Annotated in this window: 128 protein-coding genes and 2 pseudogenes (1 of these 130 running past the window's edge); 96 read left to right on the top strand and 34 right to left on the bottom strand. The window is 34.5% G+C overall.

All coding sequences use genetic code 11. The annotated features are described in order from the left end of the window. The 4 genes from ACZ76X_RS06410 to ACZ76X_RS06395 form a co-directional block, all read left to right on the top strand. Positions 1-48, top strand: partial view of a DUF485 domain-containing protein gene (locus ACZ76X_RS06410; RefSeq protein WP_098667208.1) — the 3' end only. The gene continues 294 nt to the left of window position 1, outside the view; only the last 48 of its 342 coding nucleotides appear in the window; the start codon falls outside the window, past its left edge; it ends in the stop codon at positions 46-48. A gap of 2 nt (positions 49-50) precedes the next feature. Further along, on the top strand, positions 51-1601 hold the full coding sequence (locus ACZ76X_RS06405; RefSeq protein WP_479849960.1) for a solute symporter family protein: 1551 nt from the start codon (positions 51-53) through the stop codon (positions 1599-1601). Between the two features lie 190 nt (positions 1602-1791). Then, a complete protein-coding gene (locus tag ACZ76X_RS06400) occupies positions 1792-3141 on the top strand; it encodes an aminotransferase (protein ID WP_479849959.1) in 1350 nt (449 codons plus the stop codon). A gap of 84 nt (positions 3142-3225) precedes the next feature. After that, positions 3226-3504, top strand: a complete 279-nt coding sequence (locus tag ACZ76X_RS06395; protein ID WP_479849958.1) for a DUF3986 family protein — start codon at positions 3226-3228, stop codon at positions 3502-3504. Between the two features lie 60 nt (positions 3505-3564). Here the strand turns inward: ACZ76X_RS06395 and ACZ76X_RS06390 are convergent, their stop codons facing one another. Continuing rightward, entirely contained in the window at positions 3565-4728 is a 1164-nt protein-coding gene (locus tag ACZ76X_RS06390) for a cation:proton antiporter (protein ID WP_479849957.1), read from the bottom strand. A gap of 330 nt (positions 4729-5058) precedes the next feature. Between ACZ76X_RS06390 and ACZ76X_RS06385 the strand changes: the two genes are divergently transcribed. The 3 genes from ACZ76X_RS06385 (at position 5059) to ACZ76X_RS06375 (ending at position 9160) form a co-directional block, all read left to right on the top strand. After that, positions 5059-6732, top strand: coding sequence for a ribonuclease J (locus ACZ76X_RS06385; protein WP_479849956.1), 1674 nt, complete (start codon positions 5059-5061; stop codon positions 6730-6732). Positions 6733-6828: 96 nt separating this feature from the next. Then, positions 6829-7659: a MerR family transcriptional regulator gene (locus ACZ76X_RS06380; protein ID WP_479849955.1), complete on the top strand. Its 831-nt coding sequence runs from the start codon at positions 6829-6831 to the stop codon at positions 7657-7659. A 145-nt stretch (positions 7660-7804) separates the two neighbouring features. Continuing rightward, positions 7805-9160, top strand: coding sequence for an MATE family efflux transporter (locus tag ACZ76X_RS06375; protein ID WP_098667202.1), 1356 nt, complete (start codon positions 7805-7807; stop codon positions 9158-9160). Between the two features lie 35 nt (positions 9161-9195). Here ACZ76X_RS06375 and ACZ76X_RS06370 read toward each other — a convergent pair whose 3' ends face one another. Next, entirely contained in the window at positions 9196-9861 is a 666-nt protein-coding gene (locus tag ACZ76X_RS06370) for a DUF421 domain-containing protein (RefSeq protein ID WP_479849954.1), read from the bottom strand. 187 nt (positions 9862-10048) lie between these two features. Between ACZ76X_RS06370 and ACZ76X_RS06365 the strand changes: the two genes are divergently transcribed. The 4 genes from ACZ76X_RS06365 (at position 10049) to ACZ76X_RS06350 (ending at position 12725) form a co-directional block, all read left to right on the top strand. Beyond that, positions 10049-10600 (top strand): YdcF family protein, encoded by a 552-nt coding sequence (locus tag ACZ76X_RS06365; protein WP_479850434.1) that lies wholly within the window; start codon positions 10049-10051, stop codon positions 10598-10600. Positions 10601-10747: 147 nt separating this feature from the next. Next, complete coding sequence (locus ACZ76X_RS06360) at positions 10748-11065, top strand: magnetosome magnetite crystal formation protein family (RefSeq protein ID WP_479849953.1); 318 nt, start codon at positions 10748-10750, stop codon at positions 11063-11065. Between the two features lie 253 nt (positions 11066-11318). Further along, positions 11319-12053, top strand: a complete 735-nt coding sequence (gene nfsA / locus ACZ76X_RS06355) for an oxygen-insensitive NADPH nitroreductase (protein ID WP_479849952.1) — start codon at positions 11319-11321, stop codon at positions 12051-12053. A gap of 87 nt (positions 12054-12140) precedes the next feature. Next, positions 12141-12725: a DJ-1/PfpI family protein gene (locus ACZ76X_RS06350; RefSeq protein WP_479849951.1), complete on the top strand. Its 585-nt coding sequence runs from the start codon at positions 12141-12143 to the stop codon at positions 12723-12725. 94 nt (positions 12726-12819) lie between these two features. Here ACZ76X_RS06350 and ACZ76X_RS06345 read toward each other — a convergent pair whose 3' ends face one another. The 7 genes from ACZ76X_RS06345 to ACZ76X_RS06315 all read right to left on the bottom strand — a co-directional run bounded on the left by ACZ76X_RS06345 (position 12820) and on the right by ACZ76X_RS06315 (position 19381). Continuing rightward, positions 12820-13545 carry a sulfite exporter TauE/SafE family protein gene (locus ACZ76X_RS06345; RefSeq protein ID WP_479849950.1) on the bottom strand — a complete coding sequence of 242 codons (726 nt, stop codon included), beginning with the start codon at positions 13543-13545 and terminating at the stop codon, positions 12820-12822. A gap of 328 nt (positions 13546-13873) precedes the next feature. Continuing rightward, positions 13874-15229: an RNA-guided endonuclease TnpB family protein gene (locus ACZ76X_RS06340; protein ID WP_479849949.1), complete on the bottom strand. Its 1356-nt coding sequence runs from the start codon at positions 15227-15229 to the stop codon at positions 13874-13876. A gap of 359 nt (positions 15230-15588) precedes the next feature. Beyond that, positions 15589-16809, bottom strand: a complete 1221-nt coding sequence (locus ACZ76X_RS06335) for an MFS transporter (protein WP_479849948.1) — start codon at positions 16807-16809, stop codon at positions 15589-15591. 19 nt (positions 16810-16828) lie between these two features. Further along, entirely contained in the window at positions 16829-17278 is a 450-nt protein-coding gene (locus ACZ76X_RS06330) for an ArsR/SmtB family transcription factor (protein ID WP_479849947.1), read from the bottom strand. A 128-nt stretch (positions 17279-17406) separates the two neighbouring features. Continuing rightward, positions 17407-18621, bottom strand: coding sequence for an MFS transporter (locus tag ACZ76X_RS06325; RefSeq protein ID WP_479849946.1), 1215 nt, complete (start codon positions 18619-18621; stop codon positions 17407-17409). A gap of 7 nt (positions 18622-18628) precedes the next feature. Then, positions 18629-19096 carry a VOC family protein gene (locus ACZ76X_RS06320; protein ID WP_479849945.1) on the bottom strand — a complete coding sequence of 156 codons (468 nt, stop codon included), beginning with the start codon at positions 19094-19096 and terminating at the stop codon, positions 18629-18631. A 165-nt stretch (positions 19097-19261) separates the two neighbouring features. Then, positions 19262-19381: a YjcZ family sporulation protein gene (locus ACZ76X_RS06315; RefSeq protein ID WP_000120179.1), complete on the bottom strand. Its 120-nt coding sequence runs from the start codon at positions 19379-19381 to the stop codon at positions 19262-19264. A 239-nt stretch (positions 19382-19620) separates the two neighbouring features. Here ACZ76X_RS06315 and ACZ76X_RS06310 point away from each other — a divergent pair, with 239 nt between their 5' ends. Both ACZ76X_RS06310 and hfq read left to right on the top strand, forming a co-directional pair. After that, positions 19621-19839 (top strand): aspartyl-phosphate phosphatase Spo0E family protein, encoded by a 219-nt coding sequence (locus ACZ76X_RS06310; protein WP_002096752.1) that lies wholly within the window; start codon positions 19621-19623, stop codon positions 19837-19839. Positions 19840-19892: 53 nt separating this feature from the next. Continuing rightward, entirely contained in the window at positions 19893-20081 is a 189-nt protein-coding gene (gene hfq / locus ACZ76X_RS06305) for an RNA chaperone Hfq (protein WP_000400660.1), read from the top strand. Between the two features lie 25 nt (positions 20082-20106). Here hfq and ACZ76X_RS06300 read toward each other — a convergent pair whose 3' ends face one another. After that, a complete protein-coding gene (locus tag ACZ76X_RS06300; protein ID WP_479849944.1) occupies positions 20107-20709 on the bottom strand; it encodes an HD domain-containing protein in 603 nt (200 codons plus the stop codon). A gap of 172 nt (positions 20710-20881) precedes the next feature. On the opposite strand from ACZ76X_RS06300, the gene ACZ76X_RS06295 reads away from it, so the two are divergent. The 7 genes from ACZ76X_RS06295 (at position 20882) to ACZ76X_RS06265 (ending at position 29012) form a co-directional block, all read left to right on the top strand. Then, entirely contained in the window at positions 20882-21715 is an 834-nt protein-coding gene (locus tag ACZ76X_RS06295) for a flagellar motor protein MotP (protein WP_263704982.1), read from the top strand. A gap of 22 nt (positions 21716-21737) precedes the next feature. Further along, the gene (locus ACZ76X_RS06290; protein ID WP_147776406.1) at positions 21738-22415 is read left to right on the top strand and encodes an OmpA family protein; all 678 of its coding nucleotides are present in this window, start codon (positions 21738-21740) and stop codon (positions 22413-22415) included. Between the two features lie 149 nt (positions 22416-22564). Beyond that, positions 22565-22933: a response regulator gene (locus tag ACZ76X_RS06285; RefSeq protein WP_000940576.1), complete on the top strand. Its 369-nt coding sequence runs from the start codon at positions 22565-22567 to the stop codon at positions 22931-22933. Positions 22934-23062: 129 nt separating this feature from the next. Then, positions 23063-25069 (top strand): chemotaxis protein CheW, encoded by a 2007-nt coding sequence (locus tag ACZ76X_RS06280; protein ID WP_479849943.1) that lies wholly within the window; start codon positions 23063-23065, stop codon positions 25067-25069. 173 nt (positions 25070-25242) lie between these two features. After that, positions 25243-26886, top strand: coding sequence for a flagellar motor switch protein (locus tag ACZ76X_RS06275; protein WP_479849942.1), 1644 nt, complete (start codon positions 25243-25245; stop codon positions 26884-26886). A 29-nt stretch (positions 26887-26915) separates the two neighbouring features. Continuing rightward, the gene (locus ACZ76X_RS06270) at positions 26916-28268 is read left to right on the top strand and encodes a transglycosylase (RefSeq protein ID WP_479849941.1); all 1353 of its coding nucleotides are present in this window, start codon (positions 26916-26918) and stop codon (positions 28266-28268) included. Positions 28269-28295: 27 nt separating this feature from the next. Beyond that, positions 28296-29012 (top strand): hypothetical protein, encoded by a 717-nt coding sequence (locus ACZ76X_RS06265; RefSeq protein ID WP_479849940.1) that lies wholly within the window; start codon positions 28296-28298, stop codon positions 29010-29012. A gap of 33 nt (positions 29013-29045) precedes the next feature. On the opposite strand, the gene cheR is transcribed toward ACZ76X_RS06265, so the two are convergent. Both cheR and ACZ76X_RS06255 read right to left on the bottom strand, forming a co-directional pair. Beyond that, positions 29046-29828 carry a protein-glutamate O-methyltransferase CheR gene (gene cheR, locus ACZ76X_RS06260; protein WP_263704240.1) on the bottom strand — a complete coding sequence of 261 codons (783 nt, stop codon included), beginning with the start codon at positions 29826-29828 and terminating at the stop codon, positions 29046-29048. A gap of 39 nt (positions 29829-29867) precedes the next feature. Then, positions 29868-30365, bottom strand: a complete 498-nt coding sequence (locus ACZ76X_RS06255) for a hypothetical protein (protein WP_001020094.1) — start codon at positions 30363-30365, stop codon at positions 29868-29870. Between the two features lie 147 nt (positions 30366-30512). On the opposite strand from ACZ76X_RS06255, the gene ACZ76X_RS06250 reads away from it, so the two are divergent. The 22 genes from ACZ76X_RS06250 to ACZ76X_RS06145 all read left to right on the top strand — a co-directional run bounded on the left by ACZ76X_RS06250 (position 30513) and on the right by ACZ76X_RS06145 (position 49144). After that, positions 30513-30977, top strand: a complete 465-nt coding sequence (locus tag ACZ76X_RS06250) for a YaaR family protein (protein WP_000946323.1) — start codon at positions 30513-30515, stop codon at positions 30975-30977. Between the two features lie 16 nt (positions 30978-30993). Continuing rightward, complete coding sequence (locus ACZ76X_RS06245) at positions 30994-31446, top strand: hypothetical protein (protein WP_479849939.1); 453 nt, start codon at positions 30994-30996, stop codon at positions 31444-31446. Positions 31447-31463: 17 nt separating this feature from the next. After that, a complete protein-coding gene (flgK, locus tag ACZ76X_RS06240; RefSeq protein ID WP_479849938.1) occupies positions 31464-32762 on the top strand; it encodes a flagellar hook-associated protein FlgK in 1299 nt (432 codons plus the stop codon). Between the two features lie 41 nt (positions 32763-32803). Next, the gene (locus tag ACZ76X_RS06235; RefSeq protein WP_479849937.1) at positions 32804-33667 is read left to right on the top strand and encodes a flagellar hook-associated protein 3; all 864 of its coding nucleotides are present in this window, start codon (positions 32804-32806) and stop codon (positions 33665-33667) included. Between the two features lie 21 nt (positions 33668-33688). Beyond that, positions 33689-35050 (top strand): flagellar hook-associated protein 2, encoded by a 1362-nt coding sequence (locus tag ACZ76X_RS06230; protein WP_479849936.1) that lies wholly within the window; start codon positions 33689-33691, stop codon positions 35048-35050. Positions 35051-35072: 22 nt separating this feature from the next. Further along, positions 35073-35441, top strand: coding sequence for a flagellar export chaperone FliS (locus tag ACZ76X_RS06225; RefSeq protein ID WP_479849935.1), 369 nt, complete (start codon positions 35073-35075; stop codon positions 35439-35441). Further along, complete coding sequence (locus ACZ76X_RS06220; RefSeq protein ID WP_263704639.1) at positions 35431-35703, top strand: flagellar biosynthesis protein FlgG; 273 nt, start codon at positions 35431-35433, stop codon at positions 35701-35703. The genes ACZ76X_RS06225 and ACZ76X_RS06220 overlap by 11 nt, the downstream gene beginning before the upstream one ends. A 359-nt stretch (positions 35704-36062) precedes the next feature. Then, positions 36063-36479, top strand: coding sequence for a flagellar basal body rod protein FlgB (gene flgB / locus ACZ76X_RS06215; protein WP_412175350.1), 417 nt, complete (start codon positions 36063-36065; stop codon positions 36477-36479). 20 nt (positions 36480-36499) lie between these two features. Next, positions 36500-36913 (top strand): flagellar basal body rod protein FlgC, encoded by a 414-nt coding sequence (flgC, locus tag ACZ76X_RS06210; RefSeq protein WP_263704006.1) that lies wholly within the window; start codon positions 36500-36502, stop codon positions 36911-36913. A gap of 16 nt (positions 36914-36929) precedes the next feature. Continuing rightward, positions 36930-37229, top strand: a complete 300-nt coding sequence (fliE, locus tag ACZ76X_RS06205) for a flagellar hook-basal body complex protein FliE (RefSeq protein ID WP_000701682.1) — start codon at positions 36930-36932, stop codon at positions 37227-37229. A 22-nt stretch (positions 37230-37251) separates the two neighbouring features. After that, the gene (locus ACZ76X_RS06200; protein ID WP_479849934.1) at positions 37252-38826 is read left to right on the top strand and encodes a flagellar M-ring protein FliF C-terminal domain-containing protein; all 1575 of its coding nucleotides are present in this window, start codon (positions 37252-37254) and stop codon (positions 38824-38826) included. Positions 38827-38839: 13 nt separating this feature from the next. After that, entirely contained in the window at positions 38840-39844 is a 1005-nt protein-coding gene (locus ACZ76X_RS06195; protein WP_000883361.1) for a flagellar motor switch protein FliG, read from the top strand. After that, a complete protein-coding gene (locus ACZ76X_RS06190) occupies positions 39831-40514 on the top strand; it encodes a FliH/SctL family protein (protein WP_479849933.1) in 684 nt (227 codons plus the stop codon). Before ACZ76X_RS06195 ends, ACZ76X_RS06190 begins: the two co-directional genes overlap by 14 nt. Beyond that, positions 40511-41815 (top strand): flagellar protein export ATPase FliI, encoded by a 1305-nt coding sequence (gene fliI / locus ACZ76X_RS06185; protein WP_263704009.1) that lies wholly within the window; start codon positions 40511-40513, stop codon positions 41813-41815. The genes ACZ76X_RS06190 and fliI overlap by 4 nt, the downstream gene beginning before the upstream one ends. Before the next feature lie 116 nt (positions 41816-41931). After that, positions 41932-42342 (top strand): cytoplasmic protein, encoded by a 411-nt coding sequence (locus ACZ76X_RS06180; protein WP_263704010.1) that lies wholly within the window; start codon positions 41932-41934, stop codon positions 42340-42342. A gap of 10 nt (positions 42343-42352) precedes the next feature. Beyond that, positions 42353-43468: a flagellar hook-length control protein FliK gene (locus ACZ76X_RS06175; protein ID WP_479849932.1), complete on the top strand. Its 1116-nt coding sequence runs from the start codon at positions 42353-42355 to the stop codon at positions 43466-43468. A 3-nt stretch (positions 43469-43471) separates the two neighbouring features. Continuing rightward, positions 43472-44044, top strand: a complete 573-nt coding sequence (locus tag ACZ76X_RS06170; RefSeq protein ID WP_327812986.1) for a flagellar hook assembly protein FlgD — start codon at positions 43472-43474, stop codon at positions 44042-44044. Positions 44045-44065: 21 nt separating this feature from the next. Beyond that, the gene (gene flgE, locus ACZ76X_RS06165) at positions 44066-45379 is read left to right on the top strand and encodes a flagellar hook protein FlgE (protein WP_479849931.1); all 1314 of its coding nucleotides are present in this window, start codon (positions 44066-44068) and stop codon (positions 45377-45379) included. A 49-nt stretch (positions 45380-45428) separates the two neighbouring features. Next, the gene (locus tag ACZ76X_RS06160) at positions 45429-45767 is read left to right on the top strand and encodes a DUF3964 family protein (protein ID WP_000213334.1); all 339 of its coding nucleotides are present in this window, start codon (positions 45429-45431) and stop codon (positions 45765-45767) included. A gap of 258 nt (positions 45768-46025) precedes the next feature. After that, positions 46026-46511 (top strand): LysR family transcriptional regulator, encoded by a 486-nt coding sequence (locus ACZ76X_RS06155; RefSeq protein WP_479849930.1) that lies wholly within the window; start codon positions 46026-46028, stop codon positions 46509-46511. Between the two features lie 120 nt (positions 46512-46631). Beyond that, complete coding sequence (locus ACZ76X_RS06150; protein ID WP_000075958.1) at positions 46632-47540, top strand: chemotaxis protein; 909 nt, start codon at positions 46632-46634, stop codon at positions 47538-47540. A 656-nt stretch (positions 47541-48196) separates the two neighbouring features. Further along, on the top strand, positions 48197-49144 hold the full coding sequence (locus tag ACZ76X_RS06145; RefSeq protein ID WP_479850433.1) for a DNA-binding domain-containing protein: 948 nt from the start codon (positions 48197-48199) through the stop codon (positions 49142-49144). Between the two features lie 95 nt (positions 49145-49239). Here the strand turns inward: ACZ76X_RS06145 and ACZ76X_RS06140 are convergent, their stop codons facing one another. Both ACZ76X_RS06140 and ACZ76X_RS06135 read right to left on the bottom strand, forming a co-directional pair. Then, positions 49240-50040: a flagellin N-terminal helical domain-containing protein gene (locus ACZ76X_RS06140; protein ID WP_479849929.1), complete on the bottom strand. Its 801-nt coding sequence runs from the start codon at positions 50038-50040 to the stop codon at positions 49240-49242. Between the two features lie 258 nt (positions 50041-50298). Then, entirely contained in the window at positions 50299-51402 is a 1104-nt protein-coding gene (locus tag ACZ76X_RS06135; RefSeq protein WP_479849928.1) for a flagellin N-terminal helical domain-containing protein, read from the bottom strand. A 257-nt stretch (positions 51403-51659) separates the two neighbouring features. Here ACZ76X_RS06135 and ACZ76X_RS06130 point away from each other — a divergent pair, with 257 nt between their 5' ends. The 19 genes from ACZ76X_RS06130 (at position 51660) to ACZ76X_RS06040 (ending at position 65563) form a co-directional block, all read left to right on the top strand. Beyond that, positions 51660-52445 carry a lytic transglycosylase domain-containing protein gene (locus ACZ76X_RS06130; protein ID WP_479849927.1) on the top strand — a complete coding sequence of 262 codons (786 nt, stop codon included), beginning with the start codon at positions 51660-51662 and terminating at the stop codon, positions 52443-52445. 62 nt (positions 52446-52507) lie between these two features. Continuing rightward, on the top strand, positions 52508-52732 hold the full coding sequence (locus ACZ76X_RS06125) for a flagellar motor switch protein FliN (protein ID WP_000775712.1): 225 nt from the start codon (positions 52508-52510) through the stop codon (positions 52730-52732). 14 nt (positions 52733-52746) lie between these two features. Continuing rightward, entirely contained in the window at positions 52747-53733 is a 987-nt protein-coding gene (gene fliM, locus ACZ76X_RS06120; RefSeq protein WP_479849926.1) for a flagellar motor switch protein FliM, read from the top strand. Positions 53734-53743: 10 nt separating this feature from the next. After that, positions 53744-54103 carry a flagellar motor switch protein FliN gene (fliN, locus tag ACZ76X_RS06115; RefSeq protein WP_000680012.1) on the top strand — a complete coding sequence of 120 codons (360 nt, stop codon included), beginning with the start codon at positions 53744-53746 and terminating at the stop codon, positions 54101-54103. A gap of 12 nt (positions 54104-54115) precedes the next feature. Then, positions 54116-54436, top strand: coding sequence for a hypothetical protein (locus tag ACZ76X_RS06110; RefSeq protein ID WP_000121176.1), 321 nt, complete (start codon positions 54116-54118; stop codon positions 54434-54436). Further along, positions 54433-55191 carry a flagellar type III secretion system pore protein FliP gene (locus ACZ76X_RS06105; RefSeq protein ID WP_001220586.1) on the top strand — a complete coding sequence of 253 codons (759 nt, stop codon included), beginning with the start codon at positions 54433-54435 and terminating at the stop codon, positions 55189-55191. Before ACZ76X_RS06110 ends, ACZ76X_RS06105 begins: the two co-directional genes overlap by 4 nt. Before the next feature lie 33 nt (positions 55192-55224). Beyond that, positions 55225-55500 carry a flagellar biosynthetic protein FliQ gene (locus tag ACZ76X_RS06100; protein ID WP_001098085.1) on the top strand — a complete coding sequence of 92 codons (276 nt, stop codon included), beginning with the start codon at positions 55225-55227 and terminating at the stop codon, positions 55498-55500. Positions 55501-55515: 15 nt separating this feature from the next. After that, entirely contained in the window at positions 55516-56277 is a 762-nt protein-coding gene (locus ACZ76X_RS06095) for a flagellar biosynthetic protein FliR (RefSeq protein WP_001055694.1), read from the top strand. Between the two features lie 10 nt (positions 56278-56287). After that, positions 56288-57334: a flagellar type III secretion system protein FlhB gene (gene flhB / locus ACZ76X_RS06090; protein WP_001030104.1), complete on the top strand. Its 1047-nt coding sequence runs from the start codon at positions 56288-56290 to the stop codon at positions 57332-57334. Between the two features lie 23 nt (positions 57335-57357). Further along, positions 57358-59424 (top strand): flagellar biosynthesis protein FlhA, encoded by a 2067-nt coding sequence (flhA, locus tag ACZ76X_RS06085; protein WP_000472550.1) that lies wholly within the window; start codon positions 57358-57360, stop codon positions 59422-59424. Between the two features lie 14 nt (positions 59425-59438). Further along, a complete protein-coding gene (gene flhF / locus ACZ76X_RS06080; protein ID WP_479849925.1) occupies positions 59439-60749 on the top strand; it encodes a flagellar biosynthesis GTPase FlhF in 1311 nt (436 codons plus the stop codon). Positions 60750-60791: 42 nt separating this feature from the next. Further along, complete coding sequence (locus ACZ76X_RS06075) at positions 60792-61565, top strand: flagellar basal-body rod protein FlgG (protein WP_479849924.1); 774 nt, start codon at positions 60792-60794, stop codon at positions 61563-61565. 117 nt (positions 61566-61682) lie between these two features. Continuing rightward, positions 61683-62393, top strand: coding sequence for an alanyl-tRNA editing protein (locus ACZ76X_RS06070; protein WP_479849923.1), 711 nt, complete (start codon positions 61683-61685; stop codon positions 62391-62393). 17 nt (positions 62394-62410) lie between these two features. Beyond that, positions 62411-63247 (top strand): TrmB family transcriptional regulator, encoded by an 837-nt coding sequence (locus ACZ76X_RS06065; protein WP_152155092.1) that lies wholly within the window; start codon positions 62411-62413, stop codon positions 63245-63247. Beyond that, on the top strand, positions 63240-63965 hold the full coding sequence (locus ACZ76X_RS06060; protein WP_479849922.1) for an AzlC family ABC transporter permease: 726 nt from the start codon (positions 63240-63242) through the stop codon (positions 63963-63965). The genes ACZ76X_RS06065 and ACZ76X_RS06060 overlap by 8 nt, the downstream gene beginning before the upstream one ends. Beyond that, on the top strand, positions 63956-64267 hold the full coding sequence (locus ACZ76X_RS06055) for an AzlD domain-containing protein (RefSeq protein WP_000425935.1): 312 nt from the start codon (positions 63956-63958) through the stop codon (positions 64265-64267). The genes ACZ76X_RS06060 and ACZ76X_RS06055 overlap by 10 nt, the downstream gene beginning before the upstream one ends. A 62-nt stretch (positions 64268-64329) precedes the next feature. Next, positions 64330-64500, top strand: a complete 171-nt coding sequence (locus ACZ76X_RS06050; protein WP_001972020.1) for a DUF3951 domain-containing protein — start codon at positions 64330-64332, stop codon at positions 64498-64500. 87 nt (positions 64501-64587) lie between these two features. After that, positions 64588-65172 carry a TetR/AcrR family transcriptional regulator gene (locus tag ACZ76X_RS06045; RefSeq protein WP_479849921.1) on the top strand — a complete coding sequence of 195 codons (585 nt, stop codon included), beginning with the start codon at positions 64588-64590 and terminating at the stop codon, positions 65170-65172. Then, entirely contained in the window at positions 65165-65563 is a 399-nt protein-coding gene (locus ACZ76X_RS06040) for a DUF5367 family protein (protein ID WP_479849920.1), read from the top strand. Before ACZ76X_RS06045 ends, ACZ76X_RS06040 begins: the two co-directional genes overlap by 8 nt. 27 nt (positions 65564-65590) lie before the next feature. On the opposite strand, the gene ACZ76X_RS06035 is transcribed toward ACZ76X_RS06040, so the two are convergent. The 5 genes from ACZ76X_RS06035 to ACZ76X_RS06015 all read right to left on the bottom strand — a co-directional run bounded on the left by ACZ76X_RS06035 (position 65591) and on the right by ACZ76X_RS06015 (position 68542). Beyond that, complete coding sequence (locus ACZ76X_RS06035; protein WP_479849919.1) at positions 65591-65950, bottom strand: hypothetical protein; 360 nt, start codon at positions 65948-65950, stop codon at positions 65591-65593. Further along, entirely contained in the window at positions 65951-66556 is a 606-nt protein-coding gene (locus ACZ76X_RS06030; RefSeq protein ID WP_479849918.1) for a dienelactone hydrolase family protein, read from the bottom strand. A 2-nt stretch (positions 66557-66558) separates the two neighbouring features. After that, positions 66559-66894: an antibiotic biosynthesis monooxygenase family protein gene (locus tag ACZ76X_RS06025; protein ID WP_479849917.1), complete on the bottom strand. Its 336-nt coding sequence runs from the start codon at positions 66892-66894 to the stop codon at positions 66559-66561. Positions 66895-67081: 187 nt separating this feature from the next. After that, positions 67082-67261 carry an H-type small acid-soluble spore protein gene (locus ACZ76X_RS06020; protein WP_098667158.1) on the bottom strand — a complete coding sequence of 60 codons (180 nt, stop codon included), beginning with the start codon at positions 67259-67261 and terminating at the stop codon, positions 67082-67084. Between the two features lie 66 nt (positions 67262-67327). Beyond that, complete coding sequence (locus ACZ76X_RS06015) at positions 67328-68542, bottom strand: helix-turn-helix domain-containing protein (RefSeq protein ID WP_479849916.1); 1215 nt, start codon at positions 68540-68542, stop codon at positions 67328-67330. 118 nt (positions 68543-68660) lie between these two features. On the opposite strand from ACZ76X_RS06015, the gene ACZ76X_RS06010 reads away from it, so the two are divergent. Continuing rightward, complete coding sequence (locus ACZ76X_RS06010) at positions 68661-69929, top strand: MFS transporter (RefSeq protein ID WP_479849915.1); 1269 nt, start codon at positions 68661-68663, stop codon at positions 69927-69929. A 97-nt stretch (positions 69930-70026) separates the two neighbouring features. Then, a complete protein-coding gene (locus ACZ76X_RS06005; RefSeq protein WP_098667155.1) occupies positions 70027-70551 on the top strand; it encodes a COG3014 family protein in 525 nt (174 codons plus the stop codon). Between the two features lie 40 nt (positions 70552-70591). Here the strand turns inward: ACZ76X_RS06005 and ACZ76X_RS06000 are convergent, their stop codons facing one another. Then, positions 70592-71485, bottom strand: coding sequence for a LysR substrate-binding domain-containing protein (locus tag ACZ76X_RS06000; protein ID WP_479849914.1), 894 nt, complete (start codon positions 71483-71485; stop codon positions 70592-70594). A gap of 161 nt (positions 71486-71646) precedes the next feature. Between ACZ76X_RS06000 and ACZ76X_RS05995 the strand changes: the two genes are divergently transcribed. Genes ACZ76X_RS05995 through ACZ76X_RS05975 form a run of 5 tightly spaced genes read left to right on the top strand, consistent with a single transcriptional unit; the run spans position 71647 to position 77438 of the window. Further along, positions 71647-72639 carry an ABC transporter ATP-binding protein gene (locus ACZ76X_RS05995; protein WP_479849913.1) on the top strand — a complete coding sequence of 331 codons (993 nt, stop codon included), beginning with the start codon at positions 71647-71649 and terminating at the stop codon, positions 72637-72639. Next, complete coding sequence (locus ACZ76X_RS05990) at positions 72617-73642, top strand: ABC transporter substrate-binding protein (RefSeq protein ID WP_479849912.1); 1026 nt, start codon at positions 72617-72619, stop codon at positions 73640-73642. The genes ACZ76X_RS05995 and ACZ76X_RS05990 overlap by 23 nt, the downstream gene beginning before the upstream one ends. A gap of 12 nt (positions 73643-73654) precedes the next feature. Continuing rightward, complete coding sequence (locus ACZ76X_RS05985; protein WP_479849911.1) at positions 73655-75325, top strand: ABC transporter permease; 1671 nt, start codon at positions 73655-73657, stop codon at positions 75323-75325. Further along, on the top strand, positions 75322-76584 hold the full coding sequence (locus ACZ76X_RS05980; protein WP_479849910.1) for an MBL fold metallo-hydrolase: 1263 nt from the start codon (positions 75322-75324) through the stop codon (positions 76582-76584). Before ACZ76X_RS05985 ends, ACZ76X_RS05980 begins: the two co-directional genes overlap by 4 nt. 20 nt (positions 76585-76604) lie before the next feature. After that, a complete protein-coding gene (locus ACZ76X_RS05975; protein WP_479849909.1) occupies positions 76605-77438 on the top strand; it encodes a hypothetical protein in 834 nt (277 codons plus the stop codon). A 48-nt stretch (positions 77439-77486) separates the two neighbouring features. Here ACZ76X_RS05975 and ACZ76X_RS05970 read toward each other — a convergent pair whose 3' ends face one another. Next, on the bottom strand, positions 77487-77909 hold the full coding sequence (locus ACZ76X_RS05970) for a YfmQ family protein (RefSeq protein WP_098667148.1): 423 nt from the start codon (positions 77907-77909) through the stop codon (positions 77487-77489). A 41-nt stretch (positions 77910-77950) separates the two neighbouring features. Between ACZ76X_RS05970 and ACZ76X_RS05965 the strand changes: the two genes are divergently transcribed. The 7 genes from ACZ76X_RS05965 to ACZ76X_RS05935 all read left to right on the top strand — a co-directional run bounded on the left by ACZ76X_RS05965 (position 77951) and on the right by ACZ76X_RS05935 (position 82165). Further along, positions 77951-78067, top strand: a complete 117-nt coding sequence (locus ACZ76X_RS05965; protein ID WP_033671625.1) for a hypothetical protein — start codon at positions 77951-77953, stop codon at positions 78065-78067. A 65-nt stretch (positions 78068-78132) separates the two neighbouring features. After that, positions 78133-78294, top strand: a complete 162-nt coding sequence (locus ACZ76X_RS05960; protein ID WP_000108701.1) for a hypothetical protein — start codon at positions 78133-78135, stop codon at positions 78292-78294. 161 nt (positions 78295-78455) lie between these two features. Then, positions 78456-79091 carry a cupin domain-containing protein gene (locus ACZ76X_RS05955; protein WP_479849908.1) on the top strand — a complete coding sequence of 212 codons (636 nt, stop codon included), beginning with the start codon at positions 78456-78458 and terminating at the stop codon, positions 79089-79091. Between the two features lie 96 nt (positions 79092-79187). Then, positions 79188-80279, top strand: coding sequence for a serine hydrolase (locus ACZ76X_RS05950; protein WP_479849907.1), 1092 nt, complete (start codon positions 79188-79190; stop codon positions 80277-80279). A gap of 50 nt (positions 80280-80329) precedes the next feature. Then, positions 80330-80971 carry a DUF3885 domain-containing protein gene (locus ACZ76X_RS05945; RefSeq protein WP_479850432.1) on the top strand — a complete coding sequence of 214 codons (642 nt, stop codon included), beginning with the start codon at positions 80330-80332 and terminating at the stop codon, positions 80969-80971. Positions 80972-81128: 157 nt separating this feature from the next. Next, positions 81129-81704 (top strand): histidine phosphatase family protein, encoded by a 576-nt coding sequence (locus ACZ76X_RS05940; protein ID WP_479849906.1) that lies wholly within the window; start codon positions 81129-81131, stop codon positions 81702-81704. Between the two features lie 89 nt (positions 81705-81793). Then, positions 81794-82165, top strand: a complete 372-nt coding sequence (locus tag ACZ76X_RS05935) for a hypothetical protein (RefSeq protein ID WP_479849905.1) — start codon at positions 81794-81796, stop codon at positions 82163-82165. A gap of 18 nt (positions 82166-82183) precedes the next feature. On the opposite strand, the gene ACZ76X_RS05930 is transcribed toward ACZ76X_RS05935, so the two are convergent. From ACZ76X_RS05930 to ACZ76X_RS05920, 3 genes are read right to left on the bottom strand one after another with little or no spacing between them, the layout of a single operon-like run. Next, positions 82184-83044 carry an alpha/beta fold hydrolase gene (locus ACZ76X_RS05930; RefSeq protein WP_479849904.1) on the bottom strand — a complete coding sequence of 287 codons (861 nt, stop codon included), beginning with the start codon at positions 83042-83044 and terminating at the stop codon, positions 82184-82186. 36 nt (positions 83045-83080) lie between these two features. Next, complete coding sequence (locus ACZ76X_RS05925) at positions 83081-83410, bottom strand: DUF3147 family protein (RefSeq protein ID WP_098259191.1); 330 nt, start codon at positions 83408-83410, stop codon at positions 83081-83083. Beyond that, the gene (locus ACZ76X_RS05920; protein ID WP_048527197.1) at positions 83394-83804 is read right to left on the bottom strand and encodes a MarR family winged helix-turn-helix transcriptional regulator; all 411 of its coding nucleotides are present in this window, start codon (positions 83802-83804) and stop codon (positions 83394-83396) included. Before ACZ76X_RS05920 ends, ACZ76X_RS05925 begins: the two co-directional genes overlap by 17 nt. A gap of 124 nt (positions 83805-83928) precedes the next feature. On the opposite strand from ACZ76X_RS05920, the gene ACZ76X_RS05915 reads away from it, so the two are divergent. After that, a complete protein-coding gene (locus ACZ76X_RS05915) occupies positions 83929-84756 on the top strand; it encodes a PP2C family serine/threonine-protein phosphatase (protein ID WP_429604576.1) in 828 nt (275 codons plus the stop codon). 43 nt (positions 84757-84799) lie between these two features. On the opposite strand, the gene asnB is transcribed toward ACZ76X_RS05915, so the two are convergent. After that, positions 84800-86623, bottom strand: a complete 1824-nt coding sequence (gene asnB / locus ACZ76X_RS05910; protein WP_479849903.1) for an asparagine synthase (glutamine-hydrolyzing) — start codon at positions 86621-86623, stop codon at positions 84800-84802. Positions 86624-86885: 262 nt separating this feature from the next. Here asnB and ACZ76X_RS05905 point away from each other — a divergent pair, with 262 nt between their 5' ends. Both ACZ76X_RS05905 and ACZ76X_RS05900 read left to right on the top strand, forming a co-directional pair. Continuing rightward, entirely contained in the window at positions 86886-87452 is a 567-nt protein-coding gene (locus tag ACZ76X_RS05905; protein ID WP_479849902.1) for a sigma-70 family RNA polymerase sigma factor, read from the top strand. Beyond that, a complete protein-coding gene (locus ACZ76X_RS05900; protein ID WP_479849901.1) occupies positions 87449-88555 on the top strand; it encodes a DUF4179 domain-containing protein in 1107 nt (368 codons plus the stop codon). Before ACZ76X_RS05905 ends, ACZ76X_RS05900 begins: the two co-directional genes overlap by 4 nt. A gap of 40 nt (positions 88556-88595) precedes the next feature. On the opposite strand, the gene ACZ76X_RS05895 is transcribed toward ACZ76X_RS05900, so the two are convergent. Next, a complete protein-coding gene (locus tag ACZ76X_RS05895; protein ID WP_479849900.1) occupies positions 88596-89669 on the bottom strand; it encodes a WD40/YVTN/BNR-like repeat-containing protein in 1074 nt (357 codons plus the stop codon). A gap of 263 nt (positions 89670-89932) precedes the next feature. Here ACZ76X_RS05895 and ACZ76X_RS05890 point away from each other — a divergent pair, with 263 nt between their 5' ends. Together ACZ76X_RS05890 and fbpA are read left to right on the top strand one after the other, a co-directional pair. Next, on the top strand, positions 89933-90832 hold the full coding sequence (locus tag ACZ76X_RS05890; protein WP_479849899.1) for a cation diffusion facilitator family transporter: 900 nt from the start codon (positions 89933-89935) through the stop codon (positions 90830-90832). A 193-nt stretch (positions 90833-91025) separates the two neighbouring features. Beyond that, positions 91026-91196 carry a Fur-regulated basic protein FbpA gene (gene fbpA, locus ACZ76X_RS05885; protein WP_000098301.1) on the top strand — a complete coding sequence of 57 codons (171 nt, stop codon included), beginning with the start codon at positions 91026-91028 and terminating at the stop codon, positions 91194-91196. 59 nt (positions 91197-91255) lie between these two features. On the opposite strand, the gene ACZ76X_RS05880 is transcribed toward fbpA, so the two are convergent. The 3 genes from ACZ76X_RS05880 to ACZ76X_RS05870 form a co-directional block, all read right to left on the bottom strand. Continuing rightward, on the bottom strand, positions 91256-91927 hold the full coding sequence (locus ACZ76X_RS05880) for a GntR family transcriptional regulator (protein WP_098670673.1): 672 nt from the start codon (positions 91925-91927) through the stop codon (positions 91256-91258). 16 nt (positions 91928-91943) lie between these two features. Next, positions 91944-92909 (bottom strand): DMT family transporter, encoded by a 966-nt coding sequence (locus ACZ76X_RS05875; protein ID WP_479849898.1) that lies wholly within the window; start codon positions 92907-92909, stop codon positions 91944-91946. Between the two features lie 188 nt (positions 92910-93097). Then, on the bottom strand, positions 93098-94285 hold the full coding sequence (locus ACZ76X_RS05870) for a GTP-binding protein (protein ID WP_479849897.1): 1188 nt from the start codon (positions 94283-94285) through the stop codon (positions 93098-93100). 186 nt (positions 94286-94471) lie between these two features. On the opposite strand from ACZ76X_RS05870, the pseudogene ACZ76X_RS05865 reads away from it, so the two are divergent. From ACZ76X_RS05865 to nhaC, 4 genes and pseudogenes are all read left to right on the top strand, one after another. Continuing rightward, a pseudogene (locus tag ACZ76X_RS05865) lies at positions 94472-95450 on the top strand (permease). Between the two features lie 13 nt (positions 95451-95463). Further along, positions 95464-96342 carry a TIGR03943 family putative permease subunit gene (locus ACZ76X_RS05860; RefSeq protein WP_479849896.1) on the top strand — a complete coding sequence of 293 codons (879 nt, stop codon included), beginning with the start codon at positions 95464-95466 and terminating at the stop codon, positions 96340-96342. A gap of 112 nt (positions 96343-96454) precedes the next feature. Next, positions 96455-97114: a class I SAM-dependent methyltransferase gene (locus tag ACZ76X_RS05855; RefSeq protein WP_479849895.1), complete on the top strand. Its 660-nt coding sequence runs from the start codon at positions 96455-96457 to the stop codon at positions 97112-97114. A gap of 322 nt (positions 97115-97436) precedes the next feature. Next, positions 97437-98840: a Na+/H+ antiporter NhaC gene (nhaC, locus tag ACZ76X_RS05850; protein ID WP_479849894.1), complete on the top strand. Its 1404-nt coding sequence runs from the start codon at positions 97437-97439 to the stop codon at positions 98838-98840. 40 nt (positions 98841-98880) lie between these two features. On the opposite strand, the gene ACZ76X_RS05845 is transcribed toward nhaC, so the two are convergent. Then, a complete protein-coding gene (locus tag ACZ76X_RS05845; RefSeq protein ID WP_479849893.1) occupies positions 98881-99261 on the bottom strand; it encodes a MerR family transcriptional regulator in 381 nt (126 codons plus the stop codon). 16 nt (positions 99262-99277) lie between these two features. Beyond that, positions 99278-99988: an SDR family NAD(P)-dependent oxidoreductase gene (locus tag ACZ76X_RS05840; RefSeq protein WP_479849892.1), complete on the bottom strand. Its 711-nt coding sequence runs from the start codon at positions 99986-99988 to the stop codon at positions 99278-99280. 191 nt (positions 99989-100179) lie between these two features. On the opposite strand from ACZ76X_RS05840, the gene fumC reads away from it, so the two are divergent. After that, positions 100180-101568: a class II fumarate hydratase gene (fumC, locus tag ACZ76X_RS05835; protein WP_479849891.1), complete on the top strand. Its 1389-nt coding sequence runs from the start codon at positions 100180-100182 to the stop codon at positions 101566-101568. An 87-nt stretch (positions 101569-101655) separates the two neighbouring features. Here the strand turns inward: fumC and ACZ76X_RS05830 are convergent, their stop codons facing one another. Further along, positions 101656-102078 carry a PH domain-containing protein gene (locus ACZ76X_RS05830; RefSeq protein ID WP_098670666.1) on the bottom strand — a complete coding sequence of 141 codons (423 nt, stop codon included), beginning with the start codon at positions 102076-102078 and terminating at the stop codon, positions 101656-101658. Positions 102079-102829: 751 nt separating this feature from the next. Between ACZ76X_RS05830 and ACZ76X_RS05825 the strand changes: the two genes are divergently transcribed. Continuing rightward, a complete protein-coding gene (locus ACZ76X_RS05825) occupies positions 102830-103594 on the top strand; it encodes a DUF2087 domain-containing protein (RefSeq protein ID WP_479849890.1) in 765 nt (254 codons plus the stop codon). A gap of 98 nt (positions 103595-103692) precedes the next feature. Beyond that, positions 103693-105102 carry an MATE family efflux transporter gene (locus ACZ76X_RS05820; RefSeq protein WP_479849889.1) on the top strand — a complete coding sequence of 470 codons (1410 nt, stop codon included), beginning with the start codon at positions 103693-103695 and terminating at the stop codon, positions 105100-105102. Between the two features lie 56 nt (positions 105103-105158). Here the strand turns inward: ACZ76X_RS05820 and ACZ76X_RS05815 are convergent, their stop codons facing one another. After that, positions 105159-105857 carry a peptidase E gene (locus ACZ76X_RS05815; RefSeq protein ID WP_479849888.1) on the bottom strand — a complete coding sequence of 233 codons (699 nt, stop codon included), beginning with the start codon at positions 105855-105857 and terminating at the stop codon, positions 105159-105161. Between the two features lie 394 nt (positions 105858-106251). Here ACZ76X_RS05815 and ACZ76X_RS05810 point away from each other — a divergent pair, with 394 nt between their 5' ends. The 6 genes from ACZ76X_RS05810 to ACZ76X_RS05785 all read left to right on the top strand — a co-directional run bounded on the left by ACZ76X_RS05810 (position 106252) and on the right by ACZ76X_RS05785 (position 110011). After that, complete coding sequence (locus ACZ76X_RS05810; protein WP_342718945.1) at positions 106252-106650, top strand: DUF3942 family protein; 399 nt, start codon at positions 106252-106254, stop codon at positions 106648-106650. A 93-nt stretch (positions 106651-106743) separates the two neighbouring features. Further along, positions 106744-107160, top strand: coding sequence for a BlaI/MecI/CopY family transcriptional regulator (locus ACZ76X_RS05805; RefSeq protein ID WP_479849887.1), 417 nt, complete (start codon positions 106744-106746; stop codon positions 107158-107160). A 1-nt stretch (position 107161) separates the two neighbouring features. Continuing rightward, positions 107162-107974, top strand: coding sequence for a M56 family metallopeptidase (locus ACZ76X_RS05800; RefSeq protein ID WP_479849886.1), 813 nt, complete (start codon positions 107162-107164; stop codon positions 107972-107974). A gap of 54 nt (positions 107975-108028) precedes the next feature. Beyond that, positions 108029-108742, top strand: a complete 714-nt coding sequence (gene ccdA, locus ACZ76X_RS05795) for a cytochrome c-type biogenesis protein CcdA (protein WP_479849885.1) — start codon at positions 108029-108031, stop codon at positions 108740-108742. Between the two features lie 18 nt (positions 108743-108760). Beyond that, positions 108761-109315 (top strand): TlpA family protein disulfide reductase, encoded by a 555-nt coding sequence (locus tag ACZ76X_RS05790; RefSeq protein WP_479849884.1) that lies wholly within the window; start codon positions 108761-108763, stop codon positions 109313-109315. Positions 109316-109330: 15 nt separating this feature from the next. Continuing rightward, positions 109331-110011: a prolipoprotein diacylglyceryl transferase family protein gene (locus ACZ76X_RS05785; protein ID WP_098671042.1), complete on the top strand. Its 681-nt coding sequence runs from the start codon at positions 109331-109333 to the stop codon at positions 110009-110011. A gap of 54 nt (positions 110012-110065) precedes the next feature. On the opposite strand, the gene ACZ76X_RS05780 is transcribed toward ACZ76X_RS05785, so the two are convergent. Next, positions 110066-110611, bottom strand: coding sequence for a helix-turn-helix domain-containing protein (locus ACZ76X_RS05780; protein ID WP_479849883.1), 546 nt, complete (start codon positions 110609-110611; stop codon positions 110066-110068). A 150-nt stretch (positions 110612-110761) separates the two neighbouring features. On the opposite strand from ACZ76X_RS05780, the gene ACZ76X_RS05775 reads away from it, so the two are divergent. The 3 genes and pseudogenes from ACZ76X_RS05775 to ACZ76X_RS05765 all read left to right on the top strand — a co-directional run. Beyond that, on the top strand, positions 110762-112105 hold the full coding sequence (locus ACZ76X_RS05775; protein ID WP_479849882.1) for a D-serine ammonia-lyase: 1344 nt from the start codon (positions 110762-110764) through the stop codon (positions 112103-112105). A gap of 647 nt (positions 112106-112752) precedes the next feature. Beyond that, a pseudogene (locus ACZ76X_RS05770) lies at positions 112753-112818 on the top strand (septum site-determining protein); the annotation flags it as partial. Between the two features lie 671 nt (positions 112819-113489). Continuing rightward, the coding region (locus ACZ76X_RS05765; protein WP_479849881.1) for an ABC transporter ATP-binding protein at positions 113490-114194 on the top strand (705 nt) is incomplete at its 3' end.

Below are 114194 nucleotides of genomic sequence, written 5' to 3'. Positions count from 1 at the left end.
AAAATCTCACAAAACATTTTGCAAGATATGCAAAAAGGGAGGGGCTGACTTTGAATACAACCGCTTTTGCACTATTTTTAATCATTGTTCTTGGCACACTCGTCATAACTTATTTTGCTTCGAAGAAAACGAAAAATGCGAGTGAGTTCTATACAGCTGGAGGGGGATTAACTGGTTGGCAAAATGGTCTGGCCATTGCGGGAGATTATATGTCTGCTGCGTCTTTTCTTGGTATAGCCGGCGCGATTGCATTAACTGGGTTTGATGGATTCTTTTATAGCATCGGCTTCTTAGTTGCTTACTTAGTTGTATTATACTTAGTTGCAGAGCCGCTTAGAAATTTAGGAAAGTACACGTTAGCAGATATGATTGCGGCGCGTTTTGATGCGAAAAAAGTTCGCGGAGTTGCAGCGCTTAATACGATGACGATTTCGATTTTTTATATGATTGCACAATTAGTTGGGGCGGGTGCACTTATTAAATTATTATTAGGAATTGAATATACGACATCCGTTTTAATCGTTGGTACATTAATGACAGTGTACGTTATTTTTGGCGGAATGACTGCGACGAGCTGGGTACAAATTGTTAAGGCTGTATTACTTATGGCTGGTACATTTATTATTTCTGTTATCGTTTTCGCAAAATTTAATTTCAGTGTGACTGAAATGTTCGAGCAAATGAAAGTAGCTACACCATTAAAAGATTCGTTTTTAAATCCAGGGGTAAAGTATAAAGATGGTCTTGATACACTATCTTTAAATTTAGGACTAGTTCTTGGTACAGCTGGATTACCACATATTCTTGTTCGCTTTTTTACAGTGCGTGATGCAAAAACAGCACGTCAATCTGTTGTTTATGCTACGTGGCTAATCGGTGCATTTTATATTATGACAATTTTCTTAGGATTTGGGGCAGCCGCATTTGTAGGAAATGAGGCAATTATTAAAGCGAATCCTGCTGGTAATATGGCAGCACCTTTATTAGCAAAAGCGTTAGGCGGAGATTTCTTATTTGCTTTCGTATCAGCCATTGCCTTTGCAACGATTTTAGCTGTAGTGGCAGGTCTTGTATTAACAGCAGCGTCAGCCTTTGCACATGATTTTTATAATGAAATTATTCGCAAGGGGAAATCAACGGAAAAAGAGCAAGTATCAATGGCTCGCTATGCGTCTATTGGAGTAGCGGTATTATCTATTATACTAGCGTTATTTGCTCAAACATTGAACGTAGCGTTTTTAGTTTCATTAGCATTTGCAGTTGCAGCGAGTGCAAACTTACCAGTTATATTATTCACAATATATTGGAAGCGCTTTAATACGACAGGTGCTATTTCTGGTATGATTGTTGGACTTGTTTCAGCAATTGTTCTCGTAGCGCTAAGTCCGAATGTTTGGAATCCTGTAGCTGGAAAAGCTATATTTGTTGGAGAAGCGATATTCCCATATACGACACCTGGAATTATTTCGATCCCACTTGGATTCCTTGCTGCATATTTAGGAACCGTGTTATCTAGTAAGAAAGAAGACGCGGCGAAGTTTGATGAAATTCTTGTGAAATCTAATACTGGTCATGGTATTAGTGATGCGTCTTCGCATTAAGAAAGAGGAGCTTTTCGATATATAAGAAAAGCTCCTTTTTCTTTTGTCATTTTCTTGTAAATAATACTGCTTTGTAAGTAGGATTTGTCTTAATTTTGTGGAATGAAAATAAGCAGGGAGAAATTTAAATCATCATGGCACCAGCACAGCTTTTGTGAAAAATAAGTTGTTATGGAAGGTGGAAGAAATGATGAAAACGAAACAGACTGATGAACTATTAGCAAAAGATGAGCAGTATGTTTGGCACGGAATGCGTCCCTTTAGTCCAAATAGTACAATGATAGGGGCAAAAGCAGAAGGGTGCTGGGTTGAGGATATACAAGGAAAAAGATATTTAGATGGTATGAGTGGTCTTTGGTGTGTGAATAGTGGATATGGCAGAAAAGAGCTTGCAGAGGCGGCATATGAGCAATTGCAAACATTATCATACTTTCCGATGTCACAATCGCATGAACCGGCTATAAAACTTGCAGAAAAATTAAATGAGTGGCTTGGAGGAGAGTATGTTATTTTCTTCTCTAATAGTGGTTCGGAAGCGAACGAAACAGCTTTTAAAATAGCAAGGCAATACTATGCGCAAAAAGGTGAACCGCATCGTTATAAATTTATGTCACGTTACCGCGGGTATCATGGCAATACAATGGCTACGATGGCAGCGACGGGACAAGCACAGCGTAGATATCAATATGAGCCATTTGCTTCAGGTTTTTTACATGTAACACCGCCAGATTGTTATCGTATGCCTGGAATAGAAAGAGAGAACATTTATGATGTAGAATGTGTAAAAGAAGTAGATCGCGTTATGACATGGGAATTAAGTGAAACGATTGCAGCTTTTATTATGGAACCAATTATTACGGGCGGAGGCATTTTAATGCCGCCACAGGACTATATGAAAGCTGTTCATGAAACGTGTCAAAAACACGGTGCATTGCTCATTAGTGATGAAGTTATTTGTGGTTTCGGACGTACAGGAAAACCATTTGGATTTATGAATTATGATGTGAAGCCAGATATTATTACGATGGCAAAAGGGATTACGAGCGCGTATTTACCATTATCAGCAACAGCTGTGAAAAAAGAAATATATGAAGCATTTAAAGGAAAGGGAGAATATGAATTCTTCCGTCATATTAATACATTTGGTGGAAATCCCGCGGCTTGTGCATTAGCGCTTAAAAACTTAGAAATTATGGAAAATGAAAATTTAATTGAGCGATCTGCACAAATGGGTTCGCTTTTATTAGAGCAATTAAAAGAAGAAATTGGAGAACATCCACTGGTAGGAGATATTAGAGGGAAAGGTCTACTAGTTGGAATCGAACTAGTAAATGATAAAGGGACGAAAGAGCCAATTGATAACGACAAAATTGCAAGTGTTGTAAATGCTTGTAAAGAAAAAGGGTTAATTATAGGGCGGAACGGTATGACAACAGCAGGATATAATAATGTCTTAACATTAGCACCACCACTTGTTATTTCAAGTGAAGAAATTGCCTTTGTTGTTGGAACGTTGAAGACAGCGATGGAACGCATTTAATGAATGAAGCGAGCTGTAATATACAGCTCGCTTTTGTTTATTATGTGAAATATGATGAATTTTCAAAGGGGAGGGGAATTTATTATGAAGAAATATGATTCTAGTCAACATTATCACATCGGATATTATGAAGATGGATATGATTTAGAAGTGACGGCGTATAAAAGAATGCATGAACCAGTTTGGGATGCGTATATTCCGCACGATGAGGCAGGCGAATTTTACAAAAAGGTGGAGGAAATGAAGCTAGGTGAATATATAGATGATTACGGCATTAAGGTGTATTCATTTAGTATTGATATGGGTGATGAAGAAGCACGAATTATTTTTGAAAAATGGTTAAAAACGAATAAAATTGTTTAGAAATAAAGCGAAAAAGAAGATTACTATCTTATAAGATAGTAATCTTCTTTTTTATGAAACTTATTTACTTGCTTTCATTGCTTTATCTTTTGCACCAAAAGTGTATTTTAACATTGGTGGTGTAATCATTGTAGTTAAAATAACGACAATAACGATAGCTGTAAAGTAATCTTGTACTAGTAGACCTGAAGAAAGTCCTGTTCCAGCGATGATAAGTGCAACTTCACCACGAGAAACCATTCCAGCACCGATAATTGCAGAAGACTTAGCGTCAAATCCAGTTATTCGTGCACCCAATCCACAACCGATTAGTTTCGTTAATACAGCGATAACAGTTAATGCTAAGATGAACCAAATTTGATCGCCAATACCGTCAAATGTAATATTCATACCGATACTTACGAAGAACACTGGAACGAACATAGCGTAAGCGATTGGTTCTACTTTCTTTTCTACTTCATGTTTGTAATTCGTTTGAGAAATCGCAATACCAGCTGCGAAAGCACCGATAATACCAGCAATTCCTAATAATTCGCCGAAATATGCGAATGAGAAACAGATGATAAGAGCCGCGCTCACGATAGACTCAGATACGCGTAGTGGTGATAACCAGCGCATAATCGCAGGAACACCTTTCCATCCGATTAAAATAATAGAAGCGAAGAATACAACTTTCTTCAAGATAATCATTGTTAAGTTAACATCGTCTGTACCTAAGAAGCTCATTGCAAATGCTAATAAAATAACGACAAGAATGTCATCAAATACAGCTGCGCCCAGCATAGTTGTACTTTCACGTGTTTTCATCTTTCCTAAATCGCGAAGTGTTTGTACGGAAATACTAACACTTGTCGCACATAGAAGTAATCCTAAAAATACAGCATTTCCTTGTTCCATTCCCATAACAAGACCAGAAACGTAACCACCTACGAATGGAAGAATAATACCTCCAAGTGCAACAGCTAAAGAAGAATTACGGTTTGCGTTTAATTCCTCTAAGTCTGTTTCAAGACCGGCCATAAACATTAAAAGAATAACCCCAACATTACTTAATTGTGTTAGAAGTTCTGAATTTTCAATCCAACCTAATACAGCTGGACCGATAACGATACCGACAATTAATTTACCGAGTACAGAAGGTTGGCCTAATCTAACACTAAGATCACCAGCAAGCTTTGTACTTAATAAAATAAGTGCAATTTGAAAGAAAAATTCGAATTCCATCGGATCCTCTCCTCATCATTTTTATTTTTATCATACGATTTCTCGGAATTTGCCTAATGAAAATATGTAAAACCCATTAAACAAAGGGTCTGATTAAGAGTTCTTTTGAACTTGTAATTTGAACCTGTAATTAATATATAATATATTTTGCAAAAAATCAATGAAAAATGGGAGCTTTTTTAGAGAGAGACGGTGTTATTACGGATATACATATAAGATTAGCGTGTGGATTTTATATGTATGAAATAGTATGAAGTCCTTTTTTATTACAAATAATAAAGCCTAAATGCTATTTCACGAATTATAAATGTGAAAGGGAGGTTTTATCATTTGAATTCATTAAAAAACAACTTGTCTATCGTTGCTTTAGGTGGAGTAAATGAAATAGGAAAAAATATGTATGCTATTCAATATGAAAATGATATTGTCGTTATTGATTGTGGATCTAAATTTCCAGATGAAAGTTTATTAGGAATTGATTTAATAATTCCAGACATCACATACTTACAAGAAAATAAAGAAAAAATTCGCGGGTTAGTCGTGACGCATGGACATGAAGACCATATTGGCGGAATACCATATTTTTTAAAACAACTAAACGTACCAATTTATGCGACGAAGTTAACGTTAGGTTTAATTGAAATTAAATTAAAAGAGCATAATCTTCAAAATGATACAGAATTAATCGTCATTCACGCAGAATCAGAAATTGATCTCGGTTCTATTAAGACGACATTTTTTAAAACGAATCATAGCATTCCAGATTGTCTCGGTATTGTGTTTCATACTCGAGAAGGTAATGTAGTACATACTGGGGATTTTAAATTTGATTTAACACCAGTAAATAACCAACATCCTGATATTCATAAAATGGCTAAAATAGGTAGTGAAGGTGTACTAGCGTTACTATCTGAAAGTACAAATGCAGAACGACCAGGTTTTACTCCATCAGAGAGATCGGTAGGAGAACGGATAGAGGAAATATTTATGAAAGCAAATAGAAAAGTAATTATTTCTACATTTGCTTCTAATGTGAATCGTGTTCAGCAAATAGTTGAAGCTTGCATAAAAACAAATCGAAAATTGGCTTTGCTCGGCAGAAGTATGGTAAATGTAGTAGAAGTTGCTCTAGAGAAAGGATATTTACATATTCCAGACAGCATGTTAATTGAAGCGAGTGAGGTAAATCGTTTAGATCCAAAGCAGGTAGCGATACTTTGTACAGGAAGTCAAGGAGAACCGATGGCAGCTTTAGCGCGTTTAGCGAGTGGGAACTATAGACAAGTTGATGTTTTGCCAGAAGACACAGTTATTATAGCCGCGACTCCGATTCCAGGAAACGAACGTAACGTTTCAAGAATTATAGATAATTTATTTGCTTTAGGAGCAAAAGTAATATATGGATCAGGTAGTTCTACTGGAGTCCATGTATCTGGTCATGCGTATCAAGAAGAATTGAAATTAATGCTCACTTTAATGAAACCTAAATATTTTATCCCAATTCATGGAGAGTTTAGAATGCTACATCACCATAGTTTGTTAGCAGAATCAATTGGTGTCGAAAAAGAAAATATCTTTATCGTTCGTAATGGAGATGTTGTAGATATTAGTAATGAAGTGGCCGTTCAATCTAGAAAAATACAGGCTGGAAATATATATGTAGATGGATTAGGAATTGGTGATGTTGGAAATGCCTTATTACGTGATCGAAAACAACTTTCAGAAGATGGAATGCTCGTAATAGTTATTACCTTTAATAAAGTGGATGGAGAAATTATTTCCGGTCCTGATATTATCTCTCGTGGATTTGTCTATGTTCGTGATTCAGAAGAGTTTTTGAAGGAATTAAATAAATTAGCTGTTATTACAATTAATAATTTGAAGAAAGAGAATGTGAATAGTTGGGGTATTTTGAAAAGAGAAGTAAGAGAGGCTTTAGGGAAGTTTATATATACTAATACAAAAAGAAAACCGATGATCCTTCCTATAATAATAGAGGTTTAAGAGTTAATAAAAAGAATTCTCGTAGGGGAATTCTTTTTTGTTTTGAAGACAGAATGAACATATAATGAAATAAATAGAAATGGAAGGAAATAAAAGATGTTATTAAATAAACGCTTTACAATTGGAGAAATGGCAAAAATGCATAATATAGCGGAATCTACTTTACGCTATTATGATGAGAAGGGAATTTTTCATCCGTCCACTGTGGACCCGCAAACAAATTATCGTTATTATACAATCGATCAATTTTCACTATTAGATACGATTAAGTTTTTACGCCAATTAAACATTCCATTAAAGGAAATTAAAAAATATATTGATGAGAGAAATCCAGCATATGCACTCAATTTACTGGAAAAACAACAAGAGATGATGTTGAAAAAACAAAGAGAAATTGAGTATGCTTTGGCGAAAATGGAGCATAGAATTCATTTAATTAAGGAAGCAACAAAAGCAAAAGCTGAACAAATGGTAATAAAAGAGATCCCGCAGCGAAAAATAACAGCTATTGCGGTTGCCCCGGATACGACGGATGATATGTTTGAGTACTACATTCATTCGTTGCAAAAAAATATGAGGCAAATGGATGATAGCTTATTTTCTGGAGATATCGGTGTAACAGTCGCGAAAAAAGGATTAATGCAAAATGAGTTTCAAGCATATAGCAGTGTTTTTATTCTTTTGGATTACATGCCTTTTGAAGTACAGAGTTCAGATGAAATTAAGGAAGGTATGTTTGCCTGTGTATATCATCATGGGCCATATGAAGAAACTGATGAAACATATAAGAAGCTAATGAAATATATTGATCAAGAAGGATACGAAATAAGTGGAGATGCAATTGAGATTGCATTAATTGATTGGTCTGTAACAGAAAATCCAGAGGAACAAGTAACAGAAATTCAAATTCCTATCATGAAAAAATAAAGCAATTAGTTGTAGGGATCGTATCATTACAAATTGGCATGAAACACGATAAGTAAGTTACCTATTTTCAAATTCTCTATTGACCTTCAAGTTACTTTAAGGTTTAAACTGAGAAAAGAGAGTTGAAAAAAAGGAGCAAAATAGTATGGAAGCAACAGAAAAGTTAAGAGAAAAACCGATAAAGAGCTTATTTATTTCGTATTTAATACCAGCCGTTCTAGGAATGGTATTAATGTCAGTTAACATTGTAATTGATGCGGTTATGATTAGTAGGGGAGTTGGAGCAAACGGATTAGCAGGAGTAAACGTGGCTATTCCAGCGTTTTCAATTTTCTTTTCAATTTCATTATGGATTGGAATGGGCGGGGCAACGTTATATTCCATTGCATTAGGTGAAAATAAAATAGAACGAGCAAGGTCTATTTTTACTCAATCCATGACAGTAGCGGTAATTATCGTAGGTGTATTAGCAGCGATTTGTTTATGGAGAATAGAAGATTTAGCATATTTATTCGGAGCAAACGAAGTGATTTTACCGTATGCGTTAGACTATTTACACGTATTATTAACATTTGGAATGATATACGTTTTAGAAAATATTTTAAGTACATTTATTCGAAATGATGGAAATCCTAATTTAGCAATGGCAGGTTTAGTTGTAACGGCTGTATTAAATATAGTGTTTGACTATATCTTTATTTTCATCTTTGGATGGGGCGTAACTGGTGCTGCTTCAGCGACTATTCTTTCGGCAGCGATTGGTTTCCTTGTATTATTAACTCACTTCTTTAGAAAAAGTAGTATTTTAAAATGGACGAAATTCCATTTTGAGTGGGATACAGTGAAACAAATTATGATTATAGGTTTTCCAAGTTTTACAGCTGAAAGTACGGTTGCAATTGTAACAATCGGTTTTAATATTGCGTTCGTTCAATATGCAGGGGAAGTAGGGGTTGCGTCCTATGCGATGGTAAATAGTATCCATGCGATGACATTACTACTATTCTTCGGCGTTGGAGCAGCGTTACAACCAATTGCTAGTTTCCACTACGGTGCGAATTTATCAGAAAGATTGCGCGAAGGATTGCAGTTCGCTGTGAAAATTGCAGTTGTACTTGGAGGAGTGGCAATAATTGTCGGATTATTCTTCGGGAAATATATTATTGGTTTATTTGATGTCCAATCTCCAGAGTTATTGGAATTAACATTAACGGGTATGAGCTTGTTCTTTATCCAATATGTATTTTTAGGCTATAACATTGTGTATGGAGAGTACTTCCAATCAGTGCGACAAACGACGAAATCAGTACTTATTATAATGAGCCGTGGATTGCTATTCATTATTCCATTATTATGGATTATGCCGAAATTATTTGGGATAAACGGAATTTGGCTCGTTATGCCAGTAGCGGAAGTATTGACAGCGATTATCGTATTTACGATGAATCGTATGAAACATCCTGTTCCATTAAATATGGCGGGAAAGAAAGAAGCGATATAATGAAGAAAATCCCCTTAAGAAATGAAGGGGATTTTCTATTTTTTTAAACTAATAGCAAAAGATCCATCTGTTTCTTGAACAGACGCGAAAGCAACGTTTTTAATATTTGTAATTCCTTTTTCTTTTAACTCTTTATATAACCACTTTTTGTCCTTATGAATTAACTTTAAGTTATCGTATTGAATTTGTGAATCAACGATAAGGGCAATTGGTAATCCGGCATATGTAACATCTATGTTCAAATCTTTCGGAGTTAATGGTACAAGTTCACGCTTTGGTAAAATGCTAATGGCGCCATTCGCTTCTAAAATAGCATATTCAATTTCGTGAACACTTGGATATCCTGCGACGCGAAGGTTAGAAAGAAGTTCAGCGATTGGATATCTACTTTTTTGTAAGTTTTCAAAAATAATGTCACCATGTTTAATTAAAATAATCGGGTGCCCAAGAATAAAACGATTCAGTTTGTTTAGTAAGCTTAATTTTGTAAGAAGCAAATGCAAACATGTAATAACGACCATACCGAGAAAAGCTTGTAAAGCACCTGAGACTGGTATAGCTTGAAAAGCTAAATAAGATAAAAAGATAATAGCACCAAAATCATGAGGCGTTAGTTGTGCTAAAGCTGATTTACCGAGTAACTTGAGTGATAGTAAAAATAAGATGAAAAAGAACGATACGTTACATAAAAAGAGAAGCAATAGAGACACTCCTTCGTGCAAAGTTGTACTTACTGTTCCCGAAAGAAATATAAATATTACATTCCAGAGGATAAATTAGGATGAGTTGGAATTTGTCTGTATACAAACAAATAAATGGATATTATCATGGAAGAAGCAAAGAAAATAGGAGTATACGGATATGAAAAAGAAGAAAATAATGAAGTATATGATAGGCATTATAATGGTTTGCGCCGTTTATGTGGGATTTTTACAATATAACATTTATAAGCATGGGCAAATGAATGTGACCTATGATGCGGATTATATAATTGTATTAGGATCGAAAGTAAACGGAACGAAACCATCGTACTCATTGCAATATCGTATTGATAAAGCAGCTGACTATTTACAATCACATGAGAAAACAATTGCTATTGTGTCTGGAGGGAAAGGAAAAGGAGAAGATATTTCAGAAGCATTAGCAATGAAACATGGATTAATGAAACTAAAAATTGCAGAAGACCGCATTATAATGGAAGATAAGTCAACGAGTACAGATGAAAATATTAAATTCTCAAAACCTTTAATTCCGGACAATATGAAAAAGGGAATGATCGTAACAAATGACTTCCATATGTTTAGAGCGAAAAAAATAGCAGCAAAGCAAGGGTTACAATTAGAAGGTCTTCCGGCCGAAACGCCGAAGCGAATTGTCATTCCATCGAATATAAGAGAGTATTTAGCTATTACGCAATATTGGTTTATGAATCGAATATAGAGAAAATAATCCCGCCTCGAAATCTAAGCGGGATTATTTTTGATGAAAATCTTACAAATATGTCATGTTCATGAAAGGTAAAGCGATAGTTTCTGGAACGGATTCCTGACATAATGAAGATAACAAAACTATTTAGAGGTGAATCGGATGAAAGGAAATCATATATTATCTTCCCTATGTTACTTTAGTATCTTTTTTGCACCATTTTTACTACCAATTATCGTGTACTTCGTTGCGGAGGATGAAGTGAAATATCACGCGAAAAAAGCATTTTGGTCACATATTTTCCCGTATGCGATTTTAGTTGGTGGATTAGCAGTATCGGGCATATATGGTTTAAGCTTCAATCAATCTGATGGTGCTGGAATTGGCATGATGATCACATATGCGGTGTTCATTCTTGTGGGGATTTATTACTTCATTTGGAATATCGTAAAAGGTATTAAAGTTTTGAAAACAGCGTAATAAGATAAGGCATAATTTGATGTGAGTTTGTCGTTATTTGTCGGTAAGTCGATATCCCTTGTCGAATCGTCGATATATTCGAAAAATCGTTGATATAGTGCAAGGAATCGTTGATATGATTTCATTTACCGTAATAATATATATGTTAAAAAGAGCAATTCAAAAAAGAATCGCTCTTTTTGTGCTTATAAGTTGTGAATATTGGAAAAGATATGTTAATTTTTCATTATGATGAGAAAAAGGAGTGTTTTTCATGAATGAGATCATACATAAAATGGAGCAACACGTTTCAGTTCGTAAATATAAAGAAGAATCAATTCCAAAAGATGTAGTGGAAAGAATGGTGCAAGCTGCGCAGCATGCCGCTTCCTCGCATTTTGTACAAGCGTATTCTGTTATATATGTAACCGATCAAGACTTAAAGGCTAAACTAGCAGAGTTATCCGGGAATCGTCACGTGAAGGACTGCGCAGCATTCTTTGTTTGTTGTGCGGATTTAAAACGTCTTGAAATGGCATGTGAAAAACATGGTACAGAAATAAAGCATGAAGGAGTAGAAGACTTTATCGTTGCGACGGTAGATGCTTCACTTTTCGCGCAAAACTTAGCGCTAGCAGCAGAATCGTTAGGATACGGTATTTGTTATATTGGTGGTATTCGCAATAATCCGAGGGAAGTAAGTGAATTGCTTCATTTACCTGAAAAAGTATATCCTGTATTCGGAATGACAGTTGGTGTACCAGATGAAGATCACGGAGTGAAACCACGTTTACCGGTAGCAGCAATCCTTCATGAAAATGGGTATGATGAAAAGAAATATGATGAATTACTAAACGAATACGATGAAACGATGAGTTCGTATTACAAAGCAAGATCATCAAATAAGAAAAACGTAACATGGACGGAATCAATGAGTTCGTTTATGTCTAAAGAAAAAAGAATGCATATGAAAGAGTTTTTAAGTGAAAAAGGACTAAATAAAAAATGAGTAAAAAGGCAAACCTGTGATGCGGGTTTGCCTTTTTTGGAGGAGAAATATGATTATCTTCGAATAAGTATAGGGGGAGGAGATACTATGAAAAAAGCTTTAATCTTTTTGTTCGATGGATTTGCAGAATTTGAAGTGAATATAGCGAGTTTATTTTTGATAAGTAAGGAATTTGAAATAATAACAGCAACTGTAGACGGAAAAACAGTTACAGGGGAAGGTGGATTTTTGTGCCAACCACATGTCGCTATCGAGCATATTGAAGTAGCAGACTATGAAGTGTTTATTGTACCAGGAGGGCATATTTTTGATCATTTAGAAAATGAAAAGTTATTATCTATCGTGAACGAATTACATAAGCAAAATAAATGGATAGCAGGTATTTGTGCAGGGACATCTTTACTGCATGCGGCAGGGGTACTTAATAAGAAGAAATTCTCAACATCATTAACACCAGATGAAAAACAATTAGCTCATTTACATGAATGGGAATATAAACAAAATAAAGATGTAACCGTTGATGGGAAAATCATAACAGCGGTAGGGTCTGCATATGTTGAATTTGCTGCTCAAATAATGAAACAGCTCAATTTATTTAATGAAGCTGAAGCGAAAGAGAACTTGCAATATTTTAAAAATGTAACAGAGCTGTGTGATGAAACGTTAGTTTAAGTGAATATAAAAAGCGGCATAATAGCCGCTTTTTATCGTTTAAATCTATGAGTTTTTGTACAATTTAAAGCATCTATTGTCTTGAAAAGTTTACTTATAACAAATGCAAACTTTCAATAAGAAGATACATACCCGTACAACTCAAAAGGATGTACGTAAATATTTTAAAAATCCGTTGATTAAGCCATTTGAAAATAATTTGACCTATATACAAACCTAGAAATACGATTGGAATGGCATAAAAACTTGATTCCCAAATTGTTTTGTTTGTTCCAGTAAAGAGTATTTGAGTTAGTAGGCTAATGAAATATATAAATAGATAAAAAGCCAATGTAGTTGCTCGTAACTTCTCCTTTTTCGTATCAGTTCCTGTAAAATAAAGTAACAGGGGAGGTCCTGGCATACCGATACTTGTCGTTAAAACACCAGATAATCCACCAACTATGAAATCTCTAGATTTTGTTGATTGAATCTTAAAGTTGCATATTAGCATCAACGTTAATAGTAAGAGAAGGATGCTAATTGCTAATTTAAATGTGTTGATGTTAATGGAAATGAAAATTAATATTCCAAAAGGAACACCAACTATACTTCCAAAAATTAATCTTTTCAGTAGAATAAAATCAATGTCTGTTCTTATTTTCCAGATGAGTGATATGGAAATAATTAATGATAAAATGATATTTATTTGTATAGCTTCTTGTGGTAGGAATAGCATGAGTAAGAAAGGTGTTGCCATAATAGAAAAGCCAAAACCTGTACTTGTTTGTAAAATAGAAGCTACTAATATAATACATATGAAAGTGAATATAATCTCCAAAATAGCCCTCCCACATAATCAAATCCAATACATATTTTAACGTCAACTACCCCCACTGAGATAAAACATTTCAGTGGGGCTTGAGTTAGAACACTAGGTCTTTTCGTCTATCGCTAGACAGTTTGACGCTCTAGCATTCATGCCACCTTATGGTCACACCCCAAGTATGTTTTTGGTTGGTACTGGCAACGAACGATTGTTTTCCCACTTGCACCACCCTTTCGAAAAAGAGCAGTTCCTCCTTACGGAAAAAGCCACCACTCAGATGAATCCGGCGTGTGCTACAAGCCCCGACAAGTCGCGTACACATGGATGGTTGACACACCCACTAAGCTATGCGCGAAGCAACAGCCTTACGTTTTTGCACTTCTAATAGAATCGGCGTTTTTACTTTGAGATTGCCATCCAATTCTACAACTTGTGATTTTTGCAATGTATTCAGCGCACCATTAATATCCGCATGAATACATGTTCCTGCTTTACTTTGATACAGACCACGAGTGATTCGTTTGCCGCTAAAATAATATTGGGCTCTATTATCCTTAGACCAAACTGGAACCGGATCTTTGTCTAGAAAACTAGCTTTTGAAGTATAGCTTTCTTCTTGTTTCAAAAATCGGATGCCTTCTTTTACACATTTATTCTCAATTGCTGCAATCAATTTATGAAATGGGATTTGAACAAACTTTTGATTATTCTTTTTTCCCATATCCGATTTTTGTTTCCAACCAGCGTTATACCCTACGACAACAGTATCTATGTTACATGCTTTCACTTTTTTAAACAACAGGCCTACAGTTTGTGAAATGTAACCATTTATTTGTCGTTCTCGTTTATGCCAAAGTGCAGCCATTTGATTCGTTACAATACGTTTTGAAATTCCATTGTCCATATTTTTCCACCCTAGATTACGTATCATTTTGTTGAAGTACTGGTTAATAGATTTTAGTTTTTTTCCATCAATTAAAAATGCATCGCCTGTATTTGTCACGCAACTTACTAATCTATCTACACCTAAATCGCAACTCAAAGCGTTACTGGTGGTCGTGGATTGTTTCTTCATTTGAGAAACGTGCATTTCATATGTGTAATGCACCTCAAAGAACCGACCTTTTTGCTTCGGTACAATCTCAATGTAGGAGATGTTTTTATTTCTTAAGTTTTTCGGCATACGTATTTGAATGGAACCGAATTTTTTCCTGAACGCAACACTCATCGGAATCATCCAATACCCATTCTCATCCACTTTTGGAACTTGATAGATTTCAATAATTCGTTTGTCAGTGGAACGAGAATAATTCGGAAACTTAGGACGACCTGTGAACTTCTCAGGATTTTTCTTCCACTGTTCCATTGCTTTAAAAAAGCTTTTTACTTCTGCATATAAGGCTCTACGAATCGCTTGGACAGAGTTTGATTGCATGCCCCAGTAATTCATATCGGCTTGCATGGCAGTGTCCACTTTTTTTACAGTAGCCATCCTGTTATGATTCAGGTAACTTTGTTCCATCGTATACAACCCAACATTTCGCAATGCTTTTGAACTATGTGACATACGCTGAAGTAAACGAAATTCTTTTGCAGTCAGACAAGCTCTCCCGATATTTTGTTTCTGCGTGAAACGTTGCATGTTTTCTCTTTTCTTTTGTTTCCGTAATACTTTCACTGCTTTCTTTTTAACCATTGTTTTCACCACCTTTCTTAAAGAATTAACTTATTCATTCCTTTTGGTGCAAGTAACAAAAGGATTATGATTATCCAATTTCGTTATCTTAAGATATATTCCCTCCTTATTTCCGACATATCGTAAGACAAAAAGAAACAAACATTCCCCCCGGGAAAATTGTTATAAGCGAAACAAAAGAGTTCAGCCTTATTGACTGACGGCAATTCATCTCCACCTGAATTGTTGGGTTTCACCCGTAACACAAATCAGATGGAGTCTTCTTGCCGAAAAGGATAAAGTGAAACTTAAATCAGTGGGGGCTTACTGTCCTTTAAAACAGGAAAAAAGCGGCAAAATAGCCGCTTTTTATGTTGCAATTAATATTCCAATGATGATCCTGTCGCTTTAAAATATTTTTCTCGTGAAGGCGCCATTACCCGGATTGCTAATAAACAAGAAAGGAAAAGAATGAGTAATGAGCTACTGATTACAGTGATTTGAACGGAAATAAATTGAGCCGATGCCCCAATTGCTAAAATGAAAAAGACTTGGATAAAACTTTTTATGGAATCAAACACGCTATCAATACGTCCTATCATATGTACAGGGATGTTATTTTGATAAAATGTTATAAAGCCAGTACCAGCAAATGATGAAGAAATGCCAAGTAAAATGAAACCGCTCGCTGCGATTATAAATGAATTTGAAAAGGCGAATATTACATAACCTATTGCTGTGAAAATTGTCCCTAATCCGATACCATATTGAATTGGTAATCGTTTGGCAAAGAGAGAGACAAGAAATGAACCGGAAACATAAGCAGCTCCAGTTATACTAACAAGCATACTGTATTCTATATCGGATAAAAACAGTACTTGATTTGTGAAAACAACTTCTTGTGAATCGAGTGCCATAGCGACAAGCATAGTCGCTTGAAATAAAACGAATATGAGAATAATGTAAGTTTCTGTTCGAGCAAAAGAAAAAACTTGTTTCCAATCATTTCGTAATGTTTGTACGAAAGTATTTGCAACTTCTTCGTTCTGCTTTGTTTGTAATGTAATGTTTGGCAAGAAGTAAATGAGAATGGTAGAAAGTAGAAAGGAAAGTGAGTTGCAGTAAATAACAAAGGCTGCTGAGTACGTGGTGAGAAGTATTCCGGCAAGAGCTGGACCGATAATAAAAGCTCCGCTTGTACAAAAGCTACTCCAAGCGTTGAATTGCGCGCGTTCTTCAGTACGTATGAGCATTGTTTTATAAGAAAATGAAGCTGGATCGAAAAATGATGTAGCAATGCGAGTCAAAAAGATAAAAATGTAAATGGCCCAAATAGAATCAAATAGTGGTATACAGCCAATGAGAGCTGCCCGAATGATATCTGTGATAAGCATAATGGACCGTTTGTTTAATCGATCTACTATGCTACCAGACCATATTTTCGTAAATACGGTGGCAATTGGACCTACAATCCATAATCCTGCTACAGCAGCAGGGGAGTTTGTGCTATTTAACACCATTAAGTTTAGGGCGATAAGATACATAAAATCACCTAAACGAGAAATTCCTGTTCCGGACAATAATAATAATTTATTTTTCATGAGTAGCTGGACCTTTCTTTCATTGTTTTTTAATTCTGCAGGAAATAGCGTATTCCTCTTCGGAGTTTGATTGACGAGCGGTTTTGTTTTCCCAGCGTAATAAAACTTGTGTAACCTCCCAAGTAAGCTGTTGTAATTCCTCTGGAGTTAAAAATAAATGAGATACAATATGACTGCCTGTATTCGTTCCTTCTGTGCCGCTTTCTTCAATATAGAAATGAGCAGATTTTGCCTTGTAATATTTTTCAATAATTCCTCGTTTTTCTTTCGTGTCTACTAATTCAATTAACCCTCCATCATATAAAATTTGAACGTGATAATGTACGCTACCAGTAGATTTGTTTAGTTTAGTAGCTACTTGCTTTGCAGTGAGTGCTTCGTCTTTTAAAAGGTGAAGAATTTGAATGCGAGTTGCATTGGAAATAAGCTTCTGTTGCTCAGCTGAAATAGTAAGTCTATCTTCAAACATTAGGACATCTCCTTTCTTATAATCTAAATTTATTGTACATTCTAAAAAATTAGAACGTAAGGAAAATAAATCGCCTTTTTCCTCTGTATTTCGACATAAATAAAAATAGCATGTACATAAACATGCTATTAAGTGACAGTAGATTCTTCATTCAGTTTCCCGCGATAAAACAGGTAAAGCCATATAAAACTAACAAAAATACAGCATATAGCTAGTAAGGTACCAATAACTTGTGGAGAAAGAATTTCTAAAAGCGCTCCTGTAAAAAACATGGATAACTGAATAAGAGATCCGTAAATGGAATAATGGAATGAAAAAACTTTACCCATCATATCGTCCTTCGTATAAGTTTGAAGTAATGTCGTATCAAGTGGAACGATGATTCCTCCTGCTATGCGCATACAGAGCAATGTAATGATACCAATTATAAGTTGATTAGACAAAATAAATCCGAGAAAGAAAATGCCTTGTAGGAAATAGGCCCAACCAAATGCTTGTTTCATTTTTTCTTTATTATGAGACATATAAAGAGTAATGAAGAGGCTTCCAATCATAAGTCCAGCCCCTTGAACCGTATATAAAATTCCTATATTCGTGTGGAAAATTCTTTCGGCATAGATCGTTAGAAGTAGCTGATAAGCGCCGCCAATCATGCCCCATGAAATGCCGACAAGAATTAACGTTAAAATAATTTTTGTTTGTAGTATGTATGTATAACCATCTTTTATATCAGTAAAAAATGCTTTCTTTTCGTTACGAGTATCATGAGTAGGGACGCTCATATTATAAATAAAATAGGCTGAAACAAAGTAGGAAAGGCTATTTACTAAAAAAGCGAATTCAATATGTAAAGACTGTGCAATTATTCCGCCTAAAGAAGCTCCCATAATAGACATAAAACCATTCATTGTACTAGAAAGAGAGTTAGCAGTGACGAAATGATTTTGGTGTATGATGTTTTTTAAGGTTGCTTGTTTAGCCGGCTCAAATAAGCAAGAAAGTACAGATAAACATATATTGGCAATAAAAATGATTTCAATTTTATAGCTTGCGAGTATGTATGTAAGGACTAGAATTCCCCGTGTAATATCGGTAAAAATCATAATATTCTTTTTAGAAAAACGATCTACAATTCCGCCTATGAATGGACTAAGAAGAAGCTGTGGTAAACCTTTACTTATAAAAGTAAGTGCGATCATAAACGGTGATTTCGTGATGCTATAGACGAATGTTAATAAAGCTACTGTATGAAACCAATCTCCAAGTACACTTAATGATTGCCCGTAAAATAGTTTTTTGAAGTTAGTATTTGTTTTAAGAAATGTAGAATAAGAAACTGACATAAAAAGATTAATCCTTATGTAATAATGATGCTGGAACTTGTTTTTTCCACTCACTTAAATACACTTTTTCCTCTGTAGGGAGTCCAACAGGTAATTGTGCAATCAATTCTAAACTATTTCCATCAGGATCGTTAAAGTATACGGAGGCATGTGCTAATTCAGGGAAAACAATTGGTTCGATTGGTTCCATTCCAAAGTCTTTTCGTGCTGAAATGCCTTTTTGATTTAGCCAATGTATTGCATGTTCTAAATCATGTAAGCTTACTTGAAAGGCGATGTGTCGTAAAGAGGGGTGATAATTAACTTTGTATTCTGCGCCTTCCCAAAGGCCGAGCCAACTTTCATTCTCTTTAATCCAAAAGAAAGCAATATCATCTCCTCTTTTATATAATTTCAGTCCAAGTGATTCATAAAAAGATATTGATACCTCTAAGTTGCGGACAGGTAAATGGGCTTCGTAAAGGCCTTTAATCATTGTAATCCTCCTTAATAAAAATGTTTCTGTTTTCATAGTAAACGGTTTTTTATTAGTTGAAATCACAAAAAGGAGGGACATAACTTCATACGAAAGTATGAAAAACAGCTCAAATATGAGCTGTTTTCTTATAGTTTTTTGTTCATTTGTCAAGGATAGGATATATTAGTATCCGTATCCGCCGCCACCCCAACAGCTACATCCGATGATAATTAGAAGGATGAATAGTACGATAAGCAAAGCAAATCCACCGCCGAAACCAGCGCAACTTCCACCATAACTCATATGTTTTCCTCCTTTTGAGTAAGTTAATCTATATAATTCATGGACTACTGTATACAGTATGTTTTTTGTATGGAAAAGGAGCCAGTCTCTTGAGTAATTAGACAAACGCCTGTATGGTCATTTTGATTGTATATTTACCTAGGGTTATGTGAATGAATTGCTATATATTCCGCGATTTGTTCATAAAAAAATATAAAAATTGTAAAAAAAACCATTTTTATATTTTTTTATGTGAGGATTTGTACTATAATTTTACAAGTAATATTATGGGAAAAGGGAGTTTTAGTAAAGAGATGGAGATGGGAAAATTACACAACAAAATAGAAAATAAAAAGAAAGAGCTAATTCAACTTGTGGCTAGACATGGATTGGATCATGATAAAGTTTTGTTATTTAGCCGAGATTTAGATATACTTATTAATAAGTTTATGAATGTAAAGGATAAAGTACATAAATAAATAATTTGTAGTTTTTTATATTAAGATATTCAGTTAAAAGGAGGGGAAAGTATTTGGAACATTTACAAGAAGAGTTATATAAACAAATAAAAGAAGAAAAAGGTATTGTTACAATTTTTTTAAAGAGTGGCGTTAGAATAGTAGGAGAAGTTGTTGCGATAGACAAATTTACCGTTTTAATGTTAGTAGATGGAAAACAACAGCTTATTTACAAACAAGCTATATCAACAATAATGAAATAAGACACTCATATTGAGTGTCTTTTCATTATTGTTTGCAAGCTTCAACGTCAATGCCAGCAGCTAATAATTTCTTTTCTCCATCTTGCTCAATGATTTTTTGTAACTTAGATAGGAAAGAATCAAAGTTTGTATGCTTTGCTACTTGGAATGTCATTTTATGCTCAATTGGTAGCCACGTATCAATATCAGCTTCGTTATGCTGGATTTTTACCTCAAGTTTATCAAGTGCGTTAGCAACTTTTGCTTCGTACGTTTCTTTCGCTTCAAACTCCATCCATAAATCATATAATTCCGTGCCGAGAGAACCTTTTAATGTTCGTTTAATATTTAAAATGGCTTCTTGCTCATTTTTTTGTTTTTGTAATTGTAATTCATGACTATTCATTGTATCAAAAGCAGGAATATCACCAGCTTCTGCCTCGACTAAATCGTGAATAATAACCATTTTAAGTAATTTTTCAATATTTACTTTTTGATCTAAATACGGTTCAACTAAAATGGCCATTAGAGACATGCGCCACGTATGTTCAGCAACGCTTTCTTGACGCCCGTTAGAAAGCCAGCTATGTCGCATTTCATATTTTAGTTTTTCTGCTAGTGCTATGACTTGTAAAATGTTATGTTCCATCGTGATCCTCCTCATATATCCATACTATAATTCTAATATGGAAATAAAATGTGTCAATTCTATGAGTATATTGCGATAAATAGATGATAAGCGTATAATACTTATTATATGTGAAAACGCATTATTAAAATAAAAAAATGTTTTATAAAAATGAAAAAGGAAGGGCAGGAATATGGGAGACGAAAATCAAGGATTTGCTAGACCAGAAAGAAAAAAAAGGAAGTTTGATATTTCTAGCCCAGTTGGCATAATAGTAGGTTTTGCTATTGTAATAGCGGCAATTATGCTTGGCGGCGGTGGAATAAAAGCTTTTAAAAACTTTTTAGATGTTTCATCTATTTTAATTGTTATAGGGGGAACAACTGCGACAATTGTTGTGGCATATCGATTTGGAGAAATAAAAAAATATACGAAAAGTATTTTTACTGTTTTACATAGAAGAGAAGAAAATTTAGAACAGTTAACGGATTTGTTTGTTGATTTTTCGAAAAAGTCTAAAAAACACGGCCTACTTTCTTTAGAAGTTGATGGAGAGCAAGTAGACAATCCTTTTATTCAAAAAGGAATTCGATTAATGTTAAGTGGTTACGATGAAGAGGAATTAAAAGAAGTGTTAATGAAAGATGTTGAAACGGAAGTGTATGAGTTAAGAAAGGGAGCGGCATTATTAGATAAAATAGGTGATTTCGCCCCAGCTTGGGGCATGATAGGGACTTTAATCGGTCTTATCATTATGCTTCAAAATTTGCAAGACACATCACAAATTGGTACAGGGATGGCAGTTGCGATGTTAACGACATTGTATGGATCAGTACTTGCGAATATGATTGCAATCCCTCTTGCTGAAAAAGTGTATCGTGGTATTGAAGATTTATATACAGAGAAGAAGTTTGTTATTGAAGCGATTTCAGAATTGTATCGTGGACAAATTCCTTCTAAATTAAAATTGAAACTCGATACATACGTATACGAAACAAAAATAAAAAAAGTAAAACGAGCAGCCTAATATTGCAAGGAGTGGTATGGTGATGATAAAACGACCGCAAAAGGGATCGCCTCGTTGGATGACGACTTTTACAGATTTAACGATGTTATTATTAACTTTCTTTGTATTACTAGTTGCTACTTCAAAGCAGGATGCAGTAAAATTGTCAAAGATGCTTGAAAAGTTTAGTGATGTGGAGCAAGTAGATGCAAAAATAATGGAAAATACAATACCAGATATTTCACATGAAAAAAATGATGAAAAAATGATTTCGAAAAAAAGAATGGATGAATTATATAAGAAGTTAAAAGCATATGTGGATAATAACGGTATTAGTCAAGTGAACGTATACCGAGAGGACACAGGGGTAAGTGTCGTTATAGTAGATAATTTAATATTCGATACGGGTGATGCGAACGTTAAACCGGAGGCGAAAGAGATAATAAGCCAATTAGTTGGATTTTTCCAATCGGTACCCAATCCCATTGTTGTAGAAGGACATACAGACAGTAGACCGATTCATAACGACAAATTCCCTTCAAACTGGGAATTATCTTCCGCACGAGCGGCAAATATGATTCATCACTTAATTGAAGTGTATAATGTGGATGATAAAAGGCTGGCTGCGGTAGGATACGCAGATACCAAGCCAGTAGTACCAAATGATTCACCGCAAAATTGGGAAAAAAATCGTCGCGTTGTCATTTATATAAAAGAATAGTATATTGTTATTTTGATAATAAATAATAAAAATACGGAAATTCTTTTAAAAAAATATTAAATTTTATCATTTTATTTTGTATAATGATTGAGAATGATAAGGTGAAATATTAAGATATATTTATACATAGAAGGAGAGAATCAAAAAGAATGGCACATAAAATTTTAGTTGTAGACGATGCGATGTTCATGAGAACAATGATTAAAAACTTATTAAAAAGTAATTCTGAATTTGAAGTAATCGGAGAAGCGGAAAATGGAGTAGAGGCAATTCAAAAGTATAAAGAACTTCAACCTGATATTGTTACATTAGATATTACTATGCCAGAAATGGACGGACTTGAAGCATTAAAAGAAATTATTAAAATTGATTCAAGTGCAAAAGTTGTTATTTGTTCTGCAATGGGACAACAAGGTATGGTATTAGATGCAATTAAGGGTGGAGCAAAAGACTTTATTGTAAAGCCATTCCAAGCAGATCGTGTAATCGAAGCTTTAACAAAAGTAGCAAACAGCTAATATAGAAGGGGTGCCACCAGGAATCTAAACATTGATAGCGGATATGCGTGTGGCCCCCTTTTTTCTTGCTTTAAAACACTAAATTGTTATACATAAATGAAATGTTTGTTAGACAGGTAGGGGATTAAAATGCAAACAGATCTATTAAATATATTTTTTGAGGAATCAGAAGAACATTTACAATCGCTAAATGAAAATGTGCTAACTTTAGAACAAAATCCCACTGATATGGATGTTGTGGGAGAAATATTCCGCTCAGCCCATACATTTAAAGGTATGTCAGCGAGTATGGAATTTACGGAAATGGCGGATTTAACGCATAAAATGGAAAACGTTTTAGATGAAATTCGTCATGGGAATATAGTTGTAAATGCGGAGATTATTGATGTGATTTTTGAGTGCATTGATAATTTAGAGAAGATGGTTGCAGATGTGCAGCAAGGTGGAATGGGCAATATTGATGTAGTTGCAACGAAACAGAAATTAGAAGCGCTATTGAACGGCAATATAGAAATTCCTACTGAAGAACATATAGAACAAGAAACTATAAATAACGATGATGCAACTTCACATGAAGTGCATATAACTGTTGAGCAACAAGCTATTCTAAAAGCAGTACGTGCAATTATGTGTATTGAAGCACTGCAAAATGTAGGTAATGTACAAAAAACAGTTCCAAGTATTGAAGAAATTGAAGCAGATGCTTTCGGGTTCGAGTTCACAGTATTTATGGATACTGATCAAAGTGAAGAAGAATTAAAACAAGTAGTGCTTCATGTTTCTGAAATTGAGAAAGTAGAAGTGAAGCAAGGACATACATCAAAAGAAGTAGTTTCGGAAGTATTGGCTACACAAGAAGTCGTACAAGAAGTTATACAAGTGGCTAAGCATGTGGAGTCAACTAAAGAGGTATCTAAACAATCTGCTAATGCTACACCAGCTAAAAGCACTGCAAAAACGAAAAATGGTAAAGTGGAAAATCGTTCCATACGTGTTCAATTAGAAAAAATTGAAAGATTAATGAACATGTTTGAAGAAAGTGTAATTGAGCGTGGTCGTATAGATGAATTGGCGCAAGCAATTCAAAATAAGGAATTAATTGAGCATTTAAATCGATTAGGCGATATTTCAAAAGATATTCAAAATGTACTTCTAAACATGCGTATGGTGCCGATTGAAACAGTCTTTAATCGTTTCCCGCGTATGGTACGTATGTTAGCGAAAGATTTAGGGAAAAAAATCGATTTACAAATTACAGGTGAAGATACTGAAGTCGATAAAATTGTTATTGATGAAATCGGTGATCCGCTTGTTCATTTAATTCGTAATGCAATTGATCATGGGGTTGAAACTGTTGAACAACGTCGTGATGCAGGTAAAAATGAGACAGGTACGATTAAATTAGAAGCGTTCCATAGTGGAAATCATGTCGTAATTCAAATTACGGATGATGGAAATGGAATTCATAAAGGGAAAGTATTAGAAAAAGCGATTAAAAATGGTGTTGTAACAGAATCTGAGGCAAATAAATTAACAGACCGTGAAATATTTGATTTGATCTTCCAACCAGGATTTAGTACAGCTGAAGTTGTATCAGACCTTTCTGGGCGTGGCGTTGGATTAGATGTAGTGAAACATACAATCCATAGTTTAGGTGGACATTTAATTATTGATTCTGAAGAAGGTAAAGGCAGTACATTTAGAATTGAACTTCCATTAACGTTGTCTATTATACAATCTATGCTTGTTCAAACGAATGATAAACGTTATGCTTTACCTCTTGGTAATATTGTTGAAGCAATTCGAATCAAGAGAGAAGACATCCAATCCATACAAGGAAAAGATGTGTTAAATTATCGTAATCAAATTATTGAAGTGAAGCATTTAAGTACGGTATTTGGTGAGAAGACAGCAGATGAGGCGTTTGCGTCATATGATGGTCAAATGGTTCCTGTGTTAATTGTTCGTAATACACATCGCAGCTATGGACTTATTGTAAACACAATTATCGGTCAAAGAGAAATAGTCTTAAAGTCATTAGGTGACTTCTTTGCAGAGAGTTCTAATTATTTCTCTGGTGCGACAATTCTCGGTGATGGACGAGTGGTCCTCATTTTAAACCCAGAAGGTTTATAATAGGAATGAAGGAAAGCTCCCCACTTGTATACAATTGGGGAGCTTTTTGGTTAATCGTTACTAATCTAAAAATGGGAATAAATACATATTAATGTTTTATATAATAAGTTTGTTAAAAGAAAATGAGAGTTTATATCATTTGATAGAAAAACAGAAATGAGGAGGCAGAGAAAATGCCTGAGCAACACACAAAAGGGGATACGAGCACAATTGTGCTAGAAAAAGAAAATGAGCATTTAACGCCTCAAGAATGCGATATTCTTGGCGAAATTGCAAATATATCATTTGGTTCAGCTTCGACTGTATTATCAACAATCTTAAATAGGCAAGTAAGCATTACTGCTCCTCGCATCGAATTGGTAGATTTATATGATTCAAGCGACGTCGAAGTTCCACACGTTGTACTAAACATTCATTTTACAAAAGGATTAGATATGGAAAACCTTCTTGTCCTTAAGCAAGATGTTGCATTATCCATTGCTGATTTAATGATGATGGGAACAGGTGAAGTGGAGGACGGAAAAGAACTTGGTGAATTAGAGCTAAGTGCTGTACAAGAAGCGATGAATCAAATGATGGGGTTCGCAGCTACATCTATGTCTGAATTCTTCCAAGATACAGTAGATATGTCTCCGCCGACAATTAAAGTTGTAAAGTTATCAGAAGAAATGGAGAAAATCTCTGAAATCGATGGGAATCATACGATTGTTAAAGTATCGTTTGATTTAAAGATAGATAATCTTGTGAATTCTAAACTTGTGCAAATTGTTTCAGTTGAACATGCGAAACAAATGGTAAATAAATTAATGCAATTATCTGGTGACGTAGAAGAGCAAGACGAGCCAGCAGAAGTAGTGGAAACTGAGATTGTAGAAGAACAAGTTGAAAAAGAACATTTAACACAAGAAGAGAAGGATGTCCTTGGTGAAATTGCAAATATTTCAATTGGTTCCGCTTCAACAGTATTGTCAACGCTTTTAAATCAGCCAGTTTCAATTAGTACACCAAATGTAGAAGCAATCAATGTTCGTCATTATGACGGAGTACCAGTCCCGTTTGTTATTTTAAATGTTGATTTTGTTGAAGGACTAAAGAATGAGAATGTATTCGTATTTACGAAAGATGTCGCTTTAACAATGGTAGATTTAATGATGATGGGAACAGGGGAAGTTGATTCAGAGAAAGAACTTAGTGAATTAGAACTGAGCGGTATTAAAGAGATTATGAACCAAATGATGGGGCATGCTGCGACGGCGATGTCAGAAATGTTCCAAGAAAAAATGGACATGACACCACCAAATGTTAAATTCGTAACCTTAAAAGAAGAAATGGAATATTTGGGAGAGTCAATGGAAGTGGACGAACTCGTTCAAATTACGTTCAACCTTGAAATTGGCGACCTGCTTCAATCAAAAATGTATCAAATTTTACCGATTTCAGAAGCGAAAGAAATGGTAAGAAGACTTCTATATCCAATGGTGGAAGAGGAAGAAGAGATTGTTACGGAAGAAATTGAAGAAGAAAAAGTTGTAGAACCTGTTGTGCAACCTATTGAATTTAAAGAAGTAAAACAAATGGAACCAGTATACATGGACACATCCATTTTGCAAAATGTGGAAATGAATGTTAAGTTTGTATTTGGAAGCACAGTGAAAACAATTCAAGATATTTTAAGTTTACAAGAGAATGAAGCGGTTGTGCTAGATGAAGATATTGACGAACCAATTCGTATTTATGTAAATGATGTATTGGTGGCGTATGGTGAACTTGTAAATGTAGATGGATTTTTCGGAGTAAAAGTAACGAAATCGCTATAAGTCGTTGAAATAGGAGTTTGAGCTAGTAGATGAAAAACGTAAAGTTTTTTCTAATGAGCTGGTTATTCATACATGTGTGTCTGTTCTTCCCCTTGCAAAGTCAGGCGGAAGAACAACTTGAGCCAGATCAAAAATTAAATGAAATCAATGTGCAAGAAGAAAACAAAGAAGTTCAAGAGCAGCCAGAGCAAGTGGAAGTGAATCAAGGTAAAGAGGAACAACAAGAAGCAAAAAATGAACAAGAGACCCAAAAAAAGATAGAGACGGATCAAGGGATTATTACAGTAAATAAGCCGGAATTAAAAGTTGGCGAAGAAGTGCTGGTTATTGTAGAGCCGAAAGAGAAAAATGTTCAAAGTATAAAAGGTATTTTGTGCTTGCCCAAAAATGGCAATCAGTATGAACAAGAAAGAGTGCTATCGTTTAAGTATGAAGAGAAAACGAAGCGATGGATTGCTAACTACAAGGTCGAGACTTTTGATTTGCAAGGTGATTGGAACCTTCAGCTCGTTCAAAGTTACAAAGAAAATGAAAAAGAAGAGCTCGTAGAAAATGAAGTGAAGGTCCCGCTCATTCGTATAAATAATGAAATGCCAACAATAGATAAAGAGATGCCGAAGTTGCATAAGGTTACTATCGACGAGGCGAAGGAGAACGTAATCGAACGAAAACAAGGCGATTCTATACGTGTAAGAGTGAAGGCGGCGGACGTGGAATCGGTTGTGAAAGAAGTTCGTGTTACATTAAAAGGAAAAGAAAATAAAGAGATTACATTTTTATTAGATTACAATAAGCGAGATATGGATTGGCAAAAAGTACTTGAAATAACGGATGCGTTGCCAATTGGCTCATACGAATTACTTGTAGAGATAGTGGATGCGGCCGGCAATAAACTGGTTGAGGAAAGCGAGTATATCGTTTCTGTTTTGGAGCAAAAACAAGAAGAGGATAAAAAGGTAGAAGAACGAGAGAATGAAGATAAATTAGAGGATAAATTAGAAGATAAGAAAGAAACTGAGAAGCAGGAAGACTTGAAAGTAGAAATCCCGCTTCAGGAAGAAAAACCACCAGTTGTTCAACTTCCAAAAAAAGAAGAGAAAGTAAAAGATCTTATAAAAGAACCATTGAAAGAGAAAGAAAAAATTACCTATGTTATAAAAGAGCCTCTCACAGACAACAAGGAAGTAAATAAAACGAAGGCTCAAAAAGATAAAGATAATAACAATCAAGTCATTTCGAAAAAGAAAGAGAAAAAAGAAGAGCCGGAAGAGAAGAAAGAAGCGAAAAGTGACCAAGGAATACAAGCTTCTAATGTATTTGCTATTATGTCTGGTTTATTCGTATTGTTTTTAGTTTTAAAAAGTAATAAAGAATGGGGCTAATAATTTTATAGTAGTGGAGGCGCTTAGATGGAGATTAAACGTACGACAATTGAAAATAAGACGCTACAACCATTAAAACAGCCTGCAGCTATTTCGGAACATGAAATCCAGAAAGAACGCAAGCATAGCGATCTAGTGTTTACTGGACAGTCTAAGATTATTTCGAAGAATAATGAAATAGGGATTTTACTTGCGAGTTTAGGTGATGGAAAGGTTATGAAGGAAATGCTTTCTAAAGAGATGGATACAGTATTACAACTCTTTAAAAAGTTACATACGTTATCTGAAGAAGGAAAGCAAACAGAAAAAATATTTGAACAGGTAATGAGAAGCTTGCAAGGGCTTGTGAAACAGGCGCATATAAAAGAACTTTCTTTGTTAGATGGAACGTATGATTTCGCAGAAGTACAACTATCATTTGGTAGAAAGATACATATTCCATTATTAGATGTAAGTGCACTCCTCTCTAGCGTGGAAAGTGATTCTTCAGAAGGAAATATAAATTTAATGGTAACAGTTATTACTGCTTACATAACGAAATTGTCTAACGAAACCATTTTAATTAGCGTTACAGATCGCACTGCTAAAGAGCGGGATGTAAGCGTATGGAGAGCACTTGCAGAAATGAATATGACACAATTATCACAGGCTTTGAAACATACGATGCAAGAACATAAATGGTCTATGACGTTTCTTTTTCTCTTTGTATGGATTGTTGCTATTATTTTAATTCGAGTTATATAAAAAGGTCGTCACTTTACGTTGTGACGACCTCTTTTATATTTTTTCGTAGAAGAATGTATCGAAGCGCTGAAGATTATAACGTTCAGGTGTTAAAATTTGTTCAGTACTACCAACAAATAATACGCCGCCTTTTCGTAAAGCACGACTAAACTTTTCATAAAGTTTTACCCTTGCTTCTTCAGTAAAGTATATCATTACGTTGCGACAAATGATTAAATCGTAATTTGTATCGAACGACTGCATTAACAGGTCATGCTGCTTGAATGTCACGTTTTGCTTAATGCTTTGATGTAATGAATATATATCATTCTCTTTTGTGAAATGACGCTCTTTTAAATCAGTAGGTAATTCTTTTAAAGAACGTTCTGTATATTGACCGCGTTTTGCAGTTTCTAAAATGTGAAAATCAAGATCTGTTGCTTGTATTTCAAAACGAAATGGAGCTAAATGTTTCGATAAAATTAAAGAGAGTGTATATGGTTCTTCACCGGCAGCGCAAGCGGCACTCCATACTTTTAATTTTCCGTTATTTTGTGCTAGTAATTTTGGTAGTGCTTTCGTCTCTAGCGTTTGCCAACGTTCTTTATTTCTAAAAAACTCTGAAACGTTAATTGTAATATAGTCGATAAAACTTAAAAATAAATTTTGATCGGTACGTAAATTGCTTAGAAAACTAGTGTAGTTCACAAAGCCCTTTCTCGAAATAAAAGCATCGATTCTACGACGCATTCTATCTTGTTTATATGAAGCGATATCCATATTGAATTGTTGTTTAAAACTCGCGATAAAATGATCATAATCTTGTTCAATTATCATATTTATAATAGGCACAATAACGATATTGTGCCTCCCCCTTTACATCATACGGATTTTTTGTTCAAAGTTTTTTTTCATTTGTTTTTCATGTAAACCTGGTAAATCATAAATAACAGCATCAATTCCTGCTTCTTTTGCAACGTCAACGGGAATGACAGATGTATGCTTGTCCCCATTATAAAAACAGAGAACTAAATCGGTATCTTCGATTATTTGTTTTACAAAAAACATATAATCTGATCGGTAAATGGAGTCGGAAGGATGATCAAAAGCGACATACTCGGCTCCGTGTTTTTTTAAGTAATCAACGACCTCTTGGAATTCATCTGTTAATGCTTGTAACGGCTGTAGCGTGTAAAGGCATAAATTTTGAGCGAGTCTTTCGTTTTCGATGAAAAAACGAAGAATCTCATTTTCGATAGATTTATAACATAATATGTAAATTTTATGTTTGTGAGCATAGTCAGTTAAAAATTTTTTTATTTCTTCCTGATCTAATGCTGTTAATTGATTTGAACCACAAAGAAAAATATTCATAGATTTGTGCCACCTCATGCTAAATTGTAACATATCTTTTATAAAAAATAACTGCAAAATGTTAGTGTTCAGAGTATAATTATAAATAACTGGATTTTACGATTAAGTTTAGGAAGAAATAAAAAAATAAATAAATAGGTGATATATATGCTGCGTTCGATCTCGCATAATCCAATTTTATCGCATATACCGCCTGCTACTCAAATGCCGAAAGAAGCAAATGTCAGGACAGGACTTGCATTTTCGGATAATTTGCATGCAGATCCGAAAAAAGATAAATTGCTAGAACAAATGGAAGCATTTGTCGATAACATTGGAGAAATTAAAGAGAAAATTGAAATGGAATTAACGCTTGATAACGTAATGGAATACAAAAATACAGTAAAATCATTTTTGAATTTTTACGTAGATAATGTATTGCAATATAAAGATGTCATGTCTCGTCATCCGCGTTACGGATATTCACAGAAAATGACGATTGTGAAACAGGCGGAAATGGGATTAAATGAGTTAGAAGATGTTATGAATTTAATTAATACGAAAACGGGACATTTAGAAATGTTAAATCAGATTGGAGAAATCCACGGTTTAATTGTAAATTTAGTCTTGTAAAAGGGAAGGAAGCTATATGTACATACAATTATATGAAAAGCTCGTTATTATTCAAAAAGCATATGAAAACATTCAAACGCTTGGAAAACAAATATATGAGAATTTAAAACATAAAAATGTAAATGCAGTTCAAAAGTTACAAGTAGAGCAATTGCAGTACATTGATGGTTTAAAAAAGTTATCAAGCTCGTTTGAAGAAATGGTTGTTCAGTTTTGTAAAGAAAAGGGAATTGAACCGTTTCGCGTAAGTGCATTATTTTCGCATTTTTCTAACGAAGAAATTGAAAAAATGGAAGAATTACAAAAAAATGTAGCTAAATTAGAAGAGAATGTAAAAATGATTCTTTTGAAAAATCAATATTACTTAAACGTACTATTAAAAACTACAGAAAGTATTGTGGATTCCGTTTCTGAATATAATTTAGAACGAAACAATAATTCACAAATCTTTATGAACGAACTATTGTAAAGGGGAAGTGAAATATTATGAGACTATCTGATTATAATACGCCGCTATCGGGTTTGTTAGCGGCACAAATGGGATTACAAGCGACGAAACAAAATTTATCAAACATTCATACGCCTGGTTATGTGCGTCAAATGGTGAATTACGGATCGGCTGGAGCAAGTCATGGCTATTCACCGGAACAAAAAATAGGTTACGGTGTACAAACGTTAGGCGTTGATCGTATTACAGATGAAGTGAAGACGAAACAGTTTAACGATCAATTATCTCAACTCTCTTACTACAACTACATGAATTCGACTTTATCACGTGTAGAGTCTATGGCTGGAACGACAGGAAAGAATTCATTATCTAGTTTAATGGATGGCTTCTTTAATGCTTTTCGTGAAGTTGCAAAGAATCCAGAACAACCAAATTACTACGATACATTAATTTCTGAAACTGGGAAGTTTACAAGTCAAGTAAATCGTCTGGCGAAAAGCTTAGATACAGCAGAAGCACAAACGACAGAAGATATTGGAGCGCATGTCAATGAATTTAATCGTCTTGCTGCTAGTTTAGCGGAAGCGAATAAAAAAATTGGACAAGCAGGTACACAAGTACCAAATCAGCTTTTAGATGAACGTGATCGTATCATTACAGAAATGTCTAAGTATGCAAATATAGAAGTGTCTTATGAATCTATGAATCCTAATATCGCGAGTGTTAGAATGAATGGTGTTTTAACAGTAAATGGACAAGATACATATCCACTTCAATTAAATAAAGAAAAAGAACCAATGTCAGTTGAGATTTATGGTTCGGAAATTCCCTTAGCTAGTGGAGCGATCCAATCAGCAATCGATACGAAAGCAAAGATTGCTAGTTATAAGAAAAACCTTGAAGAATTAATGGGTTCTGTAAAGAATGAAGTGAACACAGTAATGGGGAAAGAGTTCTTCGTTGGAGATCAAGCGAAAGATATGAAATTAAACCCGGAATTTGCAAAAGATGTTTCGAAAATGAAAATATCAGCTGAAACAGCAAATAAACTAGCAGCGATTACAGATGGAGATTATAAAGAAGGTCTTTCTTATAAACAAGCATTAGACCAATTCGTAGTTGGTATTGCATCTGATAAAAGTGCAGTGAATGCATATCAAAAAATTCATGGGGATTTATTAGAGGGGATTCAGGAAGAAAAGATGGGTGTCGAAGGCGTTAATATGGAAGAGGAAATGGTTAATTTAATGGCCTTCCAAAAATATTTCGTTGCAAACTCTAAAGCAATTACTACGATGAATGAAGTGTTTGATAGTTTGTTTTCGATTATTCGATAAATGATAGTAATTGATTGGAAATATATAAGGAGGAGATAAAAATGAGAGTATCTACATTTCAAAATGCAAGCTGGGCAAAGAATCAGTTAATGGATTTGAATGTGCAACAACAATACCATCGAAATCAAGTAACTTCAGGGAAGAAAAACCTTCTTATGAGTGAAGATCCACTTGCAGCAAGTAAATCATTTGCAATTCAACATTCTTTGGCGAATATTGAACAAATGCAAAAAGATATAGCGGATTCGAAAAATGTATTAACACAAACTGAAAATACTTTACAAGGTGTTTTGAAATCTCTAACAAGAGCAGATCAATTAACAGTACAAGCATTAAGTGAGCAAAATGGTGAAAAAGAACTGAAAGCAATCGGTGCAGAGATTGATCAAATTTTAAAACAAGTTGTATATTTAGCGAATACGAAAGAGCAAGGCCGTTATATTTTCGGTGGTGATAGTGCAGAGAAGCCACCATTTACAGAAGATGGTACATATCAAGGTGGACAAAATGATGTGAACTGGCAACTCAATGACGGTTATGAATTCAAAGCGTTCCGTAACGGAGAAGCGTTATTATCACCGGTTATAAAAACGTTAAAACAGATGAGCGAAGCGATGCAAAATGGTGACCAAAAAGCATTACAACCGTTATTAGGAGAAAATAAGAAAAACTTAGATGGCATCATTAACCGTACAACTGAAGTTGGCTCAACAATGAACACAATGGAGACATTTAAAACAATTTTAAGCGAGCAAAACCTAGCGCTTCAAGAAAACCGTAAAGAAATTGAAGATGTCGATTTAGCGGTCGCAATTTCTGACTTAGCATATATAAATGCAACGTATGAAGCAACGCTTAAAGCAGTTAGTACGATGAGTAAAACGAGCATTTTAGATTATATGTAAACGAATAAGGAGTGATACAACATGGCAGGAACATTAACAGGTATTGGCGGTAGACAACAAATTTGGAACCTCGGAAATAATATGATTGATACTTCTAATCTCGTAGAATTAGAATTGCAAGCATTAAATATGAAAAAAACACCGTATACAACGGAAAAACAACAACTTACACAAGATAAACAATTATACACAAGTTTAAAAAAAGAATTTAGTTCTTTTACACAAACATTTAAAGACTTAGCGTTATTTAAAGGGAATGAAAAAAAAGTTACAACAACACAGGACGGCTATATTAATGTAATAGCTGATGGCGGAGCAATTTCAGGAACATTCAATATGACAATTAAGCAACTTGCGCAACGTCATCAAATTGCTTCAAATGATATTAAAATTGATGAAAAATTACCTGCAGAAGAAACGCTGGAAATTAACGGGAAACCACTTAAAGTAACAACGGATATGACTTATAAGGACTTAATTAATAAAATTAATGATGGTGATTATGGTGTTTCTGCATATACGCTTGGTGGCAAAGTATTTATGTCTGCTAAAAAAGAGGGAATGGGAGGCGAAATTAAGTTTACAAGTGAAAAATCTGATTTGTTCCAAAAAATGGGCTTATCTACAGTGGATGGTAAAGCGATGAACGTCGTTAATGAGGCACAGGATGCAATATACAGTATTAATGGCATTGAAGGAGAAAGTGCTAGTAATACAATTGAAACACTCCCTGGTGTAAAAGTGGAGTTATTAAAAGTAACTGAATCGAAGGTATCGGACGGTGGAACTGGTACAGAAACAAAAGGAATAGATTTAAAATTTACAGTAAGTGATTCAAACGTAACAGACGCATCCAACCTTATTAAAAAAATGGTGGCAGATTATAATAAAGCGGTTTCTACAGTAGATCTTTTTGCTGGAAAAGATGGAGCCTTCCAGGGACAAGTAATTATGCAAAGTATACGTCAAGTAATGAATAGTGTTGTAACATTTTCTCAAGATGATAATTATTTATTTACTTTTGGTATCCAAATAAAGCAGGATGGGACATTAGAAGTCGATGATGAAACTCTAACAAAGGCATTAAAAGAAAAGCCAGATACAGCTAAACAGTTTTTCTTTAGCTCAAATGGCTTAGGAAAAATGATGGAAGCCCCGCTTGAAAAGCTTTTCGGTGATAAAGGTGTCGTTGGGGAACGAGTAAAGAGTATAGATTCGCGTGTAAGTGATTTAGATAGAAAAATTAGCGATATTGATATGCAAAATAAACAAAAACAAGATGAAATTGTGAAGAAATATCAAAAGCTAGAAAGTACATTAGCAGCCCTAGATAGCCAATTAAAAACAATTAAAGCAATGACAAAACAAAAAAGTGATGATTAATGAAAGGTAAGGAAGTGATTGTATGCAAGCATGGCAACGTTATATGCAAAATGATATTATGACGAGTAATCCAATTAAAAATACAATTTTTATTTATGAAAGATGCATTGTAGAATTTCGTAATTTAGAAGAACTTTTACATGCTTTTAAACTACAAGAAGGAGATGCACTTCTTGAAAAGTTAGAACGTATTTTTGAAGAATTGAAGCTTCAATTAAATCCTGAAATTACGAAAGATTTATATGATAGTTTATATGGCTTATATGATTGGATTAGCATTCAAATTCAAACGATGAAAGTAACACGTGAAGCAAAAGACATTGATACGATTGTGAAAGTGTTACAAGATTTAATAGACGGTTACCGCGGAGCACTTGAAAATGAACAATGATATTTATCGGACGTTTGTCGGCTGTTTTAATGAAATCGGTGAATTGCAAGTGTCGGATGGAGAGTTTGCTGAGAAGAGTGAAATGTTAAATCGCTGGATGATGACATTGGATGAGGAAACGCGTGCGCAAGTTGCAGCGGAAGTAAGTCCATTTATTATTAAGGCGGCACAGCATATTCGAGATAAGCAAAAGATTTTAGAAGAAATGATTGTGACAAATGATGGGCGCATGAAAGCTAATTCATTTTACGGTAAATTTTAATGATAGAGTTTAGAAACGGGTTCCCCTTTTAAGAGGGGATCCATTCCTTTGTTTAAATAAAGACTTCCACTGATTGAGGTGTCATTTTATGGCTGTAATGAAAAAATTAGTAATCTAAATAATATAAAAATGAACTTTAGTTTGTCGATTATATATTGAAATGTTGCATAGATTATTATGTGTATACAGTTTTTTTGTATTCTTTTTTATATTTTTATATTTTTCTAAAGACAACAATGGAAAAATGGAATAAAATATGTAAGGGTACATGATTGTTAATATTTTAATAAACACATATAAGAAAATAAATAATGAAATGAAACTTCCATCAGTGGAATCATGAAATTAGAAAAGAAAGGGTGTGGAATATGCCAGATTTAGTGAGTGATGTAGGCCATTATATGAATTATTTAGTGACAAAACGAAATACTGTTTCTAGTAATATTGCAAATGCGAATACACCCGGCTATAAAGCACAAGATGTAACATTTGCTGAGCAAATGAATAAAAGTAGTGCATTATATAAGAACAATGCTGCAGATTTAAACAGTAATCCAAATTTATATCAAACGAATGAAATGCATTTACCGACAGTAAATACGAAAAATACATATGCAAAGATTCAAACAAAATCAATGCAAACGAATAAAGATGGAAATAGTGTGGATGTAACGACAGAAATGCTAGATTTAATGAAAGCAAATCAGTTATACGGTATTTCAATTAACGCGATTAATACACAATATGCAATTAACCAAGCGGCACGCGGACGTTAATAGTAGAAGGAGAGACAATGATGTTTCAGGCAATTAATGCAAGTGGCTCAGGGCTAACGACAGCGAGAAAGTGGATGGAAGTTACTTCTAACAATATTGTAAATGCAAATACAACGGCGGCTCCGGGGGCAGATTTATATGAGCGCCGTAGTGTAGTACTTGAATCAAATAATAGTTTTGCCAATATGTTAGACAGTGCACCGACTAACGGAGTGAAAATAAAAAGTATTGAAGCAGATAAAACTGAAAACTTAGTGTATGATCCAACACATCCGCATGCAAATGAAGAAGGATATGTACGTTATCCAAATATTGATGTGACTGCTGAAATGACGAATGTAATGGTTGCCCAAAAAATGTACGAAGCAAATACAAGTGTATTAAATGCGAATAAAAAAATGCTTGATAAAGATTTAGAAATCGGCCGAGGATAAGGGGGAATATAGTAATATGAAAATCCAACCAATGTTAAATACGCAACCATTTGGAGCAATTCAGTCAATTGGTGCACCGAAAACTTCTCAAACATCAGTAGTTGAGGGGAAAAAGTTTATCGATTTATTGGAAGATATGAATCAAACACAAAACAATGCGCAAACAGCAGTATATGATTTACTAACTAAAGGGGTAGGAGAAACGCATGACGTTTTAATTCAGCAGAAGAAGGCTGAGTCTCAAATGAAAACGGCTGCCCTCGTACGTGATAATCTTATCGAAAATTATAAGTCACTAATTAATATGCAAATTTAGGAAAGTGGACGGGTGTGTTTAAATGGAAAAGATGAAAAATGTTATCCAATCGTTAAAAACGTGGCATAAGTTAGTAATCGGTGCTGCGCTTTTAGCGATTGTAACAGGAGCACTTTTATACTTCACCTTGCCAGATAAATATGTTGTTGTATATCAAAATTTAAATGATGCAGATAAGCAAGAGATTACAGCAGAATTATCGAAGTTAGGTGTCGATTATCAATTAGCGACCGATGGTTCGATTCGTGTACAAAAGAATGATGCTCCATGGGTTCGAAAAGAAATGAATGGAATGGGATTACCGTTTAATTCTAAAAGCGGTGAGGAAATTTTATTAGAAAGCTCGCTCGGTTCAAGTGAGCAAGATAAAAAAATGAAACAAATTGTCGGTACGAAAAAGCAATTGGAGCAAGATATCGTAAGAAATTTTGCGACAGTTGAAACGGCGAATGTTCAAATTACATTACCTGAAAAAGAGACAATTTTTGATGAAGAAAAAGCAAAAGGAACAGCTGCGATTACGGTTGGAGTGAAGCGTGGTCAATTATTAACTGCTGATCAAGTTGCGGGTATACAGCAAATGATTAGTGCAGCAGTTCCTGGCGTGAAAGCAGAAGAAGTAAGTGTGATTGATAGTAAAAAAGGTGTAATCTCAAAAGGGGCAGATGAAGCGCATTCTACTACTTCCTCTTCTTATGAAAAAGAAGTAGAAATGCAGCATCAAATTGAAGGTAAATTAAAGCAAGATATTGATGCAACATTAATGACGATGTTTAAACCGAATGAATATAAAGTGAATACGAAAGTATCTGTAAACTATGATGAAGTTACACGTCAGTCAGAAAAATATGGTGATAAAGGTGTACTTCGTAGTAAACAAGAGCAAGAAGAAAGCTCTACTGCACAAGAAGGAGCAGAGACGAAGCAAGGCGCTGGTATTACAGCGAACGGCGAAGTACCAAACTACGGCACGAACAATAATCAAAATGGTAAAATCGTCTATGATAATAAAAATGGCAACAAAATTGAAAACTATGAAATAGATAAAACAGTTGAAACAATTAAGAAACACCCAGAATTAACGAAAACAAATGTTGTAGTATGGGTAGACAACGATACGTTAGTAAAACGAAAAATAGATATGACTACTTTCAAAGAAGCAATCGGCACAGCTGCTGGGCTTCAAGCTGATCCGAATGGAAACTTTACAAACGGTCAAGTTAACGTTGTAACTGTTCAGTTTGATCAGCCGAAAGAAGAGAAGAAGAAAGAACCAGAAGAAAGCGGCATAAACTGGTGGTTATTCGGTGGAATTCCAGCTGGTTTATTAGCGATTGGTGGTCTAGTATGGTTCTTATTAGCAAGACGTAAGAGAAAGAAAGAAGAAGAGGAATATGAAGAATACTTAGCAGAAGAGGAAATTGCTGCAAGTAATGAAAGTATTATGGAAATTCCTGAAGAGAAAATAGTACCAGAGCCAAAACCAGAACCAGAAGAACCGAAAGAACCGACGCTAGATGAACAAGTGCAGGATGCTACGAAAGAACATGTAGAAGGAACTGCAAAAGTAATTAAAAAATGGTTAAATGGACAGTAAGGGAGGAACAACGATGTTAGATGAAATCTCCTCCAAAGAAAAAGCTGCCATCCTTATTCGTACATTAGAAGAAGGGGTGGCAGCAAAAGTCATTGAATATATGACGGCTGAGGAAAAAGAAGTATTACTTCGTGAAATCGCGAAGTTTCGTGTATATAAACCGGAAACGTTAGAAAATGTACTAGGGGAGTTCTTGTATGAATTAAATGTAAAAGAATTAAACCTAGTGACTCCAGATAAAGAATATATTCGTCGCATATTCAAAAATATGCCAGAAGACGAACTAGAAAAATTATTAGAAGATCTTTGGTATAACAAAGATAATCCATTTGAATTCTTAAATTCACTTACAGATTTAGAACCACTTCTTACTGTACTTAATGATGAATCGCCACAAACGATTGCGATTATCGCTTCGTATATTAAACCGCAGCTTGCTTCTCAATTAATTGAGAGATTACCAGATCATAAGCGAGTAGAAACGGTAATGGGGATTGCGAAGCTAGAGCAAGTAGATGGTGAATTAATAAATCAAATTGGGGATTTATTAAAATCAAAATTAAATAATATGGCCTTTAATGCAATTAATAAAACAGATGGCTTGAAAACAATAGTAAACATTTTAAATAACGTTTCACGAGGTGTTGAAAAAACAGTCTTTCAAAAGCTGGATGAAATGGATTATGAGTTATCTGAGAAAATTAAAGAAAACATGTTTGTATTTGAAGACTTACTCGGACTTGAAGATCTTGCACTTCGTCGTGTATTAGAAGAAATTACAGATAACGGTGTTATTGCGAAAGCACTTAAAATTGCAAAAGAAGAGATTAAAGAGAAATTATTTACATGTATGTCTTCAAACCGTAAAGAGATGATTCTAGAAGAATTAGATGGCTTAGGACCGCTTAAGATGACGGATGCTGAAAAGGCACAGCAAACGATTACAGGCACAGTGAAAAAGCTAGAGAAGGAAGGAAGAATTATCGTTCAAAGAGGTGAAGATGATGTCCTTATTTAAAAACAGAATTCCGAAGAATTCTGTTTCTTTTTCTGAAGAAACGTATGAATTACAATTTCCAAAACCAATACCAGTTCAAGTAGAAGAAATACAGGTGGACCATGAAGAGCTTCTTGCACAGCAACAATCATTACATACTGAACTGAATCAACTAAGGCAAGAACAACAAATGTTAGAACGAGAACGTCAGCAGTTATTACATGATCAAGAACAATTTCAAATGCATGTTCAGCAGCAGATGAAAGAGATAGAATCGGCACGTATACAGTTTCAAAAAGAGCAACAAGAAACAGCTTACGAATGGACGGAATTATTATGGGATCAATCTTTTCAACTAGCAGAAAAAATTGTGAATCAAGCAGTAGATACTAGATTGCTTGATGTGTTACCTATTTTAACTGGCATCGTTCAAACATTGCCTACTTCGTTTGAAAAATTAATCATTACAGTACACCCAGAAACATTTGAACGTATTCAAGAAGAGAAGGAAAATACGAAAGAGTATTGGTTACTACAATTAGTAGAATGGAAATATGATTTCTCCTTACAGTTCGGTGAATTTGTTCTAGAAGAAGAGAAAGAGTTCTTTGAATTTAAATTTGCACCTATATTTGCAAAACTTCGCCAAAAATGGGAAGAGGAGAAGTTATTCGAGGAGCAAAATGTATGAATCGACTATTAATGAATGAAAACCAAAAGTGGAATACATTTATTGAAACACCGTTTTATACGAAAGTCGGTAAAGTTCATAGTGTGCAAGAACAGTTTTTCGTAGCGAAAGGACCAAAGGCGAAAATTGGAGATGTTTGTTTTGTTGGAGAACATAATGTTTTATGTGAAGTGATTGCGATTGAAAAAGAAAACAATATGTTACTTCCATTTGAACAAACTGAAAAAGTATGTTACGGAGATTCAGTTACACTAATTGCAGAAGATGTTGTTATACCTCGTGGCAATCATTTACTCGGAAAAGTGTTAAGTGCAAATGGTGAAGTGTTAAATGAGGATGCAGAGAATATTCCATTACAAAAAATAAAACTAGATGCCCCGCCTATTCATGCATTTGAACGTGAAGAAATTACCGATGTATTTGAAACGGGAATCAAATCTATTGATTCCATGTTAACAATTGGCATCGGTCAAAAGATTGGTATCTTTGCAGGTTCTGGTGTTGGTAAATCTACTTTACTCGGAATGATTGCGAAAAACGCAAAAGCTGACATTAATGTTATTAGTTTAGTAGGAGAACGTGGCCGAGAAGTAAAAGACTTTATTCGAAAAGAATTAGGTGAAGAAGGAATGCGAAAAAGCGTCGTTGTTGTAGCGACGTCAGATGAAAGTCACCTAATGCAACTTCGTGCAGCGAAGCTTGCAACGTCTATTGCTGAATATTTCCGTGATCAAGGTAATAACGTACTACTTATGATGGACTCTGTTACTCGTTTTGCTGATGCGCGTAGAAGTGTTGATATTGCGGTTAAAGAGTTGCCGATCGGTGGTAAAACACTCTTAATGGAAAGTTATATGAAGAAACTGTTAGAGCGCTCTGGGAAAACACAAAAGGGATCTATAACAGGTATATATACAGTACTCGTCGATGGGGATGATTTAAACGGACCTGTACCAGATTTAGCTCGTGGTATTTTAGATGGGCATATTGTATTAAAGCGTGAACTTGCAACGCTCAGTCATTACCCTGCCATTTCAGTGCTAGATTCAGTAAGTAGGATTATGGAAGAAATCGTGTCATCTAACCATTGGCAACTTGCAAATGAAATGAGAAAAATCTTATCTGTTTATAAAGAAAATGAATTGTATTTTAAATTAGGGACGATTCAAGAAAATGCAGAAAATGCTTATATTTTTGAATGTAAAAACAAAGTAGAAGGTATAAATACGTTTTTAAAACAAGGTCGATCTGATAGTTTCCAATTTGCTGATATAGTTGAAGCGATGCACCATATCGTATAAGACCTCTGCCCAAGAGGTCTTATTTTTTTGTTTTTTAATATTTCACAGATTTTTTTGGGAAAAAACTATATAATAGAAAAAGAGAACGTTATAATAGGAAGGGGCTATAAAAACAGGTGGATAAGCAGCAGTACGAGACGATAAAATTGCAAATAAATCAAGAAAAAGAACAGATTTTGAAAGAAGTGTATGAATTAACAGCTGAAAAAAGAAAAATAGAACAAAAAAAAGAATATGATTTATATGTTGTAAAATCGCGTAGTAAAGTCGTACAAACTGGGCAACGTATTATGGCTGGTATGCTTTCCTCACATACGTTTTCACCTGAAAGAATAGAAGAATGGAATCGGAAAATAAAAAAAACAGAAGATTTTATTCAAAAAAATGAAAGCCTTTTAGAACAAGTAAAAGAAAAAGAACGTGTCATTGATGAGATGTATCAAGAAAATTGTAAAAAGCTTGCGAAAGTACGAGAAAAGCAGGAAGAAAAAATGCTTCTTGATTTGAAAATGTGTATGAATGGATGAGGTGAATATAGTGATACAGTCTGTATTACCGGTGCAACAAAGTTTACCTCCGCAAAAAGAAAAAGGGCTAGAAGTACAATCAAAAAGTGAAGATTCTTCATTCGATCGTACGATGAGAATGGAAAATAAAAAGCAGCCGAAAACGGAGAAAATGAAACGAGAAGAAGCACCAAAAGAAGAAAAAAAAGAATATGTTCTTTCTAAACAATCAGTAACGAAAGAAGAGCCAATTGTAAAGAAAGAAGAAAAAAAAGAGACAGAACAGTTATTGTTAGCTGTATCTGAGCAAATGGTTGCAATTGAACAATTACGTGTGCAGCCAGAATTGTTATATCAATACATACAAAAAATACAAGAGCTGTATAAAGAATATGGAAATATAAAACTTAACGAATTACCTGCAGCTGAATTACAAAAGTTACAAGAGCTCCTTTCAAATATGAATATCAAAAATGCTATATGTTTAGAAGATACAATGCAAATGGTGTTAGATAAAGTGAAGATGCCAGAGCAAACGATGCAAGTATTGAAAGTGGTAGAAACAGAAACTTGCAATATCGCAAAGAAACAAGAAGAGTCCAAAGAATTAGATGGAGATCTTCCGAAAGCTGAGAGCGATGATGTAAAGATAGAGTTGCCGGAAGGTGATGTATTCAACGATTCAAGTTCTGCGGGTGCGGAGTTATTAAATAAAGCAACGGGTACCGATCAAATAGGGAAATCTAATAGTAGTGCTGAGAAAGTTTCATTGCCTGACTTAGGAAAGAAAATGGAAGCACAAGTAGAAGCACTGCAAAAATTTGTAGTGAAACAAGAGCGTGTTTTATTTCAGTTAAATCCAGAAAAACTTGGTACATTAACGGTGTTTATGAAAAAACATGGAGATCAAATTGATGTTCACGTAGAAATGGAAAAACATGATGCGAAAAAACGTGTTGAAATCATTTTTGATGAATTGAGACTGAAGTTAAAAGAAAAAGAAATCAATATTCAAATTAGCTATTCAGATAAAGATGAAAATCGAAAAGAACAACGAGAACAAGAGCAAAGGCAAAAACAGCAATTAGCAAGTACGAAACATGAGAAACAAGAATCAAAAGAATTTGCGGGATTATTGGAGGAATAAAGCGTGCCAACAGTTGGATTAAATACAACGAGTACAAATCATATTCCGTTACAAGCAGGAGCACAAGCAAAAAACGCATCTGTTACTGGTGCACAGTCGACAGCTCAACAAGCAAACGGAGTATCAGCAAGTACTCAAAAAACACCCGGTATTATGGATAAAGATGATTTCCTGAAACTTTTCTTAGCAAGCTTTCAACATCAAGACCCGTTTAATGCGATGGATATGAACCAAATGATGAACCAAACAGCACAGCTATCGCTTATGGAGCAAGTACAGAATATGACGAAAGCAGTAGATAAACTGCAATCAACGATGTATTCGACAGCTCTTGATGGAGGGATGAAGTTTTTAGGAAAGTACGTTAGAGGTGTAAGCAATAATGGAAAGCAAGTGACTGGTCAAGTGGAAACAGTTCGACTTGCTGAAAATAACGATGTGCAACTTATTGTTGATAATCAAGTTGTCTCACTTCGTTTCATAGAAAGGGTTTCTGATAAACCGATAACAGAAACTAATCCGGAAGATGAGAAGAAAGATGATATAGAAAAAAATGAAGAGGTTAAGCCAGATTAATAAAAGGAGTGTACAAAGGTTATGATTAAAGCGTTATATACAAGTATTACAGGGATGAATGCAGCACAAAATGCATTAAGTGTTACTTCAAATAATATTGCAAATGCACAAACAGTTGGATATAAAAAGCAAAAGGCTATTTTTGATGATTTGCTATATAATAATACGGTTGGTTCACGTGGTGATGGTGCCTATGCTGGTACGAATCCAAAGAGTATTGGTAACGGTGTAAAGTTCAGTGGGACATCTACAGATTTTAGTGATGGTTCTATTACTTTAACTAGTGATAAGATGGAGACAGCGATAGAAGGGAACGGTTTGTTTTTAGTTGGTGATCGTAACGGTGGAAATGTAGAGTATACGAGAAAAGGGTCTTTTGGTGTATCGAAAGATAGCTATGTTACAAATACAGGTGGACAGTATGTACTGGGGTATGGTGTAAAAACAGGAACACAAGAGATAGATTTTTCTTCACGACCAAGCCCAATTCATATTCCAATGGGATCAGCTGTTGGTGGGATTCAAACAGATAAAGCGACAATAGGCGGAAACCTTCCTAGAAACCAAAATGCATTATCTCACGAATTTACAGTTTTTGATGCGGAAGGGAACTCGTTAACGTTACGTGTAAATATTAAGCAAAAGACTACAAAAGAGACTGTAGATGGTAAAGAAGTTGAAAAGCCAGTGCCAGGCGAATATACATATACAGTTTCTGTAAGGAATGATTCTAAAAACGAAAAAGAATTTAAGCCTGTCGAAGGCATGACGGGCGAAAAAAATCTTAAATTTGATACATTAGGAAATTTAAAGGAGACAGATGAGGCTGTACAAAAAGATCCAGTAACTGGTGAAATTACTAAAGGTGGATCTGTTCAAATTCCTTTTGGTGGCGGTCTAACACTTGATTTAAGCGGATTAACAAATTATCCGACAGGGAAAACCATTTCTACCACAGAAGTAACGGGGCGCCCAGCTGCAATTGCAAATGACTATTCTATTTCTGACGGTGGTTTCGTTATGATGAAATATTCAGATGGTAGTATGAAAGTTGTAGGACAACTAGCTATAGCTACATTCCCGAATTCAGGTGGATTAATGAAAACAGGGAATGGAAATTACGTTGCGACACCATCAGCCGGTATTCCAGGAATAGGTGTTGCTGGTGAGAATGGTGCAGGGAATGTACGAGGGTCAGCAAAAGAAAGTTCAAACGTAGATTTATCTGTAGAATTTGTTGATTTAATGCTTTATCAACGTGGATTCCAAGGAAATGCGAAAGTAATTAAAGTTTCAGATGAAGTATTAAATGAAGTTGTAAACTTAATTCGATAATATATCATAAAGTAAAATTGTAATGTAGTAGAAAGGGTTTTTTATTCGTATGACGACAAGACAAGAGCGAATTTTACAATTGCCTTTTTTCGAAAATAAACGTGAACTTGCAGAGCAAGTGTTAAAAATGGAACGAGAAGAGCATATATATTTACCTGATCAATTTGAAATTAAGCAAGTACCTGCATATTCATTTGGTGAAAAGCAATCAATCATTGGTCGTATTCATGAGTTTTATTTCGTAAGTGTTGGTAGCGAAGGAGAATGGAAGTATCAACTGTTTAAGGACGAGATGAAGTGCCGTGAGTTTTTTATTACACTATCAGGGATAACGGATCAGCAGATTGCATTTTGGTTCAATAACATCGAGTTATTGAAAAGCTCTTAAAAAGCTTTTAAAAGCCCTTTTTTAGGTTTTGAGAGAGGATCTGGCGGTATGTGGTAGCGGTCAGTGCCTATTTGGGTGCTCGACCGATGTGTAAGGACAGAGATATGGAGAGCTACTAGAGTAGTTTGAGAAGTTGTAAGTGAAGTTGCAAAAATAGATCTATGAAAGGTTACTGGGATGGTTAATCGTTTTATGGCAGACCAGTGCCTTTTGGATCGTTTGTGGTGATAGATTTTTATAAAAGGAGAGGTGAGGAGGATGGCGCAGAATAAGTATCGCGTTACATTCATTTCGCCAAGTGAGGTTGAGCAGCGGACTGTAATGGCGGCGAGTAGTTTGCCGAATTTAATTCGTAAAGTGGAGAGCATTATCGCAGATCCGAACGGTTATTTTGTAAATGATAAAAAAAATAATTGCTATTTTAAAGTGATTAAAGAAAATGTTACGTTTATTCAATATGAGTTGCTATTTTCGGATAAGGAAATTCATATTGAAAAATTAAAACATATAGCACCAGCTATATTGGAACAATTATTTAAAAAAATAAATGATCCAGAATTATATGCACTTGCGCTACTTGATGTTGATATAGCGACGAAAGAATATGTGCTAGAAGAAATGGATTCGGAGCTAAGAATACGAGTAGAAACGGAGCTTTCAAAAAAGTGGGAAGCAATGCCGACAGAAATTGTAGGCGCACAAGAAGTTTTATTAGAGGCACTTGCTTCGTTTATACAAGATTAAGCGTCTTTTAAAATAAATCGTTCGACTATCTATATTTTTTATATAGGTAGTTGACTTTTTCTCTTTTATAAAGCTTAATAATTAGATATACGGAATTAATGGAAGGGGAGCGACACCTTTATGTCACAAGCACAAAGTATTTTATTAGAAAGCGGAACAAATGAATTAGAGATTGTTACATATACTGTTGGTGAAAACCTATTTAGTATTAACGTAATGAAAGTACGTGAAATCATTAATCCATTCCCTGTTACAACTGTGCCAGAATCTCATCATGCAGTTGAAGGTGTTGTTCAAGTACGTGGTGAAATTTTACCTGTTATTAACTTAGCGACAGCTCTTAATTTAAAATCGACAAAGCCACTTGATCAAACGAAATTTATTATTTCAGAATTAAATCAAATGAAAGTTATTTTCCGCGTTGATGAAGTGCATCGTATTCAACGTATTTCGTGGGAACAAATTGATGAACCAGCTTCATTGTCTATGGGACTAGAAGAAACGACATCTGGTATTGTAAAACTAGACGGGCAAATCATTTTACTATTAGATTATGAAAAAATTGTATGCGAAATTAGCGGCACTGGTTATGACAATAAATCACTTGCAGGGTTAGAACAGAAAACAGATCGAGCTGAAAAAGTGATTTATATTGCAGAAGATTCAGCAATGCTCCGCCAAATATTAGAAGAAACACTATCATCAGCTGGATATACGAAAATGAACTTCTTCAGCAATGGTGCAGAAGCGTTAGCACAAATTGAAAAATTAGCGAAAGAGCAAGGGGAAAAAATGTTTGAGCATATTCACTTGCTAATTACTGATATTGAAATGCCGAAAATGGATGGACATCATTTAACGAAGGTGGTTAAAGATAGTGAAGTGATGAATCGTTTACCAGTCATTATTTTCTCTTCATTAATTACAAATGAATTATTCCATAAAGGCGAAGCTGTAGGAGCAAATGCTCAAGTAAGTAAGCCAGATATTCAAGAGTTAATTGGTTTAGTTGATAAGTTAGTGTTGTAAAAAACGTTTTGAAAAGCTTTTTTTATCTGGAATAGAAGCTCTAACCATGGGTAGAGCGGTCAGTGCCTAATAGAGGCCCATGCGATGTGAGATCAGATATATGGAGTGGTTTTAGGTCAGTAGAAGAAAAGAGCCTTTGATTGAGGGTTTGAAGAACTGATATACAACTCTATTTTTTAGTAGGGAGGAGGGAACTAGCCACGTATAAGTAGTACTGGCTAGTTCCTTTTTGCATTCTATACTCTGCTGTACAGGTAGAAACATTAAACATTTCTGGAGTGTTTGTGACTGTATGAATAGTCTCTAATTCGAGATTTTCAATTCGTTTAATGAATAAATAGTTGGCTTGTCTATTTGAAAATATTAGAGAGCATATTTTTGGAATATGCTAGTAAGTATGCGTAGTAACGCAAACTTTTTCGGTGAAAAAACACCTAAAATACCATATAATATAATTAAATGTAATTAATATGCAATTTTACATATTAATAAAAAACATTTTCCAAATTTTTATACTTTCTATACATTTTTGTATGTTTATTATTTGACAGATAATTTCGAACTGTTATAATATGGATATGTAAAAATTGCTATTTTCTTAAAAGACATGGGAGTCAGATGAGAATTGTGAAAGGATGAGGGGAGTGGCACAGATTATGTATCACCACACAGCAATTAATGTATTAGGTCTTTTACAAAACATGTCAAATAATAAAATGAACGATATGCAACTAGAGGTGGAATTAAAAAAAATAGAAAAAGAATTCCAAGTAAAGTATGAAGAATTAGTTGATTTACATAATAGAATGGTATTATTTCAAATAGATATAGAAAAACATGGCGGGATGCGTGCATATGAAAAATCAGCAATTACATGGCTGAAGTCTGAACTAGAGCTACTGTATGAAGTGTATCAATTTTGTCAACGTCACGGTTTAAACATTTTAAATATTTCAAAATACATAAGTAAAAATGAACTAAATCTTTTTCCAAAAACAGAAAGTCAATTGCAAAATACGTATTATAAATTGAAAAAACGTGAAATACCGTTTGAAAATATTGAAAAACAAAAACCAGGACGAAAGCGAAAATATATACCAGTAAAAGAGACAATCGTTGCAAGAAAACAAGATAACGAGTACGAATTAAAAGAAGAAATCCAGCATAAAGAGGATGAAAAAAATCTTGTAAGAGTTATATCTGGGATCGTTGATAACTTTGAAACAATTAATCAATGTAGTGAAAGGAAAGAAGACGAACTACATCAGTTTATGGAAGGTATTTATAAGCTTTCTAGCATGGCAGCAGGGCGTTCTAGAGAAGTAAAGAATACACGTAGTCTAGAAGGTGAATTGCAGTCGTTACAACTAGAAAATGAAAGGCTAAAACGAGAGAAAGAAGAGCTTGTGCAAGATATTAAAGACATGACGCAGCTTTTAATTCATTTCATTACAAGTTCTGATATCGATCAAATTCGTAAATTACCAAATTTCGTACAAGATTGTAAAATGGAATTACATAAACTAGGGCTATATAATGCACAAGACGGAAAAATGAAAATAATGGTTGACCGTAGCGGACAAGTTATGACGGTAACACAGTAATAAAATTTGGGTACAAAACAAAAGGGAGATACATAGTGTATATGTATTTCCCTTTTGTTTTGTGTGGAATCGTTCCAATGAAAGAAGCTAAATTTTTACGATTGTAGTAACTTAGAAACCATTTGCGGAATTTGATTTGCTTGTGAAACCATACTAAGTGCAACTTCAGTTAATAATTTAAACTTTAAAAAATCACTCATCTCCTGCGCCATATCCGCATCTTCAATTCGAGATGCAGCATCTGTTAGGGCTATACTTTGGCTATTTAAATTTTCAATATTAAACTGTAAACGATTCATCATAGCCCCAAGATCAGCATGATGAAGTGATACGTTTTGTAAAGCCTCTTCAATTTTACGAATTGCAGCTCTCGCTTCTTGTTTTGTTGAAATCTTGATGTCATGTTGTGTAGGGGAAGGAGGAATAAGTTTCGTCATATTTATTGTATGACCGATATCGTCTAACGTAACAGGACGTTTTTGCCCGTCAAATACGGATAAATCATTAAACTCAGTCGTCTCGCCAATATAGCTAATTTGCTCTGTTAAAGAATGAAACTCTGTATTCAGTGAATCACGGTTTTTATTTGAATTTGTACCATTTGCAGATTGAACAGCTAAATCACGCATGCGCTGTAAAATATTCATCACAGTTTGAAGTGCAGCTTCCGCTGTCCGAAGCATTGATAATGCATCCTCATTATTACGAATCGCCACGCGCATGCCACTCGCTCGTGCATGCATACGAGTCACAATTGCAATATTAGCGGGATTATCCGAAGCGTTATTCAACTTCTTACCAGTCGCCAAATGCTCCATTACAACATTCATATGCTTCTCATTCTCATACAACGACTGCCTAGCATTCATACTCAAAATATTCGTACCAATACGCATAATAGACACTCCTTATAGATTGATATAGTTAGTGTTCTAAAGCTAATAAACGATCATGAAAAGATAAAAAGGCTTATGCTTATTTGCTATTTGTGCTTTAACTTAAGTGGGGATTAAAATAGGCACTGACCGCGTCTAAACATCGCGGATGCTCTCTTTCACCTAAAAAAGAAAGGTTTTACAAATAATTCATTTATGTAGAAAAAATAAACCTCTCTGCAAGCAGAGAGGTTTATTCAGGAAACTAACTCAAATGGCTTATTGTAATAATTTAGAAACCATTTGTGGAGTTTGGTTTGCTTGAGAAAGCATGCTGATACCAGCTTCGTTCAAGATTTTGAACTTAGTCATTTCAGACATTTCTTTCGCCATGTCAGCGTCTTCGATTTGAGAAGCAGAAGCTGCCATAGAATTTTCTTGGCTCTTAAGGTTTGTTACGTTAAAGTCAAGGCGGTTTAATGTAGCACCTAAAGTAGCACGGCTAGAAGCAATTGCTTCTATTGCTTTGTCGATTTTTTCAACAGAAGAAGATGGATCGAATGCTGTTGCTGCAGGAACTGCTAATTTTGCAAATTCAGTTTGAATAGCTTCTGCTGCAGCTTGGTGGTCAGCAAAAGCCGTTGTTGTATCAGCTACTGTTTTATCATATTTTTTGAAAGCATCTTCCATTTTTTCTACTTCTGCTGGTGTATAAGCTGATTTGATTTTATCAAAAGCAGTTTTTGCATCTTTAACGTCTTGAGCTAGTACTTTTGGATCAGTTGCTGCAGTAGTTAATCGTTTTAGAGAATTAGTAGCAGTTTCAAGATCAACTTTGTTAATTGTGTTTGAACCAATTGCTAAATCCTTGATATTTAAATTATTAAGTGATGCAGAATCAAGTGAAATTGTAATTTGTTTAGTTTTATCATGTGAGTCAAGAGTTTGGATATTAATAGTACTATTAGATCCGTCTAATAATTTTTTGTCGTTAAACTCAGTGTTGTCCGCAATATATTGAATTTGTTCTTTTAATTGATCAAATTCTTTTTGCATTGCAGCTTGGTTTTTACTAGTATTAGTCTCACTTGCAGATTGGTTTGCAAGGTCACGCATACGAAGTAAGATGTTTGATACAGAGTTTAAAGCTGAGTCAGCTGTACGAATTAAAGACATACCGTCTTCTGTATTACGAGCTGCAACGTTTAAGCCACCTTCACGTGAACGCATACGAGTTGCAATTGCAAGACCTGCTGCATCGTCAGAAGCGTTGTTGATACGTTTACCGCTTGATAAACGGTCCATAGCGTTGCTCATTTTAGTTTGGTTTTGGCGCATGTACTCTTGTGTACGCATGCTATTAATGTTTGTATTAATTCTCATGATTAAGAACCCCCATTTTTTTATATTGACTTTTCTGCAAATTGAAAAACGGTAATATGCGAAAAAATCAATTTCGAGATTTATTGTAATCCCTGTCATAGCGGGTGTCAACTAAAAATTCGAATTAATAAATATAAAAAAATAACAGTTTAACAATATATTCATTTTTTTATTACAATATTATTAAAAGGATTATTGCAAACTTTAAAAAAAAACTCTAATATTAGATTATCTTTGTTTACCGAAAAGGTGATATTATGATAGTTGGAAATATAGTAAAAGAAGTGCTTGCATATAAGAAAGGACAAATTCAGCAAAAGCTAAGTAGTCCACAAGCATTCGTTAGTAGTCGTTTTCAAGAAAAATTGCAGAGTGAACCTGCGAAGGAAATGAAGGGTACTACGCAGCCGGCAAAGGTAGAGGATATGAGTCAGCCGGTACAATCTACGAAAATAGAAACGTTCGTAAATAAACCGGAACAATCTATTCATAAAGTAGAGGAAGCGAGTAAGCCTGAAGAAAAGGCTGAAACGAAGAACGTAGATGACGTGCAAGTCGCACAAAAAGAGTTTGAACGACGTTTCCCAGAAACGAAAAATGAGGCTGCTGATACGTGGGGATTAACGAAGAAGTATAATATTCAAAAAATACGTTCTTCCAATGAAGGGAAGTATGAGGATATTATAGATCGTGTAAGTCATACATACGGAATTCCGAAAACGTTAATTCAAAAAATGATTGAAGTAGAATCTGATTTTAATCCGAAAACGGTGTCACATGCAGGTGCGATGGGTCTTATGCAGCTTATGCCAGCGAATGTGAAAGAGATGGGTATAAAAAATCCATTTTCACCAGCTGAAAGTATTGAGGGTGGTGCGAAAGAGTTAAGCGGTTATTTGAAGAAAAATAACGGCGATCTCGTACTAGCGCTTGCATCTTATAATGCTGGACCTGGTAATGTGAGAAAGTACGGAGGCGTACCGCCATTTAAAGAAACGCAAGGATATATTAAAAAAATATTAAATATCGACGTTTCAAAATAAGAAGTTTCATATATAGAGAGAACATGAAATTTTCGTGAACATGATATGGGAGTTGGCTAGATTTGAAATTACAAGATGATATTCCGTTAACAATTTATTTTGAAATCGGAAATACGAAAAAGAAAATTGAAGATTTGCTTCATATTACGAAAGGTACATTGTATCGTCTTGAAAATTCAACAAAAAATACGGTGCGTCTTATGCTTGAGAATGAAGAGATTGGAACCGGAAAGATTTTGACGAAGAATGGAAAGATGTACGTTGAAATCGTTGAATTGAAAAGGTAGGGAAGGGGATTGTCATGAGTGGCGAAAAATTAAGCCAAGAGCAAATTGATGCCCTGCTGAAGGCGGTAAATGAAGGCGAGGAAATGCCAGCTTTCGCACAAGAAGCAGGAAAGCAAGATAAATTTCAAGAGTATGATTTTAATAGACCGGAGAAGTTCGGTGTAGAGCATTTACGTAGCTTGCAAGCAATTGCTTCTACATTTGGTAAACAGACGTCACAGACGTTGTCAGCGCGTATGCGTATTCCGATTGAGTTAGAGCCTTCAACGGTTGAGCAAGTTCCATTCACGAGTGAGTATGTGGAGAAAATGCCGAAAGATTACTATTTATATTGTGTTATTGATCTTGGCCTTCCAGAGCTTGGAGAAATTGTCATTGAGATTGATTTAGCGTTTGTTATTTACATTCATGAATGTTGGCTTGGCGGAGATAGTAAGCGTAACTTTACGATGCGCAGACCACTTACCGCATTTGAGTTTTTAACACTGGATAATATTTTTATGCTTCTTTGTAAAAATTTAGAGCAATCATTTGAAAGTGTTGTTGCAATTGAACCGAAATTTGTAACGACGGAGACAGATCCGAATGCATTAAAGATTACGACAGCGAGTGATATCATTTCATTACTGAATGTAAATATGAAAACGGATTTTTGGAATACGACAGTGCGCATCGGAATTCCGTTCTTATCTGTTGAAGAAATTATGGATAAGTTAACATCTGAAAATATTGTTGAACATTCTTCAGATAAACGTAAGAAGTATACGTCTGAAGTGGAAGTGAAAGTAAATCAAGTGTACAAACCTGTTCACGTAGCAATTGGTGAGCAGAAGATGACAATGGGCGAGATTGAACAAATTGAAGAAGGCGATATTATTCCGCTCCGTACGAAAGTTTCAGATGAATTACTTGGTTATGTAGATGGAAAACATAAATTTAATTGTTTTATTGGTAAAGATGGAACGCGTAAGGCGCTCTTATTTAAAAGTTTTGTAGAGTAGGAGGATCCATATGAAGCATGAAGTATCTCCTGTGTCATTAATGGGATTAGAAGATTTTGCAGGAAAGCGAAATGAAGCAAGTAAAGCACATATTGATACTGTTTCAGATATTTCGATTGAACTTGGTGTAAAGCTTGGAAAGGCATCTATTACGCTTGGTGACGTGAAGCAATTAAAAGTTGGCGATGTTCTGGAAGTAGAGAAAAACTTAGGACATAAAGTAGATGTATATTTAAGTAATATGAAAGTCGGCATCGGGGAAGCGATCGTAATGGACGAGAAGTTCGGTATTATCATTTCTGAAATTGAAGCTGACAAGAAGCAAGCTGCGCTTATGAAAGCGCAAAGTCAAATGCAAGATAAAGAGTAGAGGAGGAGTCATATGTCGTATATGACGACCTTATTTCAAGTCGTTTTACTGTTTGGTGCGCTCGGCTACGGTGCATATTATATGACGAAAAAGACGCGCAAGCAGCAGTTTTTTAAGCAAGGTGAAAATGGCCACATTCAAGTGAAGGACGGCGTGTATTTAAATCATCAAACGAGCGCCTTTTTATTTGAAGTAGACGGCAAGCAAGTGTTCACTGTTATTAGTAATAACGGTGTACAGTCTGTGCAATTAACAGGAACAGGAAATCAGTTTCAACAAGCGCTAGAAGACGCGGTGAAGAGTGAAACGAAAAAAGTAGAGGATCCATCATGAGAATAAAGAAACAGTTATCGTTATTAGCCGTTATTTTCGTATTTTCTATCGTTTTTTCAATTATTTTTGTAAATCCAGCGTATGCAGCCCAAAACGGTTTTATTAATTTCGAAAATGGAAAAGAGTTTACGAGTAACTCAAGTGTACAGTTATTTGCGCTCGTTACCCTTTTATCATTATCCTCATCTATTGTTCTATTATTTACACATTTTACTTATTTTATGATCGTTCTTGGGATTACACGTCAAGGACTCGGGGTAATGAATTTACCGCCGAACCAAGTGCTCGTTGGACTTGCCTTATTTTTATCACTCTTTACGATGCAGCCTGTTCTTGGGCAGCTAAAGAGCGATGTGTGGGATCCGATGACAAAAGAGAAAATAACAGTAAGTCAAGCTGCGGAAACGACAGCGCCGATTATGAAAGAGTATATGTCAAAGCATACGTATAAGCATGATTTAAAAATGATGCTGAAAGTGCGCGGAGAAGAGTTGCCGAAAGATTTAAAAGATCTTTCACTATTTACGCTCGTACCATCCTTTACGTTAACGCAAATCCAAAAGGGATTATTAACGGGGATGTTCATTTATTTAGCGTTTGTATTTATAGATTTGATTATTAGTACACTTTTAATGTACCTCGGGATGATGATGGTACCGCCGATGATTTTAAGTTTACCGTTTAAAATACTCGTTTTCGTATATTTAGGTGGATATACAAAAATCGTCGACATTATGTTTAAAACGGTCGCCTGAAGCGTTTGATGCTATGTGATAGGAGTCATATAAATGAATACGTCACCAATTATAGATATTTTTCAAACCTTTTTTTATAAAGGGGTTATGATTTTAATGCCGGTTGCCGGCGTTAGTATGATTGTCGTTATTATCATCGCTGTCATTATGGCAATGATGCAAATTCAAGAGCAAACGCTGACGTTTTTACCGAAAATGGCGAGTATTGTACTCGTTATTATCATTTTAGGTCCGTGGATGTTTCAAGAGTTAACGACGCTTATTTTAGATTTATTTGATAAAATTCCATCGCTATTGCGTTCGTACTAAGATAGGGGAACTGAAATGAATATGGAATTATGGGCGGCGACGTTTTTTGCGTTTTGCCGCATTACTTCATTTTTATATTTTTTACCGTTTTTCTCAGGTCGATCCATTCCAGCGATGGCGAAGGTTACATTTGGACTTGCTCTTTCCATTACTGTTGCCGATCAAGTTGATGTCTCTCACATAAAAACAACTTGGGACGTTGCAGCTTATGCTGGTACGCAAATTGTAATTGGATTATCACTTTCAAAAATTGTAGAAATGCTGTGGAACATTCCGAAAATGGCCGGGCATATTTTAGACTTTGATATCGGTTTATCACAAGCAAGTTTGTTTGATGTAAATGCAGGATCACAGTCTACTTTACTATCAACTATTTTTGATATATTTTTTCTCATTATTTTTATTTCACTTGGCGGCATTAATTATTTCGTTGCCACGATTTTAAAGTCGTTTCAATATACAGAGGCGATTTCAAAATTGCTGACGACTAGTTTTTTAGATAGTCTACTCGCAACGTTATTATTTGCGATCACATCAGCGGTTGAAATTGCTCTTCCGCTTATGGGAAGTTTATTCATCATTAACTTTGTTTTAATTTTAATCGCAAAAAACGCTCCGCAATTAAACGTTTTTATGAATGCGTATGTTATTAAAATTACATGTGGTATTTTGTTTATTGCGATGAGTGTACCGATGCTCGGTTATGTGTTTAAAAATATGACGGATGTATTGCTTGAGGAATATACGAAACTATTTAACTTTTTCTTAACGAAGTAGGGGGACGCACATGGCAAAGGATAATAAAACAGAAAAGGCCACCCCGCAGAAGCGTAAGAAATCGCGTGAAGAAGGGAATATTGCCCGGAGTAAAGATTTAAATAATTTATTTTCCATACTTGTGTTAGCAGTTGTCGTTTACTTTTTTGGAGATTGGCTAGGGTTTGAGATTGCCAATTCTGTATCGGTGCTGTTTGATCAAATTGGAAAAAATACAGATTCAACCGAGTATTTTTATATGATGGGGATTTTACTACTAAAAGTATCAGCTCCGATCTTAATACTCGTATACGCTTTTCATTTATTCAATTATATGATTCAAGTCGGTTTCTTATTTTCTTCTAAAGTCATTAAGCCGAAAGCTTCGCGTATTAACCCGAAAAACTATTTTACGAGGTTGTTTAGTCGTAAAAGTTTAGTAGATATTTTGAAATCACTGTTTTATATGGGATTAATCGGTTACGTCGCTTATGTGCTATTTAAAAAGAATTTAGAGAAAATCGTGAGTATGATTGGATTTAATTGGACTGCGTCACTTACTGAAATTATTAGGCAAATTAAATTTATCTTCTTAGCTATTTTAATTATATTAATCGTTCTTTCTATTATTGATTTCATATATCAAAAGTGGGAGTACGAACAAGATATTAAGATGAAAAAAGAAGAAGTAAAACAAGAGCATAAAGATAATGAAGGGGACCCGCAAGTAAAGGGAAAACGAAAAAACTTTATGCATGCCATATTGCAAGGAACAATTGCGAAAAAGATGGATGGCGCAACGTTTATTGTAAATAACCCGACTCATATTTCGGTCGTACTCAGGTACAATAAACACGTTGATGCGGCACCAATTGTCGTTGCAAAAGGGGAAGATGAACTCGCATTATATATACGAACACTTGCCCGTGAACAAGAAATACCAATGGTGGAAAACCGTCCGCTTGCTCGTTCTTTATATTATCAAGTCGAGGAAGATGAGACGATTCCAGAAGATTTATACGTAGCTGTAATTGAAGTTATGCGCTATTTAATTCAAACGAATGAACTTGAAGTATAATAGCGCGTTTGGAGGAGATCTCTTTGTTTAAGATAGATTCTGCAAGAACCTATTTTTCTATCTTTTTAGCAGCGTCATTCGTAGTGGCGCTCTTAATTCCACTTCCACCATTTATACTTGATATCATTATCGTTTTTCTACTAAGTATGTCAGTGCTTATTTATATGCGAGCGACAAGTATTAACGAGTGGGATGAATTAAAGTCATTTCCGACGATGTTGTTATTAATCGGGATTTTCCGTGTATCGATTAACGTATCGACGACGCGAGCGATTTTGACAAACGGAAATGCCGGTCATGTTATTGAAGAGTTCGGTCAATTCGTAATTGGCGGGAACTTATTAATTGGTATCGTTATTTTTACAGTATTAATCATATTCCAGTTTATCGTTGCAAACGGTGCATCTCGTACAGCTGAAGTTGCAGCACGTTTTACACTTGATTCTTTACCAGGGAAACAAATGTCAATCGATGCGGATTTAAACCAGCGTATTATTACAGAAAAAGATGCACAAGCAAAACGAAAAAAATTAAATATGGAAACAGAGTTTTACGGAGCGATGGATGGTGCTGGAAAGTTCATTAAAGGGGACGTTATTTTCGGGATCGTCATTTTATTCGTAAACATTATTTTCGGTTTAATTGTTGGTATGATGCAGCAGGGCATGAGCTTTGGTGAAGCAGCTCTTCATTATACACAGTTAACTGTCGGTGATGGAATCGTAAACCAAATTGGTTCGCTAATGCTTGCGATTTCAACAGGTATTATCGTAACGCGTGTATTTGACGGTTCACCGGATACAGTAACGGAAGGAATCTTTAAAGAGTTATTAGCGCATGAAGTCGTTGTCTATGCGCTTGGTGGTTTATTTATCGCGATGGGTATTTTCACTCCGCTACCATTTCTACCATTCGCACTCGTTGGTGGAACAATTATCTTCTTAGGAATTCGAAATAAAAACCGAATAAAGAAAGAAAAAGAAGACGAGCTTCAAAAAGAAATAGAAATGATTCAAGGCGAAGACGAGCAACTGCAACAAGTGGAAGATTCATTTGGCGTATTTACAGATAAATATCCAATTATTGTAGAACTCGGTTTAGATTTAGCAGCACTTGTAAAGCAAAAAATTAACGGGGAAACCGCCCGTGATAAAGTTGTTCTTATGAGGAAGTCGATTATTACCGACCTTGGTATTAACGTTCCTGGAATTAACTTTAAAGATAATACGAGTTTTAGACCACGCGGACGTTACATTATTCGTATTAAAGGTGCGAAGGCAGCTGAAGGGGTTTTAAAATCAGGTTACTTATTAGCACTGAAAACACCGAATGTAATGGCCGATTTAGATGCAGAACCAGCGAAAGATCCAATTTTCGGTGAAGATGGATATTGGATTTTAGAGCATATGGTACAAGATGCACAGATGAAAGGCTATCAAGTATTAGAGCCACTTAGCATATTAATTACACATTTAGATGTTGTCGTTAGACGTAATCTTCATGAGTTAATTCAGCGTCAACATGTAAAAGACTTAATTAACTCGCTTGAAAATGATAATGGCGTTTTATTAGAAGAGATTAAGAAGAAAGAAATCGACTTATCACTCGTTCAAAATGTTATTAAGCAATTGCTAAAAGAAGGTATTTCTATTCGCGATTTACCAACCATTATTGAAGGTATTATTGACGGAAAAGAAATTTATCAAAATCATGTTGACGGTGTAACGTCATTCGTCCGTGAATGTATTTCAAAAGTTATTTGTGAAAATGCGAAAAATCCTGACGGGAAAATATATGCGGCGCTCTTCTCAGATTCAATTGAGTTAGATGCAGACGTTGTGAACAATTCTTATCAAGGTTATTTATTAAACTGGGATTTAGATTTAGAAACGCGAGTCGTTGAGCAAGTACAACGCGTATTTAAACAAGCGAGGTTAATGGGAAGAGAACCAGTATTATTAACGCGTAGAAAAGATTTCAGATTTGCGATTGTAAGACTTCTTGAGCGCTATCAAGTAGAAGCACAAGTACTTTGTATTAGCGAATTAGCACCAGAAATTGTTGTAGATCAAATTGCCTATATTGAATAGTAGGGGGTGAAGTAATGGAAAGTACAGAAAAGAAAGAAGCGTTAATGCGAATAAAAGCAGCTTCGAAAAATGAATTGTATCGAAAGTTATTTGACCAATATGGTACAGATTATTATTACGTTGTCGATGAAAGTGTAAAACGAAATATCCCGTTTTTTTGGAAAAAGAATTATGAAATGTTAGTTGCTTTTCCAGAGGATAAACAGGAAGAAGTGAACGAAGGAACAGCTCAATTTCATGAACAATTAATGGATGTTGTGAATGACCCTTCAGAACAAATTGTGAAGGCGAACGGAATTCAATCGGTACTGCACAATTTAGAAAACGTGACGACTCCGATGTCATATGCGGCGATGCAAACAGGAAATAGTGAAGAATGGGCAAGAAAGAAAGAGAAACTATTAAAGTTGTTTGAAAAAGGTATCGTCGTTGTAAAACAGACGGAAGAAACGAAAGTAACGAAAAAGCAAAAAGCTGTGAAAAAAGTCGTTCCGGTCAAGAAAGAAGAAGTAGTTGTAAAAAAAGAACAGCAAGAATCTGTACCATTTATTATTCAAAAAGTAATTCGCATGCTAGAGCAAAACGATGTAGAACAATACTTCATTCATGCCTATGCTGAAAAGTTAAAAGTGAAGTTTGAGAATGCAACGATGATTACAGAAGAAGAAGTGATCGAATATATATTAGAAGATATGAGTTCTCATTTCAACACAGAAAACGTATTTGAAAAAGAAGTACAAACAATTGCATTAATCGGCCCAACTGGTGTTGGAAAAACGACGACACTTGCGAAAATGGCGTGGCAGTTTCACGGTAAGAACAAAACGGTCGGTTTTATTACGACGGACCATTCGCGCATTGGGACAGTTCAGCAACTGCAAGATTACGTAAAGACAATTGGATTTGAAGTAATTGCTGTTCGTGATGAAGCTGCAATGACAAGAGCGCTTACGTATTTTAAAGAAGAAGCGCGCGTCGATTATATTTTAATAGATACAGCTGGGAAAAATTATCGTGCGTCAGAAACAGTGGAAGAAATGATTGAAACAATGGGACAAGTAGAGCCAGATTATATTTGTTTAACGTTATCAGCTTCGATGAAAAGTAAAGACATGATCGAAATCATTACGAACTTTAAAGATATTCATATTGATGGTATCGTGTTTACGAAATTTGATGAAACAGCAAGTAGTGGTGAATTGTTGAAAATTCCAGCAGTATCATCAGCTCCCATTGTATTAATGACAGATGGACAAGACGTGAAGAAAAACATACATATCGCTACAGCTGAACATTTAGCGAAACAAATGTTACAAACATCATAGAAAAGAGGTGAAGGATAAGGCAACTGCCTTATTCAAACGAGTATGAACGGTCTTTATATAGGTTCTATGGGTATGATGAATTACATGCAGCGTATTAATGTTCATTCGAATAACGTTGCAAATGCCCAAACGACAGGATTTAAAGCAGAAAATATGACTTCAAAAGTATTTGATGTACAAGACACATATCGCCGCGGAGATGGTGCTGTAACAAATATTGGCTCAGTCGATTACGCTGTAGTACCAGCCGCAACACATGTGAACTTAGTACAAGGAAATATACAAATGACAAATAGTGCTACAGATTTCTTTTTAGATGACGGAACTGCGGGCACAGCTTCGTTTTTCGTTACATCTAAAAATAATGAAACATTTTTAACGAGAGCCGGTAGTTTTACATTAAATAGTGATCGTTATTTACAAACAACTTCAGGTGCTTTCGTAATGGGTGAGAATAATGAACGTATTCGTATTCCAGAAGGAGCAAAGGTAGCTGTACAAGCAGACGGTACGTTATATGATGCGGTGACGCAAAATAATATTGCTCGTCTACAAACAAAAACAGTAGGTGCAGAAGCAAATAATCGTCTTGTACAAAGAGAGAACAAAAGCTTTACACTAGCAGAAGGAAACATTGCTGATTTACCGAACGGAGTAGGGACAGTAAAAAATTATATGCTAGAAAATTCAAATGTAGATATGACGAAAGAGATGGCTGATCTTATGACGGATCAAAAAATGATTTCAGCATCACAACGTGTCATGACTTCATTTGATAAAATTTATGAAAAAGAAGCGAATGAAATATTGAGATAGTGGACTCCTAATATAGGAGTCTTTTATTAAATTTAAATTTCAGAATTATCAATTGACTTTGTGGAGCTTCTTTTTTATATTAGTAGGTATAACTATAACTACTAAAGAGGTGAGAGTATGACAACGGCATTATATTTAGAAGATGCATACAAAGCGAGTTGTGAAACAGAGGTGATAAAAGTAGAAGGGAATAAAGTATTTGTAAAAGAAACAGTTTTTTATCCAACTGGTGGGGGGCAGGAATGTGATACGGGTGTCATTGTACAAGACGGGTTTGTATTTGAAGTTGAAAAGGTAAAGAAGGAGCAGGGAGAAATAGTTCACTATATAAAAGATGGAGCTCAAGTAAAATTAGGTTCTGTTAAATTAGAGATTAATTGGGAAAGACGTCATAATTTAATGCGGCATCATTCCTTACTGCATCTTATCGGAGCTGTCGTTTATGAAAAATATGGAGCTCTATGCACTGGAAATCAAATTTATCCTGACAAAGCACGTATCGATTTTAATGAGTTACAAGAGTTATCGAGCGTGGAAGTAGAAGAAATTGTTAAGGAAGTGAATAAACTTATTGAACAAAATAAAGAAATTTCTACTCGTTATATGAGCCGCGAAGAAGCAGAAAATGCTGTAGGAATGATTAAGACAGCAATAAACCTCCTGCCAACTACTATACAAGAAATCCGCATTGTTACCATTGAAAATTTAGATGAACAAGCTTGTGGAGGCACACATGTGAAAAATACGAGTGAAATAGGAACACTTGTTATTGATAAAGTAAAAAGTAAAGGGAAACAAAATCGTCGTTTTGAAGTTAGAGCGGTTTAGATTGTGAGGGGTTACCGATGGATGAAATTATAAAGGAATTACAAAAGCTAGGTTTTTCCCAGTATGAATGTAAAGCGTATATTGGATTGCTAAAGCATTCCCCAGTAACAGGTTATGAAGTGAGTAAACAAACAGGAGTACCTCGTTCTATGATTTACGAGGTACTCGGAAAGTTAATGGATAAAGGAGCAGTACATATTGTACCTTCTGAACCAGTTAAATATGTACCAGTACCAGCTACCGAATTAATGAATCGAATGCGAAAAGACTTTGAGAAGTCCTTTGAATTTTTAGATGAGAAATTAAATGGTTTAGAACAAGAGCGACAAATAGATGTAATTTCGCATATTCGCTCAAATGATCGTGTTTTAAAAGAAATTTGCAATATAATTAATAGAGCAAAGGAAGAGTTATGGATTTCTGTATGGGAAGATCAAGTGCATGAAATTGAGCCATATATTCATCAAAAAGAAGAGGAAGGTGTACATATATTTTCAATCTTATTTGGCGCGCCAGAAACCAAAATAGGCGCGACGTTTCACCATAATTATATGACGCCCCACGTTGTTGAAAAGAGAATGGGTGGTCATTTAACTGTTATTGCTCGTGATGGAGAAGAAGTATTAATTGCGAACTTCTCAAATGATAGCACTTCGTGGGCTGTTACAACGTATGACCCAGCATTAGTTCTCGTAGCTACAGAGTATGTGCGGCACGATATTATGGTCGAAGAAATCACGAAGGAATTTGGAGCGGATAAGTTAGATACGCTATGGCGTGAAAATATAGATTTAGTTCATGTCGTAACAGGAAAGCGAACTTTAAAAGGAATGGAGGATGATAGAGATGAGTAAAGCTGGGGCACATGTAGCTTTGCAAAACGATGATACATTTCAGCAAGGAGTAAAAGATTGTTTACCAACTGTATTTGGTTATTTAAGCATCGGTATAGCAGCCGGTGTAATTGCAAAAACAGCTGGTTTCTCCATTATTGAAATTGCGTTTATGTCCACTTTAATTTATGCAGGTTCTGCCCAATTTATATTAGCTGGTATGTATGCAGCTGGTGCACCTGCTTCCGCAATTATTTTTACTGTATTTTTTGTTAACTTGCGCCACCTTCTTATGAGTGCTGCACTTGCGCCGTACTTTACGAAACTGCCTCTATTTAAAAACTTACTAATCGGTTCGCAAATTACAGATGAAACGTTCGGAGTTGCTGTGCAGCACGCAGCGCAAAAAGGACATTTAGGTGAAAGATGGATGATCGGTTTAAATGTCACAGCATATTTAAATTGGATTCTTGCTACTATTATTGGCGGGTTGTTTGGTGAGTGGATACCAGATCCGCATACGTACGGCATGGATTATGCATTACCGGCAATGTTTATCGGGTTATTTGTCCTTCAGCTCATAAGTAGTAAACCGAAACTAGCAATTCATCTTACTGTTGCAATTGTAGCAATTATGATTGCATACGTTTCACACTTATTTATGCCAGATAGTATAGCGGTTATTATCGCAACATTACTAGCTGCGACGATTGGAGTTGTGATTGAAAAATGGAAATGAGATTGGACGTAATACTACTTTTATTAGCAGCAGGAGCTGTTACACTCGTGCCACGTATTTTACCTCTACTCGTATTTAGTAAACTTCAAATTCCAGACTGGGGTTTAAAATGGTTAAATTACATACCAATTGCGATATTAGCAGCACTTTTAGCACAAGTTTTATTTATGCATGAGACGATGCAGTGGGATTACCTTATCGCAGCAATCCCGACATTTCTTGTAGCAATATATACTCGTAGTTTATTAGGTACAGTATTAACGGGAGTGATTGTGATTATTTTGTTACGTTTCTTTTTCTAAAAAGGATTACGCTCATATAATAGCGAAAAGTGTAATAACATGAAAAATATAGGGGTGGTGTTATGATACTTTTAACGATAGGAGCAATTTTGTTAACGTTGTTTATTTTCTTTATTATCGGCTTTATTACGTTTATGATGTTTGTTGATAAGGCGACACCTCAAATATATTATACACCTTGTGAATCAGTGACAGTGAAAGCTAAAGGTAAAAATAAAAGGAAGAAAAGTTGAATGTTGGCTTTTCTTCCTTTTATTTTATCTGATTTTTCTGTATAATTTAAGTTAGTTATACAACTAACTTAAAAGGAGGTCGTAGAAGTGGCAAAACCGAACGTTGTTAATAAAGAGAAGTTATTAGAAGCAGCAAAAGCAATTATTGCAGAGCACGGGATGGAAAAATTGACATTAAAAGCAGTTGCAGAAAGTGCTCAAGTTACACAAGGTACCGTATATTATCATTTTAAAACGAAGGATCAATTATTACTTGAAGTAACGGAATCGTTTTGTAAAGCATCGTGGGAACAAATAGGAAAGGATGGACAGTTAGAGAAGGCTTTACAGTCTGCGGAAAGTAGATGTATGAAAGATTCAATGTATCATCATTTGTTCTTTCAATTAGTAGCAAGTGGATTACAAAATGATGCGATGAAAGATAAAATTGGTGGATTGTTACATTATGAAAATCAAAAATTAAAAGGAGTGTTACATAAAAAAATAGGAGATACAATGAAAACTCAAATTTCAACGGAAACATGGAGCGTTTTATGTAATGCATTAATTGATGGATTGGCATTGCAAGCATTATTCAATCCATCTTTTTCTACAGACAAAGTATATGGTGATTTGTATATGCTCTTGGAAAAGCTTACAGTGCTACAAAAGGGAGGTAATGTCAGTGAATAATAGACTTTGGCTCACCATTTTATTTTCGATTGGCGTTTGGTTTTTTGCTTCAGCATTTTTCATTATTTTTGGTTCTTCCGTTTTATTAGAATATACTTCAAATAGATTTTTTCTACAATTGACGTTTCTTGAATTAGGAACGGCTATAGCTTTATACTTTGTAATGTGGTTATACAAAAAACTAGATACTACAAAATATGCAGTTATTAAGTTAGGTATATGTGGTACGGCAATCGGTTTAACTTTAGATTCTTATATTTTGTATCATTCTTCTAACATATTCTCACAATTATCCTCACAGCAAATCATGTCATTTACCATTTGGATGGTGATTGCTTACGCTCTTTATTTAATAATTCCTTTCGTTATGGAACGAAAAAGACTGTTATAAAGAGGTTTTTAATCCTCTTTATAACAGTCACATCCCCGAAATAACTAACAACAATAACCAAAATAAAAAACTAATAAAGGAAAGAAAACCGATACATATGGAGAACACACGATTGTTTCTCCATTCGCGCCAGAAAGTGATAAAACCTAATATACAAAGGAAAAACCAAATAGGAAGAAATAGGACCTCACTAATCTTTTCGGGAAGTAATGCATAAAAAGTTGATAAATATAAAATCCAATTTGTAAAAAATAAAATGCAAACGATAATAGATTGTAAGTAAGGACGTTTGGAAAACTCCCCCTTTTTTACGGTTACAAAAATGATAGTTAGTGCTAAGAAAAAGGCAATGAGTATGAAAATCAGTAAGAGTAATGTAAGTGTCATTTACATCTCCTTTATAAGAGTGTTTTTTACAAGAAATGAATCTATTACATTGTATGCTTGATTTGTAGAGTACCCGTTATATTTTTCAGTGTACGGATTTAGAAAACCATGTTCACCGTGTAGTTGGTGTATTTCTAATAAAGGATTTTTTTGTTGCTGCAATGTTTGAATGAAAGAGGATACTGAAAAACTAGCTTCTTTTTCAGGGAAAATAAGTAAGGTAGCACATGTTGGTTTCATATGAATATAGTCACGTATACGGGAACCATAGCATCCGATAATAAAATCTATGTTCGGATTGTTACTACATAGCCATGAGATGGTAGCACCAACACTAAAGCCGATAAGTCCAATATGTGTGTAACTACTAGAAAGAGAAGTAATGAATTTTTCAATTTGCTTTTTTCCATCTTCAAATCCAATATGATTCATAAAAAAATGATATGCTTTTTCTTCATCACTATAAGGAAATGCAGGTTGCGATTGTAGCAGATTAGGACAGAATACATCTATATGAGATGAAGTGAAGTGGTCGGTAACGTGATGCATATGGTTGTTCACACCATATATTTCATGAACAGCAATGAGGGCTAATTTTTTCTTCATATCTACAAAGTACCTCTATGAAACTTAAATTCTTTCTCAACAAGGCAGATACGTAGGTGGAAGTTTTCATACCATTGCTCACGACCTCTTTTTTTCGCTTCTTTATGTAAGACGTTCTGTTTCCAATTTTCAATTGCTTCAAGTGATTCCCAGTAAGAAATTGTGATTCCAAGCCCTGAATGATCTCGCGCACTTTCTACAGCTAGAAATCCAGGTTGCTGCTTTGCGAGTTCCTCCATTTTATCGGCAACTGTACTATAATCTGCTGTATCATTAGATAAATTGGAAGTGAATATAACTGCATAATAAGAATTGTTTTTTTCTAAATTAGGTGCCATTATTTTTCCTCCTTAATGTATAGTGTGAATAATTAATCTATAGTTTGTATTTTAGCAGGTCACAAAAAGAAAAGAAGTAGAAAATTCTTATTTTTTCAGCTTCTGTAAAATAGAAAATAGAAGGAATTTATAATAAGTAATCTAAAAAAAAGAAAGATGCCACTTCAAAAAAATGAAGTGGCATTTTTTATATTTCCTCTAAGCTATTAACTGGAACCGTTAATTCGCGTTCTGGATTTTTTACTTCATATATGCGGGCGGTTTCGTTGCTTTCATCGACGTGTTGAATGGTAACAGGCATGCCTTGAAAACTGACATTCGCTTGTTCAGATGATACAGAAAGCTCTTTTGCACGTTGAATATTCATTTATATTCCTCCCATCATTATTATCTTTGCTAAAAAAGAGGAATAATATACCATTTCGAGACATTCTTAAAGTTTTTGTATTATTTGTAATGTTTCTTTAATAAAAGAAGAGAAAATAGAATCTGGATACGGTTGTATCATTTCATTTGCTTTTGTTGCTTCTTCAAGAGCTCTATTTTTATCATTTAGCTTAACGTAACAAAGTGCACGATATGCACCAGCTGTTGTAAGCCACGCTTGATCCAGTGGATGGTTCATATAATCCGGTATAAAAGCACGTTGCAATGCTTGTAAAGCTTCTTCGTAACGTTTTAATCCGTATAAAGCTTTTCCTTTTTCAAGATAATACAATCCGTCGTCTTGAAAAATGGGCTGATCTTTTAGTTTTTCGTGAAATTGTTCTAGATGTTTTAATGCGATTGTATATTCATTAGTAATCGTGTTGTAGTAGTAAGCTTTTAAAATGTCAATTATCGCAATGGATAGAGTATCTTCTGTAAAAATGGCAAATTGCTCAGATTTTTTTATGTAATATAAATAACGCTCTTTATCAACTGTAATCACTTTTTGGTAAGATAAAATACGGTAAAATTCATCTGTTTTATAATACACTTGATGTTTTTTTGAAAATGCGAGTGCTTCTAATATCGTTTCTTCACATTTTTCATAATCGCCACATGCTAGTAATATGATGGCTTCATATAAACATAATTCAATATGTATAATAAGATCCATTTCTAAATGTTTCTTTTCATAATCATTTCTAATATTAGATATAAGTTGTAAACATTCTGCATATTTTTTACGTGTGAATATCGCAAAAGATAATTTTAATTTTGTTTCCGTACTGTCGCGGTATAACTTATATTTTTCGAAAATAGAAACAGCTTTTTCTACGTAAGATTCAATGTTGTAATCTTTCATAATCGCCGCAGCAGTTACGAATTGTTTGTATATACGAGCTGTATTTAAAGTAGAAGGGAGCTCTTTTTGAACGATAGGAAGTAAAGTCTCATACACTTCATCACATTTGTTTTCCTTTATGAGTTGCTCCATTTTTGTAATGAGTTCAACAATTTCTCTATCATCATCTTCTAATAAAAAACTCGCTTCACATTCTAGTTTTTCAGCGATATATTGCAATGTTTTCATGGAAGGTGTAGCTTTTCCATTTTCAATTTGACTAAGCATACTTTTTGTTAGTTTAGAACCTGCCAGTTCAGTTTGCGTAAGCTTTTTTTCTTTACGTAACGCTTTAATTTTTTCGCCGAGAGTTGCCATATTATTGCTCCTTTATAATTGAAAAGTTAAATTATATTTAACTTTTTGTTGTAAAACTTGGAAAGTTGATTATATAATAAGTTTAACACAATTTAACTTTTAAGGGGAGAAATTCGTTATGGGAGATATAAGTATAGGACAACATGATACAAGAATGAAAATTGCAACGAGAAATATTATTTTAATGATGATTGGAAAAATGACGTCTTTATTAGGCGCAGGTATTTATACGTTTGCCATGGGATTATACGTATTAAAGACAACTGGCTCAGGAATGGGTTTTGCAATTACGCTCGTTTGCGGATCACTTCCAAGGATGATCTGTGGCCCGATTGCTGGTGCTGTAGCTGACCGTGTGAATCGAAAGTGGCTTGTTATTGGCACTGATTTATTAAGTAGTTTAACGATGCTTATTATGTTTATTCTTGCTACTATGTTTGGACCATCACTTCTTTTTATTTATGTTTCAGCAGCATTATTATCAATTTGTGCCAGTTTTTATTCAGTTGCATTAACTTCGTCTATTCCGAGTTTAGTAAATGAGGAACGTATTCAAAAAGCGAGTGCTTTAAATCAAACGGCAGCTTCTTTATCAAATATTTTAGGGCCGATTATTGGCGGAGTTGTATTTGGATTCTTTTCTATTCAGTCGTTCTTTTTATTAAATAGTATTACGTTCTTTTTAGCGGTTGTTTTGCAATTATTTATCGTATTTGATTTATATAAAAAAGAAATGGTTGAAAGTAAAGAGCATTTCCTGACGAGTATAAAAGAAGGTTTTTCATATGTAAAACGACAACATGAAATATATGGTTTAATGAAAATAGCACTGTGGGTAAACTTTTTTGCATGTGGGCTAACCGTTGCACTTCCATACATTATCGTCCATACATTGCACTTATCTTCAAAGCAACTCGGTACTGTAGAGGGAATGTTAGCAGTCGGGATGCTAATGGGTGCGATTGCTTTATCAGTGCGTAAAGAAGTGAATAATCCGTTTCGTTCTATTTATACAGGACTGTTTTTGTTTGCGGGTTTAAGTTTATGTACAGTCTTTCCATTGTTAGTTAACATTCCAAAAGTAGCAAGTTTTATTTACTATATTGCTTTTATGATGTTAACTGGTATAGCAATTATGATTGTAAATATTCCGATGCAAGTACATATGCAAAAAACGACAGATCCGAGCTACTTAGGGCGTGTGTTTGGCCTACTTGAAACAATTGCTACTGCAATCGCGCCACTCGGTATGATTGTATATGGGTTATTATTAGATATGTTGCCAACTAGCATTGTTATGATGACGATAGGCGGAGGTTTATTGTTAGTTGTATTAGTTGGAGTAAAGCAACATATGTCGAAAAAACAAGTAGATGTGTCGGTTTGAAGATAATAAAAATGACCAAATTAGTATTTTAGTTTTTGAAACTCTTTTTCATGTATGTTACAGTAAAGTGAGCAGGCAAAGAAAAGGAGAAAACATCATGAAAAAATTAAGTTTTATTATGCTTTTTCTGTTAGTCGTGATGGCTGGATGTAGTAATTATGACACATATATTGAAACAGGTATGCAATCATTGAAAGATGAAAAATATAGTGATGCAACAATGTGGTTTGAAAAAGCAGAAAAAGAGAAATCAGGAAATGAAGCGAAATCATATAAAGAAATGGCCGAGAAAATGGATCATGGAGCAACTGCATTAAAAGACGGTAAGTATTTAGAAGCGAAAGACATTGCAAATGAAGTGTTACAAATGAAAAAAGACGATGCGCTTGCAACAGCTGTAACATCAAATGCAGAGAATATGCTTCAAAAAGCAAAAGATGTAGAAAAGAAAGTGAATGAAAGAGTAGCAAAGCGGAGAAAAGTAGAAGAAGAAGGAATTGATAAACTTATTAAAGCTGTTGATAGTATAGATGATGTGAAAGAAAAAGAGAAAAAAGTTTCAGAAGCATTAGATAAGGCTGAAGAGGCGCAAGCAAAAATTGAAGCGAAGAAAAATAAATAGAGTTATAGTTTAAAAGGCTGTCGTGTATAACGACAGCCTTTTAATTTTTTGTTGCATAAGAAGTGATGTTATGAAGTAAGAAAGAAATAATTTTAGAATTCCATCTGTCTTCATGATGAATCGTATAAATGTTACGTTGAAACTCAAATCCAGGGATGGGTATATAGCATAGTTCATTTCGATGTACTTCTTGTTCAATAGCGAGTTTAGAAATAAAAGCCACTCCATTACCATATTTTAAAATTTGTTTCATCGTTTCTAATGAATCTAATTCAATTTCAGATTGGAACGTAATGTTATGTTCTAACATCCATTTTGTAAGTAAGTCTCTCGTTGTAGATGGATTACGATGCAATAATATACGTTCCTTTTCAATATCTTGTAATGTTACATTTTCATTTTTTGAAAAAGGATGTTCTTTGGAGAAAGCAAGAACAAGTGTATCGGGCATTACAGTCGCCTGTTTTAAAAGTGATTCATCAAACGGTGCTGCGGAAATTACACCGAGATCAATTTCATGATTTTGTAGCATCGTTCGAATTTCAGGAGCTGTTTTTACCATAAGTATTATTTTTATATTTGGAAATTCGCATTGAAATTGGTGAATCATTTCTGGTAAAAGATAAGTCGCTGGTACATAACTAGCGCCAATTGTTATAGCGCCTTTATGAAAATCTTTAAACTCTTGTGTGACCCGCCTAGCTTCTTTCATCAGTGCATCTATTTTACAAGCATAATGATGCAGTGCCTCTCCAGCCTCTGTTAAGAAATATCTTCCAGAACGTAATTCAAATAAAGGCACACCTAGTTCCTCTTCTAAGCTTTTTATATGGAATGTAATAGTAGGTTGTTTAACACCAAGTTTTTCTGCAACAATCGTAAGTTTTTTGTATTTCTTAATAAGCACTACAATTTCTAATTTTAAGAGATTCATTATGAGTTGCCGCCTTTTTATTTTAACTATAGAAAAAATCTATAGAAATAAATAGTTTATTAGAAGTTTTTTAATTTAATCTTTACAGTACATTAACATTCAGTATAAGTCTTCCAGATAGAATGAAAGCAGGTTAAGAGTGAGGGGAGAGAGGTGATACGATGGATATTAAAATTCATGGATTAGAAAAGAACTTTGGAAAAACAAAGGCGTTAAAACCGTTACAAATTGTTATGAAACAAGGTGAATTCACCACACTTTTAGGACCTTCGGGATGCGGGAAAACGACTTTACTTAGAATGATTGCAGGACTTGAAGAGCCAGATAAAGGTGAAATATATTTTGGGGATAAGTGCATGTATTCTTCTACTAAAAAAATTAAAACATCTCCTCATGAACGTAATATCGGCATGGTATTTCAAGATTTTGCTTTATGGCCGCATATGACTGTATTTGAAAATGTTGCATTTGGTTTAAGAGCGACAAAGCAAACGAATCAATTACGGGAAAAAGTAGAAGATGCAATAAAGCGAGTTCGCTTGCAAGGGATGGAGAAAAGATATCCGCATGAACTCTCTGGTGGACAGCAGCAACGTGTCGCATTTGCGAGAGCAATTGTAACCAAACCGCATTTTATTTTGTTTGATGAACCGCTGAGTGCACTCGATGCAATTTTGCGAGAAGAAATGCGATTAGAGCTTATGGATATCGTTCATTCAATTGGTTTAACGGCATTGTATGTCACTCATGATCAAACAGAAGCGATGTCAATGTCAGATCAAATTATTGTTATGAAACAAGGAGAAGTATTACAAAAAGGAACACCAGAAGACATTTATGTGAAGCCATCTCATGAATTTGTTGCAAAATTTGTTGGTAAGGCAAATTGGCTTGTAGAGGGGAAACAAATGGTTCGTCCAGAGCATGTGAGCTGGACAAAAAATGAAGTATGCGAAATGTATACAGGTGAAATACAACACGTTACATATGTAGGAGAACGGTATGAAATGAAAGTAAACATGGGTGCACTCGGGATATGGACAGCTTATCACAATAGTAAATTCAGCATCGGTAAACCAGTATCGTTATATGTGCCAAAAAAATGTATTCATCATATAGGGGGAGAATCGTATGAAGAAATTCAGTTCGCTTAAGTCTTTATTTGTATGTACTTTATTATTTTCTGCTGTAGTAACAGGGTGTAGTTCAAAGACAGGTAGTGCAGATGCCAAAAATAAAAACACAAATGAGAAGAAAATTGTTGTATATAGTGCAGGACCAAAAGGATTAGCAGAAAAAATTCAAAAGGACTTTGAAAAGAAAACGGGTATAAAGGTGGAAATGTTTCAAGGAACAACAGGTAAGATTTTAGCTCGAATGGAAGCCGAAAAGAAAAAGCCAGTCGTGGATGTAGTCGTACTTGCATCTTTACCAGCGATGGAAGGGTTAAAAAAGGATGGACAAACGTTAGCGTATAAAGAAGCGAAACAAGCTGATAAGCTTCGTTCTGAATGGTCGGACGATAAAGGACATTATTTTGGATATAGTGCTTTAGCGTTAGGGATTGTGTATAACACAAAAAATGTGAAGACAGCGCCTGAAGATTGGAGTGATATAACAAAAGGGGAATGGAAAGGAAAAGTGAACTTTCCAGATCCAGCGCTTTCAGGATCAGCTTTAGACTTTGTAACAGGATATGTGAAAAAGAATGGAAAAGATGGATGGAATTTATTCGAACAGCTTAAGAAAAATGAAGTTACAGTAGCAGGGGCAAATCAAGAAGCGTTAGATCCGGTTGTAACAGGTGCAAAAGACATGGTCATTGCGGGCGTTGATTATATGACGTACAGTGCAAAAGCAAAGGGTGAACCAGTTGATATTGTTTATCCAAAAAGCGGAACAGTTATTAGCCCGCGTGCAGCAGGTATTATGAAGGATAGTAAAAATGTAGAAGGTGCAAAAGAGTTTATTGATTATTTATTATCAGATGATGTGCAAAAACAAGTTGCTAAAGCGTACTTATTACCAGGCAGAACAGATATAAAAGCGGAAAATAGACCAAATGTAGAAGAGATTCCGGTATTACATATTGATTGGAAAACAGTTGGAAAAGAACAAGATGAAATAGGAAAAGAATTTAAGAAAGTATTTCAATAAGATGGTGATTACATGGTAAATCGATTCGTATCAGTAAGACAAGTTGGAATGACAGTAGCGTTGTTACTTGTGGCGATGTTAATCGTCATTCCGCTTTTCCTCATTTTATTTTCTAGTATATATGAAAATAGTAGTTGGAATTTTTTAAAGCCTTTTGAAGTGATGCAGGGCGGTGGATTAGCTGGGATTTTTCTAAACTCAATGCTTTTAGGTGTACTCGTTGTAATAGGAGCAACCATATTTGCATTTCCATTAGCGTTCATTATGAGCAAAACAGATGTTGGAAAGTATAGTAAGTTAGATATTATTTTTATGATTCCATTTATGACACCTCCATATATTGGATCGATGGGCTGGATTTTGTTCATGCAACCGAACGGGTATTTCGAACAGTTTTTCCCGGTGCTAAAGACGATTTCATCTTCGTTTTTTAGTTTAGGTGGCATGGTTTTAATTATGAGTCTTCATTTATTCCCATTCCTTTACTTCATGTTGAAGAATACATTACTTCAAATTGGGAGTAGTAAAGAAGAAGCTGCAGCAGTCCATGGTGGAAGCTTTTCCTATCGTTTAAGAAAAATAATATTGCCGTTATTAGTATCAAGTTATGTAATGGGTGCTTTACTTATTTTCGTAAAGACGATTGCTGAATTTGGAACACCGGCTACATTTGGACGAAGAATCGGATTTCATGTGTTAACATCAGAGATTCATAAATTTATTTCGAGTTGGCCGATTGATTTTAGTAGTGCAACAGCATTATCTTCTTTATTGCTTAGTGCATGTATGCTCATGTGGTATATGCAAAATGTATTAAATCGAAGGTATTCATATGCAATGGTTAGTGGAAAAGGTGTGAAATCTAAAAGATATACATTGTCTATATTTACGCGCATTGTAGCATGGGTTTATGTAATTGGTTTATTAATTGTATCAATTGGAATCCCTTATTTTTCTATACTTATTGCATCATTATCGAAATTAAGAGGCGGGGGCCTTCAGTTAAACAACTTTACAACGAACCATTATGAAGCATTGTTTACAATTGGCTCTCCAGGATTAGAAGCTTTATGGAACAGTTTTCTCTTTTCATTTATAACAGCGATTATTGCTGTTATGATTGGCGTCTTTTTGGCGTTTATGATTCGAAAGGGGAAAAAGTCCTCTGAAAAATGGCTGGATATGTGCGGGATGTTACCGAACATGGTACCAGGAATCGTAATGGTTGTGGGGCTTATTTTATTTTGGAATTCACCCTATATGCCCCTGTCAATTTACAATACACCAGTCATGGTTATCGTAACGTACGTCGTTCTTTTTTTACCTTATACAGTGCAGTATGTAAAAGCATCGCTCGGGCAAATTGATGATTCTCTCGTGCAGGCAGGAAGTATTTTTTCTGGAAATTATATTTATATTTTTAGAAAAATAATATTACCTCTTATTATCCCGGGTATTCTTGCTGGATGGGCGATGACATTTACAATCTCGATAAGAGAGTTAGTAGCATCACTTCTCGTACTACCTCCATCAGTAGAAACGTCAGCAACATTTATTTTTGCTCAATTTGAACAAGGAGAAGTATCTATTGGAATGGCGATGGCTGTCGTTTCAGTTGGACTTACAACAATATGTTTATTACTTCTGCAACATATGGAGCAAAAACGAAAAGGGGTAGCATGATGAGGATAGAGGTATGGGGAGGAGCGGGGGAATATGGTCGTTCCTGCTACTTTGTAAAAAATAAAGAGACGAAAATAGTATTTGATTGTGGCATTAATCGATCATATGAGGATAGTTATCCGAAAATAGATAGGGAAGTTGTACCGTTTTTAGATGCAGTATTTTTATCACATATTCATGAAGATCATACGATGGGGTTACCTTTATTAGCGAAGTATGGATATAAGAAAAAAATTTGGACGACTCGTTATACGAAGGAGCAACTCCCTGCTTATTATGAAAAATGGAGAAACTACAATTTGGCGCAAGGATGGCATGTACCTTATACTGACCAAAATGTTAAAGATTTAAATTATGTATATATTGATGAGATTAGCAATCCGAATGAATGGTTACAGATTACCCCTACATTGCGTTTTCAATGGGGGTATAGTGGGCATGTATTAGGCGCTGTTTGGTTTTTAGTGGATATGAGTCATACATATGTATTTTATTCTGGCGATTATTCAGCAGAGTCTAACATATTGCGAGCTAATTTACCTGAGAAATTGCGTGGCGATATAAAAGTCGCAATTGTAGATGCCGCTTATCATACTGATGATGTTTCGCAACATGAACGAGTAAATGAACTATGTACAGAAATTGAACGAGCTGTGGGGAATAAAGGGATAGCATTACTACCATTGCCACCCCTTGGTAGGGCGCAAGATATCGTATTGTATTTATATGAAAAATATAAAGAATTTCCCATTATAGTAGATCAAGAAATTTTGGATGGATTTCAACAGATGTTCGGATATAAAGATTGGATCAAAAATAATGAAGAACTTGAAGAGCTTATGGAGAGTTTAAAAAGAAACATAATAGTTATGGATCATGACAGCCGTACGCAAAATAGTTATGGAATAGTTGTAATGAGTGATGCGAATATGCAAACGAAGCGAACGCAGTTATATTATGAACAACTCCGACATGAAAAGCGAAATTCTATTATCTTTACTGGACATATTGCGAAAGGGAGTTTTGCAGAAAAAGTTTTGAAAGAACGTGTAGATAAGGAATGTAGGGTGAAGCGAGTACCGTATAAAGTTCACCAAAGTATAAGAGATGTGAAAGAGATGTTAAATACATTATTACCAGAACATACGGTGTTAGTACACGCTTTGAAAGAGGATACGGATCGATTACAGAAAAAGCTTAGCACGGCAGGGTATGAAAATGTATATTCACTTACTATGGAACGTATAGAAGTCATTTGAAATGTAAAGGGGATAGGTATATGAAAAAAGTATTTGTATTCGTAAGCATTTTCTTTTGTTGTTTCCTTTATAACGTTAAGGAAGGGTTTGCTGCCAGTCCAATGACACCTAGTTTTGAAGTGAAGTTATTATTAAAACCAGAACAAGTATTAGGTTATAACAAAGAGATAAATCAAGAGGTACTAGAATATTTCCAGGCTGCTACCAATTATGAAAGAATACAAGTGCAATTTTTAGATACGGTAAATAAAAATTTAAGTAAGGAAGGTTGGTTTGCCAGAATTCGAAAGAAAGAATTTAGTAAAGATTTTGAGCTAACATATAAAAAAAGATATCCTATTCCAAACGGTGTAATTCAAGATGCACTAGAAGTAGCTAAAAATGATGGATTTGATAGTAAAACCGATAACTATGATGCGGAAATAGATTGGGGATTTGAGAAGAAAACGTTAAGTATTTCAAATAAGAAAAGCTACAGTGCGAAAGGATATGGAGTACTTGATTTACCAAACGAACGAGCTGCTCAAAACATGTTAATAGAAAAGTTGCCAGGGAAAATGAACAAATGGTTGTATACGAATTGGGGAGAAGAAATGCTCAAAAATTCTCGTATTTATGGGCCTGTATTAATGAAAAGGTATACAGCTGAATTTGAAAATATTAAAACGAATATTGAAGTTTGGCCATTAAGTCATACAGGGAAAATCGAAGATGATTTCGTAATAGAAGTGTCGTTTAAAACAAAGGAGGAAAGTATTGCAAAAGAACAAAGAGAATTATTAATACAGAGCTTGGATCAAAAAGGATGGCTGTTACCGAAAGATAGTTTGAAGACAGAGCTTATTTTTCAGTGAATCGTAAAAAGGAATCCATATGCCATGGATTCCTTTTATATATGAGCACTAAGCTAAATCAGCTGATACGAACATATCATTATTTTGGAGGTTTTTAGAGCGTAAACTATAAGCAACGACCTTCTTTTTATGTTGCTTTACAACATCAACATGCTCTTCATGACTATAAATATAAAATGTAAAATCTTTTTTGCCACGTTTTGCATTGATAATTAAAGGCGTACCCTCATTGTGTGGTGGTGCGTAATAGCGATCTAAAAATAAACCTTCGTTAAAATCATGAATAATTTTGGATTTTTGTTCGCCTTCTAAGTTATTTCCATTGATTGTAACAGTCGCATTCCCTTCTTCAAGCTGTGGGTGTGTTTCGTACTTACTAATAATGGATTCAATAACAGTGTTAGGAAGGCTCGAAACGATAATTTTAAATGCTCCAAATACAACTAACATAACAATAAACCAAGTCGTCATAGTATATCATCCCCTTTATTCTATTTAATAATATAACTCATATGGTAATAGTACATATGGTGAAGTTTTGTATAATTTGTGAAAAATATGCCGTTTTTACGAACGAAATATTAGAAAAATCAATTTTGTTACAAAAAGTTGAAATCGAAGTATTTTAAAAGAAAAAGGTTTATAATAAAAATATAACTAATAACCACATTACTAATTATAAGGAAGTGTAACTATGAGTACTGTAGCAATCGTGTATGGTATTATTCTTTCCACAATTATTGTTTTGTTTTTCGTTGGGGTTTCACGTTATATTCATAAATGGAAAGAAGGCGTTGCGAAATTAAATCACATTGAAGAAGAACTTAGTGATTTAATGTTACATCATGGTAAGTAAAAAGTTTATTTTTAGCTAAATAATGTGAAGAATATCACAAAACATGCTCTCATCATGAAGGCATGTTTTTTTGTTATGTGAATGATTAGGCACATTCATACGTTTTTTTCATACGATACAGTGTGAAAGTAGAAATGTTCGGAGTGGAAAAGAGGGATAAAATGAGTAGTTCAGGTTATGTTCCAGATAATAAAAATTTAAAGAAAAGCTCAGGAACTCCAAATCTGTTCTTTGATTCGAGAAAAAATGTCTTTTTCAAAAGGGATGAGAAAAACGTTGCATATGAAGTTACGTCAACACAGTTACCAGCGATGATAGGAGGAGCATTTGTTGATTTGTTTATGACAAAAGGGCATATGCGGGAACCACATTGGCACCCGAATGCGTGGGAATTAGATGTTGTTGTATCAGGAGAAGCAATTACATCCATTTTAAATCCCGAAACGAATCAATTGCAAAATTATCATGTAAAAGCGGGGCAAACTGTCTTTATTCCAATGGGATGGTGGCATTGGATCACAGCGGTAACAGAAGAAGTACACTTACATTTGTTCTTCAATAACGATCAGTTTGAAACAGCAGAAGGATCAGACATACTTAGATTAACACCGTCAGAAGTATTTCAAGCTGCATACGGTGTGAGTGCAGAAAAATTAGGAAAGGACCTTTCGCCAATTAAGGAGTCAGTTGTCATTGGTCCCCCTAACTTAAATCGACTAAAAGGTGTTAAAGAAAGTGGCGACTCAAATATAGTCGTTACGTTAAATGGACATATAACATCATGTGAAATAGAGTAACTCTTTCTTTTTAGGAAGAGTTACTCTGTTTTGTATAATTTTGTAATTATATTCGTTATAATCATATAGAAGGGAATTTAGTAAAGGGGGCATATTGTGAACATATTAAAGATTATAGGAATTGTTGCAGGAGTCATTATAGTAGCCGTTATAGCTTTCTTTGTTATTATGAAGTACTATTTGTCAAAAGAAGATCCGAATTACGTATTAAAGTACATAAAAGAACATAAAGGCGATGAAACATGTTCATTATTTATTAAAAGAAATGGAGAAGTAATAACTTCTATAAATGAAAATAAAAAATTGCCATTAGCGAGTATGGCAAAAATCGTAATAGCAGTTGAGTTTGCTAAGCAAGTGTCAGAAGGAAAAATAAGTCGTGATGAACAAATTTCATTGCAAGAGCTAGAAAAATATTATGTTAAAAACACTGACGGTGGAGCGCATCCTGATTGGTTAGAAGATGCCAAAACGAGAGAATTAGTGAAAAATGGACAAATTGCTTTAGAAGAAGTCGCTAAAGGAATGATTCATTATAGTTCTAATGCAAATACAACATATTTGCTAGATAAGCTTGGAATAGAAAGGGTAAATGACAGTTTAAAAGAATTAGAACTTACTAGTCATGACAAGTTCACTTCATATACTGCTTCACTATATATGAGAGGGTATGTAGAAAAAGAGCTTCATGAGCCAGAGAATCAATCGTTAGAAATGATACGTAACATGTCAAAGGATGAGTATAATAAACATGTGTTACAAATTCATGAATGGATGAAAGACGAAGAAGAATGGAAAAAACGGGATATCCCATTAAAGGTAGATATGGAATTTCAGCGAATTTGGTCAGATCGATTAGTAGGTGCAAACGCTAAAGATTATATGAATATAATGGAAAAGATAAATAGTAGAAAGCATTTTCCAAAACCAATGCAAGAAGAAATCGAGAACATTTTCAAAGGAACAGTTAAAAATAGTAAGTTTGAATATGCTGGTCAAAAAGGTGGTTCTACCGCATTCGTATTGACAAAAAGCTTGTATACTACAGATAAGAAAGGGAATAAAGTAGAAGTTGTCATTATGTTTAACGATATAGAAGATCAAGTTGCATATCAAAAGCTGAGAAAGAATGTAGATTATTTTATTCGAGACATTATAACAAGTGAGGAATTCAAAAATAAATTATAATAGAATAATTTTATTATGTAAACAAGATGCTAGTAAAGGTAGGTGTTGAGATGAGGGTGAACGAGTATATGCTTGAAACGTTTCCCAATTTAGAACTTAGACCACCTCTATTTTATAATGGGGATATTGGTATTCGCTTTAGATTAGGTGTGAACTATGATTGCAATAACATTTATGAAAACTGCCCATATTTAGAAGGCGTTTATAATAGAGCCATTACTTTATTTCAGTCTTTACATGCAACAGAAGATGATATTTATATCGTAGTGGATGTAAATGACTATGCAGACGGTGAAGTTTTCAAACACAAATTGAATATCTTTTCTAAGTATGTAAAAGAGAAGTCCGATTTGTTTAAGTTACAGAAAAATACAATCCCTTATATTTTTCCAGAAGACGATGAAGACGGGGTATATAAAACTCATAGATATACTTTGAAATGTAAAGTTTCAGACTTGAAATACATTCCTATGCTAAAAGCAATTTGTAATCAAGATATGGGAATAAAACCGCGTATTTTTCATAGGGTGTATTTCATAAATATTAACAAGAATACTATATTTCACGTTTATGATGATAGGGGTTGTGATGTATTAGCTACCTCTCCTAATACAATTAGAGATATTTATCATACATATAATGATTGGATATTAGAATACGACAGAAATAAAATTGATAAAGTATTTAATTGAATGTAGTCTATTTTAAATGAGGGAAATACCATAGAGGTGTTTCCCTTTTATTAATATGAAAAGCAAAATTCAAATTTGACAGCGCTTATTATAAAGGTAAAGGGATTTGATGGTAATGTATTGAATTTGGATAGAAACAGAAAAGGGGGATGAATGAATGACGACAATCTATTTTGTTCGCCATGCTCACTCAATATATACAAAAGACGAAAGGGTACGTCCCTTATCTGAAAAAGGGCACTTAGATGTAGAGAATGTAACACGCTTATTAAAAGATAAGCATATTGATGTTGTGATTTCTAGTCCGTATAAAAGGGCGATTCAAACGGTACAAGGAATTGCAAATACATATAATGTATCGATACAAATAGAAGAAGATTTACGAGAAAGGTTATTTAGTAAAGAGCCAGTAACAGATTTTAATGATGCGGTCCAAAAGGTGTGGGAAGATTGGGATTTTGCACACGAAGGCGGAGAATCGAATGATGTAGCGCAAAGGCGTGCTGTAATATGTATGCAAAATATATTAAAAAAATATGAAGATAAGAATATTGTAATAGGAACTCATGGGAATATTATGGTATTACTCATGAATTATTTTGATTCAAAATATGATTTTCAATTTTGGAAAACAATTCGTATGCCAGATATATTTAAGTTGAATTTTCATAATGAAGATTTAATTTCTGCCGAAAGGATAGAGTCTACAGATTATCAGATAAATAATTTGTAAAAGTTTATCAAAAAAAGAGGAAAGAAAGATGTTATTGTAGAAGTATGACTTTGTAACATAAAAATTATATGTTAAAGGAGGCTGTTTACATGTTTGAGAAAGAGAAAGAAGGGCTTATTGAAGTTCACAACGTATATGAAATTGCACCAGCAGATGGAACAATTATTGGTATGGCAACGGAAGATGAAATGGAAATTGCTGCTGAACTAGAGCTGCAGTACTATGCCCATTCTCGTTTGCTAGAAGCAAATATTCAGTTAGACGGTTCCTCCTACAAAGAGTTACTTCAGGAGTTCCAGGAGTACGAAAGAAAATCAATGAGTTTTTGGCGATCAATACATAAGCGTTTAGCTGTGCCATGGGCATGGGTATTACGTATTGACGTTGCGAATGGCCCTATATATGTAAGTAATGGGAATTCGTATTACGAAGAAATCGATGATGAAGAAGATTATGAATAGATAAGTAAGGAAGCAGCTTTAGTTGCTTCCTTTTTTTATTCGCACAGATTGAACAGCCTTAATAATAATATCTGGTCGATCATTTTCAATTCCGTGACTAGCATGTTCGGCAAATATATATTGGCTATGTATGGAGAGTTGTAATTGTTCATGAATCAGTTCTTGCCACATTGTTTCTAGTCGTGTGGCCTCCTCTTTCGGCATGCCGCCCTCAGTCAACTGAGTAATAGAATATTGAGGGTCTCTACCGATAACGATTAACGGTACTTTTAATGTTTTATATAGCTCTTTTATTGAGCGAGCACAATTTTTCCACTCACATAGTTCGGAAGCTGTTGCTTTATATAATAGAGGAGAGGTAGAAAATTCAATGTACTGTCTTGATTGGTTAGCGAGTATAGGTTTTAGTTCATTACAAAGCATATCTACATCCATTTTGGAGTATGTATTATATTTTTCAAGCCATATATCATCAGAATCAGTCTGATCAGAAATTGGTAAATGAAGTTCATCTAGTCGGTGTAAGTTCATAGAAGTAGAATCGACTAAAATAAGTGCTCGCAGCTTATCTTCATATAACATCGCAAAATGTTGTGCACATAAGCCTCCATAGGAATGACCGATTAGAATGATTGGCGCGTGAATATCTAGTTTTTGTAGTAGCATATGAAGTTCTTTTGTTGCTTGTTTTGTAGTACGTGAATGATTTCCTAGTTTGCTTTTTCCGTAACCTGGGCGATGGTATGAAACGACTGTAAAATGTCGTGAAAGTTTTTCTATAATAGGGAGCCAATCATAAAATGAGCAACCCATTCCGGTTTGAATGACTACCGTTTGTTTACTACTTCCTGCTATATATACTTCTATAGTTTGCCCCAATACCTCTACAAATTTATAAATAATAAACCCTCCTAACTAAGCTTGAAATAATTTTTGACAAGCAAAAACAATACACCAAACCCCTATCCCGAACAAGACAGATGTACTAAGTGAAAATGAGTTTCTTAACCCAATATAGACGATAAATAATAGTAGTGCGGATGCAGGAAATCCATATAATACACCTATAGCAAATTGACTTAATTCTTGCTTGTTCCCACCTTCGAAAGAAATCCAAAATAGGCTTAGTAAACTAACGAGTGGAAGAGCAGCAATAAAGCCACCTATCGTACTATAATGTTTAGCGACTTCAGTAATAACGCCGATAATAAGTGCGGAAACGATTACCTTAACGAGGAAATGCATATTTTGCCTCCTTCGCTAATAACGAAAAGGCTTTTTCGATTAATTGTTGTTCTTCTTTCGATAACTGTGATTCTAATATTTTTATCTTTTCTTTATCTAGTAAAGTATGCTTTTCTAATCCTTCAATGCCTTCTTTTGTTAATGTAAGGTTTACAACTCTTTCATCTTGTTTATTTCTTTCTTTCATGATAAATCCTTTTTGAATAAGGCGCTTTACGTGTTCAGACGCTGTGTTATGGGAGAGACTAAGCTCAGTAGCCAATTTTCCAATTGTTATATCTTTCTCACGAGAAATGAGTTGTAAAATACGAATAGCTTGATGAGAAAGGTTGTCTTCATACTCATATCGTAAGTGATAATAAATACTCTCCCAATGTTGATTGATGTCTTTCATAATGATAAATCCTCCTGTCTTTATATCGTATAGTAAGATATATTCGTGAGTATAGAAGTAAAATCCTTTTATTTGGATAGAAAATGTTGAAAAAGTTTATTTTTATTGAAATATAAGGTAATCTATGTGTAAAGGTATACATTTAGCAAGAGAGAGGATGATAGCTGTGAATACATTCAAATGGATGAGTCATGAACAGATGTATGTAGATGAAATACATGTTGAAAAGTGTGGTCCTCTTTCAGTCGGCGTATATGGGGGAAATCAAGAAAGTGATGCATATGAACGAGGAGATGCGGTACTTGCTTGGTGGGATCCTGAATTGCAATTTGAATTTGTTATGATTTTTGATACACACCACAAAACAAAAAATATTGATTATATAATAGAAGCTATTTCAGAAAGAAAAGAGAAACTAAAAGAGTTATTTTCCTACCCGATACATTTAGCTTTTCATCATACACATATGTACTTATTAGCGTTATTTACAGATGAGTTGTTTATTGAAAAATGTGATCAAGATGATGAAGAACTTGCATGTTTAATTTGTTTGAGAAAAGGCGAATTTTTATATTGGTTATCAGTTGGTGATTGCTTCGCATATTTATTCCATTCTGAGAAAACGAAGAATGGTAAAGGGCGATTAAATAAACGGAAGAATTACGAATATATCGGTAGGAAAAATATTTTCGCAGCAAATACCCCTTGTTTTACGTCAGGTGTAAGAGGGTTAGAAAAAGGAATGAATCACATCGTAATGGCAACGGACGGTATTTTAGAGTGTGATAAACGAAGGTTTGATGATGATCAATCTTTAGTAGAAATATTGCACGACGGAAATAGCTTGCAGATTGAGCCAGTATTAACAAATGTACTGCAGTGGAAAGGTAGAGATTGTGCCACAATTATTGGATGGTCTATTGATACTGAAAATAAACGATGCGCTAATTAATATGAAAAGGAGTTCAAGGCTTTTATCCTTGAGCTCCTTTTTGTTAAGCGATATGGATGTGATACGTTTTTAACCATTCATTTACTTGAAGCATATATTCCATAGCACTTCTTGCTTCAAAATTGTTAATGTCTTTATTACTTTGATCGGCAATGGCAAGTAGTGTGGAATGATTAATAAGTGAGAAAATAGGATTGTTTTTATTACTGCACATGTCGAGTGATAAATGACGGATTGTTTGTAAATAATGTGGATCTTGTGAAGTTGGATAAGCACTTTTTCTTCTATTCCGTACATCATCAGGTAAAGCAGATTTCAGTGCTCTACGTAAAATGCCTTTTTCAATATTATCAATGCTTTTTATGTTGAAAGGAACGTTCCATAAATATTCAACTAATCGATAATCGCAAAACGGTACACGAACTTCAAATCCTACAGCCATACTCATACGGTCTTTACGGTCAAGTAAGAACGGAAGAAATCTCGTTAAAAATAAATAAAACATTTGACGTTGTTTCGCGGATTTTTTATTTTCGCCTTCAAGAGTAGGGACTTCAAGAACCGCTTCTTGGAATCGTGTATCAATATAGTTTTCTAAGTTACATTGGTTACTTACTTCATTTAGTAGAAGAGGAGAAGTATTTTTCCAATTTGTTAGCCACGGAAACTTATCTACATACAGTAATTCTTCTTGATGAAACCAAGGATAGCCACCGAATACTTCATCAGCAGATTCTCCAGATAACGCTACAGTTGCATCTTTTTTCATTTCGCAAAATAGTAAATATAGTGAAGTTTCCATTTCACCAGCACTCGGTAAATCTTTTGCACGGAGGGGAACGAATAAGTGATTTGCTAATTCTTCAGCATTCACAATAATATCATGATGAGATGTCCCTACATGTTCAGAAACGCGTTTTACCCAAGGAGCGTCTAAACCAGTGCGAGCAAATGTTAGCTCGAAATCTTTTGCGCTATTTACAAAATCAACGGAATACGTATGAAGTGTTTTATTTTCAGCAGCAAATTCTTTCCCCGCTAGTGCAGTAATCCCGCTAGAATCTAATCCTCCTGATAACATACAGACGAGAGGAACATCGGCAATTAATTGTCTTTTTACTGTATCTTGTAAAATAGATAAAATATGTGATGCTGTATCTTCAGTAGAGTCTGTATGAGCTTTACTTTCTAAATTCCAATACTTCGTAACTACTTTTTTATCACGTGTAAACGTTATACAATGTCCAGCACGCACTTCTTGAATATGTTTAAAGACGCCACACCCTGGAGTTCGAAATAAGCCTAATCCAAATATTTCATTTATGCCATCCGCATCAATTTCAGCAGGGACAGATGGATGTGCTAATAATGCTTTTATTTCAGATCCGAAAATAATGCTGTCATTTCTTTCTGTGTAAAAGAGTGGCTTTACGCCTAAATGATCACGCGCTAAAAATAATTGTTGCTTCTGATCATCCCATAAGGCAAAAGCGAAAATTCCATTCAAATGTTGTACGCAATCTTCTTTCCACTCTAAATAAGCATGTAGTAATACTTCTGTATCTGAATGTGTTTCAAATGCATGACCACATTTCCTAAGTTGTTCTCTAAGCTCACGGAAATTATAAATTTCTCCATTATAAGTAAGAGCATACGTATAATCACCAGCACGAAATGTCTTCGGTTGCGTTCCGCCTTCTGGGTCAATAACAATTAAACGTCGGTGTGCAAAGGCCGCACGAGGTGAAAACCAGAATCCTTCAGTATCTGGACCACGATGCTGAATACGATTTGCCATCTTTTCTAAAATAACATGTTCATTTGAAAGATCTTTCTTCCAATCTACCCAACCTGTAATTCCACACATACACATCTCATCTCCTAATTTAAAATAGTAGATTAATGAAATAAAATGTACACTAAGTTAAAGAGTGACTATATAAATAGTGTACTACATGAATTAAGGGGTAGACTTGAGAAAATTTTCTTGTAATACATAGTTATGTGAGACAATGGCTAAGGGAAAGTATTCCATAACATACAAAAAATAAAAAAGATGAGAGAAATTTTTTTGTAAGACGTTATATAGGGTGTAAAAGCTTTTACAAAAAAATAAGGGGAATCGCTACATGAAATCAAATGAGAAAAATTTTATAAAAAGGCTACAACGGCAAAAAGAAGATGCGCTAGAATTCGTTGTCGATACATACTTACCACTTATAAAAGGGATCACACACAAAGTTCTTTTTCCAGTTCAAAATGACGGACTCATAGAGGAATGTGTAAACGATATATTTCTTTCCATTTGGAATAACGCAAATAAATTTCATGGAGAGCCAAGTGACTTTAAAAAATGGATTGCGGCGATTGCGAAATTTAAAGCGATTGATTATTACCGAAAAGCAACTAGAAAAGTAGAAATTATTTCAGATGAGTTTCCTATTAGTACGGAAAAGTCAGCTGAAGATGAATTAATCGTTATGGAAGATAGGGAAGAGTTATTGAAGCTTATTAATCAATTAGAACCGTTAGATCAAAAGGTGTTCATTATGAAATATCTTCTCGGCATGAAAACAGAAGAAATAGGAGACAAGTTAGGATTAACTCGGGCAGCGATCGATAATCGTGTGTACCGTGGGAAAAAGAAACTACAACAAAATGCTACGAATATTAGTTTTGGAGGTAGTGCCATATGAAAGACATTTACGAACTATTAAATGATATTGATATAGATGAAAAAGAACTCGAGGAAATTGAGGCTTCTGAAATTGAAAAAGAAAAAGTGAAGCGCAATATAAAACAATCGCTACGTACGAAGAAAAAGATGAAAGATTGGAAAAAAGGTGTTGCTGCTGCATCTATTTTAGTAGGGTTATCAGTTGCAACACTGGGCATTGGATTTCCTACGTATGCCGGAGGATTGCCAATTGTAGGTGACATATTCCGATTTTTAGATAATGGTAGAACAGGGTTATATGAAAATTATAAAGAGTTTTCGACTGAGTTGAATATGACGCGGGAGAGTAATGGGGTTAAGGTTACAATTAATGATGCTGTGTTCGATGGTAGAACAATTACAATCACATATTCTATTGAAAGCGAAAAAGATTTAGGAGAAAAACCGTTCCCATTTGGAAGTCCACAAGTTAGGGGCTTTAATGGCGGGGGAGGTAGTTCGAACGTTACAAAAGTTGGAGAAGGAAAATATGTAGGTATGACTACGATGAGTGGTCATGGTAGTGAAAGGTTAGATGTTGCAAATGTTTGGTGGGATATAGAGGCAATTGAGTTGGATTATGAAGGTAATGTAATAAAGGGGAACTGGAATTTCGCGCTTAGTTTAAAAGCAATGGATAGTAAGGAAGTAAAAGTTAATAAGGTTTCTGAAAATGAATTAATAAAAGTAAATATAGACAAAATGGAAGTAACCCCGATGTCCTTTATCGTTTTTTATAATCAAGAAGAATCTAAGGCATTAAGAAGTATATGGGATAGTGCTGATGTGGAATTAGAAATAAAAGATGATTTAGGAAATAAATATGCAGGTGAAGGAAATGGTGGAAGCAGTACAGTAGCGGAGCCACATAAAAGTAGTTGGAGTACTACATTCCAAAAATTGAACGAAAATGCAACAAAGCTTATCGTTACACCGCGTGTTCATTTAAGAGTTCATACACCAGAAAACTTTGGTGGAGTGGAGTTTATTAATGGAATCGAGAAGAAAATTGAAGTGCTGAAAAAAGAAGCGAAGAGTAAAGATATAGTGTTAGATGATATCGTAATTGATTTAAAGAAATAAAAGAAAGACTGCCTAAAACGATTAGGCAGTCTTTTTCTCCTTAAGAACTAGTAACAAGTAAAGCATGCGGATGTTGCGTTTTATATTCATCTTTCCAAGGAATATTTAGTTGTTCCCACGATTCGCCGCTATCTGTGGATTGAAACACGCCAGTGTTATTTAAAGTGTAAAACGTATGTGGTTCTGCTGGATTTGTCGCAAACATTGAAATGACTGTACCGATTGCTGATGGTAGACCTTGCTGTACTTGCTGGAACGGAGTATCTTTCGTTTTACGATAAATATAAGATTCATAAGGAATACGGTGATGAGCGAGATCAGCGCTTGGTGCGGCAGAAACGAGAATTGTATCACAATCAGCTGGATCGATAGCCATGCTGTATAAATAATGATGTTCAAGTCCTTCGCTGCATGAGATCCAGCTGTTTCCACTGTTATAACTTTCGAGGTATGCGCGATCAGGTCCGCCCATAAATCCGTCACCACATGATGCATAAAGGCGATTTGGAGCTTCTGGGTGCATAAGCAATTGATGAGCATCGATAGGAGCACCGAATTTTTTATCCATCCATGTATGCCCTCTATCATTACTTTGAATAACAGCACCAGCTTCAATTGAAACATGGATTGTATTTGGATTATTTGGATCAACTGTAATCCAGCGTACGTGATGGGTAAACGGTCTAGGCGGGAAAGCCCACGTATAAGAAGATAATAATGATTTCATATTTTTAAGTTCAGTCCACGTTTCACCACCATTTTCCGAACGGAATAAAGCACTAGGTTCTGTTCCTACATAAACGACGCCATATCCGTTAACTTGTTCATTAGGGCTTATCGTAATAGAAGTGATCGAAGAATGTAAAATACCATCTTCATTTGGAAAATCAAAGTAACGATATGAATCTCCAATTGGTTTCCACGAATCTCCGCCATCGTCGCTTAACCATAAGCCTCGTCCAAATGTACCGCAATATACACGGTTTTGTTGAAACGGGTCAACAGCGATACAGGTAGGTTGCATATTTTGTAAGTGATAGGATACTTCATAGTTAATGTAGCGTTCTTTTACAACAATAAGTTCACGTTCCATACAGAGAAATAATCTTTTCAATTTCGTCCCCTCCTTAAAAATTCTTTCCTTAGTAAACAATATGAAAATAAAAAAGAAGTAGTCTTGTTTTTATTTGAGAAAAAGGACTTGTTTGAAAAATAGCGAAGTGTGTATACAGAGGAATTGGGATAAAGTGAAACTTTAATCAGCGTGTGGCATCCCTACTGATTATAAGCTTTCACCAATCGGGCGTTGATGCGGGATAAAGATGGGGAGTTTGTTTCATACTAACATACAGATATTGCACTTAAAGGAGTATTGGTATGGGACATTCACATGATCACGGTCATTCTAATAATAAAAAGGCGCTGCTAATCGCTTTCGTATTAACGACAAGTTTTATGATTGCTGAAGTAATTGGCGGATTTGCAACAAATAGTTTAGCACTATTATCTGATGCGGGGCATATGTTAAGTGATGCGGTATCTTTAGCTTTAAGTTTACTTGCGTTTATGCTTGGAGAAAAAACAGCAACAGCTGCGAAAACATACGGGTATAAGAGAGTCGAAATGTTAGCAGCATTATGCAACGGTGTCGTTCTTATAGTCATTTCAGTATACATTTTCATTGAAGCAATTCGCCGTTTTACAGAACCAGTTGAGATTGCTAGTAATGGGATGCTCATTATTGCTGTACTTGGTCTGCTTATTAATATTTTATCAGCTTGGATATTAATGAGAGGCGGAGATGTGAAGGGGAATTTAAATTTAAGAAGTGCTTTCTTACACGTATTAGGCGATCTATTAGGGTCAGTTGGAGCGATTATTGCAGCGCTATGTATTAAATTTTTCGGGTGGACTGCTGCAGATGCGATTGCTAGTATTCTTGTGTCCATTTTAGTCATTATTAGTGGATGGCGTGTAACACGTGATACGGTCCATATATTAATGGAAGGTGCACCACAGCATATAAATGTTGAAGAGGTAAAAAGTACATTATTAAATATTACGGTTGTAAAAGAAATTCATGATTTGCATATATGGTCTGTCACATCTGATTTTCAAGTATTAACTTGCCATTTGATTATTAAAGGTAATGAAACGCAAAGTGTACTAAAAGAGGCTACGGATGTATTAAAGGAAAAGTTTCATGTAGAACATGTCACCATTCAAGTAGAGATAGATGGTGAATTTAATCATAGTGAGACAACTTGCAAAGTATGAAAGAAAAAGGATAAGAAAAAGTGTCATAACATTTTTCGCGCGGCATACATATATATAATGTGGCCACAAATACTTTGTAAGGTAAATATTTCATGAAATTACTTTACTTATAACGAGTCATCTTTTATAATCAAAAGTGGTAATTGATAGAGATTATCATTTTCAATGATCGTAGAAAGGAGTTTTTTAAAAGATGAGTAGTCAACTCCGTTTTGCTGTTGAAAATCGTAAGAGGCATTTAATTGATGAGTTAATTGGAGCAGGTGTGTTTAAAATTCGCGACCGACAATTATACGAGCTGTCTTTAGAGGAATTGGAAAAAGAGTACGAAGATATGGAAGATTATGCAGATATTCAGGCGTAGCTATATAGATTAATAAAAGGTGAGCTGGTTACGATTTTATGTAACCAGCTTACCTTTTATTATTTCGTAGAAATTATTTTTGATATTTCTTTCATTGGACGGAGCCAGTTTTGAGACATCATTTGTTCCATTTGTTTTTCATCCTTCTTTTGCAGTGCTTGAATGATTGAGTGATGTTCTTCAATAGATTGACTTGCTGGAACAAAGTTTTGGAAAAACAAGTATTCAAGACGTAAAACGTGAAGTTGCATATTTGCTAGAAAGGGCTCAATATATTGATTTTTAGCAATAGAAGAAATTGTATTGTGAAATTGTATATCTAGTTGTAATGCTTGTTTTGCGTTTTTCTTTTCTATAGAGCGCTGAAAATCATCATTTATTTCAGAAAGTAGTTTCAAGTCAGCGTCTGTAATATTTTGAAGTGCTTGCTTTCCTATAATAGAGTGAAGACCAGCCATCGTCTCATAAATAATCGGAATGTCGTCTAACTTAATAGGAGCAATTTTTGTTTTTTGCCCAGGTACCATTTCCACCAATCCAGAAAGTTCTAATATTTGAAGTGCTTCTCTTACAGGTGTTCTACTTACTCCTAGTGCTTCAGCCAATTCCCCATCATTAATTTTTTCGTCAGGCTGCAGTACACCTTCAATAATCCAATCTTGTAGTTGATTTAAAACGAGTGATTTTGCCGAAACTCTTCCTTGTTTTTTATAATTTTGAGGGATAGGCATTGTGAATTCCATCCTTTCATTGTATATTTTCCTTTTTCTCATGAACAAACTTTAATTTTGGTTTCCCTTCATCCGGTTTTTGACTTAAAATGAGTACCATTACAATGACACAAAAAGCCCCTAATAACTGAAAAGATTGAAACGGTACATGTAATATAAGTACAGAAGAAATAATAGCTGCGAGTGGTTCAGTACATCCGAATAATGTCGTTTCTTTCGGAGTCAGGTATCGTATGCTGTCTAAGTATAAATAAAAAGCAATAAGTGTCCCAAAAATGATGACAAATGTGATAAGTGGTAAGGTATTTAGTTTTACATATTTCATCGTTGATAATAAAATGAATTCTTTCGTAGAAATAAAGTGTACAATCGTTACACCAATACCTCCAATAATCATGCCCCACCCAACGATAACTGAGGAAGACCATCTATCTAGTAATCCCTTTGAGTATAAACTATAAAAAGCAAGAGATAATCCAGATAAAATTCCCCAAACGATAGCTGGTGTAGAAACAGCTAAGTTATGTATAGACCCGTTTGTCAGTAAGAGGAAAGTGCCTACTAATGAAAGAGCAATTGAAATGAAATCAATTTTTGATGGACGAACGTTCCATTTGAAAAGTAAGTATACAGTAATAAATATAGGAGCTAAATATTGCAATAATGTTGCGACAGCAGCATTTCCTTCTTTAATAGAAGCGAAGTACGTGTACTGTACAGCAAGCATGCCGAATAGGCCAAACAATATCATTTTAGTAGCATCAGATCTTTGTTTCCATATGCCGAATATTTCTTTTTTTCTCGTTCCGAATGATGAAATAATGAGTAAGATAACGCCTGATATAAGCAATCGGATTGTAACTAACCATTCAGTAGAAACATGTTCATATTGAAAAAGTTGTTGTGCAGCTGTTCCGGATAATCCCCATAAACAAGCACCAATTACAACCATAATGATTCCTTTTAAACGATTTGGATCCATAAGGTATTTACTCTTCCTTTCAAAATATATATTGGATACATTATGCAATATATCACAAAGTGTATAAAAAATAAACTGAAATTTCTTACTTGATGTGAAGTTGTTATTCAAATTAAAGAAAGTTTGTTAATTAAGAGAACGATAAAATAAAAAAGGCTTCTATTGACGGAAGCCTTTTTTATTTTAGATTATGAAGTGTAAGTAAAAGCCGGAATGGGATCAACAAATGTATTCCAGTTTTGTTCCATTTCCTTTTCTGTTAATAGACAATCATCTAATGATTGTTCAATCACAGAACGATTCATATCAATACCGATAAATACGAGCTCAGTTATTCGATCTCCATATCGCTCGTTCCAGTTTTTCAATACTTCGGGTTCTTCTGTAATAATTTGATTTCTTTCAGTTTCAGGTAATGCCGCTATCCATTCACCAGCTCCTTGAATTGTAATAGAGGAACCTGCTTGAGATAGAAGCCCAATCATATTATTACGAGATGCGAGCCAGAAAAAGCCTTTCGCTCGTACAACATCTACAGGCCATTTTTTTAGCCAATTCATAAGGCGTTCAGGATGGAAAGGGGATTTCCGACGGTACACAAAGGAATTGATACCATATTCTTCAGTTTCGGGTGTATGATGTTCACTATTTAGTTCTTGCATCCAGCCCGCCGATTGACTCGCTTCCTCATAATTGAATAAATTTGTATTTAAAATTTCTTGCAATGGTACGTTGCTAAATGAAGCTTCAATAATTTTTGCACCGGGATTTAATTTTTGTAGTAAATGATGAAGTTCTATCCTATCTTCTTTTTTTATTAAATCAATTTTATTAAGAATAATGACATTCGCAAATTCAATTTGGTCTATTAGTAAATCAATAACTTCTCGAGTATCATTTTCATCGATAGCCTGTTTACGGTCTAATAAACTTTCACCATTTGCAAAATCATCCCAAAATGTATTTGCATCTACAACTGTAACCATCGTATCGAGGTGACAATTTTTCGTTAAATCGATATTAAGTACTTCGTCAGTATAAGTAAATGTTTGGGCAACTGGAATCGGCTCACTTATACCTGAAGATTCAATAACTATATAGTCAATATCACCGTTTTCAACAAGCCGACTCACTTCTATCATTAAATCTTCTCGTAGTGTACAACAGATACAACCATTTTGAATTTCTACTAATTTCTCTTCCGTACGTGAAAACCCACCTTTTTTTATAAGCAACGCATCAATATTTATTTCACTCATATCATTAACGATAACAGCCACTTTTAAGTTGCTCTTATTAGCCAAAATATGATGTAGTAGGGTGGTCTTTCCAGCTCCTAGAAAACCACTTAATACAGTGATAGGTACTTTTTTCATAAAATAATCTCTCCTTCAAATCGTAATGATTACGTTTTATATTAAGTGATAAAAAAGAAAAAATCAATAATAAATCATAATGATTACGATTTAAGAATAGGAATAGACTATAAAATTTGTGCTGTAGTAGTGTAGGGCATTTGGACAAGTATACGATTTAATATGAATAAAGTGGGAGGGATAATGTTGGTCTTTAATAGGGTTTCAAAAGAATTAATAGGAATAGCCCTTATTGCTATTAATTCTTTTTTTATTATTTTTTGTAGATTTTACAAGTCTAGCAAATTTGCACAAAAGTATGCCAAAAGAATGGTTGAATGTGAATACCGTATTTTTAAGTATTATATTCGAAGCAATACCTTTTATTTTATTAGGCGTAATTTTTTCTTCTCTCATTCAAGTGTTTGTGACGGAAGATATGATTCATAAAGTAATGCCGAAATCACAGGTTATTGCAATGATTCCAGCGGTATTTGTCGGAATCATTTTTCCGATGTGTGAATGTGTCATTATTCCAATCGTAAGAAGACTTATTCAAAAAGGACTCCCTCTTCATGTAGGAATTGTAATTTTATTGAGTGCACCTATTATGAATCCGATTGTTCTTTTATCTACTGTATATGCATTTCAAAAAAATGATGTAGTTGTATATGCACGCTTTGGGATAACAATTTGTGTGGCGTTATTAGTAGGGCTAATTGTGTATTATTTCTATCGCGGGAAAAATATTTTAAAAGATATAGAGGATTCGGCTCAAAAAAAAGAAAAAAAGGGCTGGGGGAATGTTGTGAATCACACTGTAGATGAGTTTTTTGATACAGGTAAATATTTATTGATTGGTGCTTTTTTTGCGAGTGTATTTCAAACGTTTTTTGATCGAAATGTACTTGATGCAGTAGCACATAACGAAATAATTGCCCCAATTATTATGATGGGATTTGGTTATGTTTTATCCATTTGCTCAGCGGCTGATGCATTTATAGCGGCATCTTTTGGACATATTTTCTCTGTAAAAGCACTTCTCGCATTTCTTGTGTTTGGACCTATGCTTGATATGAAAAATACATTGATGCTATTTGCTTATTTTCAAAAGAGATTTGTATTCTTTTTGATTGGAATTATTATTTTATCGGTGTACACAATCGTGCAAATTACAACGTTATAGGAGGTGGGAGAAAGTGGAGGAACAGAAAGCTTATCATCGCTATATTCGTGGCATTATTTTAATTGGTTTAGCAATGCTCTTATTTAAACTACTTGTAACAGGCAACATTTATAATTTTATCGCTCCAAAAATGATTAAATTTACGTATATAGCTTTTGTAGTGATTTTACTTCTTGGTTCTTTACAAGTTTGGAGAGATGGGAGAGAAAAACAGGATGATTGTAATTGTTGTAAGCATCATACAGCATTAAAATCAGGGATGAAAAGTTTCTTTGTATATGTTTTATTTGTTGTTCCGATTGTTTGTGCTTTTCTATTTGGAAGTGTAACCATTGACGGAAGTTTAGCGGGAAAAAGGGGTATGACTCAAAGTGTACAGGCAAGAAGTATGGAAAAGAAGGAAAAAGAGGGAATACAGGCAAATTCTCATTGGAAAGAAATATTAGTTGATCAAGATGAAACCTCGAATTTAAAAGTGACAGATCAAGTGGAAGAGCAATTAGAAAAAAGTATGTTAGGACAACGAAAAATACAAGTAGAGGATAAGGATTATGTTCAAACAATGAGTACAATTGGCCAAGATGTAAAAGGGTTTAAAGGGAAAGAAATTACATTCTCAGGATTTATCTATAATGATAAGGATGTGACGGGTGATAAAGCGGTAGTGGCGCGATACGGCATAACTTGTTGTATTGCGGATGCATCTATCTGGGGGATGATTGTTGCAGGGGAAAACGTAAAAAAGCTCCCACAGGAAACATGGGTGAAAATAACAGGTTTGTTGGACGAAACGACATATAAAGGAATGCTATTTCCACTCGTAAAAGTAAACAAAGTGGAGAAAATCAATAAGCCAACAGATCCATATGTATATGATGCTTTACCACAATAAAAAAGAATGAATTCTTCATATTTTCATGAAATAGAATCATAATCATGACGATAAAAAAATAAAGATAAGAGTAATTTGGTTTGTTAAAAATATGTGTAGAAGGAGATACGCGATGAACTGGGTTACTCATAAACCAACATTTGAATTTGATAATTTTAGTCCATTTATTCGTGCGAATACTGCGTGGCTTGGACATTTGGAGTTCGCATACGATTTAGTAAGATTTGAAAAACCAGAAATATTAGTTGAGCTAGGGACACATCTAGGCGCTTCTTTTTTCAGTTTTTGTCAAGGGGTAAAGGATGGGGGATTATCTACAAAATGTTTTGCTGTAGATACTTGGACAGGAGACGGGCATACAGGTCCATATGGAGAAGGTGTTTTCCAAATTGTAGATAAAGTGGTGAAAATGAGTTATCCAAATATAGGTAATTTAATTCGATCTACTTTTGATGAGGCCGTTGATCAATTTCAAGATGGGACGATAAATTTGTTGCATATTGATGGCTATCATACGTATGAAGCAGTTTCTCATGATTATAAAACATGGTTACCAAAACTTGCGAATAACGGTATCGTATTATTTCATGATATTGAGGTGAAAGATCGAAACTTCGGCGTGTATAAATTTTGGGATGAGGTCAAGGCGAAGTACCCTCATTTTCAGTTTGAGCATTCATATGGGCTCGGCGTGTTATTTCCGAAAGGTTGTAGCGATAAGTTTGAGGGGATACTTAAAAATAAAGAAGAAATACAAAATATGTATAAATAAAAGTGGAGCATGCATCATTTTAATGATGTGTGCTTTTTTATGGATAAAAATGGTAGTATCTAAAAGGTGAGGATAATAGTGAAAAATTTGTTGTGGCAAATATTAAAAAAGTTATTTTTGATTGTTCTATATAAAAATGTAACATTTTTTATATTTTCCATTGCGAAAAGTAACATCTACTTTTACAATAGAAAAGGTGTTATATTATACTGGAAAAATAAATCGAAATAATATGAAAATTTTGTTTTGTCTTCGCTAATTGTATATTACATACATGTAAGACGACACACGTCATGTTATCGACTTGTAAGGAGAGAAAAAAATGAAAAGTGTAAGATTACCATCGATGCTAGAAATCATAGTTCTTTTATTACTATTTCTTGCTGTTGTCTTTTCCTTCCAAACGATTTTTGATCTCCCAATTCAATTAGCGCTATTTATTTCATGGTTTTTAGTAATTGCGCTTGGATTAAGATTAGGATTTCGTTATCAAGAATTGCAAGATGCAATTACGAAAGGGATTTCTAACGGATTAGAAGCAATACTGATTTTAGTTGCAGTAGGTGCTTTAATTGGAACATGGATTGCTGGTGGCGTAGTACCAACATTAATCTATTATGGATTAGAGTTTATTCACCCTAGCATATTCCTATTAGCAACATTAATTATTTGTTCGATCACTTCTATCGCAACAGGAACATCATGGGGAACAGTTGGAACAGCAGGTATTGCCATGATGGCGATTGGTGAAGGGCTTGGATTACCACTTCCACTTGTTGCGGGTGCAGTTCTTTCAGGAGCGTATTTTGGCGACAAATTATCACCACTTTCTGATAGTACCGTTCTTGCAGCTTCTATGGCAAAAGTAGATGTTATTGCTCACGTTCGAGCTATGCTCGTATTAGATGTTCCGGCTTACATTATTACTAGCATTATGTTTACTGTAGCTGGTTGGATGTATGGCGGCGATAATGTAGATTTAAATCGAGTAGAGTTTTTAAAAGAAGCTTTATTAAAGCAATTTGATATTAAAATATGGATGCTTGTTCCAGCGGTTATTGTTATTGTTCTATTAGCACTGAAGAGACCGTCTATGCCAACAATTGCAATGGGAGCTTTAATTGGTGCAATTTGGGCAACTCTTTTCCAAGGAATGAACTTTGGAGAGGCGATTGGAACAGCGTATAACGGATTCTCAATTCAATCTGGTGTTGAATTTGTGGACAAGTTATTAAACCGTGGTGGAATTAACGGTATGCTTGGATCAGTAGCCGTTATTATTTTCGGTTTAGGATTTGGTGGATTACTTGAAAAACTAGGTGTTTTAAAGGTAATCGTATCAAAATTCGAGAAGAAATTAAATTCTGCAGGTAATGTAACATTGTCTACATTAATCGTGGCATTCTTAGCGAATATATTTGGTTGTGCAATGTATGTATCACTAATTTTAACACCGAAAATTATGGAAGATAGCTATGATAAATTAAAAATAGACCGACGTGTATTAGCGCGTAACTCAGAAGTAGGTGGAACGTTAACTTCAGGTATGGTTCCATGGTCTGATAATGGTATTTTTATGGCTGGTATTTTAGGTGTAGCAACGTTCTCATACGTTCCATTTATGTGGTTAAGCTTCGTATCTTTAATTTTAGCGGTTATTTACGGATATACAGGCAAATTTATTTGGTATGTAGATGATGTCGATAAAGGAAAGCAAGCATCATAAAATAAAAAATCACCTTCTACAACATGTAGAAGGTGATTTTTTATTTTGTAATTGGAGTTGAAGAAGTTATCTCGTCCTTATATTTTGCAATTTTTTGTTGTATCTTTTTTAAGTTTTTTTCAGTGTCTTGAATGAGTTGTAAGACGTTAGTTTCCTGTTGTTGCATTAATTCCAACTGCCTAAGGATTGTAGATTCGCCCTCCATAGACCAGTCGATAAATTGTTTTATTTTTTGGATCGGCATACCGGTGTTTTTTAAACATAAAATCATCTCTAAATATTTCAGCGCTTCTTCGTCAAAAACTCGATCACCTTTTTCATTTCTTTTAAGAAAAGGGAACAGTCCTTGTTTATCGTAATAGCGTATTTGAGAAATAGTTAAGTGGTGCATTTTAGCGACTTGACCAATCGTATAATACATAGAATTCATCCTTTTACTACCAAGGTATAATGCCATTTTTATTTAGTATTTTACCATTATAGTTTGTTTCACTTAATGCATATTTAATAATAATTTTAGCACTTTCATTGGTCGTATGGCCACCTGGCGAATTGCCATTAAGGTCAGTAGTTGTAAAACCGGGAGTTACTCCAAAAACCTCTGGACCGCTAGTACTAAATTCTTTACTAAAAGCTAATGTTAAAGCATTAATAGCTGTTTTTGAGGAATTATACCCTAACGCATTAATTGGATGTGTTTCACCGTTAGCAAACATTTTTAAGGAAGCCATGTCAGTTGTTACATTGATAATTTTACTATTGCTTGATTTCTTTAATAATGGTAAAAAGGCTTGCACCATTTGGAATGTTCCAAAAAAGTTAACTTCAAATCCTTGACGTAAAGTTTCAATATTTAATTCACTAGGTAGCGTATGAAAGTCTAGTGCTATGCCTGCGTTATTGATTAATAAATCTAAGTGGTCAGTCGTTTCATGGATTTTCTTGATTGCTTCTTGAATGGATTGTGAACTTGAAATATCTACTTGAATATAGGAAACGTTTGATACATGTAAAGATTCTACAGCTTGTTGTCCAAGTTGTTTATTACGAGCACCTAAAAATACGTGATAATCTTTTTCTGCTAATTGACGAACAAGTTCATATCCAATTCCCTTATTTGCACCTGTTATGAAAGCATATTTTTTCATGTTGAATTCCTCCAGTAGTGTTATAGTAGGTTACAAAGGAAAGGATACAGCCTAAACTTAAGTTTAGGTCAAGAGGAATTTTTAAAAATAAGTATAGAATATCTACATATACGAATGAGAATTCTTATCATTTAAGAGAAAGTCTGTTATTATAAGAGATGTAGGTATTTTATTTTCAAGGGGATGAAAAAATGGAGTACAGAATTGAAAGAGATACATTAGGAGAAATTAAAGTTCCAGCTGATAAATTATGGGCAGCACAAACGCAACGTAGTAAAGAAAACTTCCCGATTGGAACAGAGCAAATGCCGCTTGAAATTGTAAAAGCATTTGCCATTTTAAAGAAGAGTGCAGCACTTACCAATCAAAAGTTAGGAAAGCTATCAGAAGAAAAAGCAGAAGCAATTGTGGCAGCAGCTGACGAAGTGATTGCAGGGAAATGGAATGAACATTTTCCACTTGTCGTATGGCAAACTGGTAGCGGTACACAGTCAAACATGAATGTGAATGAAGTAATTGCGAACCGTGGGAATCAAATTTTAAAAGAGAAGGGATCTGACGTACATATTCATCCGAACGATGATGTGAATATGTCTCAAAGTTCAAATGATACTTTTCCAACTGCGCTTCATGTAGCATGTGTAATCGCAGTAGAAAATCACGTATTACCAGCAATTACGAAATTAAAAGATACGTTAGCAGAAAAAGTAACTGCATTTGAACATATTATAAAAATTGGTCGTACACATTTACAAGATGCAACACCGTTAACATTAGGACAAGAAATTAGCGGATGGCACCGTATGCTTGAAAAAACAGAGCGTATGATTGCTGAGAGCAATACATATATGAAAGAGCTTGCAATTGGTGGTACTGCAGTTGGAACAGGCATTAATGCTCATCCTAAATTTGGTGAGATGGTGTCAGAGGAAATAAGCCAATTTACAGGTAAGCAATTTATTTCTGCACCAAATAAGTTCCATGCATTAACGAGCCATGATGAAGTTGTATATACGCATGGTGCGTTAAAAGCATTAGCAGCTGATTTAATGAAAATCGCTAACGATGTGCGCTGGCTAGCAAGTGGTCCACGTAGTGGGCTAGGAGAAATTATTATTCCAGCAAATGAGCCAGGAAGCTCTATTATGCCAGGTAAAGTAAATCCAACGCAAAGTGAAGCGTTAACGATGGTTGTAGCACAAGTAATGGGAAATGACGCAACAATCGGATTTGCAGCGAGCCAAGGCAATTTTGAGTTAAATGTATTTAAACCTGTTATTGCATATAACTTCTTACAATCTGCTCACTTATTAGCAGATGCAATTGTTTCATTTAATGATAATTGTGCAGTTGGTATTGAAGCAGATGAAGAAGTAATTAAAGAGAATGTGAATCGTTCCTTAATGCTTGTTACAGCATTAAACCCGCATATCGGATATGAAAATGCAGCGAAAATTGCGAAGCATGCTCATAAAGAAGGGTTAACGCTAAAAGAAGCAGCAATGCAATCTGGACTACTAACAGAAGAACAATTCGATGAAATTGTCGATCCGAAAAAAATGATTGCTCCGAAAGAATAATAGACAAAGCCAAGATTCTTATCATAGAGTCTTGGCTTCTTTAATATTTATCTTTTCTATTTGTATTACTGCAAGTACCAAAATATATTATTTGTTAGCAGGCATATTCAATACTTTCATATGTGGACAGTTTTCTTTTAAGAGTGACATGAACTTTTCTTCTTCTTGGGGTACAAAAGCTGTTACTGAGTCAAATAAATTGTAATGGATTTCTAATTGTTGTCTAGTCCATTTCTTTGAATGAAGTTTTTTACCAGAGTATTTAATGTGGCGAATATCTTCAAATGGAATTTCAGTATGCAATATGAAACCATGTTTTACGATAAGAGATGATTCCGTTACGTTGTAGTGAGAGAGATAGAATGAAGAAAGATTTACGATATTTAATAGCATCATAAGAGTGAAAAAAATAGAATTTTCATTTTGGAAGAATAGCGAAACGAGAAAAATAGTGATAAATAATGTAATAAAAATGACGTGAAATGGATTCTTTTTCGCTTGGAATTTCAAGTTAGTCACCTCGGTTTACGTGTACTCTAACTAAATTAAATCATAACATCGTAATAAAACGTGTGAATATGCATAATTGCATATTCACACGTTTTATTATTCATGTAAAATTTCCTGATGGGATAAAGTGAAACTTTAATCAGTGGGGTTTTCTTCATCCCCCACCTAACTTCTTTGCTTTCGCTGCATTTTGAGGTGGGGGTCTTACTGCCCATTAAAGTGGGATAAATTTAAATGGAATTTTGTAATAGTGGAGAGGTATGAAGTGACTTACAAGAATAGAAAGGTAGCGTTAGTCATAATTAGTTGTATGATGATTATGGGGAGTTGCGCTAATACATTTGTTGAAAATCGAAAGAATATATTCGTACAGACAAGTAAAGTGTTAGTAGAGATTATAAATAGAATATTATAGAAGGTAAAAGGTGTTTTCTTATACGGAAACACCTTTTTTGTATTTACAATTGAATGCTGAAGTTTTGAAATGAGTGAATACCGGTCCGCTGTTTAATCAGTTCTTTATCATTTAAATATTGAATAGCATATTTCACATCCTATAAAATGAATTTACATAAACGCATTCGCTTTTCATTGTATTAAACCCTTTTAATAGACGTTTTTATAAAAGTTTGTAAAATGGGTAAACGAAATGTTGAAATGTTTATTTATGTTATGTTAAGATGATGAAGTGATAGTAAACGTTATTGAAATTTGTTTGTTTTTAAACAAACGTTTTAAAGGGGTGTTTAGTATGAGTGATATTTCAGAGAAGTTTTGGGATGCTTCGGTTGAGCAATTGAAGAAAGGGTATGTATTTGAAGCGGAAGCAGAAGAGTATATTTGTTTAGCTTGTGGCGAAGTGTTTATTAAGGGTGTAATTTATCAAGATAATCAAGTTTTGTATGAAGCAGAGAAGTTTGTACAATTGCATGTGCAAAATGAACATACATCTATGTTTGATTATTTATTAAACCTTGATAAGAAGTACACTGGTTTAACTGATTTGCAAAAGAAAATGGTTCAGTTTTTCCATATGGGGCTGAATGATAAAGAGATTGTAAAAGAGATGGATGGTGGAAGTACCTCAACCATTCGAAATCATCGATTTACACTTCGAGAGAAAATGAAGCAAGCGAAAGTGTTTTTAGCGTTAATGGAACTGTCAGAAGAAAAAGCAAAAGTACAAACGAAATTTGTACCGATTCATAGAACCGCAACGATGGTAGATGATCGCTACAATATTACGGAAGAAGAAAATGATGAAGTATTAAAAGCGCATTTTACAAAAGGATTAGATGGACCACTTTCTAAATTCCCGAAAAAGCAAAAGCGTAAATTAATTATATTACGCCATTTAGTGACGAAGTTTGATAGTAATAAAAAGTACACTGAAAAAGAAGTAAATACGATTATAGAAAGTATTTACCCAGATTTTGTAACTTTAAGAAGATATTTAATCGAATACGGGTTTTTAGATAGAACAGCTGATGGAAGCGAATATTGGGTGAAGTTATAATAATACAGAAAAGAAAATGAATAGAAGCACATTATTATAACAACTATACAAAGAGGTAGAAGTTGAAAACAGATTTTTAATAAAAGGAGAAATGAAATTTGAAACCACCTACAGATAACAATAAAGAAGGTGCGGAGTCACAAAAGCTAGAAAGTGAGAGTAAACCGATTTGGAAATCGATGTCCATGTTTTTAGTACCGTTACTATTAAGCAATGTATTACAATCGATTGGACAATTATTCGGTATGGTAGTAGTAGGAAGGTGGCTTGGAGTGAATGATTTAGCAGCCATATCAGCATTCTTCCCACTATTTTTCTTACTCGTTTCATTTGTAATTGGTATTGGTTCAGGTAGTTCGATTTTAATTGGTCAGGCGTTTGGAGCTAAAAACGAAGATCGTTTAAAAGCTATCGTTGGTACGACACTGACATTTACCTTTATTATTGGAGTTGTGTTGGCGATAATAGGTAGTATTTTTGCGCTGGACATTATGCGCCTTATGGGAACGCCAGAAAATATTATTGATATAAGTGTTCATTATGCGCGTATTTTATTTATATCGATGCCAGTCTTATTTTTATATTTTGCATACACAACGTTTATGAGAGGTACAGGAGATTCTAAAACGCCATTTTACTTTTTAATTGTAAGTACAGCGCTAAATATGATCTTATTACCAATTCTTATTTTTGGATGGTTAGGAGCTCCGAAATTAGATGTGTATGGAGCAGCCTATGCTTCTGTTATTTCTACAGTTATTACGTTTATTGTCATGTTAGTGTATTTAAAGAAAAAAAATCACCCACTACAATTAGATAGTACGGTAAGGAAATATCTTCGAATGGATTGGGGTTTATTAAAGCTATTACTACGACTCGGTATTCCAGCGAGTATTAATATGATATTAGTTTCATTATCAGAAATTGCGGTAATCGCGTTTGTAAATCGTTACGGTTCGGATGCAACAGCAGCTTATGGAGTTGTGAACCAAGTTGCAAGTTATGTACAAATGCCAGCTGTTAGTCTCGGTATTACAGTTTCCATTTTTGCTGCACAATCAATTGGTGCAAACCAATTTGATCGATTGCAGAAAGTTGTGAAGGCCGGAATTATTATGAACTACGTCATCGGTGGTGTGTTAATATCTCTTATTTACTTATTCTCAAGAGACATTCTAGCACTATTTTTAACGAGTCAAACTACAATTGAAATTGCTCATAGCCTAGTTATGATCACATTATGGAGTTATTTAATTTTCGGTCATGCGCAAATTATTAGTGCGACAATGCGAGCAAGCGGTACAGTATTATGGCCAACTGTTATTGGCGTCGTTTCAATTTGGCTTGTTGAAGTACCTGTAGCGTATTACCTTTCTTACCATACAAGTCTTGGCATAGAAGGGATATGGATTGGATACCCAGCGGCATTTATTGTCAGCTTAATTTTACAGTATGCATATTATAAGCTTTCATGGCAGAAGAAACGAATTACACGATTAGTGAGTTAAATCATGCAAGTGTCCCTAAGTTATTATACTTAGGGACACTTTTTGTAAGTGTAAGTTTATAAATAGCTTTTTAAAGTAATATCAAAATGTTGTCTAATAAGTTTGTTATCACTCATATAAAATTCCCACGCTTTTTCAGGTTCACCGATGATTTCAAAAGATTCTTCTGTAATATATAGAGCACAATTATCCTCTAGTGCAATTCCTTCTATATTACCTTGATGGTTTTGTAAAAAGGAATGGAAGGCGTTCATTCTATTTAATTGATTATAATGTGGGCAAAACCTTTTGTTCACAATCCCCCAGCCGTTGCTTTCTATATAACCAGAGCCTTCATAATCTGATCGAATGCTAGAAGTGAACCAGCACATAGCACCAGCGCTATACCCTGCAATGAGCGTTCCTTGCTGCAAAGCATATAATAATTTCTCATCTAGTTTATGTTCTTTCCATTCTGTAAGCATGTGAATATAGTTCCCGCCACCGAGATAAATTAAATCAGCTGATTGAATCATTTCGTCTATTTCATATTTAGAAGGTGTATCGGTTATAGTGCGTAAAATTTGTACTTCACAGTGTAATTGTTTTTCAAACGTGTCTAAAAATAATTTTATATAGTTTTCATCATCATGACTAGCTGTAGGAATGAATAATACGTTTGGATACTGTTTATTTGTTAATTCTATAAGTCGCTCATTAATAGGCGAGTGATTGGAATCTTGTAAATCACCGCCACCAATGACAGCTAAATTCATAGTAAAGCACCACCTAATCATTTTCGTTATATAAAAATTCGATAAAAGAGAGTTACATTCCTTCTGTCATGTAATGAATAAGTAGAAAATGCAGTTTCAATATATCGGAATAGTAAAGGTGGTGATAACTATATAGTAAAATGAATTAGAAACAATTTATCAATATATAACATTTCATACTATCGTTTCAAAATATGGAAACAATATGTTTAAATGGATATAACGAGGCATTAATTCAAATTGAATTAGTGTTTATACTTTCAAAAGGAACCGGAAATAATAGAGATTTCACAAATCGTTTTTTTACTTTTAATAGGAACTTGTATTACAATATGGTAAAATTATTTCAATATATTTATTTAATATAAAAATACAGAGAGGGAGTGTGAAAAAGGTGGATTTTCGATTTGAGTTTGCAGCGAAGGTGAAAGAATACTTAGATGATGAGAAGGATGAAAAAATAATAAAAGATGGACATAGAGATATAATTTTTCACTACTTATATGCATTAGAAGCTGAAATTGGTGTTGTTAAAAATCCTAACTTTACTTTTTTTACATCAGGAAGACGTTCACATATCGTATTAGAAAATGTTGAATTTAAAACAGAGGTAAATGTAAAAAGTAATATCATTGAAATTACAAAAATAGTGGATAATGTCGTTATTCCGTTAGATACGATCGTAGCAAAAGATCGGGAATTATTTGCATTAGGGCGTAATGAGAAGTTTAGTGTGCAAATATTAGAGCAGTATCTGTTTGAAACATTTGGAGAGAAGTTAGGTTTACAGTGAATGAAATGGGGGAGTGAATTTTAGTGTATAGCATTTACGTTTGACCTTTCATTTCATTTATACTACAATTCGTAGTGTGAAAGGAGCTATACGATGTTTACTCAAAACTATAAGTTAAATGAGCAAGGGTTAAACCATTTCTTTGGACCACTTGAAGCGAAGATTATGGAGATTGTTTGGTCTACTGACGGTACTACGATTAAAGAAGTGCAACAGAAACTAAGTGAAGAATCACCTGTGAATTTTAATACTGTAATGACAGTTATGAACAGGTTAGTAGAGAAATTACACTTAGAAAAACAGACTGTGAAAAGAAGTGGTATATATCGTGCGGTGCAAACAAAAGATGAATTCTTATCCAATCAAACGAAGAAAATGACACAGGAATTGATGGGGGAATTTGGAGATTTAGTTGTAAATCATATGCTAGACGAGTTAGAACAGGTTGATCCGATTTTAATAAAAAAATTAGAAGACAAATTGAATCAATTAAAAAAAGAGGATCAATGAAATGAAATGGCAAATGCGTAAAATCGTATTGTTAGCAGTCATTGTTAGTGCCCTTTTTTTCAGTATGTTAGTGTATTACGTTACATATCCATTTCTGTTTCAAAATAAGGCGTTCTTTCTTTCGAATTTTTGCTTGTTCCAGTTAGAACAACATATGAAGGAATTATCGCTCATTCGTATTATAATTGCTGGATTTTTACTATTTACTGTATTCATCGTGTGCAAAAGAATTTGGCGACAATTTTTCTATAGTAAAAAGTTACAAAAAGTACTTATCCCTTTCATTCGAAAAGGAAAACAAATATATATATTGCCGACTGAGGAAGTTGCGGCATTTACAATTGGGTTATTTCGTCCGAAAGTTGTCATGTCAGAAGGGATGCTTCAAACGTTTTCAGAGGAAGAAATGGATGCGATTATTTTTCATGAAGAATATCATCAAACGAATCGAGACCCATTAAAATTATTTTGTTTTACGTTATTAGCAGAAGGAATGATTTACATCCCGATATTAAAAGGGCTATTGCAGCGCTATCATGTGTATCAGGAGTTAGCTGCAGATAAGTATGCAATGCAAAAAATGAAATCTAAATTTGAGTTAGGCAGCGCGTTATTAAAATTAATTAAAATAAAGACAATGGAAAATCGATGTGTGACAGCTTCATTTGCCAAAACAGCAATAAATTTACGAATCGAGCAAGTGTTGCATGAAAAAGTTTTTAAACTTACTATTCCGTTACATACGAATTCAGTATATGTCACATTAGGTTTATTCTGTATGTCAGTTGTACTTATTGTCGGAGAGTGCATATAGCCTCTTTTTTTTAACAATTAACACTACTCCTTGTAGTGTTTTAGGGGGAATAAAATGAATGCAGCAGATTTAACGATTTGGCTTGTAGCTGGAGCAGGGGTATTGTCATTTGTATCACCATGTTCTTTGCCGCTATATCCATCTTATTTATCATATATTACAGGTGTGTCTATTCAAGATTTAAAAGAAAATCGTGGAATGATGCAAAAATCAGCGATTATGCATACCGTATTTTTTATGATCGGATTTTCGGTTATATTTTATGCGTTAGGTTTATCGGTAAGCTGGATTGGAATAACATTTTCGTCTAACCAAAAATTGATTCAACAAATTGGTGGGATTTTTATTATTTTGATGGGACTGTTTATGACAGGCTTGTTTCAGCCTAAGTGGCTTATGGCAGAGAAAAAGGTGCAGTATAAAAGTAAATCGACTGGATATATTCGTTCGATTATAGTCGGTATGACATATGCAGCGGGGTGGACGCCGTGTGTTGGACCGATATTTTCAGCTGTACTCATGCTTGGTGCGACGAATCCTGAAGGAGCACTTCTTTATATTACCGCATATACTCTTGGGTTTGCGGTTCCGTTTTTCGTGATGGCATTCTTTATTGGGAAGGTAAAATGGATCGTTACATACGCCAATGTCATGATGAAAATTGGCGGCGGAATGATGATTGTAACAGGAATTTTATTGTATACAAATCAAATGACGAAAATTACAGCATTCTTTATTCGTCTATTCGGTGGATTTACAGGCTTTTAATAATGGGGAGGAAGAAAAGTGAAGAAACTAATTGCGATTATACTGGCCGGGGCACTAATTTGGGCCGGAGTGAACTTTTATAATACAAAAAAAGAAGAGAAAGAAAGAAAAGCAAAACAAGCGGAGTTACAAAAAACAGAAGTATTACCACAAGTAGGATTTAAAGCGCCAAACATAACGTTAAAAGGATTAGACGGGAAGCTGCATTCGTTACATGATGCAAAAGGAAAGCCATATCTTATTAATTTTTGGGCATCGTGGTGTGGTCCATGTGAAATGGAGGCACCTGACTTAGTTCAAATGTATGATAAATATAAAAAGGACGTTGAAATCTTTGCAGTAAATGCAACAATCGGAGATCCGGTACAAGAAGCGAGCGCATTTGCAGATCGTCACGGATTTAAGTTTCCTGTTTTACTAGATATGGATGGAGTAGCTGGATTAGATTATAAAGTATTCTCGTTACCAACGACATTTTTTGTTGATAAAGATGGAATTATCGTAGAGCAAGTACGAGGTGTATTACCTCCGGATCAATTAGAAGAGAAATTTAAGAAATTAATTGAGAATTAAGGTGATTTTGTATTAATGGAGTGGATCGTGAGGTTACAACCCGTATCTCTTATCATTGGAAGTCTATTTGGATTTATGTTGATGAAAAGAAAGATGAAGAACGAAAGTGTACCATATGAAAAAATGATGGATGCAGTAACAAATGCCTTTCTTATCATCGTATTTGTATGGAAATTTGCACCGGCGTTTTTAAATCCAGTATGGGCTTTTAGGTCGCCAGTGCAAGCATTATTAGCTATAGGAAGTATGGAGCATATGATAGTAGGATGTGTAATTGCGGGTGCATACATTGTTTGGAAAAGTAAAAAGGAGCAATTTTCGCTTCGTATTTTACTTGATACATTGCCTATTGCACTATGTATGAGTATTGTTTTCTATTTTCTATTCCACCAAAAAGTAGGCGTACAAACGACACTGCCTTGGGGTGTGAAAGTATATGAATCTAAATTTTTATATCACCCCATTTTCGCATACGAGATCATTCTTGCCCTTTGTATAATGGGCTTGTTATGGATGAAAAATGAAAGACTCGGAAATGGAAAGAACATAAGTGTTTTTCTAATAGTTGAGGGTGTTGCTCATATTATTATTTCGCTTATTAGTGAACAACACTCGGTTTTATTTGGTTTATCAATACAGCAAATAATGAGCTTCTTTATTATTAGTTTAGGAATTTTGTTGGTGCCGAAAAAGTAAAAAGATAGCTACATATGGAGTATATCCATGCGTGGCTATCTTTTTTATTTTAGATTAAAAAATCGGCGGAGTAACAGAAAATAAAACGATTGCATTTTTCTCGAATTGATTTACCCATTTATGTTTTAAATAAGCGGGTATTTTTACACTATCACCAGTTTCTAAAGTGTACTCTTCTTCGTTTAAATACAATGTAATTGTTCCGTCTAATACAAATGCCAATTCTTCACCCTTATGTTCTAGTACATTTTCTGATGAAGCTGTATTTGGCGGAACAGTCATAATTGCTGTTGCTAAATTTCCTGTGAAATCAGGTGATAACAATTCATATGATAAATTATCGATAATCATTTTTTTTCGTTTATGAGAACGTACAATTAAATCGTCTGTATTTGTATCTTCAAGTAAAAAGCTAAATGTTGGAACTTCTAACGCTTTAGCGAGTACTTTTAATGTTTGAATTGAAGGGTTAGCAGATCCGCGCTCAATTTGACTTAACATAGATGGTGTAATATCGGCCATCTTCGCTAAGTCTTTACTCGTTAAGCCTTTTTCTTTTCTTTGTTTTTCAATTTTTTTACCAATATCTATATTTTCCATAATAAAAAGCTCCTTACTAATTATTAAATTACATTTAAATAAATTAAATTTAAATTAACTAAAGTTAATAATTTATGTTAAACTATATTAAAATTAATTTAATTATAATTTATTGAATCATAAGCTACAAGGCTATGAGGAGGAAGAAAAATGAAGAGAATAGAGAATGTAAAAGAGGAATATCCACTAATAAATAAATTAATCGCAACAGAAGAAGTATTTTGGGTGAATCCGAATATGGAAAAGTATGAAACGGCAATAAAAGATTCTCCATTGAATGAAGAGAATGTAAAAGATGCAGAAGAAAGGTTAAAGCGTTTTGCACCATACATTGCGAAAGTGTTTCCAGAAACGAAAGAAATGGGTGGCATTATAGAATCACCGTTAGTGAAGATACCTTCTATGAAAAGGTCTTTAGAGAAAAATTACGGGCAGCCTATATTAGGAGAATTGCTATTAAAATGTGATAGTCATCTTCCAATATCAGGATCTATTAAAGCTAGAGGAGGAGTATACGAGGTACTGAAACACGCTGAAGACTTAGCATTTGAACATCATTTATTACATGAACAAGATGATTATTCCGTACTAGATAGTAAAAAGTTCAGGGATTTCTTTTCAAATTATTCTATTGCAGTAGGTTCTACTGGAAATTTAGGTTTAAGCATTGGAATTATGAGTGCGAAGTTAGGATTTAATGTAACTGTTCATATGTCAGCAGATGCGAAAAAGTGGAAAAAGGATTTACTTCGAAGCAAAGGGGTTACTGTTATTGAATATAAATCGGACTACAGTAAAGCGGTAGAAGAAGGCAGAAAACAAGCTGATAAGAATCCGATGTGTTATTTTATCGATGATGAAAATTCAAGGCATTTATTTTTAGGCTATGCTGTAGCTGCTGCGCGCTTACATGCACAATTAGAGGAACTTCAAATAAAAGTCGACGAATCTTGTCCTCTATTTGTATATTTGCCATGTGGAGTAGGCGGAGGCCCAGGTGGTGTTTCGTTTGGTTTAAAGTTAATGTATGGAGATAATGTGCATGTGTTTTTTGCAGAACCTACTCATTCCCCTTGTATGCTATTAGGTATGATGACTGGGTTGCATGATGGAATATCTGTGCAAGATTTTGGGATTGACAATAAAACAGATGCAGACGGACTCGCCGTGGGAAGAGCATCTGGATTTGTAGGTAAAACAATAGAGCCATTTTTAAGTGGTATATATACAGTTAGCGATAACCATCTATACAAGTTACTAAAAGGATTAGTAGATACAGAGGGGATAGAGTTGGAACCATCAGCATTAGCGGGTATGATTGGGCCAATTAAATTGTATAAAGAAGGAAAAAGGTATATAACAAATAATGATTTAACCAAAAAATTGAATCAAGGTATTCATATAGTGTGGGGAACTGGGGGGAGTATGGTTCCAAAAGAGGTAATGAAAGTATACTATCAGACGAGTTCTCAGTTAATCGAAAAAAAATATTGATAGATATAAAATGAGTTCATTTCTCAAGGCTACTTAGGAGAAGATGAACTCATTTTTGTTTTTTTGGTGATGGGCATTTGGTGGTACCATATGCTCATCAAGATAAGAAAGTAAATACTTCCAAAATGAAAAAAATTTCATCTTGAGGGTGTTATAAAAATTCTTAAGTTGATGGTTATGTGGTACCATCAGGAAAATGCGGGTTTACAATGCTAAGCCCAATTTTAAGACGATTCCCTCATTTTTAACAATGTTAATAGAGTTTTAATGATTTTAAAGAATCTAATGATACTACATTATCAAATTTAATATGGTATTATCCTAATAAATTGATGTTTTTCCTCTAAAGGTAACTGTAGAAAGCTATCAGAAGGGAACAAATAATAATTTCTTATCCATAAATAAAATAGTAAATGAAAATGCAATTTAGAACAAAAAATAAGAAAAATATTCATGCAATAATTAGAAATAACTGAAAATTAGAGGGTTACTTATATGAATTTTATGTTGATGATATTTCGCTTTGTATAATCCCCTTAGTTCACCTAGAATAAATAGGCTAGGAGAGAATTTCATGAATCAGGGATTAACATATAAAGTAGTTCAATTGTAACGATTAAATTAACTATTAAAATAGTATGTGATATAGCAATGTATTTGTTATTGTTATAGGTATCCTTACTGTCCTAGCAAGTATAAAGTCATTATTCTAATTCACTATTGTTGGATCTCATGCGAAAGTCGTAGGATATGAACAAAGAAAGATTTCTATCGTAATTAAATTTTATATTGTTAAATCAAATAGATTGTAATTTTGGACAAACTTCTCACCTTAGAGGGTTTGTCCTTTTTGATTATATGCTTGACTCTATTTCAGCAATTATTTTTTAGCCGCTTACAAAGATTATTATTCAAGCATATTAGACTGCTGTTCCATGCCCATAAAGCTAATATTTTAAGGTATCTCAAAACGAAAAGTTTATATCACTACAACAGTTATTAATGCGAATTTAGTGTGTTATTTGTGTTTTGGGGATATTTCAATGTTGCATAGATATGGCCCCTTCGTTTGTAAAGGTATACCTTTACAAACGGTTGGTAGTTTTCAAGGAACTTATTATAGTTAATCTTTTATGCATGTATAGAAAGATATTTTAAGTATATTTAATTTATATACCATGAATGAAATGTTGCTAAGGGGATTTTTAAACTACATAAGTAGATAGTCTCCACTGAAAATAATGAACTAAGAGCAAGGTTTGAAATAAGATTGCAAAATGGAAGGAGATAAAAAATTTAATGGAAATTTAATGTTTTCCTTACTTTTTATTTAATTAATTATCTATACCCTTTATATGTGTATTGAATCAAGGGAGGATAAGAAATGAAAACAGTATTAGAAGGAAAACAGATAAAAAAGGTATACGACACAGGTGGAAATAAATTTGCAGCTTTAAAAGGGATTAACTTACAAGTGCAAGAAGGTGAGTTCGTTGGTATTATGGGACCTTCTGGATCCGGTAAGACGACGTTATTAAACGTTCTTTCAACAATTGATACTGTGACCAAAGGGGAGATTTTCATTGATGGAGAAAACATCGGGAAGATGAATGATGATAAGCTGGCGTTATTTCGCCGGAATCATTTAGGGTTCATTTTCCAAGATTTTAATTTATTAGATACGCTAACGGTGAAAGAGAATATTGCGCTTCCACTTGCGCTATCAAAAGTGGAAGCGAGTAAAATTGATCGACGCGTTTTGGAAATTGCGAAGAAGTTTGGGATTGATCATATTTTAAATCAATTCCCATACCAAGTATCTGGAGGACAGAAGCAGCGCTGCGCAGCATCTCGTGCAATTGTTACAAATCCAAGTATGATCTTTGGAGACGAGCCAACAGGAGCGCTTGATTCTAAATCAGCAACAGATTTATTAGAAAGCATGAAGTCATTAAACGAGCAGGATAACTCAACAAATTTAATGGTAACGCATGACGCTTTTGCGGCAAGTTACTGTAAACGCGTGATTTTCATTAAAGATAGTGAGTTATGTAAAGAATTACATCGCGGGGAATTAACACGTAAACAA

Source organism: Bacillus sp. BC05(2025), from assembly GCF_056725905.1.
This window is presented reverse-complemented; position numbering and strand designations above follow the sequence as displayed.

Excerpts from the sequence above, each read along its gene's own strand:
- ccdA (WP_479849885.1), top strand. The coding sequence starts at position 108,029 with ATGAATGCAGCAGATTTAACGATTTGGCTTGTAGCTGGAGCAGGGGTA.
- ACZ76X_RS06055 (WP_000425935.1), top strand. The coding sequence starts at position 63,956 with ATGGAAATGAGATTGGACGTAATACTACTTTTATTAGCAGCAGGAGCT.
- fumC (WP_479849891.1), top strand. The coding sequence starts at position 100,180 with ATGGAGTACAGAATTGAAAGAGATACATTAGGAGAAATTAAAGTTCCA.
- ACZ76X_RS06160 (WP_000213334.1), top strand. The coding sequence starts at position 45,429 with ATGACGACAAGACAAGAGCGAATTTTACAATTGCCTTTTTTCGAAAAT.
- fliN (WP_000680012.1), top strand. The coding sequence starts at position 53,744 with ATGAAGCATGAAGTATCTCCTGTGTCATTAATGGGATTAGAAGATTTT.
- ACZ76X_RS06375 (WP_098667202.1), top strand. The coding sequence starts at position 7,805 with ATGGAAGCAACAGAAAAGTTAAGAGAAAAACCGATAAAGAGCTTATTT.
- ACZ76X_RS06325 (WP_479849946.1), bottom strand. The coding sequence starts at position 18,621 with ATGTCAGTTTCTTATTCTACATTTCTTAAAACAAATACTAACTTCAAA.
- ACZ76X_RS06245 (WP_479849939.1), top strand. The coding sequence starts at position 30,994 with ATGTACATACAATTATATGAAAAGCTCGTTATTATTCAAAAAGCATAT.
- ACZ76X_RS06235 (WP_479849937.1), top strand. The coding sequence starts at position 32,804 with ATGAGAGTATCTACATTTCAAAATGCAAGCTGGGCAAAGAATCAGTTA.
- ACZ76X_RS05890 (WP_479849899.1), top strand. The coding sequence starts at position 89,933 with ATGGGACATTCACATGATCACGGTCATTCTAATAATAAAAAGGCGCTG.
- ACZ76X_RS05840 (WP_479849892.1), bottom strand. The coding sequence starts at position 99,988 with ATGAAAAAATATGCTTTCATAACAGGTGCAAATAAGGGAATTGGATAT.
- ACZ76X_RS06285 (WP_000940576.1), top strand. The coding sequence starts at position 22,565 with ATGGCACATAAAATTTTAGTTGTAGACGATGCGATGTTCATGAGAACA.
- ACZ76X_RS05985 (WP_479849911.1), top strand. The coding sequence starts at position 73,655 with ATGGTAAATCGATTCGTATCAGTAAGACAAGTTGGAATGACAGTAGCG.
- asnB (WP_479849903.1), bottom strand. The coding sequence starts at position 86,623 with ATGTGTGGAATTACAGGTTGGGTAGATTGGAAGAAAGATCTTTCAAAT.
- ACZ76X_RS06295 (WP_263704982.1), top strand. The coding sequence starts at position 20,882 with ATGGGAGACGAAAATCAAGGATTTGCTAGACCAGAAAGAAAAAAAAGG.
- fliM (WP_479849926.1), top strand. The coding sequence starts at position 52,747 with ATGAGTGGCGAAAAATTAAGCCAAGAGCAAATTGATGCCCTGCTGAAG.
- ACZ76X_RS06005 (WP_098667155.1), top strand. The coding sequence starts at position 70,027 with ATGAAAAAATTAAGTTTTATTATGCTTTTTCTGTTAGTCGTGATGGCT.
- ACZ76X_RS06130 (WP_479849927.1), top strand. The coding sequence starts at position 51,660 with ATGATAGTTGGAAATATAGTAAAAGAAGTGCTTGCATATAAGAAAGGA.
- ACZ76X_RS06030 (WP_479849918.1), bottom strand. The coding sequence starts at position 66,556 with ATGAAGAAAAAATTAGCCCTCATTGCTGTTCATGAAATATATGGTGTG.
- fbpA (WP_000098301.1), top strand. The coding sequence starts at position 91,026 with ATGAGTAGTCAACTCCGTTTTGCTGTTGAAAATCGTAAGAGGCATTTA.
- ACZ76X_RS06300 (WP_479849944.1), bottom strand. The coding sequence starts at position 20,709 with ATGGAACATAACATTTTACAAGTCATAGCACTAGCAGAAAAACTAAAA.
- flhF (WP_479849925.1), top strand. The coding sequence starts at position 59,439 with ATGGAAAGTACAGAAAAGAAAGAAGCGTTAATGCGAATAAAAGCAGCT.
- flgK (WP_479849938.1), top strand. The coding sequence starts at position 31,464 with ATGAGACTATCTGATTATAATACGCCGCTATCGGGTTTGTTAGCGGCA.
- ACZ76X_RS05805 (WP_479849887.1), top strand. The coding sequence starts at position 106,744 with ATGTTTACTCAAAACTATAAGTTAAATGAGCAAGGGTTAAACCATTTC.
- ACZ76X_RS05965 (WP_033671625.1), top strand. The coding sequence starts at position 77,951 with ATGGTAATAGTACATATGGTGAAGTTTTGTATAATTTGTGAAAAATAT.
- ACZ76X_RS06220 (WP_263704639.1), top strand. The coding sequence starts at position 35,431 with ATGAACAATGATATTTATCGGACGTTTGTCGGCTGTTTTAATGAAATC.
- ACZ76X_RS06065 (WP_152155092.1), top strand. The coding sequence starts at position 62,411 with ATGGATGAAATTATAAAGGAATTACAAAAGCTAGGTTTTTCCCAGTAT.
- ACZ76X_RS06365 (WP_479850434.1), top strand. The coding sequence starts at position 10,049 with ATGATAGGCATTATAATGGTTTGCGCCGTTTATGTGGGATTTTTACAA.
- ACZ76X_RS06400 (WP_479849959.1), top strand. The coding sequence starts at position 1,792 with ATGAAAACGAAACAGACTGATGAACTATTAGCAAAAGATGAGCAGTAT.
- ACZ76X_RS06000 (WP_479849914.1), bottom strand. The coding sequence starts at position 71,485 with ATGAATCTCTTAAAATTAGAAATTGTAGTGCTTATTAAGAAATACAAA.
- ACZ76X_RS05800 (WP_479849886.1), top strand. The coding sequence starts at position 107,162 with ATGAAATGGCAAATGCGTAAAATCGTATTGTTAGCAGTCATTGTTAGT.
- ACZ76X_RS06320 (WP_479849945.1), bottom strand. The coding sequence starts at position 19,096 with ATGATTAAAGGCCTTTACGAAGCCCATTTACCTGTCCGCAACTTAGAG.
- ACZ76X_RS06035 (WP_479849919.1), bottom strand. The coding sequence starts at position 65,950 with ATGACACTTACATTACTCTTACTGATTTTCATACTCATTGCCTTTTTC.
- ACZ76X_RS05940 (WP_479849906.1), top strand. The coding sequence starts at position 81,129 with ATGACGACAATCTATTTTGTTCGCCATGCTCACTCAATATATACAAAA.
- flgC (WP_263704006.1), top strand. The coding sequence starts at position 36,500 with ATGTTTCAGGCAATTAATGCAAGTGGCTCAGGGCTAACGACAGCGAGA.
- ACZ76X_RS06350 (WP_479849951.1), top strand. The coding sequence starts at position 12,141 with ATGAAAAAAGCTTTAATCTTTTTGTTCGATGGATTTGCAGAATTTGAA.
- ACZ76X_RS05900 (WP_479849901.1), top strand. The coding sequence starts at position 87,449 with ATGAAAGACATTTACGAACTATTAAATGATATTGATATAGATGAAAAA.
- flgE (WP_479849931.1), top strand. The coding sequence starts at position 44,066 with ATGATTAAAGCGTTATATACAAGTATTACAGGGATGAATGCAGCACAA.
- ACZ76X_RS06150 (WP_000075958.1), top strand. The coding sequence starts at position 46,632 with ATGTCACAAGCACAAAGTATTTTATTAGAAAGCGGAACAAATGAATTA.
- ACZ76X_RS06275 (WP_479849942.1), top strand. The coding sequence starts at position 25,243 with ATGCCTGAGCAACACACAAAAGGGGATACGAGCACAATTGTGCTAGAA.
- nfsA (WP_479849952.1), top strand. The coding sequence starts at position 11,319 with ATGAATGAGATCATACATAAAATGGAGCAACACGTTTCAGTTCGTAAA.
- ACZ76X_RS06015 (WP_479849916.1), bottom strand. The coding sequence starts at position 68,542 with ATGGCAACTCTCGGCGAAAAAATTAAAGCGTTACGTAAAGAAAAAAAG.
- ACZ76X_RS05970 (WP_098667148.1), bottom strand. The coding sequence starts at position 77,909 with ATGACGACTTGGTTTATTGTTATGTTAGTTGTATTTGGAGCATTTAAA.
- fliE (WP_000701682.1), top strand. The coding sequence starts at position 36,930 with ATGAAAATCCAACCAATGTTAAATACGCAACCATTTGGAGCAATTCAG.
- ACZ76X_RS06020 (WP_098667158.1), bottom strand. The coding sequence starts at position 67,261 with ATGAATATTCAACGTGCAAAAGAGCTTTCTGTATCATCTGAACAAGCG.
- ACZ76X_RS06110 (WP_000121176.1), top strand. The coding sequence starts at position 54,116 with ATGTCGTATATGACGACCTTATTTCAAGTCGTTTTACTGTTTGGTGCG.
- ACZ76X_RS06095 (WP_001055694.1), top strand. The coding sequence starts at position 55,516 with ATGAATATGGAATTATGGGCGGCGACGTTTTTTGCGTTTTGCCGCATT.
- ACZ76X_RS06010 (WP_479849915.1), top strand. The coding sequence starts at position 68,661 with ATGGGAGATATAAGTATAGGACAACATGATACAAGAATGAAAATTGCA.
- fliI (WP_263704009.1), top strand. The coding sequence starts at position 40,511 with ATGAATCGACTATTAATGAATGAAAACCAAAAGTGGAATACATTTATT.
- ACZ76X_RS06145 (WP_479850433.1), top strand. The coding sequence starts at position 48,197 with ATGTATCACCACACAGCAATTAATGTATTAGGTCTTTTACAAAACATG.
- ACZ76X_RS06195 (WP_000883361.1), top strand. The coding sequence starts at position 38,840 with ATGTTAGATGAAATCTCCTCCAAAGAAAAAGCTGCCATCCTTATTCGT.
- ACZ76X_RS06025 (WP_479849917.1), bottom strand. The coding sequence starts at position 66,894 with ATGGCACCTAATTTAGAAAAAAACAATTCTTATTATGCAGTTATATTC.
- ACZ76X_RS06060 (WP_479849922.1), top strand. The coding sequence starts at position 63,240 with ATGAGTAAAGCTGGGGCACATGTAGCTTTGCAAAACGATGATACATTT.
- ACZ76X_RS06395 (WP_479849958.1), top strand. The coding sequence starts at position 3,226 with ATGAAGAAATATGATTCTAGTCAACATTATCACATCGGATATTATGAA.
- ACZ76X_RS05845 (WP_479849893.1), bottom strand. The coding sequence starts at position 99,261 with ATGTATTATACGATTGGTCAAGTCGCTAAAATGCACCACTTAACTATT.
- flhB (WP_001030104.1), top strand. The coding sequence starts at position 56,288 with ATGGCAAAGGATAATAAAACAGAAAAGGCCACCCCGCAGAAGCGTAAG.
- ACZ76X_RS05990 (WP_479849912.1), top strand. The coding sequence starts at position 72,617 with ATGAAGAAATTCAGTTCGCTTAAGTCTTTATTTGTATGTACTTTATTA.
- ACZ76X_RS06135 (WP_479849928.1), bottom strand. The coding sequence starts at position 51,402 with ATGAGAATTAATACAAACATTAATAGCATGCGTACACAAGAGTACATG.
- ACZ76X_RS06330 (WP_479849947.1), bottom strand. The coding sequence starts at position 17,278 with ATGTTTGAAGATAGACTTACTATTTCAGCTGAGCAACAGAAGCTTATT.
- ACZ76X_RS06335 (WP_479849948.1), bottom strand. The coding sequence starts at position 16,809 with ATGAAAAATAAATTATTATTATTGTCCGGAACAGGAATTTCTCGTTTA.
- ACZ76X_RS06340 (WP_479849949.1), bottom strand. The coding sequence starts at position 15,229 with ATGGTTAAAAAGAAAGCAGTGAAAGTATTACGGAAACAAAAGAAAAGA.
- ACZ76X_RS06360 (WP_479849953.1), top strand. The coding sequence starts at position 10,748 with ATGAAAGGAAATCATATATTATCTTCCCTATGTTACTTTAGTATCTTT.
- cheR (WP_263704240.1), bottom strand. The coding sequence starts at position 29,828 with ATGATAATTGAACAAGATTATGATCATTTTATCGCGAGTTTTAAACAA.
- ACZ76X_RS06230 (WP_479849936.1), top strand. The coding sequence starts at position 33,689 with ATGGCAGGAACATTAACAGGTATTGGCGGTAGACAACAAATTTGGAAC.
- ACZ76X_RS05815 (WP_479849888.1), bottom strand. The coding sequence starts at position 105,857 with ATGAATTTAGCTGTCATTGGTGGCGGTGATTTACAAGATTCCAATCAC.
- ACZ76X_RS05975 (WP_479849909.1), top strand. The coding sequence starts at position 76,605 with ATGAAAAAAGTATTTGTATTCGTAAGCATTTTCTTTTGTTGTTTCCTT.
- ACZ76X_RS06140 (WP_479849929.1), bottom strand. The coding sequence starts at position 50,040 with ATGCGTATTGGTACGAATATTTTGAGTATGAATGCTAGGCAGTCGTTG.
- ACZ76X_RS06100 (WP_001098085.1), top strand. The coding sequence starts at position 55,225 with ATGAATACGTCACCAATTATAGATATTTTTCAAACCTTTTTTTATAAA.
- ACZ76X_RS06225 (WP_479849935.1), top strand. The coding sequence starts at position 35,073 with ATGCAAGCATGGCAACGTTATATGCAAAATGATATTATGACGAGTAAT.
- ACZ76X_RS06070 (WP_479849923.1), top strand. The coding sequence starts at position 61,683 with ATGACAACGGCATTATATTTAGAAGATGCATACAAAGCGAGTTGTGAA.
- ACZ76X_RS05780 (WP_479849883.1), bottom strand. The coding sequence starts at position 110,611 with ATGGAAAATATAGATATTGGTAAAAAAATTGAAAAACAAAGAAAAGAA.
- ACZ76X_RS06105 (WP_001220586.1), top strand. The coding sequence starts at position 54,433 with ATGAGAATAAAGAAACAGTTATCGTTATTAGCCGTTATTTTCGTATTT.
- ACZ76X_RS06280 (WP_479849943.1), top strand. The coding sequence starts at position 23,063 with ATGCAAACAGATCTATTAAATATATTTTTTGAGGAATCAGAAGAACAT.
- ACZ76X_RS06390 (WP_479849957.1), bottom strand. The coding sequence starts at position 4,728 with ATGGAATTCGAATTTTTCTTTCAAATTGCACTTATTTTATTAAGTACA.
- ACZ76X_RS05870 (WP_479849897.1), bottom strand. The coding sequence starts at position 94,285 with ATGAAAAAAGTACCTATCACTGTATTAAGTGGTTTTCTAGGAGCTGGA.
- ACZ76X_RS06200 (WP_479849934.1), top strand. The coding sequence starts at position 37,252 with ATGGAAAAGATGAAAAATGTTATCCAATCGTTAAAAACGTGGCATAAG.
- nhaC (WP_479849894.1), top strand. The coding sequence starts at position 97,437 with ATGAAAAGTGTAAGATTACCATCGATGCTAGAAATCATAGTTCTTTTA.
- ACZ76X_RS06155 (WP_479849930.1), top strand. The coding sequence starts at position 46,026 with ATGGCGCAGAATAAGTATCGCGTTACATTCATTTCGCCAAGTGAGGTT.
- ACZ76X_RS05915 (WP_429604576.1), top strand. The coding sequence starts at position 83,929 with ATGTGTAAAGGTATACATTTAGCAAGAGAGAGGATGATAGCTGTGAAT.
- ACZ76X_RS05960 (WP_000108701.1), top strand. The coding sequence starts at position 78,133 with ATGAGTACTGTAGCAATCGTGTATGGTATTATTCTTTCCACAATTATT.
- ACZ76X_RS06380 (WP_479849955.1), top strand. The coding sequence starts at position 6,829 with ATGTTATTAAATAAACGCTTTACAATTGGAGAAATGGCAAAAATGCAT.
- ACZ76X_RS06315 (WP_000120179.1), bottom strand. The coding sequence starts at position 19,381 with ATGAGTTATGGTGGAAGTTGCGCTGGTTTCGGCGGTGGATTTGCTTTG.
- ACZ76X_RS05980 (WP_479849910.1), top strand. The coding sequence starts at position 75,322 with ATGATGAGGATAGAGGTATGGGGAGGAGCGGGGGAATATGGTCGTTCC.
- ACZ76X_RS05995 (WP_479849913.1), top strand. The coding sequence starts at position 71,647 with ATGGATATTAAAATTCATGGATTAGAAAAGAACTTTGGAAAAACAAAG.
- ACZ76X_RS05945 (WP_479850432.1), top strand. The coding sequence starts at position 80,330 with ATGAGGGTGAACGAGTATATGCTTGAAACGTTTCCCAATTTAGAACTT.
- ACZ76X_RS06270 (WP_479849941.1), top strand. The coding sequence starts at position 26,916 with ATGAAAAACGTAAAGTTTTTTCTAATGAGCTGGTTATTCATACATGTG.
- ACZ76X_RS05855 (WP_479849895.1), top strand. The coding sequence starts at position 96,455 with ATGAACTGGGTTACTCATAAACCAACATTTGAATTTGATAATTTTAGT.
- ACZ76X_RS05925 (WP_098259191.1), bottom strand. The coding sequence starts at position 83,410 with ATGCATTTCCTCGTTAAGGTAATCGTTTCCGCACTTATTATCGGCGTT.
- ACZ76X_RS06290 (WP_147776406.1), top strand. The coding sequence starts at position 21,738 with ATGATAAAACGACCGCAAAAGGGATCGCCTCGTTGGATGACGACTTTT.
- ACZ76X_RS05775 (WP_479849882.1), top strand. The coding sequence starts at position 110,762 with ATGAAGAGAATAGAGAATGTAAAAGAGGAATATCCACTAATAAATAAA.
- ACZ76X_RS06190 (WP_479849933.1), top strand. The coding sequence starts at position 39,831 with ATGTCCTTATTTAAAAACAGAATTCCGAAGAATTCTGTTTCTTTTTCT.
- ACZ76X_RS05935 (WP_479849905.1), top strand. The coding sequence starts at position 81,794 with ATGTTTGAGAAAGAGAAAGAAGGGCTTATTGAAGTTCACAACGTATAT.
- ACZ76X_RS06255 (WP_001020094.1), bottom strand. The coding sequence starts at position 30,365 with ATGAATATTTTTCTTTGTGGTTCAAATCAATTAACAGCATTAGATCAG.
- ACZ76X_RS06075 (WP_479849924.1), top strand. The coding sequence starts at position 60,792 with ATGAACGGTCTTTATATAGGTTCTATGGGTATGATGAATTACATGCAG.
- ACZ76X_RS05785 (WP_098671042.1), top strand. The coding sequence starts at position 109,331 with ATGGAGTGGATCGTGAGGTTACAACCCGTATCTCTTATCATTGGAAGT.
- ACZ76X_RS06250 (WP_000946323.1), top strand. The coding sequence starts at position 30,513 with ATGCTGCGTTCGATCTCGCATAATCCAATTTTATCGCATATACCGCCT.
- ACZ76X_RS05880 (WP_098670673.1), bottom strand. The coding sequence starts at position 91,927 with ATGCCTATCCCTCAAAATTATAAAAAACAAGGAAGAGTTTCGGCAAAA.
- ACZ76X_RS06050 (WP_001972020.1), top strand. The coding sequence starts at position 64,330 with ATGATACTTTTAACGATAGGAGCAATTTTGTTAACGTTGTTTATTTTC.
- ACZ76X_RS05920 (WP_048527197.1), bottom strand. The coding sequence starts at position 83,804 with ATGAAAGACATCAATCAACATTGGGAGAGTATTTATTATCACTTACGA.
- ACZ76X_RS06265 (WP_479849940.1), top strand. The coding sequence starts at position 28,296 with ATGGAGATTAAACGTACGACAATTGAAAATAAGACGCTACAACCATTA.
- ACZ76X_RS05955 (WP_479849908.1), top strand. The coding sequence starts at position 78,456 with ATGAGTAGTTCAGGTTATGTTCCAGATAATAAAAATTTAAAGAAAAGC.
- ACZ76X_RS05825 (WP_479849890.1), top strand. The coding sequence starts at position 102,830 with ATGAGTGATATTTCAGAGAAGTTTTGGGATGCTTCGGTTGAGCAATTG.
- ACZ76X_RS05875 (WP_479849898.1), bottom strand. The coding sequence starts at position 92,909 with ATGGATCCAAATCGTTTAAAAGGAATCATTATGGTTGTAATTGGTGCT.
- ACZ76X_RS05905 (WP_479849902.1), top strand. The coding sequence starts at position 86,886 with ATGAAATCAAATGAGAAAAATTTTATAAAAAGGCTACAACGGCAAAAA.